This is a genomic window from Aeromicrobium sp. Leaf289 (genome assembly GCF_001423335.1).
In the GTDB taxonomy this organism is placed as follows: Bacteria; Actinomycetota; Actinomycetes; order Propionibacteriales; family Nocardioidaceae; genus Aeromicrobium.
Genome location: NZ_LMNK01000002.1, coordinates 725,650 through 837,050, shown reverse-complemented (window position 1 = coordinate 837,050; position 111,401 = coordinate 725,650). Strand labels below are relative to the sequence as shown.

Genomic DNA, 111,401 nt, shown 5'->3' with positions numbered 1-111,401 from the left:
GCCGTCCTGCAGGTCGGCGGCGGTCGCGTCGGGGCGGTTCCGGTAGCCCTTCATGATCGTCGGCCCCTTCAGGAAGACCTCGCCGACCTCCCCGGCCTCGAGCACGCCGCCGTCGACGGCGCGGACCTCGATGGAGGTCCCCGGCAGCGCGGGTCCCACCGTCCCGGCCTTCTGGGGGCGGTTGATGTCGTTGAAGGTCGCGGCACCCGTGGACTCGGTGAGCCCGTAGCCCTCGAGGATCGTGCAGCCGAACCGGTCGAAGAACGCGCGCATGACCTCGGCGGGCAGCGAGGCGCCGCCCGAGGTCGCGAGTCGCAGCTGCTCGAAGTCGGACGGGCCGAACTCGTCGGTGGCGGCGTGCAGCATCGCGTTCCACATCGTCGGCACGCCAGCGAGCACGGTGAGGCGGTCGCGGCGCACCATCTGCAGCATCTGCGTCGGCTCGAAAGGCGCGAGCAGCGAGAGCGACGCCCCCTGCACCAGCACCGTGTTCATCACGACGGCCTGGCCGTAGACGTGGAAGAGCGGGAGGCCGGTGCCGAAGCGGTCGTCGGGCGTCAGGTTGAGCACGGGCATGAACGACGCGGTGGTGTCGACCAGGTTCGTCGCCGTGAGCTCGACGCCCTTGGGGCGGCCGGTGGTGCCCGACGTGTAGAGAATGATCGCCGTGTCGTCCGGCGCGTGCTCGTGCGCCTGGGGCACCGGCTCGGCGTCGAGACGAGCGCCCTCGTCGAGGCGCCAGAACGCGATGCCGCGCTCGGAGGCGGCGGCGGACGCGGCGTCCTGGCACTCGTGCCAGGCGATGACGAGCGACGCCTCGGAGTCGTCGAGGACGTAGCCGATCTCCGGGCCCGTCGCCATCGTGTTCATGGTGATGACGCTGATGCCCGCGGCGTGCAGTCCCAGGTAGGCGACGGGGAACTCGACGATGCTCGGGGCGATCAGCACCACGCGGTCGAGCGGTCGCAGCCCGGCCGCCACGACGGCGCCCGCGAACCGGGCGCTGGCCTCCTTGAGCTCGCCGTACGTGAGCCCTCCCCTCGGGGAACGGAGGGCGACCCGCTCGGGGTCGCGATCCGCGATGGACCAGACGTCTGCTGCCACGTTCACCATGCGCTGCCACTTTCCTCGGTCGGGATCGGTGTGACCTGACTCACGCGACGGACGCTAGTTGAATCCGGGTTCAGGTTCAAGTAGGTTGCGGAAAAATCTCTCCCCACCGACCCAGGAGCGCTCCCGTGAGCCGTCCAGCCCCTCGTGCCGCGATCGTCTCGACCGCCCGCACCCCCATCGGGAAGGCGTACCGCGGCGCCTTCAACAACACCCCGGCCGCCGAGCTGGCGGGCCACGCGATCTCGCACGCGGTGGAGCGGTCCGGCGTCTCACCCGCTGAGATCGAGGACGTGATCCTCGGCTGCGCCCTCCCCGAGGGCTCGTCCGGCTTCAACGTCGCGCGTCAGGCGGCCCTGCGCGCCGGGCTGCCCGTGACGGTGCCGGGATCGACCGTCGACCGGCAGTGCTCGTCCGGTCTCATGGCCGTGGCCATCGCCGCCAAGCAGATCCTCGTCGACGGCCAGCGGGTCGCCGTCGGTGGCGGGGTCGAGTCGATCTCCCTGGTCCAGAACGAGCACATGAACACCCACCGCGCCGGCGACCCGTGGCTGCGTGAGCACGTGCCGGGCCTGTACATGCCGATGCTGCACACCGCCGAGAACGTGGCGGCGCGGTACGGCGTGAGTCGTGAGCGCCAGGACGAGATGGGGCTGCAGTCGGTGCAGCGCGCGGCGGCTGCGCAGGCGGCCGGTCACTTCGACGACGAGATCGCTCCCATCACCGTGCGGACGCTCGTGCTCGACAAGACCTCGGGAGAGACGAGCGAGGTCGAGCAGACGGTCTCCGCGGACGAGGGCGTGCGCGCCGGCACGACCGCCGAGGGCCTGGCCGGCCTGCGCACCGTGCTCGAGCCGGGCGAGGTCACGGCCCACCCGACCGTGACGGCCGGCAACGCCTCGCAGCTGAGCGACGGCGCCTCGGCCAACGTGCTGATGGACGCCGAGCTCGCCGAGGCCCGCGGCATCGCTCCGCTCGGCTACTACGTCGGCATCGCGGTGACCGGCTGCGAGCCGGACGAGATGGGCGTCGGTCCGGTGACGGCGATCCCCCGGCTGCTCGAGCAGCACGGCCTCGCCGTGGAGGACATCGGGGTGTGGGAGCTCAACGAGGCCTTCGCCTCGCAGGCCGTCCACTGCCGGGACGTCCTCGGCATCGATCCCGCCCGGATGAACGTCGACGGTGGCGCGATCGCCCTCGGCCACCCCTACGGCATGACGGGTGCCCGCGGCGTGGGCCACGCGCTCCTCGCCGGCCGTCGGCTCGGTGCGCGCTACGTCGTCGTGTCGATGTGCGTCGGCGGCGGGATGGGCGCAGCCGGCCTCTTCGAGGTCGGCGGCTGACGAGACGCTCTCGACGGTCAGCCGAGGACGGAGGCGAGGTGCTCTCGGAGCTCGTCCTCGTGACGCTGCGCCGCGACCGCGTCGTACATCGACGTGTCGGCCATGGTGAAGCCGTGCGGCGCTCCAGGGTAGACGGCCTGGTCGAGCACGACGCCGGATGCGGCAGCGAGCTCGGCGATCGACTCCTGGTGCTCGGAGGGCATCGACGGGTCGTCGTCGGCATGGCGCAGCAGCACCGTCGCACGCGCGGTGCGCAAGGAGAGGTGCGGGCTCTCCTCGGTGTCGTCGACGAGCCCACCGCCGTGGAAGCCTGCGGCGACGGAGACGCGGCCGGGGTGGTCACCTGCGGCACGCAGGGCGATCCGGGCGCCCATGCAGTACCCGACGACCCCGACCGGACCGTCGGCCACGTCGTCGCGCGCCTGCAGCACGTCGAGGAAGAGGGCGGTGTCGGGCCGTGAGAGCTCGGGCGTGAGGGCGTGGACGCGCGGCATGGCCTGCTCGAAGAACGCCTCGCGAGCCCCGGGCTCGCGCAGGTCCCCCTCGGGCGACGTCTCCGCAGCCGTGCCGAAGTGGTGGAAGACGTTCGGCGCGAGCACCGTGTAGCCCCACGACGCGAACCGGTCGGCCATGACATGGATCTGGGGTCGCAGCCCGATCGCATCGACCACGAGGAGCACTCCCGGCCACGGCCCCTCCCCCACGGCAGGCGTGGCCACCCACGCCTCGATGGGACCGTCGGGACCTTCGATCTGCGCCTCAGCCATGCTGCGAGCCTAGCCAGCCGCCGTGCGTGCACCGAGACCCGACGAGTGCGCCGTCCTCAGGACACCGCGTCACGGTCGCGGCCCCCCGATCCTGGCCCGGGCGAGATCGAGCGTGCGGCGACCCTCCGCCGTCGCGCGCGCCTCGGTCCACAGCGGCGCCCACCGGGGCGACACCTCGACGGACGAGACTCCATCGATGGCCAGAGCCGCCTCGGTGACCTCTTCGATGATGTGGTGGGTGAACGGGCAGCCGGGTTCGGTCAGGGTGACGACGACGCGTGCGCAGCCGTCCACGACGTCCACGGCGTCGACCAGGCCCAGGTCGACGATCGAGGTCGGGGCACCGGCAGCCACCATGCAGGGGTCGGGCACGTCACGCAGGGCGACGGCCACCGCGTCTGCCGCGGTCCCGCTGGTCGCCGGGAGCCGACTCCCTGCCGCACTCATGCCGGGACCTCGGCGGCGTCGGCGGCGCGCACGATGCTCCAGGGGTCGCGGTACCCGTCCCGGGCCACAGCGGTGGCAAACCGGTCCCCCGCGGTGCTCGCGCGTCGCTCGACCGGGTCGATGCCGTGCAGCCGCGCGAGGTTGCCCCCGAGAATCAGGTCGCGTGTCCGACGATCGAGGGTGTGCGGGACGTCGTCCGGCAGCTCGAACCGGTCGAACGCGTCGAGCAGGTACCGCGGGTGGGGGTTGGTCGCGGCCGAGGAGTAGAGGATCCGGTCCGGGCCGCCCTCTGACAAGAACGCGCCGAGGATCCGCCCGAACGCCGCCGGATCGAGCAGCACGCTGACGAACGAGGCCTCGAGCGTCACGTAGACGTTCGGGTGGTTCATCAACAGCATGCGCGTCTCGTCGATGAACATGAACCCGGCATGGACGATCTGGAAGTTGATGTCCGGGAACCGCGCGGCGGCGCGACCGATGTCGTCGACCCGCATCGCGTCGGTGGAGACCGGCCCGAGGGGCAGCGCCTTGTGCACCGCGATGTTCTTGACCCCGAGCTCCTGGGCGAGCTCGAAGACCGGGTAGGCGAAGGTGTCGTCCGACATCTCCCAGTACCGCGTCCGGCCACGCAGGTACTGCGCCGGGTAGAGCTTGATGCCGTCGGCGCCGAGGTCACGGACCTGGTGCTCGATCGACTCGAGCGCCTCCTCGCCCCGGAACAGGTCGGCTGTCGCGTACCAGAGCACCCGCTCCGGGTACCGCCGCTTCAGCTCTGCGCCCTTGTCGATCGCGGAGAGGCCGTCGACGTACGCGTCGTAGATCGGCAGGGAGTGCACGCAGGCCAGGTCCGTGGCGCTCTCCAGGAACATCGTGTCGACGAACTGCTCGATGTCCCAGTCGCGCTCCCACTGCTCACGGGTCAGCTGGTGCTCGGGCGGGTTGATGATGGGGTGCGAGCTCCACATGACGTCGGTGAACGCTTTGCCGTAGGAGCCGCGCTGGTTCTCCGGCGCGAAGTTGTAGGGGTGGCAGACCGCGTCGGCCACGAAGGGCCGGTCCCCGGGCGGGGTCACGTCGGGCGGGGTCGCACTCTCGGGTGCTGGACTGGTCATCGTCGTGCTCCTTCGGTGAGGGCGGCGACCGTGGCCGCCGCGGTCGAGAGGGTGCCGATCCCGTACGCCATGCTGCGCAGGGAGGACGTGTGCAGGTCGTCGTCGACCGCGGCCGTCGCGTCGGCCACGACGACGACCCGGAGGTCGTGGGCGAAGGCGTCGCGGGCGGTGCCCTCGACGCAGACGTTGGTGGTCACGCCGCACACCACGACGGTCCCGACGTCGAGCGCACGCAGCTCCTCCGCGAGGCCGGTGCCGAAGAACGCGCTGTACCGCGTCTTGTCCACCACGCGCTCTCCTGGCCACGGGGTGAGGGCGGGCACGATCTCGGCGTCCCAGTCGTCGCCGACGAGAGCACCGGGCAGGCGCAGCGCCGGCGCGACCTCGAAGAGCAGCCCGGCGTCGCCGTGGTCGGCCCGCAACGAGTAGCGGGTGTGCACGACGTGCGCGCCACCGTTCCGGGCAGCGGCGAGCAGCGACGCCACCGTCGGCACCACCGCGGCCGCCGGCCGGTGGTCGAGCCCGCTGCGGGCGACGCTGCCGGCCTCGTCGCAGAAGGCGTTCTGCATGTCGACGACGAGCAGTGCCGTGCTCGCGGGGTCGAGCTCCAGGCCCCGTCCGCCGGCGCCGTCGAGGCCGGATGCATACGTATGGATCATCTCGTCGACCATGCCCGTCCCCGCCCTCTCGCCGGCTCAGGCCCGCGCCGGGCCGGTGCTGGAACGGCGGACGAGCCGCACCGGGTGGACCTGTCGCTGCGGCTCCGCCGAGTCGTCGGTGCCGTGGATGCGCCCGAGCACGAGCCGGGCCGCCGCCCGCGCCATCTCGTCCATCGGCTGGCGGACGGTCGTGAGACCGAAGCGGTCCCAGCCGGCCATCGTGAGGTCGTCGTAGCCCATGACCGAGAGATCATCCGGGACCCGTAGCCCGTGCCGCTGGGCGGCGTCGAGCACGCCGAACGCCACGAGGTCGTCGGCGCAGAAGATCGCCGTCGGCACGTCCGGCCCCTGCATGAGCTCGGCGCCCAGCTGCTCGCCGACCTCGTAGGAGAACGGACCCTCGCGTCGCAGCCGCTCGTCGAACGGCACCCCCAGCTGCGCGAGCGTGCCACGGAAGGCCTCCTCGCGGTCGCGGAAGACGGCCATCGCGCTCGGACCGGTGATGAGGCCGATGCGGCGGTGGCCGAGCTCGACGAGGTGCTCCGCAGCGAGCCTGCCGCCGGCCGTGTAGTCCGACAGCACGCGATCGAGAGGCCGGCTCTCGATCTCGCGATTCACCAGCACGACCGGCATCCGCAGGTCGGCGAAGCCGGTCGCGGCGGTGTCGGCACTCTGCGCCGAGGCGAACACGACACCGTCGACCGAGCCCAGCAGCAGGTCGACGAGCTCGCTCCCGTCGTCGGAGCCCTGCTGGTCCGACACGAGGAACGTCCGGTAGCCGGCGAGGTGGAGCTCGTCGCGCAGCGCGTCGACGACCTCCAGGAAGTAGGGGTTGCGCAGGTCGGCGACCACGACGCCGATGGTCTGCGTCCGACGTGTCTTGAGGCTGCGCGCCGCGTGGTTGGTGACGTACCCGAGGCGCTGGGCCACCTCCTGGACGAGCAGCTGCGTCTGCTCGGTCACCCTCGGGTCGCGACGGAGCGCACGAGACACGGTCGACTGGGAGACGCCGGCCTCGCGGGCGATGTCGCGACTCGTGGGGCCCACGCGCGTCATGCTACTCAGCAAGGGGCACCTCCCAGAGGGTCGCGGGCACGCCAGGACGTACACAGCGGTCCGGGTAGGGCGAGGGATGCTTCGCCCGCCCGGCCGCGAGCTGGCGTGCCACCGAGGCCACGTGCTGGCCGTGCAGCTCGGCGGTGCGCAGGTCGTTCGCGGGCGGGGCGTCCGGCGGCCGTCGGTCGATGTCGGCCTGTGCCATCACGCCGAGGTACCCGCCCATGCGGTTGAGGGCCGTCTCCATCGACGTCGAGGTGGCGTAGTGCCCCCCGACGTGTCGGACGGGCACCCAGATCATGCCGAGCTGGGCCGCGAACACCGCGAGGTCCTGGAGCGCGTTGAGCTTGTCCCCGGACGGCCCGGCGCTCACCGTGAACCCGCTCGCCACCTTGTTGAGCCACATCCGCTCGCGCCACACGTCTCCCGCGAGCCGTTCGACGAACGTCTTGAACACCGCGCTCACCGAGCCGATGTAGGTCGGGCTGCCGAGCACGACGGCATCGGCGGCATGCAGGCGGTCCCAGTGGTCGTCGACCTGCTCGACCGGCACGAGGAGCGCCGTGGCGCCCTCGACCATGGCGACGCCGCGGGCGACCGCCTCCGCCAGCGCCCGGGTGGAGCCCCGATAGGCGCTGTGGAAGACGACCGCGACGTCGACGTCGGTCATGCCCGGCCCCTGCTCACGGACGCCCGCCCGTTCATCGGCCGGCCTCCGCGCGGTCGCGCAGAACTCGACGCAGGACCTTGCCGCCCGCGTTGCGCGGCAGCGCCTCGACGACCTCGACGTGCTTGGGCACCTTGTAGCCGGCCAGCTGCTCGCGGCAGAACGCGAGCACCTCCTCCACGTCGAGGCGACCCGACGCGCCCGGGGCGAGCGTGACCGAGGCGCGGATCGCCTCGCCCCACCGCTCGTCGGCGACACCGAAGACCGACGCCTCGTCGACCGCGGGGTGGCGGGCCAGCACCTCCTCCACCTCGCGCGGGTACACGTTGAGCCCGCCCGTGATGATCTTGTCGCCCTTGCGGTCGACCAGGTAGAGGTAGCCCTCGTCGTCGCGCACCGCGAGGTCGCCCGCCGAGAACCAGCCGTCGCGCAGCGCGGCCGCGGTGGCCGCCTCGCGCCCCTGGTAGCCAGTGAACAGGTACGGCGAGCGGCTGAACAACTCACCGACGTCGCCGACGCCGACCTCGTGGCCCTCCTCGTCGAGCAGCCGGACCTCGGTCGCCGGGAACGGCAGCCCGACGGACCGCTCCTTGCGCAGCTGGTCGGCGGGCGCGAGGTTGGACACGACCCCGGCCTCGGTCGAGCCGTAGCACTCGAAGAGGTACCCGTCGCCGATGACGTCGACGATCCGCTCCTTCATCGCCTGCGAGAGCGGCGCCGCGTTGGACACGATGGTCTTGAGCGCGCCGTGCCCGATCGCCGCGACGCGCTCGTCGCCGAGGCCGAAGAGACCGTGGAAGTGCGTCGGGACCATGAAGGCGTTCGTGATCGGCTCGGCGGCGAACCCGGCCAGCACGGCCTCGGGGTCGAACCTCGGCAGGATCGTCGCGGACCCGCCGAGGAAGACGTTGGCGAGCGTGAACGAGAGCCCGGCCCCGTGGTACATCGGGGCGATCGTGAGCCCGTGGTCGCGGGGACCGTAGGCGCCGTACTCCGCGGCCATCGCCAGGTAGTTGAGCGTGCGCGAGCGGTGCGGGCACAGGACGCCCTTCGGCTCGCCCGTGGTGCCGGAGGTGTAGTGGACGACCATGGCGTCCCACTCGTCCGGGACGACGCCGGGGTGCGAGTCGCGTGCCGCGCCGAGCCAGTCCTCGTAGCCGTCGTCCAGCAGCACGACCGGGATCCCCGCCGCGTCGGCGACCGACCGCGCCACCTCCTCGCACGCCCGGTCGACGACGAGCGCCCGCACCTTGCTGTCGGCCACGATGTAGCTCATCTCCGCCGCCGACGAGGCCGGCGAGATCGTCACGACCGCCAGGCCGGCGCCGGCGAGGCCGACCACCAGCTCGACGTACTCGAGGCGGTTGCCCGCGACGACCGCGACGTGGTCGCCCGACGTGAGCCCCAGCCCGGCGAGAGCGGCGTTGCCCACGCGGTGCACGCGGCTGCGCAGGGCGGCGTAGGTGAGGGTCCGCTCCCCCTCGCGGAGCGCGACCTTGCCGGGAGTGCGTCCGGCCGAGACCCGGACGCCGTCGGCGACCGTGAGCGGGACGAAGGTCGCAGGGATCGCCGCCATCACAGACCGAAGATCCGCACGGCGTTGTCGCGCAGGAGCTTGCGGCGCGACTCCGGTCGCAGTCCCAGCCCGTCGATCTCCTCGATCGCGCGCTCGGGCCCGATCACGGGCCAGTCGGTGCCGAACAGGCACTTGTCCGAGCCCCACGAGTTCGCGAACTTCACGTACTCCGCCGGCCAGTGCTTGGGCGCGTAGGCGTCGGCCGCGACGTAGACGTTCGCGTGCTTGAAGCACATCGCGATCATCTCCTCCGTCCACGGCCAGCCCAGGTGGATGCCGATGATGGTCAGCTCCGGGAAGTCGATCGCCACCCGCTCGAGGGTCTGGGGACGCCCGACGCTCTCGAGGATCCGGTCGCGGCGGTAGTCGAGGCAGTGGCCGACCTGCATCATGATCGGGATCCCGAGCTCGGCGCAGCGGGCGTAGTACGGGTAGTACTGGGCCGCGTCCGGTGCCAGGCCGAACCAGTGCGGGTAGAGGTGCGCCCCCACGAAGCCGAGGTCGTGGACGGCGTGGTCGAGCTCCTTCAGCCCGGAGATCCCGCGGGTCGGGTCGATGCCGGCGAGCCCGCTGAAGCGGCCGGGGAACGCCGCGCAGTAGTCGGCGACGCGCTGGTACGGGATCTCGTAGGAGTGGCGGACGCGCAGGTCGCCCGCCCGGGTGGCGATCAGCAGCGAGCGCTCCACACCGGCCCGGTCCATGGCGGCGACGTAGTCCTCCATGGGGACGCCCCGGCGCATGTCCTCGGGCATGCGGACCTTGTCCATGAAGGTCTCGTCGACGCCGACCTGGTCCTCGGCGATCTCGCGGGGCGTGTGCGGCGCGACGACGATGTCGATCGCGCCGTAGGACATCTCAGTCATCGTTCTCCTCGGTCGGGTGCGGCGCGGACGCCAGCGTGGTCTTGGGCTCGTCGTCCACCCACAGGCGCAGCACGTCGCGCCGCGAGAAGTGACCGTTCGCGTCGAGGAGCGCGTGGACGCCGTCGATGGCCGTCAGGTCGATCTCGGCGGCGAGCAGGCACTCCTCGGGGCCCGTGTGGGGTCCGGCGGCCGTCGTGCCGTCGGGGTTGAAGATCGCCGACCAGCCGCCGCCGGCCGGCTGGATGGTCTGCGGGCCGAGCTCGGCCTCCATGAGCGCGACCATGTCGTCGGTCAGGGGGTTCTGGGCGACTACGACGAAGCACTGGCCGGTGAGCGCGTGCGTGCGCGACATCGCCTCGACCTGCAGGTCGAAGCTCTCCTCCATCCCCCGATGGGTCTGGAGGCCGGGCCAGGCGCCGGCATGGACCTGCTCGCCTTGGACGATGAGGGCCTGGCGCGCCAGGTTCATGGTGTGCTCCCAGCAGGCGAGGCCGCCCACGCGGCCGAGCCGGGTCTCGAACACGCTCAGCGTCGACGCGTCCCCCTGCCCCCAGACGAAGCGCTCCGCGTACGTCGGCTGGAGCTTGCGGTGGATGCCCAGCAGCGTGCCCTCGTCGTCGATGTGGACCTGCGTGTTGTAGAGCGTCCCGCCGTCGCGCTCGGAGACTCCGAGGACGACGTTCACGCCTGCCTGACGAGCCGCGTCCTGCACACGCGCGACGAGCGGCCCCGGCACCTCCACCGACGCGCCGCGGTAGCGCGCGTGCATGCCGAACAGGTCGGCCGGCGGGTACAGGTTGATCCAGTAGGGGAAGCCGGGCACGAACACCTCGGGGAAGACCAGCAGGTCGATGCCGCGCTCGCCCGCCTCCGCCACGAACCCGCACGCCTTGTCGATCGTCGCCTCGGCGTCGAGCAGCACGGGCGCGGCGTGCACCGCGGCGACCGTCCACACGGTCCGATCGCCGGTCGTCATGCCGCGGATCCCGAGATCGGTGCGGACCCGCGGGTGACCAGCTGCGACAGCCCGACGGCCACCACGAGCGCGCCGCCGTAGAACAGCTGCTGCACGTAGTTCTCGGCGCCCAGGAACTGCAGCCCCGTGATGCCGGTGGCCAGGAAGTAGGTCGCGACGAGCGTGCCCCAGGCGTTGAACCGGCCGGGCATGATCGCCGTCGCGCCGAGGAAGGCGCCGGCGAAGACGGGAAGCAGGAAGCTCGGTCCCGACGTCGGGTCGGCCGACCCGGACGTCCCGGCGTACATGACCCCGGCGACGCCGGCGAGCGTGCCGCCCGTGACGAGGGCGCCCACCCGCACGCGGTCGACCCGCAGGCCGCTCAGGCGCGCCACCGACCGGCCGCGGCCGACGATGAGCATCCGCCGGCCCAGGGTCGTGAACTCCATGACGTACCAGAGGACGACGACGGCGAGCAGTGCGTAGTAGAACTGGATCGGGATGCCGAGAAGGCTGTTGCCGACCGTCCAGTCGCTCAGGGCGACGTCGATGCCGGGCACCGTCGAGGAGCCCGAGATCATCAGCGTGACCCCGTAGGCGAAGGTCCCCGTGCCGAGCGTGACGATGATCGGGTCGATGCGGCACAGCGTGGCCAGCACGCCGTTCAGCAGACCCATCGCCGACCCGACCAGGATCGCGGCCACGATCGCGAACCCGATCGGCCAGCCGTGGTTCACGTTGAGCACGGCCACGGTCACGCTGGACAAGGTGAGCGTGTAGGCCAGCGAGAGATCGATGTCGCCGGTCGTCAGCGGCACGATCAGCCCGAGCGTGAGGATCAGGAAGACCGACTGCGTCGACAGCATCGACGACCAGTTCGCCGAGGTCGCGAAGGTGTCCGGCCGCAGGATGCTGAAGATGACGATCGTCACGACCCAGACGGCCGGAAGGGCCAGACGGCTCGGCAGTCCTGCCGGGAGACGTCGGGCCGGGCGAGCCGTGTGCGAAGCGGTGCTCTTCTCGGCGGTGGTGGTCATGGGAGCCTCAGTCCTGGGAGGGGTCGGTCGGTCGGGTCGGCGGGGTCACGCCGCGTCCTCGGCGGCGGCAAGCTGCACGCTGCTCAGGCAGCGCTCGGTGATGCGTTCCTTGGTGACGTCCCCTCCGGTCAGCTCCGCGACCACCCGGCCGCGGGCCAGCACGACCACGCGGTCGCACAGCGCGGCCAGCTGCTCGTGGTCGGAGCTCGCGCAGACCACAGCGCCCCCGGCGTCCGCGCTGCCGCGGATGACGTCCCAGATCTGACCTCGTGCGCCGACGTCGACACCCTGGGTCGGCTCGTGCAGCAGGAGCAGGCGCGGGCCGGTCTGCAGCCACTTGGCGATGACCGCCTTCTGCTGGTTGCCGCCGGACAGTGCCGACAGGGGCAGCGAGGGATCGCGGGGACGCACGTCGTACTCCTCCATGAGCGCGGCGGTGGCCGTCGTCATCGCCCGGCGGTCGAGGCCGAGGGCTCCCCGGAACCGGCCGAGGACCGGCATCGTGACGTTGTCGGTGACCGGGAGGGTCTGCACGGCCGAGTCGTTCTTGCGGTCGGCGGGCACGAGCGCGGTGGAGGCACACGGGCCGCGTCGCGACGTGAGGTCGTGCTCGGTCCCGTCGAGCTCGAGGCGGCCGGACGTCGGCGCGACGGCGCTGTGCAGCACGTAGGGCAGGGCCTCGAAGCCGGAGCCGAGCAGGCCGGTCACGCCCAGCACCTCACCCTCGTGGACGTCGAGGTCGACGTCCACGAGGGGGTCCGACGTGAGTCCACGCACCCGTGCCATCACCGGCGCGGCGTTCACGGTCGTCCCCGCCGCCGGGGGCGCGTGAGCCTCCAGCCGGCGGCCGATGATGCGCTCGATGAGGGCGTCGTGATCGGTCTCGGCCGTCACGAGGGTGTCGACGAGACGACCGTCGCGCAGGACGGTGGCGCGATCGGTCACCCGCAGCACCTCGTCGATGTCGTGGGAGACGAACAGCACCGACGCCCCGGACGCCGCGATGTCGCGCATCAGGCCGAACAGCTGGTCGACCTCCTCCCGCGGGAGGAAGACGGTCGGCTCGTCCAGGACGAGCAGGCCGTGGGCGCCTCCGTCGCCGTGGCCGCGCGCCTCGCGCATCCCCTCCATGGCCCGGGCGATCGCGAGCTGGGCACGCTGCACCGGTCGGACGTCCGCGACCGTCGCCGCCGGGTCGAGGTCGATGCCGTAGCGCTCGAAGACCTGCCGGGCCTTGCGCCGCTCCTGCGCCCACGAGATCCGTAGCCGCCGCTGGGCCATGTCGGCCACGACGAGGTTCTCCACGACGCTCAGCGACTCGATCAGCCCGAGGTCCTGGTGGACGAACTGCAGACCCAGCGTGCGGGGCGCGTCCGGCTGCAGCGGCAGCGCGACGTCGCGCCCGCCGACCCGCAGGCGGCCGCCGTCCGGGTCGTGGAACCCGGCAAGGACCTTGATGAGGGTCGACTTGCCCGAACCGTTCTCCCCGAGCAGGCCGTGCACCTCCCCCGGCGCGACCGACAGGTCGACCGCGTCGAGGACGGTGGTGCCGCCGAACGTCTTGGTGAGTCCGACCAGCTCGAGGACGGACGGTCCGGGCGTCGCCATGGCTACTTGACCCCCCACAGCTCGAGGTAGCCGTCCTTGAAGGTGTCGCCGTAGCCCTGGGTGGGCTTCGGCGGCGTGCCCGCCTCGTCGATGTTCGACGAGTCCCAGACGCGGACGGGCGTGTCCATCTCGGTCGCGTCGTCGGCGTCGCCGTTCACGAGCACGCGCAGCGCCCGGTCGATCGTGGACCACCCGGTCCACTCCAGGTTCTCGCCCATGGTGGAGGTGACGGTGCCGTCGGCGATTCCCGAGAGGGCGAAGCCCTGGCCGTTGAACCCCGTCAGCTTGACCTTGCCCTTGCGACCCGCGGCCTGGATGGCCGGGACGACGTTCGGCATGGCGCCGTCGTAGATCGTGATGACCCAGTTGATGCTCGGGTCCTTCAGGAGCGCGGTGCGCACCTCGCCCTGCAGCTTGGTGGCCCAGTCGACGATCGGGACGTTGAGGACCTCGTTTTCGCACGAGTCGCACACGGCGGCCAGCTCGTCCTGGATCATCTTGACCAGGCCGCGGCTCGCGGGCGCCTCGTTCGCGGTGACGATCAGCGCGTTCACGTCGGCGCCGTCCTCGGCGACCGTGTAGTCGGCCATGAGCTTGGCCCCCTGGACGAACGGTCCGGGCTGCACCGCGGTGAGTCCGGTGACGTTGGTCTTCGGGAGCGTGCCCTTCGGGAACTCGTCGTCGAGCGGCACGTGGTTGGCGATGACGGGGATGCCCGCCGCCTCGGCGGCCTTGATCTGTGGCTGCAGCTGCGACGGGGAGGGCGAGCCGTTGAGGACGATGAGGTCGGGCTTGGAGGAGATCGCCTTGTCGAAGCACTTCACCCAGCCGCCGACGGTGCCGTCGTTGTTGCAGTCGTCGACCTCGAGCCCGGCCTCCTTCGCCGCATCCTTGAGCCCGACGTTGATCTCCTGGACGAACGGGAGCATGGGGTAGTCGGGCACGAGCGCGATGCGCTTGCCGCGCGCCGCGCTCGCGTCGAAGGCGGGTCCGGGGGCGACGAACTCGGGCACGGCCTTCGCCTCGTCGATGGCGGCCTTCGCGGCGGCCTGGTCGGCGGTGCCGCCTCCGGCGCCGCCTTCGCTGCCGGAGCCCGAGCCGCAGGCGGCCACGAGCAGCAGGGACAGGGTGGCCGCACCGACGGCGGCTCCTCGGGGGGTGGGTCGTCGCATGAGATTCCTCGTTCTCTGGGGGGTGGGACGACCGGACCTCGCGCCCGTCGACCCCAGCGCGAGCCGAGCGACTCACCCTGATGACTACGTATGCAAGCCCATCTGTGCATACGTTGTCAATGCCTTGTCGGCAGGAGTTTCTCCGGAACTGAGGTCGCCACGGTCACCGGTCTGTTTCGCCGCGATGACGTCGCAGGTCAGATGCGGCGGAACCTCGCTCGGCCGTGCGTGGTCACGCGCCGGGGACGGCGGGCCGGAGGTGCCCGACGGCTGGTGTCGCCCGGCCGTGGATGGGCGTCTGCGCGCCGCGCAGGTGCTGCATCGAGGCACCGTGCCGAGAGGCCGTCACCTCGGCGGCGATCGCGAGCGCCGTCTCGGCGGGCGTCCGTCCACCCAGGTGCAGCCCGATGGGACTGTGCAGGCGCGCCACCCGCTCGGGCGGCACGCCCGCGTCCGCGAGCGACGCCACGCGACGATGATGGGTGCGCGCCGACCCCATGGCCCCGACGTAGCCCAGGTCGTCGCGCGTCAGGGCGAGGGTCAGCAGCGGGAGGTCGAACTTCTCGTCGTGCGTCAGCACGCACACCACGGTCCGCCCGTCGGTCCGTCCGGCCAGCACCTCCCGCTCGAGGTGGCGGTGGGGCCAGTCGACGACCACCTCGTCCGCCGAGGGGAACCGCTCGGAGGTGGCGAAGACGGCACGTGCGTCGCACACCGTCGTCCGGTACCCCAGCAGCCGCACCTGGTCGCACAACGCTGCGGCGAAGTCGACGGCGCCGTACACGAGCAGGCGCGGGGCCGCCTCCAGGACCGAGACGAACGCCTCGCGCCCGGGGCTGGTCGGATCGGGGCTGGTCGGATCGGGGCTGGTCGGGTCCGGGCTGGTCGGGTCCGGGCTGGTCGGGTCGGGGCTGGTCGGGTCGGGGCCGGTCGGGCCGTGGCCGAGCCGGACCAGGCCGCCGCCCGCTGACGCGGCGACCGAGACCCGGGCGAGGTCGTCCCCGTCCCAGCCGTCGACGCCGTCGAGCGCGACGTCCTCGAGCAGGATGCGCGGCGCGGGAGGTGCGCCGTCCGCGGGGGGCGCGGACACGATCGTCGTCGTGCGCCCGTCCCGGACGCTCGCCAGGACGGTCGTCCAGAGCGGTCGCTGGTCGACGTCCACCCGCTCGACGTGGACCTCGATGGTGCCGCCACAGGTCAGTCCCACCGCGATCGCGTCGTCGTCGCTCACGTCGAAGCGGCACCGGACCGGTTCACCGGTGTCCTGGACCTGCTCGGCGAGCTCGTAGGTCGCGCCCTCCACGCAGCCTCCGGAGATCGAGCCGACCACGCGACCGTCCAGCCGTCGCAGCATGGCGGCGCCCGCCGGCTGTGGCGCACTGCCCCACGTGCCGACGACCGTCGCCAGCACCACGGACCCGTCCTCGTCTAGGGCGCGGACCAGGTCGGGCAGCACGGCGCGCACGGCGTCAGCCCAGGTGGACCGTGAGGCCACCGTCGACGACGAGCGCCTGGCCCGTGACGTAGCGCGCGGCGTCGGAGGCGAGGAAGAGCACCACGTCGGCGACCTCGTCCGGCTCGCCGATCCGCCGCAGCGGGACGCTCGAGGCCGCCGCGTCGAGGGCCACGGCACCCGCGGAGTTGACCTCGTCGAGCGACTGGGCCGTCCGGATCATCCCCGGCGCGACGGCGTTGACCCGGATACCGTCGGGGCCGAGCTCGGACGCCAGGGCGCGCACCAGACCCACGAGACCGGCCTTGGAGGTGGAGTAGTGCGCGTGCTCGGCCCAGCCGTAGGCCACGCCGTGCACGGACGACATCGCGACCACGCTTCCCCCGCCGCGGGCTCGGAGCCCGGGCAGCGCGGCGCGCACGACGCGCATGGCTCCGGTGAGGTTCACGTCGAGGACGTGGGCCCACTCGGCGTCGGTCAGGTCGCCGAAGGGACGGCGGCGGGCGATGCCGGCGTTCGCGACGACGACGTCGAAGCCGTCGTCCGCCGTGGCCGCGATCCCGGCGACCACGTCGTCGAGCACCTCGACGTCCAGGTGCACGTACTCCGCCGAGAGGCCCTCGGCGACCAGCGCGGCCACCAGCTCGGACCCCTCCGCGTCGAGCACGTCGGCCACCACCACGTGGTCCCCGGCCTGGGCCAGGGACCTCACGCACGCCGCGCCGATCCCCAGCGACCCGCCGGTGACCAGGACCCTACGGCGGCGGCCCTCCACCACTACTCCGCCAGCCCGACGCTGACGATCGCGTCGCCGCGCAGCGCGTCGGAGAACGGGCACATCTGGTCGGCCTCGGCGACGTACTTCTCCGCGACGACGGGGTCGACGTCGGGGAGCTCGGCGGTCACCGCCACGTCGAGCCGGTAGCCCTCCGGGTAGCGGAAGATGCCGACCTGCGCCGAGACGACCGGCTCGACGTCCGTGACGTCGTGCTGGCCCAGCACCGCGCGGAGCGCCGTGTTGAAGCACGCGGCGTACCCGGCGGCGAGCAGCTGCTCGGGGTTGGTGCCGGGGCCGGAGTCGCCGCCCAGCTCCTTCGGTGCGGAGAGCTGGAGGTCGAGACGACCGTCGCTCGTGGCGACGGACCCGCCGCGGCCCGTGGTGGTGGTGGCCTCGGTGGAGTACAGGATCTTGGGCATGGCTGGTCCTTCGTGTCGGAGGTGAGGTGGATCAGATCTGACGACCGATGAGCTCACCCTCGTAGGTGAGCTCGGCGATCTTGCGCGGGGCGAGCGCGTCGCCCACGCGCTGGACGGTCTCGCCGAGGTCCACGAGCTCCTCGGCCAGGTCCGTGCGGGAGCGGCGGTGGATGGAGAGCACCAGCGTGCTCACGTCGGGGATCTCGACCGAGCGCCCGTTCCAGAGGTCGGACGTCACGACGCAGGCGCCGCTGACCGCGTCGAGCCGCCGCTGCGGGACGAACTCGACCCCGAGGTCGAGCAGGCGGGGCATCTTCCACGGCAGGCCGAGGTGGCGCTCCAGCTCCGCTCCGACGTACATCTGCGGGGTGACGATCGAGACGTGGGCCCCGGCCTCGGCCACGAGCTCGGCCAGGCCGAGCGGCAGGTACTGCCCGGACTCGTCCACGATCACCACGCGCGGACCGAGAGCACTGCCGCCGTGCTCGAGCACGCGGCGCACGGCCTCGTCGATGGCGAGGACGTGGGGGGCGTCGATGCCGGGCACCTCGTCGACCTGGGGCGTCCAGGGACTCACTCCCCGGGTGTCGTAGTACGAGCCGACCGCCAGGAAGACGCGGTCGGCCCCGAAGGACCGGACGAAGTCGGCGTCGGCGCGTGTCCCGAGCCGGATCTCGACACCGGCGTTCTGCGCCGCGCGCACCAGGTCGTCCGCAGCGACGGCCCAGCCGGGCTGCTGCGGCATCGAGGACAGGAGGTTCAGGTGACCGCCCAGCTCGTCGCGCTCCTCCACGAGGGTCACGCGATGGCCCCGCGTGGCGGCGACCGAGGCCAGCTTGAGGCCGGAGGGGCCCCCGCCCACGACCAGCACGCTCTTCGCGTCCTCGGGCGCGACCCTGTCGGTGGTGCCCCAGCGCGCCTCGCGGCCGGTGACCGGGTTCATCATGCAGATGACCTCGGTCTCGTCGAACAACCGCCCGATGCACTCGTTGACGCTCGTGCAGCGGATGATCTCGTGCTCACGCCCCTCGAGGGTCTTGCGGACGATCTGCGGGTCGGCCAGCTGCGCCCGGCCCATGGCGACGACGTCGGCGGCGCCCGAGGCGATGACCTCCTCGGCCAGGTGGAGGTCCTTGATCTTGCCCACGGCGATGACAGCGGCCCGGTCGGACACGATCTCCTTGGCGCGTCGCGCGAACGGCACGAGGTGGCCGTCGTCCTCCTGCATGGGCGCCGTCCCGCGGTGAAGCGTGTGGTAGCTGCCCGCCGAGATGCTGAAGTAGTCGAACAGCCCGGTCGAGGCGAACAGGCGCACGTGCTCGTCGGCCTCGTCGGGCGTGATGCCGACGCCGTCGACGAACTCGTCGTAGGACAGGCGGATGCCGAGCGCCAGGTCGTCGCCGACCTCGGCGCGGATGCCCCGGGCGATGTCGAGGATGATCCGGGCCCGGTTCTCCAACGAGCCGCCGTACCGGTCGGTGCGCTTGTTGTAGATCGAGCTCAGGAACTGGCACAGCAGGTAGCCGTGCGCGGCGTGCAGCTCCACCCCGTCGAGGCCGCCGTCGCGCACGTTGCGCGCCGACCGGACGAAGCCGGCGACGATCTCGTCGATCTCGCGCTGGCCCATCACCGACGGCACCTCGTTGTGCACGATCGACGGGATGTCCGAGACGCCCCACAGCGGGTGCCACTCGTCGAGCAGCATCATGCCCTTGTCGTGGGTACCGGGCCCGAAGAGCTCGACCGCACCCATCGCGCCGTGCTCGTGCACGATGTCGGCCATCTTCTGGAACTGCGGCACGGAGTGCATCTCCCACGCCGAGCACGGGTGGTGGAAGGAGCCCTTGGCGATGGGGTAGGCCGCGTGCTGCTCGGTGACGATCATGGCGGCGCCGCCCTCGACCAGCCGGCGGTAGTGGTCCAGGTGGCGCTGGCTCAGCACGCCGTCCTCGCCCCAGTTGAGCACCCGCGGGGGCACGATGATGCGGTTCTTGAGCCGCAGCGGGCCGATCTGCATCGGCTGCCAGACCCGGCTCAGCGTGGTGGTGGCGTTCGTCGTCATCGTCGGTCCTCTCGTCGCGGGTCGGGCTGGTCGGTGCTCACGAGTCCGACAGCAGGTCGTTCATGCGGGCGTAGGCGTCGTCGCGCGCCGCCACGAGCGTCTCGCCCTCGTCGGGTGCGTAGGCGCGGAAGCCGCGGCCCGTCTTCAGCCCGTAGTGGCCCTGGTCGGTGAGCGCCACCAGCGAGTCCGGGGCGGCGAAGCGGTCCCCGAAGCCCTGCTGGAGGGTCGCGAAGATGCTGCGGTACACGTCCAGGCCCGCCATGTCGGCGATCGCGAACGGTCCGAAGAACGGCAGCCTGAACCCGAAGGAGGTCGAGACGACCGTGTCCAGGTCGGCGGCGGTGACCAGTCCCTCCTCGACGCACTTCACGGCCTCGAGGAAGAGCGCCATCTGCAGCCGGTTGGCGATGAAGCCAGGCGAGCTGCGCACGGTGGCCGGACGCTTGCCCGCGGCGGTCAGCCAGGCGGAGACCCGCTCGACGACGGCCGGGTCGGTCGCCTCGCCGGCGATGACCTCGACGCCGGGGATGACGTCGGCGGGGTTGAAGAAGTGCATGCCGAGGAACCGCTCGGGTCGCAGGCAGTCCTCGGCGAGCTCGTCGATCGGGAACGACGACGTGTTGGTGGCGATGATGCAGTGCGCGGGCGCATGCTCCGACACCGTCCGCAGGACCGAGGCCTTGATCGCGCGGTCCTCGGCGACGACCTCGACCACGAGGCCTGCGCCCTGCACGAGCTCCTCGAGAGTGGCGACGTCGGTGGCACGCACCCGCCCGTCGTCGCCCCGCAGCTCGTCGGCGGAGAGGGAGTCCACCCATCGTGCGGCCACGCCGGGCAGGTGGTCGTGGATGCGCACGTCGTGCCCGGCACGCAGGAACAGCCCGGCGATGCCGCGACCCATGGTCCCCGCGCCCACGACCGCCACGGTCGTGACGTCGTCGCTGATGGCCTGGGTCGTGGCCTCGGTCGTCTCGGTCATGGTCTCTCCGTCAATGATTCGTATACGTAGTCATGAAGTTCGGTCGGCGTGTGGCGCGCCGCGCTCGGTCAGCGCCAGGCGGTCTGTCCGCCGTCGACGACGAAGCAGGCGCCCGTCGTCCACGCAGAGGCGTCGGAGGCCAGGAAGCACACGGCCTCCGCGACCTCGGCAGGCAGGCCGAACCGCTTCAGCACGTAGGTGTCGAGGGCGTCGGCCCGCGCAGCCGCCGGGTCGGCGGTGGAGGCGAGGATCCGGTCGGTCATGGCAGTCTCGATGGCGCCGGGCGCCACCGCGTTGCAGCGGATGCCACGCTCCGCCAGGTCGACCGCGGTGCTCCGCGTCAGCTGGACCAGACCGGCCTTGCTGGTCGTGTAGGCCGGGCTGGCCGCTGCACCCACGAGGCCCAGCTGCGAAGCCACGTTCACGATGCTGCCACCGTTCGGCATGCTCGAGGCGAGCTCGCGGGTCAGCAGGAAGGGCGCGGTCAGGTTGATCGCCATCACCAGGTTCCACAGGTCGAGCGACATCACGTCGACGGCGGTGTCGGCGGCGAGCACGCGTTCGTGCACCCCGGCAGCGTTGACCAGCACGTCGATCTCCCCGGCCCGGTCGACGGCTTCGCTCGCCAGCTGGACGACGGCGTCCGCCTCGCCCAGGTCGGCGGCCAGGACGACGGTCGCGGCGCCGGCGGCCTCGACCTGCGAGGCCACCGCCGACAGCTCGGCTCCCGGGCGGTCGGCCAGGAGGACGGACGCGGCACCGGCACCGGCCGCGGCGATCGCGACGGCGGCACCGATGCCGCCCGCGGCCCCGGTGACCAGGACGCGACGTCCGGTGAGTGAGGCGTCACTCATCGGCGCACCACATCGCCTCGGACCTCACGCCGCCACCTTCTTGCGCTTGCGGCGGCGCTCGGGGATCTTCGCCAGAGCGACTGCGAGGATGAGAGCCCCGCCGTAGAACAGCTGCTGGACGTAGGAGGCGGCGCCGAGGATCTGCAGACCGGTGATGCCACTGACGAGGAAGAACACCGCGATGAACGTGCCGACGGGGTTGAACCGACCCGGCTGCACGGCGGTCGATCCGAGGAAGCACGCCGCGAAGGCGGGCAGGAGGAAGCCGAGTCCCGACGTCGGGTCGGCGGCTCCCTGGCTGCCGGTGTAGATGATGCCGGCAAAGGACGCGATGACTGCGGCCCCGACCATCGCACCCCACTGGATGCGCGCCACCGGCACCCCGCTGAGGCGCGAGACCTCGGCGTTGCGGCCCACGAACAGCATGCGGCGACCGAGCGCGGTGAACACGAACAGGTAGGCCAGGAGGAGCGTCAGGACGACGCCGTACCAGAACCCCAGCGCGATGCCCGCGAAGCGGTAGTTCGCCGAGAGGTTGATGAGGGTCGAGCTGACACCCGAGTACGTCTGACCGTTGGAGATCGCCAACGCGAGGCCCTGGAGCACCGTGGCGATGCCGAGGGTCGCGATGAGGGAGTCGATGCCGAGCCCGACGATCAGGAAGCCGTTCACCATGCCGATGACGACGCCGACCGCCAGAACCACGAGGACCGCGACCCCGAGCGACAGTCCGGCCTCGACCTGCAGCACGGCGAGCAGCACGGAGGAGAACGCGAGGTTCGCCGCGACCGACAGGTCGAGGTTGCCCGTGACGAGCGGCAGCAGCAGTCCCAGCGCAAGCAGCAGGAGGACCGCCTGCGACCCGAAGATCGTCTGGAAGTTCGCCGCGCTCAGGTAGATGTCGGGACGTAGCGCACCGAACACCACGATGACGACCACCCAGGCGATGAGCAGCGCCCAGCGCTGTCCGAGGTCGCGCCAGCGCGGCCCGCCTCTCCGGGCGGCCGGCGGCGATGCCTCCGCCTGCTGGTCGGCCTTCTTCTTCTCCTCGGCCAGTGCGCTCATGCGGGTGTCCCCTCGTGCTGGTGCTGCGGTTCGGTGATGGTCGCGGTGTTGTAGACCTGCTCGACCAGGTGGTCCTTCTCGATGGCGTCGCCGCTCAGCTCCGCAGCGATCCTGCCGCGGGCGACCACCACCACGCGGTCGCAGATCCGGGCGAGCTGCTCGCAGTCGGAGCTGGCGCAGACCACGGCGGTGCGGCGCTCGCGAGCCGCGTCGAGCGCCGCGAAGATCTGCTCGCGAGCGCCCACGTCGACACCCTGCGTCGGCTCGTGCAGCAGGAGCACGTCGGGTTCGGTGGTGAGCCACTTCGCCATGAGGGCCTTCTGCTGGTTGCCGCCGCTGAGCGAGCCGTACATCGCGTCGGGCCTCGCGGGCCGGACGTCGTACTCCTCGATGAGGCGCACGCCGTCACGTCGAAGCGCGTCGCGACGCAACATCCAGGGACGGTGTCGGTCGATCGCCTGCATGGTGATGTTGTCCGCCAGCGTGAGGTCGCCGACTGCACCCTCGCGCTTGCGATCGCCCGGCACGAACGCCATCCCGGCCGAGAGCGCGGCCCGAGGGTCGAAGGACGACAGGTCGTGGTCGACGCCGCCCGCGCGCACGGTCCCCTCGGCGTCGGACAGCGCGCCGAACAAGGCGTACGGCACGTGCTCGAAGCCGGAACCGTTCAGGCCCGTCACGCCGAGCACCTCACCCTCGCGGACCTCGATGTCGATGCCGTCGAGCAGCGAGGTGCGCACGGACCTCGCGCCGAGGACCACGTCGCCGCGGCCGTCGTGCGCGCGGAGCTGGCCCTGGTGGCGAGCCAGCTGCTGCCCGACGATCATCGTGACGAGCTCCTCGTCGCTCACCTCGGCCGTGACGGCCGTGCCGGCGATGGCACCGTCCCGCAGGACGGTGACGTGCGACGTCAGCTCGCGGACCTCGTCGATGTCGTGAGAGACGAACAGGACGCTCGTCCCCTTCGACGCGACGCTGCGCACGAGCGCGAACAGGCGCTCGACGCCCTCGCGCGGCAGGAAGACGGTCGGCTCGTCGAGGACGAGCAGCCCGCGCCGGTCGCTCTCCTGGATGTGGTGGACCGCGCGGACGATGGCGAGCAGCGCCCGGTCCGTCGGCTCGAGCGAGGCCACCGAGGCCCGTGTGTCGACGTGCAGTCCGTGGCGCTCCAGCACCTCCTGCACCCGGGCCCGGTCCCGACGCCACCGCAGGTAGTACGAGCCCGAGCGGGCCGTCTGCGGCAGGAGGAAGTTGTCGAGGACGGTCATCTCCTCGATGAGGCCCAGGTCCTGGTGCACGAAGCTGAACCCGACGGCGGCGAAGTCCACGAGCGGGAGGCCCTGGGGGTCACCCTCGACGAGGACCTCGCCACCGTCCGGGTCGTAGGTTCCGCTCAGGACCTTGATGAGCGTCGACTTGCCCGAGCCGTTCTGGCCGAGCAGGCCGTGGATCTCCCCGTGTGCGATGGAGAGATCCACGCCCTTGAGCACCTGCACGCCGACGAACGACTTGGTGATGCCGCGGAGGACGACGTTCGCCTCGACGTCCGTGTGACCGAGCTGCACAGGTGCTCCCATCTCGATCAGCTCCCGGTCTGCCAGAGGTTCTCGTAACCCTCGACGTAGGCGTCGCCGTAGCCGTCCTCGTTGTTCGGCGGCGTGCCGGTCTCGTCGACGTTGGAGTCGTCGATGATGCGCAGCGGCGTCTTCTGGTCGCCGCCCTCGGTGGGCTCGACGCCCGAGAGGATGCGGAACGACTGGTCGACGACCGACCACGCGAGCCAGTTGATGCTCTCACCGACGTCCGCGGCGAGGATGTCGCCGTCCTGGATCTGCTTCACGTTGGCCGGAGTTCCGTTGTAGGCGGTCATCTTGACCGATCCACCCTTGCCGGCGGCCTGGATCGCGGCGATCGCCGGGACCGTCTGGTCGTCGTAGCTGGCCATGACCCAGTCGGTGTCGGGGTTCTTCACCAGGTAGGACTGCACCTCGGGCTTGATGTTGGTGCCCCACTGGCCGACGGGCACGTCGATCACGCCGGGCTCGAGCTCGGGGCACAGCTCGGCGAACTCGTCCTTCATCCCCTTGAGGATGTGCTTGGACGCGAGGAGGTCGTTGGTGGTGATGATGAGTGGCTTCGCCTCGCAACCGGACTGCGCGACGACGTAGTCGGCCTGGAGCTGGCCCGAGCGGGCGAACGGCACCGTGGTGGTCGAGGCCAGCAGGTCCTTCACCGCGGCCGGGGGCTCCTCGCCGTCCTGGTAGGTGTGGGTGGCGATGACCGGGATGCCGGCGCGCTTGGCGCGCTGGAGCGCCGGGATGATCACCTCGGGGTTGATGCCGGAGTGCGCGATGATCAGGTCGGCCTTGACCTGGATGCCGTAGTCGATGCCCTTGGACCACTCCGTCGGCGTACCGCCGTTCTGGTAGTTGACCCACTTCACGCCGTACTTCTTCGCGACGCGCTCCATCTCCACGTCGACGGCCTTGACGTAGGGGATCTGCTCGGTGATCGGGACGTTGACGATCGTCTTGCCCTCGGCCTTCGTCACATCGAACGCCGGGGCGTCGAGGGTGAAGGTGGGGATGGCGGAGGCCTCGTCGACCTTGGCCTGCGCTGCCTTCTGGGCGTCGCTCTGCTCACCGCCGTCGGACGACGACGACGAGTCGGACGCCGTGCTGCACGCGGTCATCACGGCGGCGGACAGCAGCAGGGCCACGGCGGCACCACCGGTGCGACGCAGTCGGCCTGGAGTTCTTGGGGTCATGTCTCTCTCCTGATGGGGTGGGTCGACGTCGTCCGCGGCCGACGGCCGGGATGCGGCGTCCGTCCGGCCTGCACCGCGGGCGCGGCCGACCGTTCGTCCTTGGGCTCGTGGGCCCCCCGCCCTCGGGCTGCGGAGGAGGAGAGATGCCCGCCCGCTGGTGCGGCGAGACCACGGTGCAGCGACTCCGACATCTCTCCTCCTCTCTGCGATGTATACGTATACAACTCGGTGACGCAGACCCTGTCAAGGGTTTTTGTGCCCTGCATCACGAACGTGACGGCGACGTCACGTGAACGTCACACGACGGAGCGCGCCTCGGTGATCCAGTCCGGCTCGACACCGTTGTGGCCCGCCGCGCGGACGTCACCGGACCGTGCGTGACCTTCGAACAGCTCCACTCGCGCCGCGCGACCGCAGAGCTCGCCCAGCGCCGCGCTCGAGGCCGGATCGGTGACCTCTTGGTAGGTGACGGTCTTGAGGTACTTGCCCACCCACAGGCCGCCGGTGTAGCGCGCACTGCCCCGCGTCGGCAGGGTGTGGTTGGTGCCGATGACCTTGTCGCCGTAGGACACGCAGGTGCCCTCCCCGAGGAACAGCGCGCCGTAGTTGCGCATCTCGGTCAGGGCTCGACGCGGCTCCTGCGTCAACACCTGGACGTGCTCGCTCGCGAAGCGGTCGGCCAGCGCGTAGGCCTCGGTGAGGGAGTCGACGACGATGACCTCGCCGTGGTCCCGCCAGGCCGGTCCCGCGTTGTCGTTGGTCGACATCCCGGGCAGCAGGCGCTCGACGTGCGCGATGACCTCCTCGCCCAGCTCGCGGCTGGTGGTGATGAGCACGGCCGGCGAGTCCGGGCCGTGCTCGGCCTGGCTCAGGAGGTCGACGGCCACCACGAACGGGTTCGCGTGGTCGTCCGCGATGACCAGGATCTCCGTGGGCCCGGCGAAGAGGTCGATGCCGACCTCCCCGTAGAGCTGACGCTTGGCCTCGGCCACGTAGGCGTTGCCGGGACCGGCCAGCATGTCGACCTTGCCGATGGTCTCGGTGCCGATGGCCATCGCAGCCACGGCCTGGACGCCGCCGAGCAGGTAGATCTCGTCCGCGCCGGCGAGCGCCATCGCGGCGATCGTGGGAGCAGGCACCTCGCCACGGATCGGCGGCGTGCAGGCGGTGGTCCGCTCCACTCCGGCGACCTTGGCGGTCACGACGGTCATGTGCGCCGAGGCGAGCAGCGGGTAGCGACCACCTGGGACGTAGGCGCCTGCCGCCTCGACCGGGACGTGCTTCTGGCCGAGGAGGACGCCCGGCATGGTCTCGACCTCGAACTCCTTCATCGAGTCGAGCTGGTGCTGCGCGAACTCGCGGACGTTGGCCTGCACCGTCACGATGTCGTCGCGGACCTGCTGCGGGACCGAGGAGACGATGCGGTCGATCTCCTCGGCCGAGAGCCTGAAGCTCTCGGGCTCCCAGGAGTCGAACTTCGCCGACAGCTCACGCACGGCGGCGTCGCCGCGGGTGCGCACGTCCTCGATGATCGAGGCGACGGTCTGGGAGACGACGAGGTCGCGGGTGCCGGCCGACGCGTCGCTGCCGGTGGGCTTCTTGAGGTGTTCCATGGGGGTGCTCCGTTCGGTGAGCGGCGGGCGCCGCGGCGGGGTGGGAGGTGTCGGTTCGGGGCTAGGAGGTAGCGGCGAGCGAGCGCAGGTGCTCGAGGACCTCGTCGAGGCTGCGGACGTCGGCGTACTTGGCGTCGAGGTCGAACAGGGCCGCGTCGTGCGGGCCGGCCGCGCGGTCGCCGACCGCCTCCCGGACCACGATCGGCACGAAGCCCGACTGGATGGCGTCGAGGCTGCTCGCCCGGACGCAGCCGCTCGTGCTCAGGCCGGCGACGATGACGCTGTCGACGCCCATCTCCTCGAGCGTCTCCTTCAGGCCGGTCCCGAAGAACGCGCTGGCGAACTTCTTGCGGATGACGAGCTCGCCGTCACGCGGCGCGAGCTCGTCGCAGATCTCGCCCGCCTCGGTGTCGCCGACGAAGTTCTGCAGCGCACGCACCTTGCGGAAGAACGGGCCGCCCTCGGTGGGGTCCTCGTAGTGCACGACCGTGTACAGCACCGGCACGTCGGACTCCCTGGCCGTCTCGACGAGCGTCGTCGCGGCGGCCAGGGCGTCCTCCACCCCGGCGTAGAGGGGGTTGCCGGGGGTCAGGTAGGCCTTGACGAAGTCGACGACCAGGACGGCCGGCCGCTCACCGAAGCCCAGACGCTGGTTGAAGCCGGACTGGCGGTAGTCCTCGTCGAGCGCGTTCATGCGGAGGCTCCGTCCCGACCGGCGGACGAGGCGGCGACCTGCACCGGCGGCACGAGGCCGTCGGGGAGGGCGCCGAAGTCGAAGCCGAGCGCACCGGTCCGTGACGCGGCGAGCTCCTCGCGCAGCACCGCCGTCGCCTCCGGGTCGCCGGCGACGACGCCGTACTCGGCGCGGGCCGCTTCCTTCGACACGAGCCCGCGGGCGATGTCCTGCTCCACGGCGGCCACCGGCCGCTGCAGCGGATCTCCCCAGCCACCGGCTCCGGCGGTGCGGAAGACCAGGCGGTCGCCCGGCTCGACCTTGATGTTGTCGCGCTTGGAGGGCAGCTCCTCGCGGGTGCCGTCGGCGCGCACGATCAGCTTGGAGGAGCTCCCGCCGGCTCGTCCGCCGCCGATGCCCCACGGCTGCAGGGTCGCACGGTCGTCGTTGACGCCCACGAAGCCCGGGCGACGGAACAGGTACTCCCGCTCGATCCCGGCGCCGCCACGGTGGAGACCGGCTCCGCCGGAGTCGGTGACCGGCTCGTAGCGCATGGCGACCAGGGGGTAGTTCGTCTCCATGTACTCCGCCGGGGTGCTTCGGAACTCCGGCCACCAGGAGTGACCGTCGAGGCCGTCGCCGGCCTTGCGGCCGGGCAGCCCGCCGAACAGCAGCTCGGTCATCTGGAAGTACTCGCCGTCCTCGGCGTAGCCGGAGTAGACGAGGTGCGGGCTGGTGCCGTAGCCCGCGCCCATCGAGAGGTCGGGGGCCTTCTGGCCGAGCGCACCGGAGATGCAGTCGAACAGCCGGGTGTGGACGTTGAGCCGGTTGGACAGCGGGGCGGGGAAGTTCGGGTTGAGCAGCGAGCCCTCGGGCAGCGTGACCTCGAAGACGCTGTTGTAGCCGTCGTTGAAGAGGATGCTCGAGTCGAACGCCATGATCATGTAGACGCCGAAGAACAGCTTGCAGAGGTTCTCGTGGATGAGGAAGTTGATCGAGCCCGGAGCCTGCGGGTCGGTGCCCGTCCAGTCGAAGTAGGCCGTGTCGCCCTCGCGCCAGACCGTGAGCTGCAGCTTGAACGGACCGTTGCCCGCGCCGTCGTCGTCGACCCAGTCCCAGAAGACGACCTTCTCCTCGGGGACGTACTTGCGGATCAGCGTGATCATGGCGACGCGCGTGCGCTCGAGCAGCGCGTCGCAGGCCGCCGAGTAGGTCGGCTGGCCGTGACGGTCGCAGAGCTCGACGACGCGGCTCGCGGCACGCTGGCAGGCGCCGATCAGGCCCATGATGTCGCTGCGAACGATGTCGGGGACGCGCGTGTTGTTGAGGATCAGCGCAACGACCCCCTCGTTCAGCACGCCGCCCTCGACGATCTTGACCGGCGGGATGCGCAGGCCCTCGTCCCAGATGGAGTGCGAGTCGGCCGTCTGCGTGCCGGGCGAGGTGCCGCCGATGTCCAGCACGTGTCCGAACTGGCTCGCGTAGCCCACCAGGCGCTCGCCGTGGAAGATCGGGACGATCACGAGGATGTCGTTGGTGTGCGAGATCGAGCCGCGGCACAGGTACGGGTCGTTGAGGATGTAGGCATCACCCGGTGCGACCGTGTCGAAGCGCGCCACGACGTCGGGGATGTAGGAGCCGAACTGGCCCACGATCATCTGGCCGCGCTCGTTGGCGATCATCGGGAACTCGTCGTGCTGCTCGCGGATCGACGACGACATGGCCGAGCGCCGCAGCACCTCGTCCATCTCGATGCGGATGTTCTTGAGCGAGTTCTCGATCAGGTCGAGGGTGACCGGGTCGATGGCGGACGTCGTGGTCATCGGGACTCCTCGAGCAGCAGGTTGAAGAAGGTATCGACGCGCGCGCGGTGCCCGGGGAGCACCAGCACGGTCGAGTCGTACTGGGTGATGACGGCCTTGCCCTCGACGCACATGCCCGGCTGGAGCAGGGCGCGGTCGTAGATCGGCACGTCCTGCAGGGCACCGTCGACCCACGACGGCTGGCTGCCGACCCGCGCGGCGGACGCGTCGGGAGCGACCTCGGTGCCGGGCTCCAGGTCGACCTTCTCGGTGCGGCCGATGCCACGCGAACGGACCGTGACGACCTCGACGCTCGCCGGGAGCTCGAAGCCGTAGAGCCGGACGTGCTCCTCGTGGAAGCGGCGGGTCAGGTCGTCCAGCTCGAGGGTCGCGGCGGTGTCGGCGTCGATCTCGACGGTGATCTCGTACCCCTGGCGGCGATACCGCATGTCGAAGACGTAGCGGACGCTGCGGTCGGCGGCGGGGACGCCCTCCTCCTCGAGCCACGCGTCAGCGCGGCCGCCGAGCTCGGCGAGCGTCGCGCGCAGGGCCTGGACGTCGATCGACTCGACCGGCGAGAGGTAGGCCTGCGCGAACTCGTTCTGCACGTCGGCGACGACGAACCCGACTGCCGACAGCACGCCGGCCTCCGGCGGGATGATCACCGGGAAGCAGCCGAGCTCGGCGGCGAGCGCGTTGGCCTGCAGGCCCCCCGCGCCGCCGAAGGACAGCAGCGAGAACTCCCGCGGGTTGAGGCCGCGCTGCACCGTCACGGCGCGCAGCGCGCCGAGCATGTTGCCGTTGACGATGTCGATGACGGCCTGAGCCGCACTGTGCACGTCCACGCCCATCTCGGCGGCGAGCGGCTCGTGCGCCTTCATCGCGGCGTCGGCGTCGAGCGTCATGTCCCCGCCGAGCAGGGTGGTCGGCAGGTGGCCGAGCACCAGGTTGGCGTCGGTGACGGTCGGCAGCGTGCCGCCGCGGCCGTAGCAGGCCGGCCCCGGCTGGGCGCCCGCGCTCTCCGGACCCACGCGCAGGCCGCCGGTGACCTCGGAGACGTTCGCGATCGATCCGCCGCCGGCGCCGATCGTCTCGACGTTGATGGCGGGGGCGCGCACGGGGAAGGCCGCGACCTTGGTCTCGCGCGTCACCTCGGGCACGCCGCCCACGCAGACCGCGACGTCGGAGGACGTCCCGCCCATGTCGAAGGTGATGATCTTGTCGAACCCGGCGCGCTGGGCCACGTACGCGGCACCGTTGACGCCACCGGACGGTCCGGACAGCGCCGTCTGGATCGGGTGCTCCTGGGCGCCGCCGACCGACATGAGGCCGCCGTCGGAGCGGACGACCTGCAGGCTCGCGCTCACGGGGACGTCGCGCAGGGCCGTGTCGAGCGTCGACAGGTACCGCTGCATCACGGGGCCCAGGTAGGAGTTGAGCACGGTCGTGACCGCACGCTCGTACTCGCGGAACTCCGGGCTGACGTCGCTCGACAGCGAGACCGGGATGTCGACGCCGAGGTCGGCGAGCACCTTGCCGGCGATCTTCGCGACCTGCTCCTCGTGGGCCGGGTGGGCGTAGGCGTGCATCAGCGAGATGGTCAGGGCCTCGATGCCCTCGTCGACGAGCTCGCGCACCTTCTGCTGGACGTCGGCCTCGTCGAGCTCGAGGATCACCTCGCCGTCGGCGGTGATGCGCTCTTCGAGGGCACGCACTCGCTCGAAGGGGACCACGGGCTCCGGCGGGGCGTAGTTGAAGAAGCCGAAGAGCGGACCGGGCGTCCAGCTGTCGGCGAGGTGCAGGATGTTGCGCCAGCCGTGGCTCGTGAGCAGGCCGACCCGCGAGCCCTTGTCCTCGAGCAGCGCGTTGGTCGCGACGGTCGTGCCGTGCAGCACGGCGTCGAGCTGCTGCGGCTCCAGGCCCGCCTTCGCGCAGATCTCCTGGATGCCGCGGATGACGCCCTCGGCCTGGTTGCCCGGCGTCGACGGTGTCTTGGCGAGCCAGAACCGGGAGCTCTCGGAGTCGTGCAGGAAGAGGTCGGTGAAGGTGCCTCCGACGTCCACGCCGATGCGCAAGGTCATGTCTGTTCAGCTCCTGTGTCGTCCCGGTGGGGAGGGGTGGTCATGGTGCGGTCGACGAGGCGAGGACCTCGCGCACGTCGACGAGGTGTCCGTGGAGGGCCGCGGCGGCGGCCATGGTCGGGGAGACGAGGTGCGTGCGCCCTCCGGCGCCCTGACGACCCTCGAAGTTGCGGTTGGAGGTCGACGCGCACCGCTGGCCGGCCGACAGGCGGTCGTCGTTGATCCCGACGCACATCGAGCAACCGGGCGTGCGCCAGGAGAGCCCGGCGGCCTCGAAGACCTCGCCGAGGCCCTCCTCCTCGGCCTGGCGACGGACCGCCGCGGAGCCCGGGACGACCATCGCCTCGACGCCGGGGGCGACGTGACGACCGCGCAGCACGTCGGCCGCGGCGCGCAGGTCCTCGATGCGGCCGTTCGTGCACGAGCCGATGAACACCCGGTCGATCGCGACGTCCTGGAGCGCCTCGCCCCCCTGCAGTCCCATGTACTCCAGGGCGCGACGCGCGGCGTCGGGGTCGGGCTGATCGTCCGGCAGCGGCACGCGCGACGTGACGGGCACGCTCATGGCGGGCGTCGTGCCCCAGCTGACCATGGGCACGACGGAGGTGGCGTCGACGTGGCGCATCGCGTCGAAGGCCGCGTCGGGATCGCTGCGCAGTTCGGCCCAGGTGGCGACGAGCTCGTCGAGACCCTGGTCCATCGCCGCCACGAACGGGCGGTCGCGCAGGTAGGCGTACGTGGTCTCGTCCGGCGCGACCATGCCGATCCGACCACCCATCTCGATGGTCATGTTGCACAGGGTCATGCGACCCTCCATCGACAACCGGCTGACGGTGTCGCCGCGGTACTCGACCGCGTAGCCCGCGGCGCCGCCCGTGCCGAGCTCGTGCATCAGGGTCAGGGCCAGGTCCTTGGCGGTGATGCCGGGGCCGAGCTCGCCGCTCACCTCGACGAGGAGCGTGCGGGGCCGCTGCTGGGGGAGGCATTGGGTGGCGAGGACGTGGGCGATCTCCGAGGTCCCGATGCCGAACGCCAGGGCGCCGAACGCGCCGTGCGTGGAGGTGTGGCTGTCGCCGCAGACGATCGTCATCCCCGGCTGCGTGAGGCCCAGCTCTGGGCCGATCACGTGGACGATGCCCTGACGGGGGTCACCGACGCCGTACAGCGGGACGCCGAAGTCCTCGCAGTTCTGCGTCAGGGTCTCGACCTGCAGGCGTGCCGTGTCGTCGGCGAGCGCGAGCCCACGGCCCAGTGTCGGCACCGCGTGGTCGGCGGTCGCCAGGGTCAGGTCCGGGCGCCGCACCGGTCGGCCGTCGAGCCGCAGCTGGCTGAACGCCTGCGGGCTCGAGACCTCCTGCACGAGGTGCAGGTCGACGTAGAGCAGGTCGGCCTCACCCGGCGCGGACCGAACCACGTGCTGGTCCCAGACCTTGTCGAAGAGGGTGCCGGTCATCAGTACATCACCAGCCCGGAGGAGACGTTGACGTCCTCACCGGTGATCGCGGACGCCGCGTCGCTGGCGAGGAAGACGACGGTAGCCGCCACGTCCTCGGCGGTGGTGAACCGCTTGAGCGGGGTGCCGTCGAGCAGCTCCTCGCGGACGGTGGCCACGTCGGAGCCGAGCGCCGTCGCCTGGTTCTCGATGACCCACTCGAGCCGCTCGCCCGCGACGAACCCCGGCGAGACCACGTTCGCGCGGACGCCGTGCTCGCCGAGGTCGAGGGCGAGCGTCCGGCACAGACCGACCATCGCGAGCTTGGTGGCGGCGTACGGGGCCCGGTGCAGCAGTGGACGCTTCCCCGTCATGGAGCCGATCACCAGCACAACGCCCCGGCCGGCCTCGACCATGTGGGGCGTGGCCGCGCGGATCGACAGGAAGGTGCCGGTGAGGTTGACGTCGACGACGTCGTCCCACTGCTCGTCGGTGACCGACCACAGGGCCGCCGACGGACCACCGACGCCGCTGTTGCACACGAGCACGTCGAGCGCGCCGAAGGACTCGACGACCTGGGCGAAGGCGGGCGCGACCTGCTCACGCACGGACAGGTCGAGCGCGACGGCGAGTCCCTCGCCGCCACGGGCGACGATGTCGTCGACCGTGCCCTGCGCGTCCTCGACCCGGCGCGCCGTGACGGCGACACGCGCCCCGGCCTCGGCCGCCGCCAGGGCGATCTCGCGGCCGATGCCACGAGCGCCACCGGTGACCACCGCGACGCGACCCGCCAGAGGGGCGGTGTGCGGTTGGTCCTCACGCATGCGGTCTCCCGTCTCAGTGGGCGGCTGCCGCCCTGGATCCGGATCTTCCGGTCCTTCGCTCGGTGTCTGTATACGTATACAAGCATCGTGCTGCCGCGTCGTCAACGCTTTCGCGAGACAATCTCACAGAGCGACGAAGGGGTGGAGCCCACGTGGCTGAATACGTATACTCGACCGCGACCGCCGACGCCGAGCACCGGCGGCCCACGCCCCATCTCCTCCCCGACGACAGGACCGCCATGACGACGACGCCCCGCACCAGCCCCGGCGACACCCTGCGGGGCCTCCTCGACCGCGACGGGGTCCTCGCGGCACCCGGCGGCGGCACGCCCTTGGAGGCGCACTGCGCCGCGGCGGCCGGCTTCGAGGCCTTCTACCTCAGCGGGTACGCCGTGGCGGCGTGGCGCCACGGCCAGCCCGACCTCGGCGTCACCGGCATGACCGACGTCGTCGACGCGGTCGCGGCCATCACGACGAGCACGCCCGTCTCGGTCATCGTCGACGCCGACACCGGCTACGGCGACGTCACCGCCGTCGCGGCCACCGTGCGCCGCCTGGAGCAGGCCGGCGCCGCGGCGGTGCAGATCGAGGACCAGGTCGCGCCCAAGCGGTGCGGCCACATGCAGGGCAAGGAGGTCATCCCGGTCCTGCAGATGGAGCGCAAGGTCGCCGCCGCCGTGCGGACCCGCGCCGACGCCCTCGTCATCGCCCGGACGGACGCGCTGGGCCCGCTCGGCGTCGACGAGGCGATCGAGCGGGGCAAGCGCTACCACGACCTCGGTGTCGACGCCGTCTTCGTCGACGCGCCCGAGAGCCGCGAGCACCTGGAGCGCATCGCCACCGAGATCCCGGGCCGGCTGATCGTGAACCTCACCGAGTCCGGCCGCACCCCCATCCTGCCGCTCGAGGAGATCGACGCGATGGGCTACGCGATCGCGCTGTACCCCACGGCCGCGCTCCGGCTCGCGGGGCGCGTCATCTCCGAGCTCTACGCCGGGATCCGCGACGCGGGGTCGACCGCCGCGTGGCAGCCGCAGATGATGAGCCTCGACGAGATGAACGCCCTGATGGGCCAGGGTCGCGTCGACGACCTCGAGGCGGCCGTCCTCACCCAGCTGCCCGAGCGGGGCTGACCCGCCCGGGCCCGGCCCGGCACGCGGCACCCACCCGGTGGGCGCCGATCGGGCAGCGGCCGCTCAGACGAGCGCGCGCTCGGGGACCGGCACCCAACCCGTGGAGTCGCGCACGACCAGCTCGCTGACGAAGCGCTGATGCGTCGACGGACGCCGCGGGCTGTCGATGCGCTCGAGGAGCAGGTGCACACCCACGCGCACCATCTCCTCGACCGGCTGGCGAGCGGTGCTGAGGCTGAACGCCTCCCAGGAGGCCATGTCGACGTCGTCGTACCCGACGATCCACAGGTCGTCGGGCACGACGATGCCGGCGGCACGGGCCGCGTCGAGGGCGCCGAAGGCGCTGAGGTCGTTGCTGCAGAAGACTGCCGTGGGCGGGTCGGGGTGCTCGAACATTCGCTGCAACGCCTCGTAGCCGCCGCGGTGGGAGAAGCGGCCGTCCATGACGAACTCCGACGGGATCTCCACGCCGTGCGCCGCCGCACCCCGCACGAAGCCGACCCTCCGGTCGTGGGCGGTGCTCGCGTCGGGCGAGCCCGTGATGAGGCCGGCCCGGACCCTGCCGTTGACGGCGAAGTAGTGCGCCACCCGCGAGGAGACCGACGCGTTGTCGGAGTCGACCTGGTCGCAGCGCACCCCCTCGACGATGCGGTTGACGAGCACGAGCGGGGCCCCGGCGTCCAGCGCGGTGCGCAGGGCGGTGGAGGTGCTCGTGGCCGTGGTGAAGATGAGGCCGTCGACCATCTTCTGGCCGATCGCCTGGATGGCGCCCTTCTCCCCCGCTCCCTGGGAGTCCCACAGGATCATCCGCAGGTCCAGGCTGTCGAGGGTGCGCGACAGGGACTCGATGACCTCGGGGTAGAACGGGTTGGTGACGCGGTCCACGACCACACCGATCGTGCCGCTGCGCTTGAGCCGCATGGCCCGCGCTGCGAAGTTCAGCTCGTAGCCGAGCTCCTCGGCGGCCTTGATGACACGGGCCCGGATCTCCTCGGAGACGCCCGCGGCGCCCGACAGCGTTCGCGAGACCGTCGCCTGGGACACGCCCGCGGCCGACGCCACGTCCCTGCTGGTGACCACGTGGACCCCGTGCCTCTCGTCGGCCTGACCGTCTGACTGCGCGCAGGCTACTACCAGCGCATACGTATCCGCAAAAGATTCGCAGCCGCGCACGGACTCCCGACCGTGGTCCGGGCGAGCCGGGCACCACCCCGCCGGGACAGCAGCCTCGGCGGGCTCAGGCCCGCATCCGCGCGGCCGCCTCGCGGACCGCGCGCACGATGTTGTGGTAGCCGGTGCATCGGCACAGGTTGCCGACCAGTGCCGCGCGGATCTCCTCGTCCGTCGGGTCGGCGTTCGTCGCGAGCAGCTCGCGCGTGGCGAACAGCATCCCAGGCAAGCAGAACCCGCACTGGAACCCGTACTCGTCCCAGAAGGACTCCTGCACGACGTCGAGCTGCTCGGCCCCTTCGACGGGGGCGGACCCTCCGGCGAAGCCCTCGATCGTCGTCAGCGCGGCGCCGTCGACGCTGCCTGCGAGCACCATGCACGACTTCACGCTGCGGTCGTCGAGCGCCACCGTGCAGGCGCCGCAGTCGCCCGTCTGGCAGCCGAGGTGGGTGCCGGTGAGACCGAGACCCTCACGTACCAGCTCGAGCAACGTGAGGCGCGGGTCGAGGGCGACCGCACGGTCCTCGCCGTTGACGCTGAGCCGGAGCGGCGCGTCCTGCGACGCAGCCGTCGGATCGTGGCTCATGGTGCGACTCCTGCCTGCTCGAGAGCTCGTCGGGCGGCGACGGGCGCGACGCTGCGCCGGTAGCCGGCGTCGGCCAGGACGTCGTCCCAGGTCTGCTGCAGCAGCGCCGCCACCTCGGCCGCGAGCGCCCCGGCCCCGGGGGCCACGTCCCGCTCGAGGACGACGGGGACGGGACCGGCCGCGCCGATGGCGACCCGCACACGCCGGCCGTCCGCGTCGAGGACGCACGCCCCGGTCGCGATCGGCCACGAGCTCGCCGCGTGCTTGAGCTTCACGTACCCGTGCGCGCGTCCCGCCGTGCTCGGGAGCACGATCTCCAGGAGCAGCTCGTCCGGTCGCAGGGCGGTGCGGTGGGCTTGGAGGAAGAACGCGTCGACGCCGACCTCGCGCACGCCCTCCTCGCTGGCCAGGCGGAAGCGGGCGTCGAGCGCCGCGAGGCAGCCGGGGACGTCCGACCCGGGTGCCGCCTGGCAGGCGGACCCGGCGAGCGTCGCCGCGTTGAGCAGCTGCACGCCCCCCGTGACGCCGGAGGCCATCGCGACGAGGGTGGGCGCGTGCTCGGCGACCCGCGGGTCCGCCAGCACGTCGGCGTAGGTGGCGGTGGCCGCGAGGACGAGGTCGTCCCCGTCGAGGCGGACCGGCTGCAGGCCCAGTCTTCCGAGGTCGACCACGTGGTCCGGGGACGCCTCGCCCGCGACCATCTCGGGGACGAGCAGGGTGCCACCGCCCAGCACGCGGGCACGTGGCCCGGCCTCGGCCAGCACCGCCACCGCGTCGGCCAGCGCCGTCGGCCGCTCGTGGCGGAACCGGTGGCGGATCATGCGTTCCTCCCCTCGGCCGTCTGCAAGGCGGCCAGGACCGTGGGCGGGGTCAGGGGCAGCCGGTCGAGCACGACACCGAGCGGCGCCAGGGCGTCGTCGATCGCGTTGACCACGGCCGACAGTGCGCCGCCGACCCCCGCCTCGCCGGCGCCCTTGGCGCCGAGCAGGGTGAAGGGGCTCGGGGTCACCAGGTGCTCGACCTCGATGTCGGGCAGGTCCCCCGCGCGCGGCATGAGGTAGCGCTTGAGACGGTCCGTGACGAGGCAACCGTCGTCGTCGTGGACGATCGACTCCATCAGCGCGGCGCCGATGCCCATGGCGACGGCCCCGTGCATCTGGCCCTCCACCAGCGTGGGGTTGATGACCGTCCCGCAGTCGTGCACGACGCCGAAGCGGCGCACCGTCGAGATGCCCGTCTCCACGTCGACGTCGACCACGGCGGCGTGCACCGCGTAGGAGTAGGTCGGGTAGGTCTGCGGCCGACCGTGCTCGTCGGGCACGAACGTCAGGTTGTCGGGCTTGTAGACCCGCGTCGACTCCAGCGCCGGCGTGACGCCGTCGGCGACGCCGAACGCCTGCGAGTACACCGTGAGGGCGACCTCTTCGAGCGGGCACGAACGGTCGCCCGCCCGAGCCCGGCCATCGGCGAGGACGACCTCGTCGACGGTGACGTCGAGCAGCGACGCTGCCACGGTCCGCAGGCGCAGGGCGATGTCCTCGGCGGCGAGCGCGGCGGCACTGCCGCCCACGACCATGCTCCGTCCGCTGAAGTTGCCGAAGCCGTAGGGGCAGCGGTCGGTGTCGCCCTGCACCACGGTGATCGCCGCAGGCGCGACGCCGAGCCGGTCGGCGACGATCTGGGCGATGCCGGTGTCGTTGCCGCCGCCGGGCGAGGTGACGCCGGTCAGGACGGTGACCTGTCCGCTCGGCGCCACGCGGACGGTCGAGGTGTCGAAGCCGCCGACCAGGGTGCCGGGCGTGCCGCCGGCCTCCGGCGTCAGCTCGAAGGCCAGGCCCAGGCCGGTGCGCACCGTCGCGTCGGCCGACTGCTCCCGCTGCCCGCGGCGGACGCCCGGCTCGTCGACGAGCGCCCGGACCCGGTCGAGCGCCAGGTGGTACTGGCCGCTGTCGATGTTGAGCCCGGCGGTGGTCTTGTACGGGAAGGCGTCGTCGGCGATGAGGTTGCGGTGCCGCACCTCGGCGGGGTCGAGGCCGAGCTCGCGCGCCACGAGGTCCATGACGCGCTCCATCATGAGGTTCGTGGCCTCCTTGCCGTACCCGCGCGAGGCGTTCCACGGCGACTTGTTCGTCGCCACGATCCGGAAGCGTGCGTCGACGACCTGGACGTCGTAGCCCGTGGGGAAGGCGAGCGCGGTCAGGTAGGCCATGCCCCAGCCGGGCGCGGCGCCGAGGGCGCCGACGTTGGCGACCAGGTCGTCGCGCAGCGCGCGCACGCGGCCGTCGCCGTCGAAGCCGACCGTGACCTCGTGGTGCTGCTCGCGTCCGCCCACGAGCAGGCAGTCGCTGCGCCGCTCGGTCCAGCGCACCGGGCGGCCAGTGATCCGGCTCAAGACGCAGACGAGCGGCTCCTCGGGGTGGCCGTGCATCTTGAGGCCGAACGCGCCGCCGACGTCGGGCACCACGACCTGCACCTGCTCCTCACCGAGGCGCAGGGCCGAGGCCAGCACGGCTCGCAGGGGGTGCGGGTTCTGGCACGAGCCGTGCAGCGTCATGCGCCGGGTCTGCTCGTCCCAGGTCGCCACGTAGCCGCGGGTCTCCATCGGCTGCTGGGAGTAGCGCTGGATCGTCATGGTCGTCGTGAGCACGCGCTCGCAGCGCGTGAGCTCCTCGTCGACGTCGCCCTGGGTGTACGAGCCGGCCATGACCACGTTGTCCGGCCAGTCGGCGTATGCGCGCGGCGCGGTCGACTCGAGGGCCCGCACCGCATCGAGGACGTGCGGCAGCGGTTCGTACTCCACCGAGATCGCGTCCAGCGCGGCCTCGGCGTCGTGGATCGTCTCGGCGACGACCGCTGCCACGGGCTGGCCCACGTGGACGACCTCGCCGAGCGCGAGGCAGCGCACCTCGACGCTGCGCCCGCCGAACGTCGCAGGGTCGATGAAGTGCGGGATCGGGTCGGCCAGCTCGGCAGCGCCGACGCCGTCGAGCGCCGCGACCACGCCGGGGCTCCGGCGTGCCGCCTCGAGGTCGACGTCGACGATGCGCGCGTGTGCGTGCGGGCTCCGCAGGATCGCGAGGTGCAGCGCACCGGCCGGACGGATGTCGCCGACGTAGCGCGCGCGGCCCGTGAGGAAGGCGTCACCGCGCAGTCGTCGGGTCCGTGAACCGACGTGGGTCGGCGCCACCCCCGCGGTCACGGCAGCTGGATCCGCAGCTCGACGCCGGTGCGGCCCGTGACGTGCCGCTTGTCCACGTCGCCCCAGTGGATCTCACCGTTCTCGTCCGGCGTGGAGCCGAGCGCCTCGGTGAGCGCCCGGTGGCTCGTGACCACCATCGTCGCGCCGCTCGACAGCGGGAACGGGGGCTCGTGCCACGTCCCGCGGTGCAGCGTGAGCCCGGCGTCGCCCGGGACCCAGAAGGCCCGCACCTCGTCCAGGCGGGGGATGCCGTTCTCCTCGGGGGCGTCGGGGCGGGCCACGACGCACAGGAACGGGTTGCCGCCGAGCGGGATGAACGCCTGGGCGATCTCGAAGTGCCGCTCCAGGAAGTTGATCCGGTACTCGCGGATGTGCTGGCGGGTCAGCAGGACCTCGACGTGGTGGTCGCTCTCGAGGGAGCCGGCGACGAAGTTGTCGTCGCGGTCGCCGTAGAGGTCGTAGCCGAGCGACTCGCGCCCGGCGGTGCTGATGACCTCGCCGTACGGCGCGAACGCCTCGGCGGTCAAGGGCTCGGGGACGACGGCCATGAGCGTCGTGGGGGCGGTGACGTCGGACATGGGGCTCCTTGCGGATGCAGCGGTCTGAATACGTATTCAGACAGATGCGAGAGGGCCTGTCAAGAGGGCTGACCAGCAGCCGGACGGACCTCGACCCGCGCGACCTGGCGCCCCGTCCGGCGGCGGAGCCTCCGACAGGAGTCGAACCGCGACATCCTCATGACACGTGCGGCGCACTCATATCGAACCTGCACCTCGGGAGCAATCAGAGCCTCCGACAGGAGTCGAACCCGCGACATCCTCATNCGCGACATCCTCATGACACGTGCGGCGCACTCATATCGAACCTGCACCTCGGGAGCAATCAGAGCCTCCGACAGGAGTCGAACCCGCGACATCCTCATGACACGTGCGGCGCGCTCATATCCACCGTCGAATCAGAGCCTCCGACAGGAGTCGAACCCGCGACATCCTCATGACACGTGCGGCGCRCTCATATCGAACCTGCACCTCGGGAGCAATCAGAGCCTCCGACAGGAGTCGAACCCGCGACATCCTCATGACACGTGCGGCGCGCTCATATCCACCGTCGAATCAGAGCCTCCGACAGGAGTCGAACCCGCGACATCCTCATGACACGTGCGGCGCACTCATATCGAACCTGCACCTCGGGAGCAATCAGAGCCTCCGACAGGAGTCGAACCCGCGACATCCTCATTACAAGTGAGGCGCTCTACCAACTGAGCTACGGAGGCGTACCGACCCATCGTAGGGCGACTGCCGTCACAGACAGGGGTGCACGTCCTCCTCTACCGTGGACGACGCCGCCGATCATCGAGGACCCCATGCGCATTCGCACCGTCAGCCTGACCACTGCCTTCGCGGTGATGGCCATGCTCACCGTGGGCACGGTCGCCCTCGTGTCCGCCACGGGTGGCGGCGACCGGTCGAGCGCCAGCGACGCGCCGGCCGGGGTCCCGACCACGTCGCTGACGCCGCCCACGACGAAGCCGTCGCCCACACCGCGACCCACGAAGTCGTCCGACGACACCGACGAGCCGGCCGACCCCAAGCCGTCGGACCGCGCGACGGCGGCACCGTCGAAGGCCCCTCGCACGTCGGCTCCTCGCACCAGCTCGCCCCGACCGGCGGCCACCACCCAGCGCCCCGCTCCCGCTCCGTCGAGCGCCGCGCCGGAGCCCAGCGCGACTCCCGGCCTGCTCGACGGCCTGCTCGGCCCCCTGCTCGGCGACTGAGCACGAGCCTGCGTCCGGGCCCTCCCGCTGACCCTCCAGGTCGTGCCATCCTGAGCGGGTGAGCGCACCCTTCGCACGCCTGCTCTCGGCCACCGCTCCACTCTCGGCTCCCCTCGCGGCGCTCGACGCCCCGGCACTGTGGGCCAACGCCGACGACCTCGTGCGGCGCGCAGCCGGCGTGCCGATCCGCGTGGCCAGCAAGTCGGTGCGGGTGCGGTCGGTCATCGAGCGCACGCTCGCCCGTCCGGGCTTCGCCGGCGTCATGTCCTACTCGTTGGCGGAGAGCTGCTGGCTCGTCGACCAGGGCGTGACCGACGACGTGCTGCTCGCCTACCCGACCGTCGACCGCGCGGGTCTGCTCCTCCTCACCGAGCGCAGCATCGAGGGCGAGCGGCGCCGGGCGGCGATCACGCTGATGATCGACTCGGTCGAGGCCCTCCGGGTCGTCGACACCCTCGTCGGAGGGTCCCACCCCGAGCTGCGCGTCTGCCTCGACGTCGACGCCTCCCTGCGTCCTGGCGTCCTCGGGGTCCACCCGATCCACCTCGGCGTGCGCCGCTCGCCCGTGCACTCGGCCAAGCAGGCGGGCGCCCTGGCCCGCGCCGTCAGCGCCCACGCGGGCTTCGACCTCGTGGGCGTCATGTTCTACGACGCGCAGGTCGCGGGGCTGCCGGACACGTCGCCGGCCGTCCGCATGGTCAAGCGGATCTCCAGCACCGAGCTCGCGCACCGTCGGGGCGACGTCGTCCGCGCCGTCTCGCAGCACGCCGACCTCGAGATCGTGAACGCGGGCGGCACCGGCAGCCTCGAGGTCACCGGGGCCGATCCCGCCATCACCGAGCTCACGGCGGGCTCGGGGCTGTTCACCCCCACGCTCTTCGACGGATACGACGCGTTCGAGGCGCACCCGGCGGCCTACTTCGTGCTCGACGTCGTCCGCCGGCCCGCCAAGGACGTGGCCACGTGCTTCGCCGGCGGCTACACGGCGTCCGGGCCGGCGCAGGCCAACCGCATGCCCACTCCGGTGTGGCCGGAGGGGCTCACGCTCCTCGGCACCGAGGGGGTGGGCGAGGTGCAGACCCCGGTGAGGGGCAAGGCGGCCCGCGGCCTGCGCATCGGCGACCGCGTGGTGTTCCGCCACGCCAAGGCCGGCGAGATGTGCGAGCGCTTCGACGCGGTCACGCTGGTCGACGACGCCGGCCGCGCCGAGACGGTGCCCACGTATCGCGGAGAAGGGAAGAACTTCGGATGAGCGAGCGGTCGGCGGCGCGATGAGCGTCCTGTGGCAGAACTGGGCCCGCAGCGTCCGAGCGCACCCGCGGCGGGTGCTGCACCCGGCGTCGACGCAGGAGGTGGTCGCGGCGGTGCGCGCGGCACGCGCCGAGGGACTGCCGGTCAAGGCCTACGGCGCCGGCCACTCGTTCACGCCGATCGCGGCCACCGAGGGCGTGCTGCTGCGGCTCGACAGGATGGACGCCGTGCTCGGACACGACGCCGCCACGTCTCGGGTGCGGGTGCAGGCGGGCATCTCGCTGCACGCGCTCAACCCACGCCTGCTCGCGCTGGGGCTGGCGCTGCCGAACCTCGGCGACGTGGACCCCCAGTCGGTGGCGGGCGCGGTGTCCACGGGCACCCACGGGACGGGCCACCGACTGCACGGCATCTCCGCAGCGGTGGTCGGGGTGCAGCTCGTCACCGCCGACGGCGACGTGATCGAGATCGACGAGCAGCACCCGTGGTTCGGGGCCTCCCGCGTCACGCTCGGCGCGCTGGGGATCGTGACCGAGGTGACGCTCCAGTGCGTGCCGACGTTCCTGCTGCACGCCCGCGAGGAGCCGATGGCGCTGCCCGAGGTGCTGGACCGGCTTCCCGAGCTCGTCGAGGAGAACGACCACTTCGAGTTCTACTGGTTCCCGCACACGGAGAAGGCGCTCGTCAAGCGCAACAACAGGGTGCCGGAGGGGTCCGAGCGCGCACCCGTGGGGCGGGTGCGGCACCTCGTCGACGACGAGCTCCTGAGCAACGGCCTGTTCGAGGTGGCCAACCGGGTGGGCCGTCGCGTTCCGTCACTCGTGCCGCGCATCAACCACGTGAGCGGGTCGGCGCTGTCGGCCCGCGAGTACGTGGACCACTCCCACGAGGTGTTCGTCTCCCCGCGGCGGGTCCGGTTCCGCGAGTCGGAGTTCGCCATGCCGCGAGCGGCCCTGCCCGAGGTGATCGCGTCGCTGCAGGGGTGGTTCGGCGCGGGACACGAGACGGTGTCGTTCCCGATCGAGGTTCGGTTCACGGCCGCCGACGACGTGTGGATGTCGACGGGGCACGAGCGTGACAACTGCTACGTGGCGGTGCACCAGTACCACCGGGTCGACCCGGCGGCGTACTTCGCGGCCGCACAGGACGTGTTCACCGCGCACGAGGGACGACCGCACTGGGGCAAGATGCACACGCTCGGGGCCGACTACCTCAGCGGTCGGTACGCCCGCTTCGACGACTTCGTCGCGATCCGCGACGAGCTCGACCCGCACCGCGTGTTCTCGAACCCCTACCTCGAGCGCGTGCTCGGGTAGGGGCCTCACGCGAGCGACAGGAAGACCTTCTCCAGCCGGGCGACGTCGACGTCCTCGCCCTCGGTGACGCACTTCTGCATCCCCGTGCTCACGAGGGCGAAGCCGCTGCGACTGAGGGCCTTGCTCACGGCGGCCAGCTGCGTGACGACGTCCTCGCACTCCGCGCCCTCCTCGAGCATGCGGATGACGCTGGCCAGGTGGCCGTGGGCGCGCTTCATGCGAAGGGCGACGGCCTTGGTGTCCTCGGGCTCCAGGTGCATGCTCGCATCTTAACCCCCCAGGGGGATGTGTGGTAGCGTCCTGGCAGGATCCCCCCAGGGGGATGGAGAGGAGAGTCGTCATGACCCACGGAAAGCCCGTGCTCGACGAGCTGTCGCCCCTGCACCGCGCCCTCCGGCGCGCTGTCCCCGACGTCTACGCGGGCTTCGGCGAGCTGCACCGCGCGGCCTTCGCCGACGGCGCCCTCGACGTCCGCACCAAGGAGCTCATCGCGCTCGCGATCGGCGTCGTGGAGGGGTGCGACGGATGCATCGCGTCGCACGCCCAGGCCGCCGCCCGCGCCGGCGCCACCCGTCAGGAGGCCGCCGAGGCCATCGGCGTCACGTTCCTCATGCACGGCGGCCCCGCCACCATCCACGGCCCGCGCGCCTACGACGCGTTCTGCGAGTTCGCGCCCGAGGACGGGCCCGCACCCACCACCCCCTGACCCAGGAGTCCCGACATGTGCCGACCCGTGACCTGCTCCACCTGCTCCAAGACCACCTGGGCCGGCTGTGGCCAGCACGTCGCCCAGGTGCGCGCCATGGTCCCCGACGACCAGTGGTGCGCCGGACATCCCGACGAGCCCCGCAGCGGTGGGGTGCTGCGCCGCCTCCTCGGTCGCTGACGCGTCCTCTTGCCGCGCTCCCCGGCCACGTGCTGGAGTGAGGGATGACCACAGATGAGCACGGCGGGGGTGCCGGGCCGCGGGCGGCCGATGAGCACGGCGGGAGTGCCGGGCCGCGGGCGGCCGATGAGCACGGCGGGGGTGCCGGGCCGCGGGCGGCCGATGAGCACGGCGGGGGTGCCGGGCCGCGGGCGGCCGATGAGCACGGCCGGATCGATCCGCCCTTCGCGGGTGACGAGATGTCGACGCTGCGGGGCTTCCTGGACTTCCACCGCCGCACGCTCGCGTGGAAGCTCGAGGGGCTGACCCGTGACCAGCTGGCCGCGACGCACACTCCGTCGACCATGACGCTGGGCGGGATGCTCAAGCACCTCGCCTACGTCGAGGACTCCTGGTTCGGGGAGGTGTTCCTCGGACGCGAGCCGTCCGAGCCCTGGCGGAGCACCGACTGGCAGGCCGACGCCGACTGGGACTGGCACTCGGCGGTCGACGACGACCCGGCCGACGTCCTGACGCTCTGGAAGGAGTCCGTCGCGAGGTCCGACGCCGCACTCGAGGCGGCGACCGACGGCCTCGACACCCTCGGCGTGCGCCCCTGGCGCGGCACGGGAGAGCCGCTCTCCCTGCGATGGATCGTCGTGCACATGATCGAGGAGTACTGCCGCCACAACGGCCACGCCGACCTCCTGCGCGAGGCGATCGACGGCTCGACGGGCGAGTAGCGCCACGACCTTCCGGTCCGTGTGGGCCCATGGTTGGATGGATGTGACCAGCACCACATCGCTGCGTCATCGGCGTGTGCCTCACCCCGGCACCGCTCCCACCCATGGCGGACCCCCACCCGGTCGTCCGCGGACAGGAGGACCCGTGTTCGAGGAAGGCCAGTACTTCGCCCCCGTGAAGCAGACCGACGACGGCCGGATGACCGTCGAGCTGGGCGCCGACCACCCCGGGCTGCACGACCCGGAGTACCGCGAGCGCCGTGACCTTCTGGCCACGCTCGCCCACCGGTGGGAGCCCGGCGAGCCCGCCCCCGAGGCGCCCTACACCGACGCCGAGCACGAGGTGTGGCGCGTCGTGAGCGAGGACCTCCTCGCCAAGCACGAGACCTACGCCTGCCGCGAGTTCCTCGACGGCAAGGCCGCCCTCGACCTCCCGCTCGACCGCGTGCCGCAGCTCGAGGAGCTGTCCGACCGGCTGGAGCCGATCACCGGCTTCCGGTACCGCCCTGCCGCCGGGCTCGTGCCCCTGCGCGAGTTCTACGGCGCCCTCGCCGACCACGGCTTCTGGGCCACCCAGTACGTGCGCCACCACTCCGTCCCGCTCTACACGCCCGAGCCCGACGTGCTGCACGAGGTCGTCGGGCACGGCAACACGCTCGCCGACCCCCGGTTCACCCGCCTGTACCAGGCCGCCGGCCAGGCGGCCCGTCGCGTCGAGACGGCCGAGGCGCTCGAGTTCGTCAGCCGGGTCTTCTGGTTCACCCTCGAGTTCGGCGTGGTGCACGAGCCCGACGGTCTGAAGGCCTTCGGCGCGGGGATCCTGTCGAGCCCCGGCGAGATCGAGGAGTTCCGCGGCATGACGATCAAGCCGCTCGACGTCGTGGCCATGGGCACCACCGACTACGACATCACCCACTACCAGGACGTGCTGTTCGCGGCAGACTCCTTCGCCCACGTGGAGGACGCGGTCGGCGGGTTCTGGGACACCTGCACCGACGACTCGATCAACGCCCTGCGCGCGACCGCTGCCTGACGACTAGCACGGGCCGACCGGACGCCCCAGGACGTCCCACCTCCTGAGCAGGTGCCACGACCCCCTCCCCGCGGTCCACGGTGGACACATCACCACCGCACACCTGGGGAGGACGAGATGACCGTGTCCGTGGACACCACGCTCGAGACGGCCCTGCGCAACGCCATGGCGAACTTCGCCACCGGGCTCACCATCGTCACGACGTCGGCCGGGGGGCGCCCGCACGGCACCACCCTGAGCGGCGTCATGTCGCTCTCGATGGACCCGCCGATGATCCTGCTGTCCCTGTCGCGGACGTCGAGCCTTCTCGCCCGCCTGCAGCGCGGCGGGCGCTTCGGTGTCAACGTGCTCGCGGCCCACCAGGACCAGGTCGCCCTGCGGTTCGCGACGAAGGTCCACGACCGCTTCGCCGACATCGGGTGGCGCGACGACGGCGCACCGCGCCTCGACGACGTCCATGCCTGGGTCCTGGCCGACGTGACCGGCACCGTGCCGGCGGGCGACCACGTGCTCGTCCTCGGCACCGTCGTGTCCGCCGAGACCGGCGACCACCAGCCGCTCACCTACTGGCAGCGCACCTTCGGCACCCACAAGGCGTTCTGATGCGAGTCCACTCGCCGCTCGCCGAGCGATGTCACGACTGAGCCGACCCCGCCACCTCCTCACCACCTCCATCACCTCTCACCAGGAAGGGGCTGCTTCGCCATGCCCATCAGCACCGATCCCCTGAAGTTCGCGTACTGGGTCCCCAACGTCTCCGGCGGACTCGTCACCAGCACCATCGAGCAGCGCACCGACTGGAGCTACGACTTCAACGTGAAGGTCGCCCAGCTCGCCGAGCAGGTCGGCTTCGAGTACGCCCTCAGCCAGGTCCGCTACACCGCGTCGTACGGCGCCGACCAGCAGCACGAGTCGACGAGCTTCAGCCTCGGCCTGCTCACCCAGACGGAGAAGCTCAAGGTCATCGCCGCCGTCCACCCCGGTCTCTGGCACCCGGCGGTGCTGGCCAAGTGGATCATCACCGCCGACCACATCTCCGGCGGTCGCGCGGCGGTGAACGTCGTGTCCGGCTGGTTCAAGGACGAGTTCACCGGCCTCGGCGAGCCGTGGCTGGAGCACGACGAGCGCTACCGCCGCAGCGAGGAGTTCATCCGCGTGCTGCGAGGGCTCTGGACCGAGGAGGGGTTCGAGCACCGCGGCGACTTCTACCGGATCCACGACTTCACCCTGAAGCCTGGACCGGTCGACGTGCCGGGCCGTCCGCACCCGGAGATCTTCCAGGGCGGCAACTCCACGGCAGCCCGCCGCAACGGCGGCTCGGTGGCCGACTGGTACTTCTCCAACGGCAAGGACCTCGACGGCTTCACCGAGCAGTACCTCGAGGTGAACCAGAACGCGTCGATCGCCGGACGCGAGGGGCAGGTGAGGTTCGGCCTCAACGGCTTCGTCGTCGCCCGCGACTCCGAGGCCGAGGCCCGGGACGTGCTCGAGGAGATCATCGCGAAGGCGAACCCCGACGCCGTCGAGGGCTTCCGCCAGGCCGTCCAGCAGGCCGGCAGCAGCACGAGCGACGGCAAGGGGATGTGGGCCGACTCCTCCTTCCGGGACCTCGTCCAGTACAACGACGGGTTCCGCACCGGGCTCGTCGGCACGCCGGAGCAGGTGGCCACCCGCATCGTCGAGTACAAGAAGCGCGGCGTCGACCTGTTCCTGCTCGGCTTCCTGCACTACCTCGAGGACATCGCGTACTTCGGCGAGAAGGTGCTGCCGATCGTCCGGGAGCTCGAGACGCAGGCCGTCGAGGCCGGGACCCTCGGCGAGGACGCCCTCACGTCGGCCTGACACCACGATCCCCCGGCGGCAGAGGCCGGCGGGTGCCCGCCGGGGTGGCGAGACCCCGACGGGCGGCATTCCCCACTAGCGCAAGGAACAGGAGCAAGACTATGACCACCACCGAGAACATCACCGTGCAGGAGGCCGTCACCTCCTCCCCCTGGGCCGACCAGGCCCGACCCACCACCCGCGAGGGCTGGCTCGAGCGAGCGGCCGACGTCGCCGGGATCCTGGCGGCGGACGCCGTCGAGCGCGATCGCGCCCAGGCCGTGCCCACGGCCGAGGTTCAGCTGCTCAAGGATGCCGGCCTCGTCACGCTGCTCGGTCCCGCCGAGCACGGCGGCGCGGGCCAGACGTGGGACCTCGCGTACCAGGTCGTGCGTGAGGTCGCCTCCGGCGACGGGTCCATCGGCCAGCTGCTGGCCTACCACTACCTGTGGGCCTGGGCGGTCCGCCTCGTGGGCACGCCCGAGCAGATCACCGCGGTCGAGGAGCTCTACACGACCGGCAACCTCTTCTTCGGCGGCGCCGTGAACCCCCGTGACGGCGACCTCACCATCCGCGACGAGGGGGACGAGATCGTCTACAACGGTCGCAAGTCGTTCTCGACCGGCTCGAAGGTCAGCGACCTCACCGTCCTCGAGGGTGTCCTCGACGGCACCGAGAAGCACATCTTCGCGATCGTCCCCAGCGACCAGCCCGGGATCGTGTTCCACGACGACTGGGACAACCTCGGCCAGCGGCTCACCGAGTCCGGGGGCGTCACCATCACGGACGTCCGAGTGCCGTGGGCGGCCGCCGCCGGCTACGTCGACAAGGAGCTGGTCGAGCTGGTCTACGGCACCCTCAACCTGCCGACGATCCAGCTCGTCTTCAGCAACTTCTACCTGGGCATCGCGCGAGGTGGCCTCAAGGCGGGGACCGCCTACACCCGCTCGACCACGCGACCGTGGCCCTACGGCGGCGACGACAAGGCCAGCGCGAGCGAGGAGTGGTACGTCCTGGAGGGCTACGGCCGACTCCAGAGCCAGCTGTGGGCCGCCGAGGCCCTGGCCGACGAGGTGGGCCGGGAGATCTCCACCCTTCTCCACGCGCCGCGCGAGGACCTGACGCCCGAGGCACGTGGGCGGGTGGCCGTGCGGGTGGCCGCGGTCAAGCAGCTCGCGAACGACGTCGCCCTCGAGGTGGGCACGAAGATCTTCGAGCTCACCGGGGCGCGGGCATCCAGCAACAAGGTCGGCCTCGACCTGTTCTGGCGCAACGCGCGGACGCACACGCTCCACGACCCCGTGGCGTACAAGCGTCGCGAGGTCGGCGAGTACGCGCTGCTCGGGAAGATCCCCGAGCCCAGCTGGTACACGTGAGCCCCTCTCCCACCCAGGACCGCTCGGGCGGGTGACCGGTCACGCACCGGTCCCCGCCCGGGCCTAGCACCCCGCTGCCCTTCACGCAGACCAGCCCACTGCTCGACACTCGACCCAGGCGTCGACCGCGAGGTCGACGCTGGTCGCACCACCCAACGAGAGGACCCCTCATGAGCACCACCACCCTCGTCCCGTTCGTCGTCGAGAGCACCGGCCACGGTGTCGCGCAGCAGATCACGGTCGGAGGTGACAACGCCCACGTCTTCCACGCCGACACCTACCCGGCCTTCGGCGGATCCGACGCGGCCCCCAGCCCGCTGGCGTACACGCTCGGCGCGCTCACGTCGTGCAACCAGATCACCGCAACCCTCGTCGCGAAGGACCTCGGCCTCACCCTCGGCGCGTTCACCTTCCACGCCCAGGGCGACCTCGATCCGTCCGTGTTCGTCGGCGGCGCCGAGGGCGACGCGAACTTCCGCGCCGTCAGCGTCGTCGCCACGGTCGAGACCGATGCCGACGAGGCCGCCTTCGACCGGTTCGTGAGCGAGCTCGAACGCCGTTGCCCCGTCACCCAGCTCTTCCAGCGCAGCGGGCTGGACTTCCGGTCCTCCTGGACCCGCGAGCCCCTGCCGTCGTGAGCACCGTCCCGCCGTCCGAGCTCGTCGTGACCGTCGCCGAGCACCTGCCGACCATCGCCGCAGGAGCGGGCGAGCGCGACCGGGAGCGGGCCCTTCCGCGCGCGGAGCTCGACCTGTTGTCCGCGCTCGGCGCCCTGGCCGTCACGGTGCCGGCCACCCACGGCGGACCGGGCGGCGGGGCAGTCGAGGCGGCCGAGCTCCTGCGGCTGCTCGCCACGGTCGACCCGAGCGTCGCGCAGGTGCCCCAGAGCCACTTCGTGTACCTGCGACTCGCCGAGATCGCCGGGTCCCCCGCCCTCCAGGAGCAGCTGTTCGGGGACGTCCTCAGGGGAGCCCGCGTGGCCAACGCGCAGTCCGAGCGCACGGGAGCGACCGTCACCGACATCGCCACCCGCGTCCGGATCGACGACCAGGGGTGGGCCGTGGTCGACGGCGAGAAGTTCTACGCCACCGGGAGCGTGCTGGCCGACTGGCTCGCCGTGCTGGCCCGCGACCGTGACGGTGCGGACCGCATCGCGTTCCTGCCGGCCGAGACGCCCGGCGTCTCGGTGATCGACGACTGGGACGCCCTCGGCCAACGCACCACCGCCAGCGGCACGGTGCGGCTCGACGCCGTGCGCGTCCCACTGACCCACGTCGCCGAGCGGGAGGCCGCGGTCGGCGGTCCGCACGGCTACGGGGCCTTCGCCCAGCTGCTGCACGCAGCGATCGACGTGGGCATCGCGCGAGGCGCGCTGACCGACGCGGCGACCTTCACCCGTACGTCCTCGCGGCCCTGGTTCGAGTCCGGGGTCGACCGCGCACAGGACGATCCGTTGCTCGTCCAGCGCTACGGCGAGCTGGAGGTGGCCGTCCGTGCCGCCGAGGCCGCGCTCGACGTCGCCGCACGCGCCGTCGACGCCACGTGGCGAGAGCCGTCCGACGCGGCCGCCACCGAGGCGTCGCTCTCCGTGGCCGCCGCGAAGGTGCTGGGCGACCGAGCGGCCCTCGAGGTCACGTCGGTGGGGTTCGAGCTGGGCGGCACCCGCTCGGCCGCACGCGGCACGGCCACCGGGGCCCACGACCGGCACTGGCGCAACGCACGCACCCACACGCTCCACGACCCCGTGCGCTGGAAGCTGCAGCACCTGGGCCGATGGGCCGTCGCCGGGACACCCCCGCCACGCACGGCGCAGGTGTAGTCGGTGGACGAGTCCGGGATGTGGGACCAGCGGTCGACCTTCTGTCGCGGCGTCATGCTCGTCTCATGAGCCTGACGTTCCACTGGTTCCTGCCCACCACCGGCGACAGTCGCACCCTCGTCGGCGGTGGGCACTCCGTGCCGGCCGACGTGGCGCGCGGCGGTGGCGCCGAGAACACCGCCGGTCGGTACCGCGAGCCCGACCTCGACTACCTCGTCGACGTCGCTCGCACCGCCGAGCGGCTCGGCTTCGAGGGGGTCCTGACCCCGACCGGCACCCCGTGCGAGGACGCCTGGGTCGTCGCATCGGCGCTGCTGGCGCACACCAGCCGGCTGAAGTTCCTCATCGCCCTGCGCCCGGGCCTGATCAGTCCGACGCTGCTCGCGCAGATGTCGTCGACGTTCCAGCGCGTGTCCGGCGACCGCCTCCTGCTGAACGTCGTGGTGGGCGGTGACCCGTCCGAGCAGCTGCGCTTCGGCGATCGCGTCACCAAGGACGACCGCTACCGCCGGGCCGAGGAGTTCCTGCAGGTCTTCCGCGACGCCTTCACCGAGGCCGGCTCGTCGTTCACCGGTGAGCACTACGACGTCGAGGACGCCCGCACTCGACAGCCGGGCACGGTGCCACCGATCTACCTGGGCGGCTCGTCCGCGGCTGCCGGACCCGTCACCGCGCGGCAGGTCGACACCTACCTCACCTGGGGCGAGGCGCCCGACGCGGTCGCCGAGAAGATCGCGTGGATCCGCAAGCTCGCGGCCGACGAGGGTCGCGAGGTGCGCTTCGGCATCCGGCTGCACACCATCAGCCGCGACACGAGCGAGGACGCCTGGGCGGTGGCCGACCGCATGCTCGCCGAGCTGGACCCGACCGACGTCGCGAAGGCGCAGGCGGCTCTGGCGGACAGCGAGTCGGAGGGCCAGCGACGCATGCGCGAGCTGCACGGCGGGGTGGCACCCACGAGCGCCCGGAGCCTCGAGGTCCACCCCGGTCTCTGGGCGGGCGTGGGACTGGTGCGCAGCGGCGCGGGCACGGCGCTCGTCGGCAGCCACGGCGAGGTCGCCGACCTCATCGGCGAGTACGCCGACCTCGGCATCGAGGAGTTCGTCCTCTCCGGCTACCCGCACGTGGAGGAGGCCTACTGGTTCGCCGAGGGCGTCCGGCCCATCCTGAGCGCTCGGGGGCTCGCGGAGTGACGCCGCGCGCCTAGGCGTCGACCTGGTCGGCGTCGAGGCGGTCGAGCAGGGCCCGGCCGAAGCCGCGACCCATGGTCGCGAGGACCCCGTCCATCGCGGTCCTCACCGCGGGCTTGGCCAGCTTCGCCAGGGGCAGGTCGACCCGGACCTCGAGGTCGATGTCGAGCAGGGTGCCCTGCTCGTGCTCGGTGAGCGTGTAGACGCCCTCGACGCCGGCCCGCTCACGCTCGCCCTCGGGCGGGTCGTGCGTGAAGGACAGCCGGCTCGGCTCGTCGGACTCCATGCGCACCGTGAACGCGGGCGCGATGCTGACGCCGAGGCCGGGCACCTCGTCCATCGACCAGCGCCAGTGGTCGCCGTCGACCTCGATGCTGCGCACGAGCGGCGTCATGTCGGCCACGGCGTCGGGGTCGGTGAGGACCGCCCACACCTGCTCCCGGTCGGCCGTGACGACGGCGGACGACGAACGCTTCGACGAGAACCAGGTCATGCGTCGATCCTGCCCGCAGAAGCACCGGACCGCGCGTCGGCGACGGCAGGCTGGGTCGGCTGCCGGCGCCTCGGTAGCGTGACGCCATGCGTGTCCTCGTCACCGGCGGTGCCGGCTACATCGGGTCCCACACCGTCCTCACCCTCCTCGAGCAGGGTCACGACGTCGAGGTGGTCGACAACCTCGTCAACGGCAAGGCCGAGGCGGTGCGTCGCGTGGGCGAGCTCGCCGGTCGCGACGTCGCTCTGCACGAGGTCGACCTGACCGACCGCACGGCGACGCATGCGGTGCTGGGTCGCGGGTTCGACGCCGTCATCCACTTCGCCGCGCTCAAGGCGGTCGGCGAGAGCACCCAGAAGCCGCTCGAGTACTACGCCAACAACATGGGATCCACGTTCACCCTCCTCGAGGCCATGCGCTCCCACGACGTGCGCACGCTCGTGTTCTCGTCCTCGGCCACCGTGTACGGCGAGAAGGCACCGGTCCCCTACGTCGAGGACTTCCAGCCGCTGGACTCCTCGAGCACCTACGGCCAGACGAAGGTCATGACCGAGCGCATCCTCACCGACGTCGCCGCGGCCGACCCCGCCTGGCGGGTGGCGCTCCTGCGCTACTTCAACCCGGTGGGCGCCCATCCCTCCGGCCGCATCGGCGAGGACCCGCAGGGCACCCCCAACAACCTGGTGCCGTTCATCGCCCAGGTGGCGGTGGGCCGACGTGAGCGGCTGTCGGTCTTCGGCGGCGACTACCCCACGGCGGACGGCACGTGCGAGCGCGACTACATCCACGTCCAGGACGTCGCCGAGGGCCACGTGGTCGCCCTCGACGCGATCCTCGCCGACGAGCCGGGCGTGCACGCCTGGAACCTCGGCAGCGGTCAGGGCACGTCGGTGCTGGAGATGATCCACGCCTTCGAGCGCGCCAGCGGACGCGAGATCCCCTACGACGTCGTCGACCGCCGACCCGGCGACCTGCCCGCCTTCTGGGCCGACCCGAGCAAGGCCGAGCAGGAGCTGGGCTGGACGACCTCGCGCACCGTCGACGACATGTGCCGCGACACCTGGACCTGGCAGTCGCAGAACCCCCAGGGCTACGACGCCTGACCAGTCACCCCGTCTCGGACACTTCCGGGGTCTCGTCATCCTGTTTCGGACACTTCCGGGGCAAGAACTGGGGCCCACGTGCCCCGCACCTGTCCGAGACGCGGGGCCGGGGCTGCGCTGCTTCGGCCGGCGCCCTGGGTGGCCTCCACGACGAGCTGCAGCAGCGCAGCCGCAGGCCCAAAAGGGACCTCAGACCCTCCGCTGCGCGATCGCGTACATCGCGATGCCCGCGGCCACGCCGGCGTTGAGGCTCTCCAGGCTCGAGGCCATGGGGATCGAGACCATCTGGTCGCACGTCTCGCCCACGAGGCGGGAGATGCCCTTGCCCTCGCTGCCGATCACGACGACGAGCGGACCGTCGGCGAGGTCGAGGTCGGGCAGAGCCACGTCGCCGTCGGCAGCGAGGCCGACGACCATGAGCCCGGCCTCCTGGTAGGCCTTGAGCTGACGGGTCAGGTTGGTGGCACGCGCCACGGGCACCCGCGCCGCCGCCCCGGCCGACGTCTTCCAGGCCGCGGCCGTCATCTGCGCGGCCCGACGCTCGGGGATGACGACGCCGTGGGCTCCGAAGCCCGACGCCGACCGCACCACGGCCCCGAGGTTCCGGGGGTCGGTGACACCGTCGAGCATGACGATGAGCGGCGGGACGCCCTGCTCGGCAGCACGCGCGAGCAGGTCGTCGGGGTGCGCGTAGTCGTAGGCGTTGAGCTTGGCGGCCACGCCCTGGTGCACGGCACCACCGGTGAGCTTGTCCATCTCGATGCGGCCGATCTCCAGCAGCGACACGTGCTGGTCGGCGGCCAGCTTGAAGATCTCGCGGATCCGCTCGTCGCGCTCGGCGCCCTCGGCGATGTAGAGCCCGGCCACCGGGACCTTGGCACGGAGCAGCTCGACGACGCTGTTGCGTCCGGCCACCCACTCCGGGCCACCGTCGCTGTTCTTGCGCTTGGGGCGCGCGGCCTCGCGCTTGTCGGTGGCGCGCGCCATCTTGTACGCCTTGTGGTTGGGGCGTTCCTCGGCACGCGGCGTGGGGCCCTTGCCCTCGAGGCCCTTGCGGCGTCGGCCGCCGGACCCGGCGGTGGGGTTGCCCTTGCCGGTCTTCTTGATCGCGCCTCGGCGCTGGCTGTTGCCGGCCATCATCGTCCCTTCACGGACCAGCTCTGCACGGACCACCGGGGGCCTTGCGCTGTGTCCTCGATCTCGATGCCGGCCGCAGCCAGCTGGTCACGTACTCGGTCGGCGGTGGCGAAGTCCTTCGCCGCCCGCGCCTCCTGCCGCTGCTCGAGCAGGGCGTCGACGAGCGGCGCCAGGGCACCCTCGGCCGCGCCCGCCCCCGCACCCTGGGCCGACGTCCAGTGCTCGCCGAGCGGGTCGAGCCCGAGCACGTCGAGCTGCGCGCGCACCGTGGCCAGCACGGTGCGCAGCTCGGGGCCGTCGGCCGCCGACGCGAGCAGGGTGTTGCCCTGCGTGACGCCCGCCTGCAGCACCGCGAGCGCCGCCGGCACGCCCAGGTCGTCGTCCATGGCGGCGGCGAAGGCGTCGCCGACCTCACCTGGCTCGACGTCGCCGCCCGCCGCGCGCACGGCCTCGTCGGCCCGCCGCACGAAGCCCTCGATGCGCTCGAACGCCACGGCGGCCTCGGCGAGCGACTCCTCGGTGAACTCGATGATCGAGCGGTAGTGCGCCGCCACGAGGTAGTACCGCAGCGCGATGGCCGGCACCCGCTTGACGACCTCGCTCACCATGAGCGTGTTGCCGACGCTCTTGGACATCTTCGCGCCGCTGAGGTTGAGCATCGCGTTGTGCATCCACAGGCGCGCGAACGGCTGTCCGGCGGCGCGCGACTGGGCGATCTCGTTCTCGTGGTGCGGGAAGCGCAGGTCGAGCCCGCCGCCGTGGATGTCGAACTCGGTGCCGAGGTACTTGGCGGCCATCGCGGAGCACTCGAGGTGCCATCCCGGGCGCCCACGGCCCCACGGGGTGGGCCACGACGCCGACTCCGGGTCGCCGGGCTTGTGACCCTTCCAGAGCGCGAAGTCGCGGGGGTCGCGCTTCCCGTCGGCCGGGGCGTCGGGGGCGGCCTGCATGTCGTCGACGCTCTGGTTGCTCAGCTCGCCGTAGTCGGCCCAGGAGCGGACGTCGAAGTAGACGTCACCCGATCCGTCCGCGGCGGGGTAGGCATGGCCGCGCTCGATCAGCGTCTCCATCAGCTCGATCATCTCGGGCACCACGCCCGTGGCGCGGGGCTCGTAGGTGGGCGGGCGGCAGCCCAGCACCTCGTAGGCGGCGTGCAGCGCCCGCTCGTTCTCGTAGGCCACCGCGAACCAGGGCCGGCCCTGCTCCTCGCCCTTGGCCAGGATCTTGTCGTCGATGTCGGTCACGTTCGCGACGATCGTGACGTCGTAGCCGGCGCGCTCGAGCCACCGGCGCAGGACGTCGAACACGACCTCCTTGCGGATGTGCCCGATGTGCGGCGGCCCCTGCACCGTGAGGCCGCAGTGGTAGATGCCGACCTTGCCGGGCACGACCGGGTCGAGGTCGCGCTGCTGCCGGGTGGCGGTGTCGTACAGGCGCAGGCTCACCCCCGGATCCTATCGGCCCGCCGGCACCGTTCCCGCCACGTGGATTCGCCACAACCGCCCCACGCACCCCAGGCGTCACCTACCCTCGGAGGATGCCTCTTCCCCTTCGGCATGCTGCTCGTCGACCGTCCACGGTCGTCGGCGCCGCTGTCACCGCACTCGTCACCTCGCTGGTGCTGCTTCCCGCGGCCCCGGCACAGGCCGCGTCCGACGCCTCCCTCATGACCCGCTGGTCCAGCTCGGCCGAGCTGTCGAAGGGCGCACGGGTGGCGACCACGGTCGCGTCGAACGAGGTGCGGCTCGGCAGCACGACCAACCGCTGGGGCTACGACGACCCGCACACCTCGGGAGGGGCCACGACCTACGAGTGGGGCTCCTGGACCAGCCCGTGGGCGTCCACGGGGTTCAAGGCGAAGGCCCTCGTGCCGTCGTGGAACGCGACCACGCCACGTGGCACCTGGATCCGCGTCGACGCCCGGGTCCGCTCCGGCTCCACCGTCGGCAGCTGGGACAGCGTCGGCGCCTGGGCCTTCAGCGCCTCCGACGTCAAGCGCACCTCCTACCCGGCTCAGTCCGACGACCTCGCGAAGATGAACGTCGACACGCTCATGGCCACCAAGGCCGGTGGCTTCGACGGCTACCAGCTGCGCGTCATGCTCTTCCGCAAGCCCGGCACCACGGGCTCCCCGACGCTGCAGTCCGCCGGCGCCATCGCCTCGACGTTCACGTCGCGCTCGGTGACCACGAGCCGCACGACGATGACGAAGACGGTCGAGCTGAAGGTCCCGAAGTACTCGCAGATGATCCACCGCGGCCACTACCCGCAGTTCGGCAACGGCGGCGAGGCCTGGTGCTCGCCGACCTCCACCTCGATGGTCCTCCGCTTCTTCGGCGACCGGCCGGGCACGCCCGACACCGGCGGCATCGCCGGCGCCGACCCGTGGGTCGACCACGCCGCGACCTACACGTACGACTACGCCTACGGCGGCACCGGCAACTGGCCCTTCAACACGGCGTACGCCGGTCGCTTCGGCTTCGACGCGTTCGTCACCCGGCTGGCCAACCTGCGCGACGCCGAGGCCTTCGTGAAGGCCGGCATCCCCGTCGTCGCCTCGCTCGCGTGGTCGCGCGGCGGTCTGTCCGGGGCGCCCATCTCCTCGACCCCGGGCCACCTCATGGTGATCGTGGGCTTCACCTCGACCGGCAAGGTGATCGTCAACGACCCGGCCGCTCCGAGCAACACCTCGGTGCGTCGCGTGTACGACCGGGCGCAGTTCGAGAAGGCGTGGCTCGGTGGCAGCGGCGCGATCTCCTACGTGATCCGACCGACGAGCAAGAAGCTGCCACCGGACACCGCGCGCTGGTAGTCGGGCAGGATGCACCCATGAGCCTGCCCGACCTGCGCACCGGCATCGGCACCGACGTCCACCGCCTCGTGCCCGGACGCGCGATGTGGCTGGCCGGTCTCGAGTGGCCGGGTGAGGACGCCGGGCTCGAGGGGCACTCCGACGGCGACGCGGCGAGCCACGCGATGGTCGACGCCCTGCTCTCGGCCGCCGGCCTCGGCGACATCGGGTCGCGCTTCGGCACGGCCGATCCCCGGTTCGCGGGCGCCTCGGGCACGACCTTCCTGACCGAGACCGTGCGGCTGCTGGCCGACGCCGGGTTCACCGTGCTCAACGTCGCCGTGCAGGTCGTCGGCAACACGCCCCGGCTCGGGCCGCGACGCGACGAGGCCCAGGCGCACCTCTCTGACGTCGTGGGCGCACCGGTGAGCATCTCCGCCACCACGACCGACGGCCTCGGCCTCACCGGGCGGGGCGAGGGCGTGGCCGCGATCGCCACCGCACTGGTCGCCCGGGCCTGAGCGCGACCCCGAGAACGACGACGGCCCCCGCCCGGAAGGGGCGAGGGCCGTCGAGGATCGATCGGCTCAGGAGGCGAGGACCTCGTCGAGCCGCAGCTCGGCCTTGTCCTCGTTGGTCTTCTCCGCGAGAGCCAGCTCGGAGACCAGGATCTGGCGAGCCTTGGCGAGCATGCGCTTCTCGCCGGCCGACAGGCCCCGCTCGTGGTCACGGCGCCACAGGTCGCGCACGACCTCGGCCACCTTGAGCACGTCGCCGCTGTGCAGCTTCTCCAGGTTCGCCTTGTAGCGACGCGACCAGTTGGTCGGCTCCTCGACGTGCTCGGCCCGCAGGACGCCGAACACGCGCTCGAGGCCGTCGGCGTCGACGACGTCGCGGACGCCCACGAGGTCGAGGTTGCAGGCAGGAACACGAACCACCAAGTCGTTCTGGGCAACGATGCGCAGGACCAGGTAGTCCCGCTCTTCCCCCTTGATCGTCCGCTTCTCGATGTCTTCGATGACTGCGGCCCCGTGATTGGGGTACACAACCGTCTCGCCGACAGTGAAAGTCATAAACGCGGCACCTTTCGTAGGTGATCAGTTTAACACGCGCCACGGACGGCTATTCCGGGCGTTCCAGGCTCCCGAGCGGTAGGTTCCGCCCGCTCCGATCGCCGCGGGGCCGGACCCCGGCAGGTCGCCGCGCTCCGATATGATCCGCACGACGACCCTCCCCGACGCAGAAGCAGGTGCCCGGTGCCCACCGTTCGCACGCGCCGTCTCACGGCCGCCAGCATGATCCTCGCCGCCTCGCTCGGCCTCTCGGCCTGCGGCACCGGGGGTGGCGCCGCCACCAACCAGCAGTACCAGCCCGGCATCGGCGCCAACCTGCGCACCGGCGACGTCCAGCTCTACAACGCGCTGCTCGTCGCCGGCAGCGACGACACGCTCGCCTTCTCCGCCGGCGTGCTCAACACGACCGACTCCCCGCAGACGCTCGAGTCGGTCACCATCACGCCGCTCGGAGGCTCCGGCTCCGTCACGGCCGACCCGGCCACCGACGTCGAGCTCGCGCCCCGCCAGCTCTTCACGATCGGTCGGGCCGGTGAGCTCGCCGGCATCGACGGCGCGACCCTCCCGGTCGGCCGGTACGCCGACGTCACCCTGACCTTCTCCGACGCGGGCGAGGTCGAGATCTCCGTCCCCGTCGTCGCACGCAACGCCAGCTACGCCGACGTCGCCGAGACCCCGCCGAGCGACACCACGGACGAGCAGCAGGCCACCGAGGAGGCCGCCGAGGCCGAGGAGAACCCGGCCGGCTGACCCCGCGGTACTCCCGGGACCGGACGGTGACCGGAGGCATCGACGCCTTCGTGCCCTCCCCCGCCCCGCCACGACGACAAGGGCCGCCCACGATCCCCCCGAGGATCGCGGACGGCCCTTCGTCGTGGGGACCCCGCGGGCGTCAGACGCCCGGTGCCAGCTCGCCGGTGACGAGGTAGACCACCCGGCGCGCCATGGAGACGGCGTGGTCGCCGATGCGCTCGTAGTAGCGGCCGAGGAGGGCGAGGTCGATCGCCGGCTCGATGCCGTGCTCCCAGGTCCCGCCGAGCAACGCCCGGAACAGGTCCTTGCGGAGACGGTCCATCTCGTCGTCGGTGTCCTCGAGCCTGGTGGCGGCGTCGATGTCGCGGTTGGCGACGATGCGCGACGCCGCGTGGATCATCTGGTCGGCCACCGAGGCCATCGCCATGATCGTGGGCTGCAGGGTGGTGGGCACGGCGACGTCGGGCATGCGCATGCGCGCCACCTTCGCCACGTGGACCGAGAGGTCGCCCATCCGCTGCAGGTCGGTCAGCATCCGCAGGGTGGCGACCAGTTGCCGCAGGTCGGTCGCGACCGGCTGCTGGGTGGCGAGGAGGAGCAGAGCACGCTCCTCGATCTCCTCGGTGGACTCATCGATCTGCTTGTCGCCGGCGATCACCTGCTCGGCGAGCGGGCCGTCGGCGTTGAGCAGGGCGGCAGTGGAGGCAGCGACAGCCTTGCGGACGGTCCCGGTCAGCTGGACCAGGTCGTCGACGATCGTGTCGAGCTGCTCGTAATACGCATCACGCATGAGAGGGACCCTAGGAGAAGCCGGTGAACGGATGGCGACGCCTGGTGAACGAGGTGTGAACAGCCGCAGAAAGGCGCACGTCAGAGGGGGTTCGGGCACGGCTGGCTGCTCACGATGGGCCTAGCATCGGGGCGTGGACATCAGTGCGGGTCTCGTCGTCGCCGGTGCCGTGGGCACCGCCCTCGGTGCCGCGGTGACCTTCCTGTGGCTGTTCAGCGAACGCCGCCAGAACGCCGTTCCCGACGAGCCGACTCCCCTCGTGCCCCCGGGCGCGGAGGCCGTGCTGTCGGTCCTGTCGTCGACCACCGTCCTGCTGGGCCCGTCCGACGAGGTGCTGCAGGCGTCGGCCCCGGCCGTGGCGCTCGGCATCGTGCGCGACAACCGCATCGAGTCCGAGGACATCCGCGGCCTCGTCCAGCAGGTACGTCGCGACGGTCAGGTGCGTGAGTCCAACCTGACCCTGCAGCGCCGACGCGGGACCCCCGCCCACGTGCAGGTCCGCGTCGCCCCTCTCACGTCGCGGCTGATCATCGTGCTCGCGCTGGACCGCACCGACCAGCAGCGGGTCGAGAACATCCGCCGCGACTTCGTCGCGAACGTCAGCCACGAGCTGAAGACACCGGTGGGTGCGCTCAACCTGCTGGCCGAGGCCGTCTCCGAGGCCAAGGACGACCCGGAGTCGGTCGTGCGGTTCGCCTCGCGCATGCAGACGGAGAGCGAACGTCTCACCCGGCTGGTGCAGCAGATCATCGACCTGTCGCGCCTGCAGAACGACGTCGCCAGCGAGGACGCGGCCACCGTGAAGGTCGACGAGCTCGTCGCCGAGGCCTGCGAGCACTCGGCCACGGAGTCCGAGCGCAAGCAGATCGAGATCGCGCGGTCGGTCGAGCCTGACCTGATGGTCCACGGCGACCGCGCCCAGCTCCACGCCGCCGTCAGCAACCTGGTCGAGAACGCCGTGACCTACAGCCCCGAGGGCTCCAAGGTGGCGGTGACCGCCGCGCTCGACGGTGACGACGTGCGCATCAGCGTGGCCGACAACGGCATCGGCATCGCCGGGCCCGAGCTCGAGCGCATCTTCGAGCGCTTCTACCGCGTCGACCCCGCCCGCGCCCGCGCCACGGGCGGCACGGGGCTCGGCCTGTCCATCGTCAAGCACGTGGCCGCCAGCAACGGCGGCTCCGTGGACGTCTGGAGCGAGCCCGGCGCTGGCTCCACCTTCACGCTGGTGCTCCCCCGCTTCCAGCACGACCTCGATGAGGAGATCCCGTGACACGAGTGTTGGTCGTCGAGGACGAGACCAGCTACAGCGAAGCGCTGTCGTACGTCCTGCGCAAGGAGGGGTTCGACGTCGCGATCGCCGAGACGGGACCCGACGCCCTGACCGAGTTCGAGCGCAACGGCGCCGACATCGTGCTGCTCGACCTGATGCTGCCCGGGCTGCCCGGCACCGAGGTGTGCCGTCAGCTGCGACAGACGTCGAGCGTGCCGATCATCATGGTGAGCGCGAAGGACACCGAGGTCGACAAGGTGGTGGGCCTCGAGCTCGGTGCCGACGACTACGTCACCAAGCCGTACTCGCCGCGCGAGCTGGTGGCCCGCATCCGCGCGGTCCTGCGCCGCGGCGCGACCGACGAGATCGACGACGACGCCGTGCTCGAGGCGGGCCGCGTGCGCATGGACGTCGAGCGCCACCTGGTGTCGGTCGACGGCGAGACCGTGCGACTGCCGCTCAAGGAGTTCGAGCTGCTCGAGTTCTTCCTGCGCAACCCCGGTCGGGTCCTCACCCGCGGCCAGCTCATCGACCGCGTGTGGGGCGCCGACTACGTGGGCGACACCAAGACGCTCGACGTCCACGTCAAGCGCCTGCGGGCCAAGATCGAGCCCGACCCCGCCAACCCCGCCACCCTCACCACCGTCCGCGGCCTGGGCTACAAGCTCGACGCCTGAGCGTCCCGTCCGGCCGACAACCTGGCGCGCATGTCCACCGAGCGCGAGCAGAGGCGGCTGTTCCGCAGGGCGATGCGTACGGGCCAGGCGCCGGCCGAGCTCGACGGGGGCCGGTGGCTGCCCGTCGTCCGTCGTCGCGCGACCCTGCTCCGCCTGGGTCGGCCGGCCCAGGCAGCGCTCTGGTCCGTCGTGCTGGCCATGCTGGTGCTCGTCGTGGTGCTGGGCCTGCTGGGTCCTGTCCCCGTGCTGGTCTGGTTCGGGACCGTGATGCTGGCACTGTCCGTCACCTTCGCCCTGCTGCTCGATCGCGTCTGGGTGCGCGAAACCCAGTCGGTCGAAGCCCTGCTGTCCGTCCTGGAGCGCGCGGAACGACGCTGAGGACCACGCCGTCGGCGGAAGGGTCAGCGGCCCTGGTTGGCCACCGCGGCGATGGCGTCGGCAGCGGCGTCGGGGTCGAGGTAGCGGCCGCCCCTCGTGACGGGCTTGTGGTCGTCGTCGAGCTCGTAGACCAGCGGGATGCCGGTGGGGATGTTGAGGCCGACGACCTCGTCCTCGCCCAGGCCGTCGAGGTGCTTGACCAGGGCGCGCAGCGAGTTGCCGTGCGCCGTCACGAGCACGGTCCGGCCGTCGAGCAGGTCGGGGACGACGCTGTCGTACCAGTACGGGAGCATGCGGTCGAGCACGTCGGCGAGGCACTCGGTGCGCGGCAGGAGCTCGTCGGGCAGCGCCGCGTAGCGGGCGTCCTTGGCCTGCGAGAACTCGCTGTCGTCGTCGAGCGCCGGCGGCGGGGTGCTGTAGGAACGGCGCCAGGTCATGAACTGCTCCTCGCCGTACTCCTCCAGGGTTGCCTTCTTGTCCTTGCCCTGCAGTGCGCCGTAGTGACGCTCGTTGAGCCGCCACGAGCGCTTGACCGGGATCCAGTGCCGGTCGATGCCGTCGAGCACGATCTGCGACGTGCGGATGGCCCGACGCAGCAGCGACGTGTGCGACACATCGGGGGCGATGCCGGCGTCGGCCAGCAGCGTGGCCCCGCGGTGGGCCTCCTCCACGCCCTGCTCGTTGAGGTCGACGTCGACCCAGCCGGTGAACAGGTTCTTCGCGTTCCACTCGCTGTGCCCGTGGCGCAGGAGGACGAGCGTGTAGGTCATGTCGACGACCCTACCGCCAGCCCGTCCCTGCGTTTCGGACAGTTCCGGGGCATCCGGACCCGCCCGAGTGCCCCGGACGTGTCCAAGACGTGGCTACGCGTCGCGCCACTCTCGGTGGATCTGGTGGAGCGCCTGCACGTAGTCGTCCTGCGACTGGGTACCGGCGAGGGTCCACCGGTTCTCGACGACGACGTAGGGAAGCTGCGTCACGCCGAGGGACCGCGCCGTCTCGTCCTGGGTGCGGACCGCATCGGCGTACTCGTCGCTCGCCAGCAGGGCGTCGGCCGTCTCGAGGTCGAGCCCGACGAGAGCCGCCCGACTGGACAGCACGAGCGGGTCCGCGAGGTCGGCACCCTCGAGCAGGTGAGCGCGCCAGAGCTGGTGGGCGAGCTCGCGCTGCAGCCCCGGCCCCGCCTCGTCGGCCCAGGTGAGGAGCCGCCAAGCGTCGAGGCTGTTGGCCTCGACCGCCTCGGCGAGGTTGAGCTCGATGCCGCTGATGCGAGCAGCCGCGGTCACCTGCGCGTCGACGAGGTCGACCTTGTCGTCGCCCCCGAGCCGCTCGGCCAGGACCGCGCGCAGCGGTCTGCCCGAGCTGGGCGCGTCGGGCTCCAGGAGCCGGGCGCGGAAGGACACGTCGAGCGGCTCCCCCGTGAGGATCGTGAACATCCCGGCCGCGCGCTCGAAGCGCGTCACCCCGACGTACGACCACGGGTCCGTCACGTCGCAGAACACCAGAGCCTTCACGGCACCAACGCTACGTGAGCGGCCCGACTCCGGTCACGGTGACCGCGGGCGACGCTCGCCTAGCCCATCGCACGAGCCAGGCGAGACCGTTCCCGGATGCTGGACCCGGCGCCACCCGGCGTCGGCGCGCCATACGGTCACTGCTCGTGATCCGTCCTCCCGCGCCGTCGCGCTGGCTGCCACCCGTCGCGACGTTGGTGGTCGTGCTGACGGCGTGGACGCTGGTGGCTGCGGCCGACGTGGTGCGTCCGGCCTACCTGACGCCGAGCCCGCTGGAAGTGTGGGACGCGTTCGTGCGCGCCAACACCGACCACGCGATCGGTGGTGGCGTCGACCGGGTCGTGCGGGGCGAGGAGGGCTACTACCTGTGGGAGCACCTGCTGGTGAGCCTGCAGCGGATCGGTGGCGGGCTCGCCCTGGCCATCCTCGTCGGCATCCCCCTCGGCCTGACGATGGGCACCGTTCCCTGGTTCTCGCGGGTCGTCGGCCCGTACGTCGACTTCCTGCGGTCGCTGCCGCCGTTGGCCTACCTCGGCTTCCTCGTGGCGTGGTTCGGCATCGGTGACACGTCGAAGGTGTCGCTGCTGTTCCTCGCCGCGTTCCCGCCGATCGCGCTCGCGACCCTCAACGGTGTCCGCGGCGTGCGCGACGACCAGGTGAACGCCGTCCGGTCGCTCGGCGCCACGCGGCGTCAGACCATCACCACCGTGATCCTCCCCGCGACCCTGCCCGACGTGCTCAGTGGTCTCCGCGTCGCCGTCGGCTTCGCGTGGACCACCGTCGTGGCCGCCGAGCTGGTCAACGGACTGCCGGGCATCGGGGGCCTGGCCTACCTCTCGGGAACGCAGAACAAGATCGCCCTGTCGATCGCCTGCATCATCGTCATCGGCCTCACCGCGATCGCCCTTGACGCACTCATCCGCACCGTCGAGAAGAAGCTCGTCCCCTGGCGAGGAAAGGCCTGACCATGAAGACCCCCCTCCTGTCCCGCACCCCCGTCGCCGCCGCGCTGGCCGCCGTCGTGGCCACCCTCGGCCTCACGGCCTGCGGCGTCGGCGGCGAGACCACGCAGGCGTCCGCCGACGCGTGCCCGTTCGAGGCTGACGAGTCCGTCGACACGACCGTGCGCATCGGCTACCAGAAGATCCCCAACGGCGACGTCGTCGTGAAGGACCAGAGGATCCTCGAGAACTGCCTGCCGAACGCCACCATCGAGTGGAGCAACTTCGCGTCCGGCGGCGACGTCGTGCAGGCCTTCGGCGGCGGCAGCCTCGACATCGGCCTCGCCGGCTCCTCGCCCAGCACCAAGGCGCTGTCGGCCCCGCTCGACCTGCCCGTCTCGGTCATCTGGGTGCACGACGTCATCGGCTCCGCCGAGTCGCTCGCCGTGCGCGGGGGCGAGGCCACCGACATCGCCGGGCTCAAGGGCAAGACCATCGCCACCCCGTTCGGCTCCACGGCGCACTACTCCCTCCTGCAGGCCATCGCCGACGCCGGCGAGGACGCCTCCGACTACAAGCTGGTCAACTCCGAGCCCGAGCAGATCGCCCCGACCTGGTCGCGCGGCGACATCGACGCCGCGTGGATCTGGGACCCGACGCTGAGCGAGCTGAAGAAGGACGGCGGGAAGGTCATCCTCACGAGCGAGGACACGGCGAAGGCGGGCAAGCCGACGTTCGACCTCGCGATCGCCGACGACTCCTTCATCGAGGACAACCCCGAGGTCCTGGCCGTGTGGGCGAAGGCGCAGGACTACGCGGTCAAGCAGATCAAGAGCGACCCGGAGAAGGCCGCCGAGAGCGTGGCCGTCGAGGTGGGCGTGACCGCCGCGGAGGCGCAGAAGCAGTTCGAGGGCTTCGTGTTCCTCGACGCCTCTCAGCAGGTGGGCGCCGACTACCTGGGCGGCAAGCTCGGACAGGACCTCTTCACCACGGCCGAGTTCCTGCTCACGCAGGACGGCATCGCGGAGGTCGCGCCCGAGTCCGACTACGCCGACGGCGTCGACCCCGGACCGGCGGAGGCCGCCGCCGGTGAGTGAGCGCCACGACCTCGCCGTCACCGTCGCGGGTCTGGAGCAGGAGTTCCGGACCCGCGACGGGTCGGTGCGCGCGATCGACCGGATCGACCTGACGATCGAGCCGGGAGAGCTCGTGACCCTCGCGGGACCCTCGGGCTGCGGCAAGACGACGCTGCTGCGCCTCCTCGCCGGCTTCGTCGAGCCGACGCGCGGCACCGTCGAGGTCGGCGGTCGGCCCGTGCGCGGCCCGGGTCGCGAGCGCGGCGTCGTGTTCCAGCAGCCGACGCTCTACCCGTGGCTCGACGTGCGGGACAACGTGGCCCTCGGCCCGAAGGTGCGCGGCGTCGCGAAGGCCGAGCGGCACCGCACCGCCGAGCGCTACCTCGAGCTCGTCGGACTGTCCGACGTCGCGGGCCTGCGCCCCTACGAGCTGTCGGGCGGCATGCAGCAGCGCGCGCAGATCGCCCGCGTGCTCACGAACGACCCCGAGATCGTCCTCATGGACGAGCCCTTCGGTGCGCTCGACGCCCTCACCCGCGAGCGCCTGCAGGAGGAGCTGCTGACGATCTGGCGCGAGACGGGCAAGACCATCTTGTTCATCACCCACGGGGTCGACGAGGCCGTGTTCCTCGGTTCGCGCGTCCTCGTGATGAGCCCGCGTCCCGGCCGTATCGTGCTCGACGAGTCGGCCCGCTTCTCCACCAGCAGCCGCGAGGTGGCCCCGGCGGACCTGCGCGCCCTGCCCGAGTTCACCGCGCTCACCACGAAGGTGCGCGAGGCGATCTCGCACCCCTGATCTGAGGCGCTCGGTGACTTGCCCGGGCAGGGATTCGCCCTTCTCGTGGACCGTCCCACGCCGAGGGAGAATCGTCGACCGCCCGAGCGTCACGCCGCCCCGTCGGACGCACGATCCTGCCTTCGCGCGCGAGAACGCAGAATCTTGCGTGGGCCGGGCCGCACCCCGCGTGCTCGCCCGACACCGGACGCCTCCGCCGGTCGAGGCCCTTTCGGACGCCACCGCGACTCTCAGCCACAGCGACGCGGCAGCGAGCGAGAGCCCGATCGACCGCCGCAGCAGCAGGCGAAGGCCCGGCCGAACGACGCAGCAGCAAGCGAGGGCCCACCCGACCGACGCCGCCCGACGAACCGCCCGTCAGTCCTTCGGGCGCAGGTGCTCGAAGGCGGCCAGGTTGGCCGTCGACTCGCCTCGGGACTCGCGCCACGCCCACTCCTTGCGGATGGACGAGGCGAAGCCGAGCTCGAGGATCGTGTTGAACGAGTCGTCCGACGCCGAGAGCACGGCGCCGAGGAGACGGTCGACCTCGTCGGCCGTGACCGAGTGCAGCGGCAGCCGGCCGTCGAGGTAGACGTCGCCCGCGGAGTCGATGGCGAACGCGACGCCGTACAGCTTGAGGTTGCGCTCGAGCAGCCAGCGGTAGACGCCCTCGTGGTTCTCGTCGGGGTTGCGCGCGACGAAGGCGTGCACGCCCAGCGTGTGCCGGCCGACGTCGAGGCGCGTCGTGGTCTTGAGCTTGCGCTCCCCCGGCAGGTCGACCTCGACCACGGTGAGGCCGTGCCGCACGTGGTCGAGCCCGGCCGAGGCCACCGCGTCGAGGATCACCTCGAGCGCCTGGCGCTGGTCGGTCGTCAGGTCGTCGCTCATGTCCTCACGCGTCCTTCGTCGTCCCGTTGTCGCCGGCCCGCTCGTCGAAGGCCCGGGCGTAGACCTCCAGCACGCGGTCGACGGTCGCGTCCCAGCCGAAGCCCGTCGCGTGGGCCACCGCCTTCTGGCCCAGGGCGTCGCGATGCGCCCGGTCGGTGAGCAGCGGGTGCAGCGCGTCGGCGTAGTCCTGCGGGTCGTGGCCGTCGACCAGCACACCGCTCACGCCGTCGGCGACCGCCGTCGACAGACCCCCGACGCGCGCGGCGACGACCGGGGTGCCGCAGGCCTGGGCCTCGATCGCGACGAGCCCGAACGACTCGTTGTAGGACGGCACGCAGACCACGTCGGCGGCGGCGTACCAGCCGGCCAGCTCCGCCTGGGTGACCGCCGGCTCCAGCCGGACGACGTCGGCGATCCCGAGGTCGTCTGCCAGCTCGACGAGAGAGGTCGGACGATCCAGCCCGCTGCCCGAGGCACCGCCGACGACCACCACCTGGAGCCGCTCCCGCAGCGCCGGGTCGCGATCGATCATGACGGCAGCCGCGCGCAGCACCACGTCGGGAGCCTTCAACGGCTGGATGCGGCCGGCGAAGAGCAGCACCGCGGCGCCGTCGGGAAGGCCGAGAAGCGTGCGGGACTCGTCGCGGCGCCCGCTGCGGAACACCTCGAGGTCGACCCCGGGATGGACGACGTCGACCCGGTCCGGCGCGGCACCGTACAGGTCGACGAGCTCGCGCCGCTCCTCCTGCGTGTTGGCCACCAGCCGGTCCGCGATGCGCACGATCTCCTCCTCGCCCGCGACGCGGCCGATCGGCTCGGCCCGGTCGCCCTCGGCGAGGTGGGCGTTCTTGACCTTCGCCATCGTGTGCATCGTGTGCACGAGCGGCACGTCCCATCGCTCGGCCGCGACCGTCCCGACCTGGCCGGACAGCCAGTAGTGGCTGTGGACGAGGTCGAAGTGGTCGGGGCCGGCCACGACCTCGGCCCGCAGGACGTCGCGCACGAAGCCGCACAGCTGGCTGGGCAGGTCGTCCTTGGTGAGTCCCTCGAACGGTCCGGCCGTCACGTGCCGCACCACCACACCGGGCGCGGCCTCGACCACGGGCGGGAGGTGTCGCGACGTGGCCCGCGTGAACACCTCGACCTCGACGCCGCGCCGGGCGAGGCGACGGGCCAGCTCGAGCACGTAGACGTTCATCCCGCCGGCGTCGCCGCTGCCCGGCTGCTCCAGGGGCGACGTGTGCGCCGAGAGCATGGCCACGCGGCGGGGTCGGCGGGAGGTCGTCACCGGACCATCTTGACGCTCCCCGCCCACCTCCGCAGCGAGAGGGGCGCGCCGTCGCCGTCGACACCGGTGCGACGATGGCGTCATGGTCGAGCAGAGTCCCGCCCCGTCCCAGCAGGTTGGCCGTCCCGTCGCCGTCGTCACCGGCGCCAGCAGCGGCATCGGCGCCGCGAGCGCACGGCACCTCGCAGCCGCGGGCTACCGCGTCGTCTGCGCCGCGCGCCGCGCCGATCGCATCCAGGCCCTCGCCGCCGAGATCGACGGCATCGCCGTGCCCTGCGACGTGACCGATGCCGAGCAGGTGCGAGCGCTCGCCGAGGCCGCGGGTCCCGCGGTGAGCCTGCTCGTCAACAACGCCGGTGGCGCCCTGGGCCTGGACCCCGTGGAGCACGCCGACGCCGACGACTGGCGGCGCATGTACGAGATCAACGTGATCGGCACCCTGCAGGTCACCCGGGCCCTGCTCCCCGCGCTCGAGGCCAGCGGCGCCGGCACCATCCTCAACGTCGGGTCCACCGCCGGGCGCATCGCCTACGAGGGCGGCGGCGGGTACACGGCGGCCAAGCACGGGGTCGCGGTGATGACCGAGACGCTCCGCCTCGAGCTCCTGGGCCGTCCCGTGCGCGTGTGCGAGGTCGCCCCCGGGATGGTGCGCACCGAGGAGTTCGCGCTCACGCGGTTCGACGGCGACGCCGAGCGGGCGGAGGCCGTGTACGCCGGTGTCGACGAGCCGCTCACGGCCGACGACGTGGCCGACGTGGTGGCGTGGATCGCCACCCGACCGCAGCACGTGAACGTCGACCTCGTGGTCGTCAAGCCGATCGCGCAGGCGTCGCAGCACAAGGTGCACCGGACCTCCTGAGAGCTGCGACCCCCGACACGCAGCGACCCCCGACACCTCGAGGTGTCGGGGGTCGCTGCGCATGCGGCGGGTGTCAGTGCACGACGACCGGAGGCCGGTCCTCGTCGGCGAGGAGCTTGGACTCCTCGCGCTTGCGCGGCATGAACGCGACCGGCACGAGCGCCACGACGATGAGCGCGAGCGCCACGAGGTAGGTGCTGTGGAACGCGTCGGCCATGTCCTGCAGGACGGTGGCCTGGAACCCGTCGCCGAGCCGTTGGGCGACCTCCAGGGCCTCCTGCGGCGGTGGGGTGCCGGTCCGCTCGGCCTCGCCGATCGCCTGGCCGGCCGTGACCGCGGCGGAGTCCTTGAACCCGTTGGTCAGCAGCACCGTCATGATGGCGACGCCGATGGAGCTGGCCACCTGCTGCACCACGTTGATGAGCGTGGAGCCGCGGGCCACGTCGTGCGCCTTGAGCGTCTTGAGCGCGGAGGTGAAGATCGGCATCATCGTGCCACCCATGCCGAGGCCCATGACGAACAACCAGCCCATGATGTGCCACAGCGGGGTGTTCGGATCCGTGCTCGTCGCGAGTCCCACGACACCGACGATGATGCCGACGAAGCCGAACGGCACGATCCGGCCGATCGGCATCCTGTCGACCAGGGTGCCGGCGATCGGCATGGTCAGCATGGCGCCCAGTCCCTGCGGCGCCACGAGGAGGCCGGCCTTGAGGACGCTCTCGCCACGAACCTGCTGGAAGTAGGTCGGCACCAGCAGCAGCGCACCGAAGAACGCACCGACGAACAGGAACATGGTGATCGTCGAGACCGCGAGGTTGCGGTCCTTGAACAGCCGCAGGTCGAGCAGCGGGTGCTTCGGCCGGAAGGCCCAGAAGACGAAACCGATGATCAACAGGGCGCCGACGATCGCAGGCACGAGCACCCGGGTCGACTCCACGGTGCCGGTCTCGGGGATCGAGGAGACACCGAACAGGAAGAGCGCGAGGCCCGGGGACATCAGCAGCATCCCGATGAAGTCGAACGACTCGCTCGGCTCGGCCTCGTCCTTCGGCAGGATGATCTGCGCGTAGACGAGCGCCGCGAGGCCGAGGGGCAGGTTGATCAGGAAGATCCAGTGCCACGAGGCGATCTCGATGAGCCAGCCGCCGAGGATCGGACCCATGATCGGGCCGAGGAGCATCGGGATGCCCAGGATGGCCATGAGGCGCCCCATGCGGTGCGGGCCGGCGGCCCGGGTCATGATCGTCATGCCCAGCGGCATCAGCATGCCGCCGCCGAGGCCCTGGAGGACGCGGAAGGCCACGAGCGACTCGATGCTCCAGGCCGTGGCGCACAGCACCGAGCCGATGGTGAACAGGCCGATCGCGGCCATGTAGAGGCGCTTGGTTCCGAAGCGGTCGGCCGCCCAGCCCGTGAGCGGGATGACCGCGGCGAGCGCCAGCGTGTAGCCGGTCACCGACCACGCGACGGTGGACAGCTCGGAGACGTCGAACGCCTCCTGGAACGTCGGCAGGGCCACGTTCACGACGGTGATGTCGAGGATCGACATGATGGCGCCGAGGACGACGACACCGGCGATCTTCAGGATGTCCGGGGTGATGCGGTCGTCGTCCGGGATGGAGGGTGCCGCACCGACGGCGGTCTGGTCAGACATGGTCTTCCTTCTCTGGCAGTCGCAAGGCGTCGCTCGCGAGGATCTGGCCGAGGACCCTGTGCAGGTCTTCGGCGTGCTGGGGGTCGAGCCGGTCCGCGACGACGCGCAGGGCCCGACGCTTGTGCTCCATCTGCTCGTCCACGAAGTCGAAGCCGTGCTTGGTGAGGCCCACGAGCTTCACCCGACGGTCCTCCGGACTCTCGTGGCGCTCGAGGGCGCCGAGCCTGACGAGCTGGTCGACGGTGCGACCTGAGGCAGCCACCGAGAGACCGATGGCGGTCGCGATCTCGTTGATCGCGAGGGGGCGGTCGGCGTGGGCGACGGTGAACATCGCTCGCGCCTGCGTCATGGAGAGGTCGAGCTCGACGAGCTGGTCGAGGCCCTCGGAGTGCACACAGCTCATGAGTCTCTGGACGAACGCCTCCAGGCGCTCGTGCACCGCTCCGCGTTCGATGGTCACCGAAAGATGCTAACGCACATGCAACCATTGTGATCACGCGATGATTGTGATCTGCATCTAGTTTCGACGCTGGTGCCGCCATGTGGCAGGAGCACGTCCACCGGCCGACTAGACTTCTGGGGGCCCTCCGGCCTCAGCCGGCCCCGGCTCCCCTGTCATCCAGCGCGAGGAACTCCCTGCATGTCCACCCGTCTCGATCTGCGCAACGTCGCGATCGTCGCCCACGTCGACCACGGCAAGACCACCCTCGTCGACGCCATGCTCCAGCAGCAGGGTGCCTACACCGACCACCAGGAGGTCACCGACCGGGTCATGGACTCCGGCGACCTCGAGCGCGAGAAGGGCATCACGATCCTCGCGAAGAACACCGCCGTCCGCTACGCGGGCCCCGGTGCTCCCGAGGGCGGCGTGACGATCAACATCATCGACACCCCCGGCCACGCCGACTTCGGTGGTGAGGTCGAGCGCGGCCTGTCCATGGTCGACGCCGTGGTCCTGCTCGTCGACGCGTCCGAGGGCCCACTGCCCCAGACGCGCTTCGTGCTGCGCAAGGCGCTCGCCGCGAAGATGCCGGTCATCCTCGTGGTCAACAAGGTCGACCGTCCCGACTCGCGCATCGCCGAGGTCGTCGACGAGACCTACGAGCTGTTCCTCGACCTGCTGCCCGAGGACGCCGGTGACGACGCCCTCGACTTCCCCGTCGTCTACGCGTCGGCCCGCGCCGGTCGTGCCTCGCTGAACAAGCCCGACGACGGCGGCCTGCCCGACAACGAGAACCTGGTCCCGCTGTTCCAGACGATCATGGACGCCGTGCCGGCCCCCGAGTACACCGAGGGCGCGCCGCTGCAGGCGCACGTCACGAACCTCGACTCCTCGCCCTTCCTCGGCCGCCTCGCGCTGGTCCGCGTCAAGGAGGGCACGCTCAAGAAGGGCCAGCAGGTCGCGTGGATGAAGCGCGACGGCTCGGTCGAGCGGGTCAAGGTCACCGAGCTGCTCATCACCGAGGCGCTCGAGCGCAAGCCCGGCGAGTCCGCCGGTCCGGGCGACATCGTCGCCATCGCCGGCATGGCGAGCATCAACATCGGCGAGACGCTGGCCGACCCGGAGAACCCGGTCGCCCTGCCGCTGATCCACGTCGACGAGCCGGCCATCTCCATGACGATCGGCACCAACCAGTCGCCGCTCGCCGGCCGCGAGAAGGGCACGAAGGTCACGGCCCGCCTCGTCAAGGACCGTCTCGACGCCGAGCTCATCGGCAACGTGTCGATCCGCGTGCTGCCCACCGACCGCCCCGACGCGTGGGAGGTGCAGGGTCGTGGCGAGCTGGCCCTCGCGATCCTCGTCGAGCAGATGCGGCGCGAGGGCTACGAGCTGACCGTCGGCAAGCCGCAGGTGGTCACCAAGGAGATCGACGGCAAGCTGCACGAGCCCGTCGAGCGCCTGACCATCGACGCGCCCGAGGAGTACCTCGGCACCATCACGCAGCTGCTGGCCGTCCGCAAGGGCCGCATGGAGCAGATGATCAACCACGGCACCGGCTGGGTCCGCATGGAGTTCCTGGTCCCCGCCCGCGGCCTGATCGGCTTCCGCACGGAGTTCCTCACCGACACCCGCGGCACCGGCATCGCGCACCACATCTCCGAGGGCTACGAGCCCTGGTTCGGCGAGATCTCGACCCGCCCGTCGGGTTCGCTCGTGGCCGACCGGGCCGGTGCGGTCACCTCGTTCGCGATGACCAACCTGCAGGAGCGCGGCGTGCTGTTCGTCGAGCCCGCCACCGAGGTCTACGAGGGCATGATCGTCGGCGAGAACTCCCGTGACGACGACATGGACGTCAACATCACCAAGGAGAAGAAGCAGACCAACATCCGCTCGGCGACGTCGGACAACTTCGAGAAGGTCATCCCGCCGAAGCGCCTGTCGCTCGAGCAGTGCCTGGAGTTCTGCCGTGAGGACGAGTGCGTGGAGGTCACCCCTACCCACGTGCGCATCCGCAAGGTGATCCTGAACGCCTCCGAGCGCGCCCGCGCCGCGAAGTCGCGCCGCTGACGCACCTCGCCCGTCGAACGGGGCACCTCCCACCCGGGAGGTGCCCCGTTCGCATGCCTCCCCGGCCGACGACGTGCTCCCGTCCCGGACACGTCCGGGGCGTTCGCGACCTGCTGAGTCACCCGGAAGTGTCCGAGACGGAGGGACGGGTCAGGCCTCCTGCAGGTACTCCAGCTGGGCGCGGACGCTGAGCTCGGCGGCGTCCCACAGGACGGGGTCGACGTCGGCGTAGACGTGCTCGACGACGGCGCGCGGGGTCGTGCGACCGGCCTTGACCGCGGCGCGCACCTGGTCCAGGCGTTCCTGCCGGTGGTCGACGTACTGGTCGAGCACCGCGGCGGCGTCGTCCACGACAGGTCCGTGGCCGGGCAGGAGGCGACCGGCGGTGCCCTCCTCGACCAGCTGGCGCAGCTTGGCGAGGGAGTCGAGGTAGGGCCCGAGGGCGCCGTCGGGGTGGGCCACCACGGTGGTGCCGCGCCCCAGGACCGTGTCACCGGTGAGCACCGACGGCTCGTCGAGCAGGCGCAGGCAGGCGGAGTCGCGGGTGTGGCCCGGCGTCAGCACCACCTCCAGGCGCAGGCCGTCGACGTCGATCTCCTCGCCGTCGACGAGGGGCGGCGCGTCCGAGCAGAACCGCTCCGACACCGCACGCGCCGGCGCCCCGGTCCGCTCGCCGAACGCGGCGAAGGCATCGGTGTGGTCGCCGTGGTGGTGCGTGTACAGGACGAGGGCCACCTCGCCGGCGACCTCGAGCACGGCGTCGAGGTGGGCTGCGTCGTCGGGGCCGGGGTCGACGACGACCGACCGGGCGGCGCCGGGCTCCCGCAGGATCCACGTGTTGGTGCCCTCGAGCGTCATGATGCCGGGGTTGTCGGCCCGCACGACCGACGCACGCTCGGTCACCGTCACAGCGTCAACCATGGGTCTCCTCCTCGATCGGGTTGTCGAGGAACCACTCCCCGTCGACGTTCACCAGCTTCGGCTCGATGGGCCGGATCTCGCGCGACGCGGCCTCGTCCACGACGCCGGCGGGGTCGACCCGCACCAGCTCGCGGCAGGTGATCCAGGTCGGCGGCAGCATGGCCGCCTCCCCCGCCTTGACCTTCTCGAGGACCGACGCGATCGGGGCCCACACCGCGCGGTCGGCCTCACCGGGCAAGGTGCCCACGCTCTGCCCCCGCGGGACGGCCGCGACGAAGAACCGGGTGTCGTACCGACGTGGCTCGAAGGCCGGGGTGATCCAGTGCGCCCACGCGCCGAGCAGGTCCGAGCGGAGCACCAGACCTCGGCTGCCCAGGAAGTCGCCGAAGCTCAGCTCGCCGGCGTCGAGGTCGAGCCGGGCCTTCTGCAGCTCCGGGGAGGACGTGTCGGCCACGACCGACCCGGCGTCGGTGCCGGCGAACAGGATCCCGGACTCCTCGAAGGTCTCGCGCACCGCGGCCACCACCAGCGCCCGCGCCGTGTCGGGGTCGCACCCCAGCCGGTCGCCCCACTGGCTCGACGTCGGCCCCGCCCAGCCGACGACCTCGCGGTCGGACTCCTGGAGCCCACCGCCGGGAAAGACGTACATGCCCGGCGCGAAGGCCATCGACGCCTGGCGCCGCAGGAGGTAGGTCTCGGGACCACCGGCACTGGGCCTCAGCAACGCGATGGTCGCGGCGTCGCGCGTCGGCGCGGCCGTGCCGTCCCACGTCGCCACGCGGTCACGGAACGACGCCGGCATGGGCACCCGCACGGTCAGCCGACCTCGACCACGAGCTCGACCTCCACCGGTGCGTCGATCGGCAGCACCGGCACGCCCACCGCGCTGCGTGCGTGCACGCCGGCCTCGCCGAACACGTCGCCGAGCAGCTCGCTCGCGCCGTTGGCCACGACCGGCTGCCCCGTGAAGTCGGGCGTGCTGGACACGAACACCGTGACCTTCACGATCCGCACGACGTCGTCGAGCGAGCCGACGACGGACTTCACGGCGGCGAGCGCATTGAGGGCGCACTGGCGCGCGCAGTCCTGTGCCTCCTCGGCCGACACCTCGCCACCGACCTTGCCCTTGGCGACGAGCTCGCCGTCGACCAGCGGCAGCTGACCGGCGGTGAACACGTGCTGCCCGGACCGCACCGCCGGGACGTAGGCAGCGAGCGGCGGCACCACCTCGGGCAGCGTGAGCCCGAGGTCGGCGATCCGCCGCTCGATGCCGTCGCTCACGACTGGACCGGTCGCTTGAAGTAGGCCACCAGGTTCTCGGGGTTCATGCCCGGCACGATCTGCACGAGCTCCCACCCGTCCCGGCCGAAGTTGTCGAGGATCTGCTTGGTCGCGTGCACCAGCACCGGTGCCGTCAAGTACTCCCACTGCGTCATGCGCCCGACTCTAGCCGCGACCGGTCCGGGTGCGACGGCGCCGTTCTCGGGAGGGGGCGAGCGGCGGCCCTCACATCCTTCTCGTTTCCAGGACAGGAGACCCGGTCGCGTGGAAAGGTCACACCATGTCGATCTTCCCCACGACACGGATCGGCCGCGCCCTCGTGGTGTCGGCCGTCGTCGTCGGCGTGGCCAAGATCGTCCCGTTCCTGCTGCAGGTGTTCTCGCTGACCGGCGACGAGCTCACCGAGCTCCCGCCGCTCACGCCGGCCGGCACCGACACGACCTTCCTGCTGGCCAACCCGGTGGCGTGGTTCCTCGCGGTGGCCGCCGCGGTCTACCTGGTGCTGGCCCTGCGCGACGTGGTCGTGCACCTCGTCAGCCCGCCGCCGCCGCCACGGGCACGGGCACGGGCACGGGCACGGACGACCGCCGCGCGCTCGGGGACCAAGCGCACCACCGCCACGACCTCCACCCGGCGCCCACCGTCCGGACGGACGGCGACCACCCGCGCCGCCAAGCCGCAGCCGAAGCCCCGCGCCGCTGCGGCCACGCGGAGCGCCGCGAGGCCCGCACCCCGCACGACGACGAAGCGCGGCTCCACGACCACCGGTCGCACCGGCACCGCACGCCGGCCCGCCTCGCGCCGCTGAGATCCATTCGGCTCGCCGCCTCCGACGACGTCGGTAGGCTCGTCCCGTGACCGTCTGGACCCCGCTGCACGTCGTCACCGGCAAGGGTGGGACGGGCAAGACCACCGTGGCCGCCGCCCTCGCCACGGCCCTGGCCAGCCGTGGGCGGCGCGTGCTGCTGTGCGAGGTCGAGGGACGCCAGGGCATCGCCCAGCTCTTCGACGTGGCGCCCCTGCCGTACGAGGAGCGCAAGATCGCGTCCGGCCTCGACGGCGGCGAGGTCTACGCGCTCGCGATCGACCCCGAGGCCGCGCTGCTGGAGTACCTGCAGATGTTCTACCGGCTCGGCCGGGCCGGCAAGGCGCTCGACAAGTTCGGCATCATCGACTTCGCGACCACCATCGCCCCCGGCGTCCGCGACGTGCTGCTCACGGGCAAGGTCTACGAGACCGCCCGCCGGCAGGGCTCGGACCGCTACGACGCGATCGTCATGGACGCACCTCCCACCGGCCGCATCACCCGGTTCCTCAACGTGAACAGCGAGGTGGCCGGCCTGGCCAAGGTCGGGCCGATCAAGCGCCAGGCCGACTCGATCATGCAGCTCATGCGCGCCCGGTCGACGCACGTGCACCTCGTGACGGTGCTCGAGGAGATGCCGGTGCAGGAGACGATCGACGGCATCGCCGAGCTGCAGGGCGCCCGGCTGCCCGTGGGGCACGTGCTGCTCAACCTGGTGCGCCCCGAGCTGATCACCGCCCCCACGCGCGAGGCGCTCGCGTCGGGGAGCCTCGACGACGCAGCCGCCGCGGCGGCGCTGGAGTCGGCGGCCCTGCCCGGCGACGCCGCAGGACCGCTCCTCGCCCAGGGGCGGGCGCACGTCGAGAGGCAGCAGCTCCAGGAGGAGCAGCGCGAGGTCATCGGCGACTGCGGGCGTCCGCTCGTCGAGCTTCCGCTGCTCGGCGACGGTGTCGACCACGGCGCGCTCTTCGAGCTGGCCCGGATCCTCGACGACTCGATCGACCTGAAGGGCGGCACGGCATGAGCGGGCGCTCCTCCTCCACCGCCAAGGGCGGCGCAGCGAAGCGTCGCTCGCGTCAGCCGGCCCGCGGCCTACCCGGGTCGGCGGCGGGCCGCATCGACGTCGACGCGATGCTGGCGGACCGCACCGTCCAGATCATCGTGTGCTGCGGGTCCGGCGGCGTGGGCAAGACCACCACGTCGGCGGCGCTCGCGCTGCGCGCGGCCGAGCAGGGCAGGCGGGTGTGCGTGCTGACGATCGATCCCGCCCGGCGGCTCGCGCAGGCGATGGGGCTCACCGAGCTCGACAACACCCCGCGACCCGTCGCCGACGTCGACACGTCGGCCGGTGGGTCGCTCGACGCCATGATGCTCGACATGAAGCGGACCTTCGACGAGGTCGTCGAGGCGCACGCCACCGCCGAGAAGGCGCAGCAGATCCTGACCAACCCCTTCTACGTGGCGCTGTCGAGCTCGTTCGCGGGCACGCAGGAGTACATGGCCATGGAGAAGCTCGGCCAGCTGCACGCCGCAGCGAGCGACGACCCCGAGGTGCCCGACTGGGACCTGATCGTCGTCGACACGCCCCCGTCGCGGTCGGCGCTGGACTTCCTGGACGCCCCCGAGCGGCTGTCGAGCCTGCTCGACGGACGGTTCATCAAGCTGCTGCTCGCGCCCGCCAAGGGTCCGGCACGGCTGCTGAGCGCGGGCTTCGGCATCGTCACGAGCGCGTTGAACAAGGTGCTCGGCGCCCAGGTGCTCACGGACGTGCAGACGTTCGTGGCCGCCTTCGACACCCTGTTCGGCGGCTTCCGCCAGCGCGCCGAGGCCACCTACTCGCTCCTGCAGGCCGACGGCACGGCGTTCCTCGTCGTCGCCGCACCCGAGCCGGACGCGATGCGCGAGGCGGCCTACTTCGTGGAGCGGCTCGCCCAGGAGGACATGCCGCTGGCCGGGCTGGTCGTCAACCGGGTGCACGAGCGCGCGCCCGGCGGCCTGACCGCGGCCGACGCCGAGAGCGGGGCCGGTCGACTCCGCGAGTCCGGGACCGGCGCCTACGACGAGGCCGTGGCCGAGCTGCTCGACGTGCACGCCGACCGCGAGCGGGTCGCAGCGCGCGAGGAGAAGGTGCAGCGTCGGTTCACCGGCAGCCACCCGAGGGTGCCCACGGTGCCCGTGGCCGCGCTCCCCACCGACGTGCACGACCTCGACGGCCTGCGACGCATCGGCGAGCTCATCGCCGGGCGGTGACGCACCCGTCCGGGCCGAGGCTCGGACGCCGGACGGCTACGAGCTGACGGTACTGCTCAGACGGCCGTGCTCAGGCGGTCTGCTGCAGGATGCTGCGCCACGTGGCCACGTTCGGCCGACGACGCAGCAGCGCACGACGCTCGCGCTCGGTCATGCCGCCCCAGACGCCCCACTCGATCCGGTTGTCGAGCGCCTCCGCGAGGCACTCGGCCCGGACGGAGCAACCGCCGCAGACCTGCTTGGCGCGGTTCTGCTCAGCGCCCTTGACGAACAGTGCGTCGGACTTGCCACGGCACGCGGCCTGGCCGGCCCAGTTCTGGTTCCACCCCATGGTGATCAACCTCCCGAGAGTCGGCCCCGAGGCCGACAAGGTTTCTCTAACAAAGAGAACGCTAAGAGCGTTCAGGTTCGGGTGGCAGACCCCATCGTGCCCAACTATGAGTAGTCCTAAGGGACTATGGTCCTGTCGAATCCAGGACCTTCCGGGACCACGGCGCCCTCGACGTCGCGTCCCGCGATCCTCAGGAACGTTCCGTATCCTGGGCCACATGCCTTGGGACGACCTCACCGACAACGTCCGGCGGATCGCCCAGACGCCGCCCCCCACCTCGAGCCGCGCCTCGCTCGTGGGGACCATGATCGTGCTCGCCGTCGCGGCGGGCGTCCTCGTGGCCGCCGTGGTCATCCCGGGCACGGCGTTCGTGGCGGCCACCGCCAACGACGTCACGCGCGACGTGGTCGAGCTGCCACTGGAGCTCGACGACGTGCCCAACCCGCAGACCACCCGCCTCTACGCGTCCGACGGCACCCTCCTGGCGTACTTCTACGAGGAGAACCGCCAGGACGTCCCGCTCGACCAGATCGCGGGCACGATGCAGAACGCGATCATCTCCATCGAGGACAACCGGTTCTACGAGCACGGCGCCCTCGACCTCAAGGGCACGCTGCGCGCCCTGGTCAACAACGCGTCGGACGGCCAGACCCAGGGCGGATCGACGATCACCCAGCAGCTGGTCAAGCTGACGCTGGTGCAGCAGGCCACCACGAAGGAGCAGATCCGCGCGGCCACCGCCAAGTCCACGGCCCGCAAGGTGCGCGAGCTGAAGCTGGCGATCAACTACGAGGAGTCCCACACCAAGAAGGAGATCCTCGAGCGCTACCTGAACATCGCGTACTTCGGCGACAGCGCCTACGGCATCAACGCCGCCGCGTACCACTACTTCTCGGTCTCCCCCGACCAGCTGACGGTCAAGCAGGCCGCCACGCTCGCGGGCCTCGTGAAGAACCCCGAGGAGTTCAACCCGCGGGTCTACCCCGAGCGCGCCCTCCAGCGACGCAACACCGTGCTGCAGGTCCTCGCCACCCAGGGCAAGATCACCCAGTCCCAGGCCGACGAGCTGATCGCCTCGCCGCTCGACCTCAAGCTCACGCGCTTCCCGAACGGCTGCGTGGAGTCCGTCGCCGCGTTCTCCTGCGACTACATCCGCCAGTACCTGCTCGACGAGGAGGCGCTCGGCGCCACCGTCCAGGAGCGTCAGGCACGCCTCGAGCGCGGCGGGCTCACCATCAAGTCCAACATCGACGTGCGCATGCAGAAGGCCATCAACAAGGCCGTCAAGAACCGCGTCGGCGCGAAGGACAAGGCCATCGGCTCCCTCGCGCTCGTCGAGCCCGGCACCGGCAACGTGCGCGGCATCGCGCAGTCCAAGCCGATGGGCCGCGACAAGAAGGCCGGGCAGACCTACCTCAACTTCTCCGTGCCGGCCAAGTACGGCCAGTCCGGCGGCTTCCAGGCCGGCTCGACGTTCAAGTACTTCACCGCGATCGCGGCCCTGAAGGACGGCATCCCTCCGTCCAAGTCGTACCGGTCGCCCCAGACGATGAAGATCCCCACCGGGACCTACTACGACTGCGAGGGACGCGGCACCGGAACCTGGGACGTCAAGAACTCCACCGGCTCCGGCACCTTCAACATGGTGACGGGACTCCGGCGGTCGGTGAACACCTACTTCGCCCAGCTCGAGAAGGACGCCGGCCTCTGCAACACGGTCAAGGCGGCCGAGTCGATGGGCATCACGGTGCCGGAGACGAACCAGGTCCCGTCCTTCACCCTCGGTGTCACGTCGGTCAGCACCCTCGACATGGCCGCCGCCTACGCCGCGGCTGCGTCCGGCGGCGAGTACTGCGCCCCGCGCCCGGTCAACGAGGTCCTCGACGCCAACGGCGAGTCGCTCAAGAAGTACCCCGAGCAGTGCGAGCGGGTCATGAGCAAGGACGTCGCGGCGCAGGTCAACGACATCCTGCGAGGCCTCCAGCAGCCCGGCGGCTTCGGCTTCCAGAACGGCACCGGGCTCGGCATCGACTCCGCGGCCAAGACCGGCACCACGAACAGCAGCCAGGCCGTCTGGTACGTCGGCTACACGCCCGAGCTGGCCGCCGCGTCGATGATCGCGGGCGTCAACAGCAAGGACAACCCGGCGAGCCTCGTCGGCGTCACGCTCAAGGGCGCGCCCGTGAGCTTCTCCCAGGCCGGCGGCTCCTCGCTGTCGGGTCCGATGTGGAAGGACGCCATGGGGACGATCCAGGACTACCTGAGCCCCGAGCGCTTCGACCCGCCGCCGCGGCGCCAGGCCGCGCGCAGCACGGGCGGCGGCAACGACGACGACCGCGCCGACGCCCCGACGACCACGCGGCGCGACACCGAGCAGCAGCCCGCACCCCGCGGCAACGGGAACGGCAACGGGAACGGGAACGGGAACGGCGACCGCGACTGACCAGCAGCGAGCAGGGGTTGCTCGTCGCGGGACCCGGCACGTGGGCGGTGACCCGCGTGGGCGGTAGGAGGGTCGCGCTCTCACGCGTCGGGAGGTAGGGCGCGCGCGGATACCGAGCCGGTGCCTGCGTGCCACCTGCGTCCGAACCGCCGGCGACGCGCGCCACCTACCTCCCGCCGTGCCGGCACCGCGCCGGCCCGGCGCCCTCCTTCAGGCGCCGAGCGCCTTCTTGACCTCGGCGGCCACCACGCCGCCGTCGGCGCGACCCTTGACCTGCGGCTGCAGCGCGCCCATGACCCGGCCCATGGCCTTCATGCCGTCGCCGGCCACGCCGAGCTGCTCGATGGTCGACGTGACGAGCGCGCGGACCTCGTCGGCCGACAGCTGCTCGGGCAGGTACTCGGCCAGGACGGCGGCCTCGTCGCGCTCCTTCTGGGCCAGCTCGGGACGGTTGCCCACCTCGAAGGCCTCGGCGGCCTCGCGACGCTTCTTGGCCTCGGACGTGAGCACGGTCAGCACGTCGTCGTCCGTCAGCTCGCGGGCCTCCTTGCCGGCCACCTCCGCGTTGGTCACGGCGGTGAGGACCATGCGCAGCGTGCTCGAGCGCAGGGCGTCGCGGGCCTTCATCGACGCGGTGAGATCGGAACGGAGGCGGTCCTTCAGGGCTGACATGACCACATCCTCTCACCGCGGGCGAGCGCCGTTCGGCCACGCACCTAGGCTGGGAGCATGAGGGCATCGGTGGCGGCTCGGCCCGTGGTGGTGGGAGCCGGTGTGATCGGTGCCGGCGCGGCCGCTCTGGGCTACGCCTGGTGGGAGGCGCGGTGGTTCGCGCTGAGGCACGTGTCCGTGCCGGTGCTGCCGTCGGGCGCCCGCCCGCTCAAGGTCCTGCACCTGTCCGACGCGCACCTGACGCCGGCCCAGGGGCGCAAGGCCGACTGGCTGCGGTCCCTGGCCGACCTCGAGCCCGACCTGGTGGTCAGCACCGGCGACCACCTCGCCCACCACGACGCGGTCCCCCCGCTGCTGGAGGCCTACGGGGAGCTGCTGGAGCGCCCCGGCGTGTTCGTGTTCGGCTCCAACGACTACTTCGCCCCGGTGCCCAAGAACCCTCTCAAGTACCTGACCGGTGGCACCGGGACCCAGGTCGGGGGCACGTGGGAACGCGCCGCGACCCTCCCCTTCGAGGACCTGCGCGAGGGCCTGGCCGAGCACGGCTGGCTCGACCTGAACAACGCGACCGGGTCGCTCACCGTCGACGAGCGGCGCCTCACGTTCGCCGGGGTCGACGACCCGCACCTGGAGCTCGACGACCTCGCGGCCGTCCCGCCGGCCGCGTCCCTCGGGGCCGACGCCGACCTCGCGGTGGCCGTGGCGCACGCGCCGTACCTGCGGGTGCTCGACCACGCCTCCCGCCAGGGGTACCCGCTCGTCCTGGCCGGGCACACCCATGGCGGCCAGCTGTGCGTGCCCTTCGTGGGCGCACTGGTGACCAACTGCGACCTCGACCGGGCCCGCGTGAAGGGCTTGAGCACGCACCAGGTCGCCGGCTCGTCGCCGTCGTGGCTGCACGTGTCGGGCGGGCTCGGCACCTCACCGTTCGCGCCGGTCCGCTTCGCCTGCCGACCCGAGGCCACCCTGCTCACCCTCACTGCGATAGACTCAGCGGGTTCGTCCTCCTAGCGAGGACAGCGCCGGGGTGTGGCGCAGCTTGGTAGCGCGCGTCGTTCGGGACGACGAGGCCGCAGGTTCAAATCCTGTCACCCCGACCCAGCTCCTTCGGGATCCGAAGCCCCTGGACCACCACGGTCCGGGGGCTTCGTCGTGCGTGCGCTCCCCGACCCGGACGACGTGCGCTGTGACACACTGACACCATGGTCGAGGAGGGCACGACGCAGGCCGACGGTGCCGGCAGCACCCAGCCGCGCGTGGTCAAGAAGATCGTCAAGAAGACGGTGGTGCGCCCCGGTGCCCCCGCGTCGAGCACGGCTCGACCCGTCCGGCCTGCAGCGCCCAAGGCCTCGGCCGTCTCGCGACTCAAGGGCAAGGACTCGCGCGCCACGGATCCGTCCGACGACGAGGCCGTCGAGCAGCCGGTGACGGCGCCGCAGCCCCAGCGCAGCGGTCCGCGCACCACCATCGACGTCGGGGCCGCCCTCGGGAGCGCACGCGGACGTGCGACCGACGCCCTGCACGGGACCGGCGACCTCGCGCGGCGGCTCGGCTTCGCGGTCCGCGACCGCAGCGAGGACGCCGTGTGGGCGGTGCGCGACTACCGACTCCCCACCGTCCCACCGTTGCGCGCCTCCCTGGTCACCGGGCTGGTCGCCGGGCTGCTGATCACGGCCGGCGGCTGGGCGTGCCTCAACCTGTTCAGCGCGGTGCGCGGCACCTCGGCGGGCGGGGCCTTCTGGGGCGGCCTGGCCGTCCTGGTCGTGGTCGGCCTCGCCTACGAGATCGGCTCCCGGCTGCTCATCGCGTTCGGCGTGCAGCAGGCGCGCGCGGTCCTCGCGCTCTCCGTGATGCTGGTGGCCGTCCTCGTGATGCTGCTGTTCCTGGAGCCCGTCGACGGGCCCTGGGCGTGGTTGATCGTGCCGGGCCTCATGACCGCCACGGTTCCGCTGGTGCAGCGACTCCTGGTGTGGACCGCGAGCGACGTCCGCCCGGACGACGACGCCGTGCGTTGAGCCGCCACCCCGTACTCCAGGAGCACTCCGCATGACCGGTACCGATCGCAGCCCCGAGGTCCTGTGGCGCCCCGACCCCGACGCCGCACCGCGCATCGCCGACTTCGCCCGCACGGTCGGCATCGACCCGCACGACTACGACGCCCTGTGGCGCTGGTCCGTCGCGGAGCCCGACGCGTTCTGGCGGGCCGTGTGGCGGTTCTTCGACGTCCCCGGCGACGGGGAGCCCTCCCCTGCCCTGGCCGACGCCTCCATGCCGGGTGCGGTCTGGTTCCCGGAGGTGCGGCTCAACTACGCCGAGGCGATGCTGCGGCTCCCCGGCCGGGCCGACGACGACGTGGTCGTCGTGGCGCGCTCGCAGTCGCGGGCCGACGTCCGGCTCACGGCGGCGCAGCTGCGTGACCAGGTGGCCCGTGCTCGCGCCGGGCTGCAGCGCGCCGGCGTGGTCCGTGGGGACCGGGTCGCCGCCTACGCCCCGAACGTGCCCGAGACGCTCGTGCTGCTGCTCGCGGCAGCCAGTCTGGGAGCGGTCTTCAGCTCCTGCGCCCCCGAGTTCGGGGTCCAGAGCGTCGTCGACCGCTGGAAGCAGACCGAGCCCACGGTCGTGCTGGCCGTCGACGGCTACCGCTACGGCGCGAAGCCGGTGGACCGGCGCGGCGAGGTCGCCGACATCGTCGACGCGCTCCCGAGCGTGGAGACCCTCGTGTGGCTGCCGTACCTGGAGCCCGGGGCGCCCGCGCCCGCGATCGACGGCACCGCCACGACGACGTGGGACGAGCTGCTGGGTGAGCCGGGCGAGCTCGCGTTCGAGCGGCTGCCGTTCGACGCACCGCTCTACGTCCTCTACTCCTCCGGCACGACCGGCCTGCCGAAGCCCATCGTCCACGGTCACGGTGGCATCACCCTCGAGCACCTCAAGTCGCTGGGCCTGCACCACGACTTCGGCGCCGACGACGTGTTCTTCTGGTTCTCCACCACGGGCTGGATGATGTGGAACCTGCTCGTCTCGGGCCTGCTGACCGGCTCGACGATCGTCCTGTGGGACGGCAACCCGGCCCACCCCGACCTCGGGCAGCTGTGGCGCGACGCCGACGAGCTGGGCGTCACGTACTTCGGCACGAGCGCGCCGTTCCTGCTGCAGTGCCGCAAGGAAGGGATCGTGCCGCGCGAGATCGGCGACATGTCGACATTGCGCGGCGTCGGGTCCACCGGGGCACCGCTGCCGGCCGAGGGCTTCCGCTGGGTCTACGACGCGGTGGGCGAGCACGTGCACCTGCAGTCCGTCTCGGGCGGCACCGACGTGTGCGCCGCGTTCGTGGGCGCCTCCCCCACCGTCCCCGTGTACGCCGGCGAGATCTCGTGCCGCTGCCTGGGCGCGGCGGTCGAGTCCTTCGACGAGGACGGCGAGCCGGTCGTCGGGTCCCTCGGCGAGCTCGTCATCACCGGTCCGATGCCGTCCATGCCGGTGGGCTTCTGGGGCGACGACCACGGCTCGCGCTACCGGGCCGCCTACTTCGAGGACATCGAAGGGGTGTGGCGCCACGGCGACTGGATCACCATCACCGAGCGCGGCACCTGCACCATCACCGGCCGCAGCGACGCGACCCTCAACCGCGGCGGCGTGCGGCTCGGGACCGCCGAGTTCTACACCGTCGTCGAGAGCCTGCCCGAGGTGAACGACAGCCTGGTCGTGCACCTCGAGGACGACGAAGGGGGAGCCGGGACGCTCGTGCTGCTGGTGTCACTCGCCGACCCCGACGGCACCGACGTCGAGGCCCTGCGCACGAGCGTGGCCCGAGAGCTGCGCACCCGGCTGTCGCCGCGCCACGTCCCCGACGAGCTGCACGTGGTGAGGGCGCTGCCCCGCACGCTCTCGGGCAAGAAGCTCGAGGTGCCGGTCAAGAAGATCCTGCGCGGGGTCCCGGCCGACGAGGCCGCCACGCGAGGCGCCCTCGCCGACCCCTCGGCCCTCGACGAGGTCGCTGCGGTCGCCGCATCGCGATGAGCCCCGAGCGCAAGGTCGTCCTCATCGGCATGCCGATGGGTCTGCTCCTGACCGGGGGCGGGGTGCTCATGGCCGCGACGGCGTCCGGAGGCGACGCGCCGATGGGCGCGACGGTCGGGCTCATGGGCGCGGCCTTCCTCATGGCCGTCGTCTACATCCTCCTCCCCCGCCGCCCGGTCACGCCGAGGGTCGTCGACGGGAGCATCGTCATCGACGGCAGTCCCTGGCCGTGGCGGTTCCTCTGCGTCCTCACGGTCGGCACCACGGCGGCGGCGGTGCTGGCCACCGTCGCGCTGGGGGACCCCAGCGTCCTCGGTGACTCGTCCGGGCGCCGCTCGCCCGTCGTCCTGCTCGGCCTGTGGCCTGTGGGGGCCTGGCTCTGGTTCGTCACCGTCCGCGGCCGGACCCGGCAGCGTGTGACGGTGCGCGGCGACGTCGTGACCCTGCACGAGGGCCGGCGCAGCACGCAGGTGCGCGCCACGCGGCGACGCGTCCGGGTGGGCAGCGGCGACACCGCCCGCTCGCAGTCGGTGGTCGTGCGCGGACCCGCCCGAGAAGGCGAGCTCGTGCTCGCGAGCCGGTCGTTCGGCACCACGCCCGAGCACCTCGTCGACGCCCTGAGGGCCGCGCTGCCGGAGTGAGCGGGCCAGGCGTGGCCCGCACCGACCAGGTGCGCCTGGTCACGACGGGCCATTCCTGCGCAAGACTTGCTCACGGCCGTCGCACCACTCCTACGCTGAGCGGGCCCGCGCTCCGCCGGGCGCCATCTCCGTGAACGGACCGGTCCCATGCGCAAGCTCCTCGTCCTGCTCGTCGCCGCCCTCGTGGGCGTCGGCTCCACCCTGACGCTCGTGGCGCCCGCCCAGGCCGCGACGGGCGTCACCATCCGCACCATCGCGGACCCCAGCGCCGCGCCGGGCAAGACAGCGACCATCAAACCGAGGTACTCCACCTCGGGCAAGGTCAAGGTGACCTACGCCCGCCTCACGGTGCGCCAGGGCAAGAAGGTCGTCGCCCGTGACAAGGCGTCCGTCGCCCTCAAGATCGCCGCGGACCCGAAGGTCTACTCGGTCACGACCGTCGTGAAGTACAAGGTCAAGAAGAAGGGCAAGTACGGCAAGACGATCACCAAGAGCAAGCGCCAGGACCTGTTCGCCTTCGCCTGCGCGACCGCCACGGCGCTCAAGACCATCACGTACAGCGACGCGCCCGGCGCCGGTACCACCTCGAGCGCCGTCGGGAAGGCGATCGGCAACCCGCAGGCCGGTGACGGCATCGCGCTCGGTGAGCTGTACGAGGGCGGCGACGAGGCCACCAAGACCGAGGTCGAGGGTCTCTACGGCAAGGGCTGGACGTCCACGGACGTCCTCGTGACGCTCGGCTACGCGCGTTGCGGCACGACGCCGACCGCGTTCGCGATCGAGTACCTGATGGCCGGCGAGACCGAGCCCCGCGCGTACCAGCTCGCGGCCGAGTAGCCCCGGCGCGAAGGCCCCGCACCGCTCGACGGCGGGGCCTTCGTGCGTGCGCCGGGTCAGCCGGGCGGTCTGGAGTAGCGCAGCAGCACCGGCGCCACACCGCTGCCGTCGAGGAAGAAGTCGGCGGTGGTGCTGCCGTCGCGTTGCCAGCCGCGGCGCTCGTAGACAGCCTGCGCGTCGCGGTTGTGCTGCATGACGACGAGCCGCATCGGGACACCGTCGGCGTCGGCCCACGCCTCGGCGACGTCGAGGAGGGCGCGTCCCGCGCCCGCGCCGCGCGCGTCGACCGCGACGAAGAAGCGGGTCAGCTCCCAGGCGTCGTCTGCACGCACGAGAGCGACCTGCCCGACGACCCGTCCGTCGAGCTGCGCCACCCACGCGACGTCGGTGCCGTCGAGCAGCCACTCGGCTGTCACCCGCGAGGCGCGGACGGGGTACGCATCGCGCTGGTGCACTCCCGCGAGCGCAGCGACCAGCGCGTCGGCGTCGGCGGGCCGGCGGGACCGGACCAGGAGATCGCTCACACCCACGTCAGCCGAGGAGGAGCTCGGCGATCTGCCTCCGAGCTCTCCTGCGCCAGGCCCCACCTGTCCGCTCACACCCACCTCAGCCGAGGAGGAGCTCGGCGATCTGCCCCCGAGCTCTCCTGCGCCAGGCCCCACCTGTCCGCTCACGCCCACGTCAACCGAGGAGGAGCTCGGCGATCTGCACCGTGTTGAGGGCCGCGCCCTTGCGCAGGTTGTCGCCGCTGACGAACAGCACGAGTCCCTTGCCCTCCGGCGCCGACTGGTCGGCACGGATGCGCCCGACCAGGCTCGGGTCGGCGCCCGCGGCCTGCAGCGGCGTGGGCACCTCGACCAGCTGCACCCCGGGCGCGCTGCCCAGGATCTCGGTGGCCCGCTCGGGGGTGAGGTCGCCCTCGAACTCGGCGTGGATGCTCAACGAGTGCCCCGTGAACACGGGCACGCGCACGCAGGTGCCGGCGACCCGGAGGTCGGGCAGGCCGAGGATCTTGCGCGACTCGTTGCGCAGCTTCTGCTCCTCGTCGGTCTCGTTGCTGCCGTCGTCCACCACGCTGCCGGCCATGGGCAGCACGTTGAACGCGATGGGCGCCACGTAGACGTCGGGGTCGGGGAACGCGACGGCGCTGCCGTCGTAGGCCAGCTCGTCGGCCTTCTCGACCACGGCGCGCGCCTGCCCGTGCAGCTCGCGCACGCCGGCGATGCCCGACCCCGAGACCGCCTGGTACGACGCGACGACCAGGCGCACCAGCCCGGCCTCCTCGTGCAGCGGCTTGAGGACCGGCATGGCGGCCATGGTGGTGCAGTTCGGGTTGGCGATGATGCCGCGGCCACCCGGACCGTCGCCGGCGGGGATGGCCTCGGGGTTCACCTCGCTGACCACGAGCGGGATGCTCGGGTCCTTGCGGAACGCCGAGCTGTTGTCGACCACGGTCACGCCCGCGTCGGCGAATCGCTGCGCGTGGGCCCGCGAGGTGGTGGCACCGGCGGAGAAGAGGGCGATGTCGAGACCCGATGGATCGGCCGTCTCGGCGTCCTCCACCGTGATCTCGCGGCCGGCGAACGGCAGCACCGTGCCGGCCGACCGGGCCGAGGCGAAGAAGCGGACCTCGTCGGCGGGGAAGCTCCGCTCCTCGAGGATCTGGCGCATCGCGACGCCCACCTGACCGGTGGCGCCCACGATGCCGATGCTGGCGCGACGGCTCATCGTCCGGTCCCTCCGTAGACCACGGCCTGGACCTCGTCGGTGCCCAGGTCGAACGCCGAGTGGGCGGCGCGGACCGCCTCCTCGACCTGGCTCTCGGCCACCACGACCGAGATGCGGATCTCCGACGTCGAGATCATCGCGATGTTGATCCCGGCGTCGGCCAGGGCCTGGAAGAACGTGGCCGTGATGCCGGGGGCCGAGCGCATGCCGGCGCCGACGATGGAGACCTTGCCGACGCTGTCGTCGTACTGGAGGCGCTCGAAGCCGACCTCGTCCTTGAGCCGCGCCAGGGCGGTCATGGCGGTCTGGCCGTCGGCCCGCGGCAGGGTGAACGAGATGTCGGTGAGCGCCGTGGCGGCGGCCGACACGTTCTGCACGATCATGTCGATGTTGATCTGGGCGTCGCCGAGCGCGCGCAGGATCGCCGCGGCGTAGCCGACCTTGTCGGGCACACCGACGACGGTGATCTTGGCCTCGGAGCGGTCGTGGGCCACTCCGCTGATGATCGCTTGCTCCATGGTGGGGTCCTTCGTGACGTCGTCGGCCTTGATGACCCACGTGCCGGGCTTGTCGGAGAACGACGACCGGACGTGGATGGGCATGTCGTTGCGGCGCGCGTACTCGACGCAGCGCAGGTGCAGGATCTTGGCGCCGTTCGCGGCCATCTCGAGCGTCTCCTCGTAGGAGATCTGCGGGATCTGGCGGGCGTCGGGGACGATCCGGGGGTCGGCGGTGAAGATGCCGTCGACGTCGGAGTAGATCTCGCAGACGTCGGCCCTGAGGGCCGCGGCCAGGGCCACGGCGGTCGTGTCGGACCCGCCACGGCCGAGCGTCGTGATGTCCTTCGTGGTCTGCGAGACGCCCTGGAAGCCCGCGACGATGGCGATGGCGCCCTCGGCGATCGCCTTCTCGATGCGACCGGGCGTGACGTCGATGATCTTGGCCTTGCCGTGCTCGGCGTCGGTGATCACGCCGGCCTGGGAGCCGGTGAACGAGCGGGCCTCCTGGCCGAGGTTGCCGATGGCCATGGCCAGCACGGCCATCGAGATCCGCTCGCCGGCGGTGAGCAGCATGTCGAGCTCACGGGCGGGCGGCAGCGGGGAGACCTCGTTGGCGAGGTCGATCAGCTCGTCGGTCGTGTCGCCCATGGCCGAGACGACCACGACGACGTCGTGACCGGCCTTCTTGGTGGCGACGATGCGCTGGGCGACCCTCTTGACGCTCGTGGCGTCGGCGACGGAGGAGCCACCGTACTTCTGGACGACAATGCCCACGACGATGTCCTTGAGGTGCGGGGGTGGGGTGGACCGTGCCAGGGCGACGCTGACCGGGCAACATCGTCCATGCTACCGGCCTGCGACAGGCCGCCTCCACCGTCGTTCCTGCCGTGGGACCGCGAGATCGCGCCGAGGGCGTCGGCGCGATCTGCTGCGGGTGGGTCGTGCCTTGCGGCTGCGATGTTTCGGGTGGGTCTTCGCCTGCTGCTGCGCCGCTGTGGCTGCGAGTCGACCTGCGCTCCGAAAGGGCCTCGACCGGCGGCGAAGTCCGGGGTCGGGCGAGCGGTCGGAGCGCGGCTCGGGGGACGCAAGATTCTGCGTTCGTGCGCGAAGGCTCGAAGGATGCTGCGTTTGCTACGGGATCCGGTGCGGAACGCAGCATCGTTCGGGTTTCTGCACGCGAAGGCAGAATCTTGCGTCCGACGGGGCGACTCGCGCGGCGGGTGGGCAGGGATTCTCCCTTCGCGCTGACCGTTCCACGACGATGGACAATCACTGCCCCTGAGAGGCCAGATCCGTCGCCACGATGCTTCCTTCGCGAGGCACGGTCCACACCAAGGAAGAATCATGCGTGGATCCCGCGCAGATGAAGAATCGTGGCCGCGCCCCGCAGACCCACCCGAGGCGAGACCCACCGCTCCGGTCGAGGCCCTTTCGGAGCGCAGGTCCACTCGCAGCCACAGCGACGCACCACCACACGAAGCCCCACCCGCAGCGACGCAGCAGCCGGGACGGTCCCGCCGAGGCAGCGCAGCAACACGTGAGCCCGCCCCCGCGAGACGACGAACGGCGCGGACCCGACACCTCCAGGGGAAGAGGGTGCCGGGTCCGCGCCGCGCGCGGTTCCTCCGGTCAGGAGGTCTTGAGGGTCAGGCCATAGGCGCTGAGGATCTCGTTGACGGGCTGGAAGTACGTCGTCCCGCCGACCGAGCAGTTGCCGGAGCCACCGGAGGTGACGCCCTGAGCCTGGTTGCCGGAGATGGCCGATCCGCCCGAGTCGCCCGGCTCGGCGCACGCGGTGGTGCGGATGAGCCCGGTCACGGAGCCCTCGGCGTAGTTCACCGTGGAGTTGCGGGCCTGGATGGTGCCGCAGCGCCAGCCGGTCGTGGAGCCGGAGCGGCAGATCGACGACCCGATCGCCGCGTTGGAGGATCCGCGGACGGCGACGCTGCCGCCGCTGTAGTTGTTCACGGTGCCGGTGATCGACGCCGACGAGCGGATGAACGCGTAGTCGTTGCCAGGGAAGCTCGAGCCGGCGAACGTGCCGCTCGGCGACGAGGTGGTGCTGCCCGTGGTGCCGCAGTGACCGGCGCTCACGAAGCCGCCCGTGACGGCGAAGCCGATGGAGCAGCGCGCGCCGCCGATGTAGTAGGCGTCGCCACCCTGGTAGAGCGGCTGCGGACGCTCGGGAGCGGCCTCGGCCTGGAACGCCTCTGCCGGCACCCCGGCCTTCTCGGCGAACGTCTCGGCAGCGGCGACGTCCTGCGTCGGAAGGACGACCTTGTTGGACTCGGCGTCGACGTACCAGCCGGCCACGGTGTCGGGAGCTGCGCTCTTCTTCGCGTTGAGGTCCTTCATGTAGCCGTTCAGCTCCGCCGACGACCGCTCGACGGTGCGCGCCTCGGCGCCCTTCGCGGTGACGGCGTCGGCGGCGGCGGCATCGGTCACCGCGACGACGAGGGAGCCCTTCTTCGCGTCGTACCAGGAGCCGGCGTAGTCGGCGCCGAGGCTCTTGACGAGCGACTTCTCGGCCTTGGAGGCCTGGGCCTCGTCGGCGATGCGGGCCTTGGCCTGCGACTCCGAGAGTCCGAGGTCGCGCTCCATCGCGCCGAGCATGCTGACCTTGGGCGGGGCGTCGTCGGGTGACGGCGCGGCGCTGGCCTGCTGGCCGAGCGCCGTGGCCAGCACGGCGGCGACGGCCAGGGAGCCGAAGAGGGTTCGCTTGGGAGTCTTCACGGTGGATCTCCTTCGTCGTGGCGGCACGCTGGGGTCGCCAGGGTGCAGCCGTCCTGCGGAACGGACGGCTCGCCGCCACGCCCCACGCTGTCGTCCGGAGACGGGTTCGCCTCCGCAGCCCCCCCGAGGGGTTGGCAAGAACGTACTGTCAGTTCAGCCCTGGAGGGTCATACCGGAAGAGTCATACCGCGGGGGTGATGCCCGGGTCGTGCTGCTCGCCGAAGCCCGGGTTCCGCCCCAACCAGTCGGCGTAGACGGCGCTGCGCGCGACGAGGTCGCCGTGCGCCATGCGGACGGTGAGCAGCAGCTCGTCGGCGAAGGCAGCGCCGACGGAGTCGGGTCGCCAGCCGACGAGGTGGCGCCAGCTCAGGGGCACTCCGGCGAGCGGCTTGGTCACCAGCCCCGGGAGGACCCGCGTGGGCTGGCACAGCGCCACGGCCGTGCCGGACGCCACGAGGTCGATGCAGCTGGCCGCGTCGGCGACGTAGAGGCTGCGCGGTGCGAAGCCCTCGCGCGCGCAGGCAGCCGCGAAGCACTCCTGGAAGCAGCCGTCGCCCGGGGTGGCGGCCCAGCCGGTGGTGGCGAGGTCGGCGAGCGCGACCTCGTCGACGTCCGCCAGCGGGTGGTCCTGCGGGAGCATCACGAACACGGGATCCACCGAGAACGTGCGCCACACCTGGCCGCGCTCCCCCGGCGTGCTGTCGCCTCCGCAGATGCCGACCACGGCGAAGTCGAGGCGCCCGTCGTCGAGCTCACGGGCCAGCTCGTCGGCCGACCACGAGGCGGTCGTGGAGACCTCGAGGTCGGGGTGCCGCTCCTCCAGCCGCTGGATGAGGGGCGCGAGGATGGCCGGCGACGAGGAGCCGATGGACAGGTGCTCGGGGGTGCTCCGCCCCCGTTCGGGGTCGTTCAGCCGGGTGGCGTCGTCGAGCAGGCCGGTCATGGCGGGCAGCAGCATGCGGGCCCGGGCGATGACCAGCTCGCCCAGCGACGTGGGCCGCACGCCGCGGTGGTCGCGGTCGAACAACGGGCCGCCCAGGGCACGCTCGATGCGGCTCAGCTGCGCGGTGAGCGCGGGCTGCGCGACACCCAGCTCGGCGGCGGCCTTCGTGACGCTCCCGGCGTCGGCGATGGCACACACGACCTTGAGGTGTCGCAGCTCCAGCTCCACTCGGTGAGTCTACCGGCGCCGCGGCGATCGGCGTCCTCGGTGCAGGCGTGCCCGAAGTCGGACAAAGTCCTCTGTTCTCGCCTCAGGAGCGGGTCACCTGTCGTACGGTCGCCCCAGATCATCACGACCCGGGGGAACCATGACCGACTCACCGACGTACCCGCGCTACCCGTCGCAGGACGACGTCCCGGAGGGCGTCGCGCAGTCCGGCGCGACGGCTGCTCCCGGCCAGTCCGCTCCGCACCCCGCGGCGCCCACGGGGTACGCCCAGCCGCTCGGCCTGCTGACCGCACTCACCGTCGGCGTCGCCGCGCTCTACACCGCGTTGCTGCTGCCCCGCTTCTGGCTGGCGCAGGACGCCGTCGAGCGATGGGAGCGCCAGGAGGCGGACGGCGGTCTGGCCTGGGACCTGTGGACCCCGTACGAGCTGGTCGACGCCGCGAGCTTCCCCGTCCTGCTCGGCGCCTACGTCATCACGTGCCTGTGGTTGTGGCGCGTCCGATCCAACCTCGAGGTCCTGTCGCCGACGTCTCCCCACGCGCGGCGGCGCGGGTGGGTGTGGGGCGGATGGCTGGTGCCGATCGTCTCGTTGTGGTTCCCCTACCAGGTGGTGCGCGACGCCCTGCGGGTGCGATCCCACCGTCCCTCGTCCGGGGCCCGCGTGGGGTGGTGGTGGGGTGCCTTCCTGCTGGGCTGCCTCGCCACCGGTGTCGAGAGCGTGTTCGTCCCGGTCGACGAGATCGACACGGCGTCCATCCAGCACCTGCCGGCGTTCGCCGCCGCGACGACCGTGCTGTTCGTCGTCGCGTGCGCCCTGTGGATCCGCGTGGTGCGGGCGATCGCGGCCGACCAGGCCGAGCTCCTGGCAGGGACCGAGGCGCGCTGACGTTCAGCCGGCGATGGCGGTGCGGCCCTCGAAGGCGCGCCCGAGGGTGAGCTCGTCGGCGTACTCGAGGTCGCCGCCGACGGGCAGGCCGCTGGCGAGCTTGCTGACCCGCAGGCCGAGGGTGCTCAGCATGCGGATGAGGTAGGTGGCCGTGGCCTCGCCCTCGAGGTTCGGGTCGGTGGCGATGATGACCTCGGTGACGGCGCCGTCCTGCAGGCGGCCGAGCAGCTCACGGATGCGCAGCTGGTCGGGGCCGATGCCCGCGATGGGGCTGATCGCGCCGCCCAGCACGTGGTAGCGGCCGCGGAACTCGCGGGTGCGCTCGATGGCGACGACGTCCTTGCTCTCCTCCACGACGCACAGCACGGTGACGTCGCGGCGGGGGTCGGTGCAGATGCGGCACTCGACGTCGACCGTCACGTTGCCGCAGATCGCGCAGAAGTGGACCTTGTCCTTCACATCGACCAGCACGGCCGCGAGGCGACGGACGTCCTCGGGGTCGGCGTCGAGGAGGTGGAAGGCGATCCGCTGGGCGCTCTTCGGACCGACCCCGGGCAGCTGCCCGAGCTCGTCGATGAGGTCCTGGATGACGCCGTCGTACACAAGGAGTGAGTCTAGGCGCCCCGGCGGCCGCGGGCCCGCTCGGCGCGCGGCCGGGCGTCGTCGAACAGGCGCCCTCGATCGGACGACCCGGTCAGACGAACGCGTTGATGCCCGTCTCGGACCGCCCGATCAGCAGCTTCTGCACCTGGCTGGTGCCCTCGTACAGGGTCATCACGCGAGCGTCGCGCAGGTACTTCTGCACGGGGTACTCGTCGATGAAGCCGTAGCCGCCGAACGCCTGTACCGCCAGGTTCGAGGCACGCACCGCGGCCTCGGACGCGAACAGCTTGGCCTTGGAGGCGGCGGTGCCGAACGGCTCCCCGCGCTGCATGAGGTCGGCGGCGCGCCAGGTGAGCAGCCGCGCGGCGTCGGCGTCGACGCTCATGTCGGCGATCATCTCCTGCACCAGCTGGAACGACGCGATCGGCCGGCCGAACTGCTCGCGCTCGCCGGTGTACTTCACGGTCTCCTCGAGGCAGCCCTGCACGATGCCGACACAGCTGGCCGCGATGGTGACCCGGCCCTTGTCGAGCGTCTGCATGGCGATCTTGAAGCCCTTGCCCTCCTCGCCGAGCAGGGCGTCGGCCGGGACCCGCACGCCGTCGAAGGAGAGCGCCGCGGTGGCCTGGCCACGCAGACCCAGCTTGCCCTTGACCTCGGTGGCCTCGAAGCCGGGCGTGTCGGTGGGGACGAGGAACGCCGACACCCCGCGCGGGCCGTCGTCGCTGGTGCGGGCGAAGACGAGGGCGACGTCGGCCCAGGTGCCGTTGGTGATGAAGATCTTGGAGCCGTCGATCACCCAGTCGTCGCCGTCGCGGCGGGCACGGGTGCGCAGGTTGCCGGCGTCGGAGCCGGTACCGGGCTCGGTGAGGCCGAAGCAGCCGAGCGTCCGCCCGGCGGCGATGTCGGGCAACCAGCGCTGCTTCTGCTCCTCGGTGCCGTGCTGCAGGACGGACGTGCCGAACAGGCCCGACGAAACCGAGACGATGCCGCGGATGGCCGAGTCGGCCCGGCCCAGCTCCTCGGCCGCGAGCACGTAGGTGACGTAGTCGCCGCCGACCCCGCCGTACTCCTCGGGGATGGTGAGACCGAAGAAGCCGATCTCGCCGAGCTTGGGGATGATCGCGAGGTCCACGGACTCGGCGCGGTCCCAGGCCGCACGGTGCGGCACGACCTCGCGGTCGAGGAAGTCACGCGCCAGGGCGCGGAAGCTCGCCTGCTCGTCGGTGAGGGTCAGGTCCATGGGGCCGATGCTGCCACGCGGGGTGGGCACCGGCCGGTCCGAACCCGCGTCAGGAGCCTCGCTGCACGGTCGCCAGAGCCGCGAGGGCCTGCCGAAGGCGGCTCCGCGGATCGCCTGCCAGCTCCACCACGAGCGCGTCACCCACGAGGTCCGGGTCGTCCGCGAGGTCAAGCAGGGCAACGGCCACGGCCCGACGCAGCGGGGGGTCCTCGTCGTCGGGCTCGTCGACGTCATCGGGGTCCAGCAGGAGGAGCAGGTCGATGGACGACGCCGTCGCGACCGCGATGCTGCGGCCGCGTGCCGCGAGCCCGCCGTCGCGACCGGGTCGGCCGAGGACGTCGAGCGCCTCGAGGTAGGCCAGGAGGTCGAGCGGTCCACGTTCGGCGAGGACGACGTGGTCGGGCGCCGGGTCGGACAGCCGATCCGCCGCGAGCACCAGCTGCTCGAAGAACCCACCCGCGTCCGGCTCGTCGCCCAGGTCCTCCCCCAGGACCTCGTACGGGTCGGGGAGGACCTCCACGCCGTCGAGGGCCTCCGCCAGGGCGGCGACGAGCACGCTCTTGCCACTCGCGTGCGTGCCACTGACCACGACCTTCACCCTGTCCCGGCCGTCCCGGGCAGACCCTGGCGGAGGAAGGTGGCGAGGAGGTCGTGGCCGCGGGTGGTGAGGATCGACTCGGGGTGCCACTGCACGCCCTCGACGGGGTGGGAGGTGTGGCGCAGGCCCATGACCACGCCGGAGGCGGTGCGGCTGGTGACGACCAGCTCGGGCGGAAGGCTCGCCTCCTCGGCCACGAGGGAGTGGTAGCGCGCCACGGTGAGCGGCGAGGGCAGGCCCGTGTGCACGCCCAGCCCGTCGTGGTGGACGAGCGACGGCTTCCCGTGCACCACCTCGGCGGCGCGTACCACCCGCCCTCCGTAGGCCTCGGTGATCGCCTGGTGCCCCAGGCACACCCCGAGCAGCGGCGTGGTGGGGCCGAGCCGGCGCACCACGTCGACGCTGATCCCCGCGTCGGCCGGCGCCCCCGGACCGGGCGAGAGCACCACGTGCGTGAGGTCCCCGGCCTCACGGGCGTCCACCAGCTCCTCGACGGTGACCGCGTCGTTGCGCACCACCTGCGCGTCGGCGCCGAGCTCGCGCACGTACTGGACGAGGTTGAAGACGAAAGAGTCGTAGTTGTCGACGAACAGCACCCGCGCGCGGGTGCCCCGTCGGGGTGCGAGCGGCCGCTCCTGCTGCGCCGGAACGCCGGCGGACAGGTCCTCGGCGACCCGCCGGGTCACCGGACCGGGCGCCTCCCAGGCGCCGACGCCGACGACCTCACGCACGGGGACCGCCCCGCGCAGCGCGTTGGTGACGAAGACCTCCGACGCGGCGGCCAGGTCGGTGGTGGTGAGCCGGCGCTGGTGGAGCGGGACACCTGCGGCGAGCAGCGCGTCGACCACCCGGGCCCGCTGGGTGCCCGGCAGCACGCGCCCGTCGAGCGGCGGCGTGTGCACCCCGTCGTCGAGGACGCAGAAGACGTTGGTGCGCCCGCCCTCGAGGACGGAGCCGTCGACGTCGAGCACCAGCACGTCGTCGGCAGCCTCGCGCGAGGGGGCGGCGGAGAGGTCGAGGGGTCCGCGGTCGACCCACTTGTCGGCTCCCCAGCCGCCCGGCACGACCACGGGCGACAGGCACCAGGTGGCGGGCGCCTCGACGAGGGGGGCATCGACCATGCGGACGCCCACCGGCACCGGGTCCTCACCGACCCGCTCGGGCTCGGCCGGGACGGCCTCGATCCGCAGCCGGTGCCGCCCGGCGCCCAGGGTCGCTGCCCGCCGGGCGACCGCGTCGTCGAGACCCTCGCGCACGGTGGTGCCGTAGACGGCGCGCACGCTCGCGTCGAGCCGCGCCAGGTGCGCCTCGACGTCGACCGCGCGACCGTCGCGGACGAGGACGGTGGTGAACACGCCGCGGCGTGCGTCGGCGGCCGACCCGACCGAGCCGTGCACGGGCGTGGGCCGGGGACCGACCGCGGGAGCCACGTCGTCGGTGAGGGTGCCTCCGATCGCCGCAACCACCGGCGCGGCCTTCACGAACACCTCGGCCAGCTCCGCCGCCGGCTCGGAGTCGGCGACGATCCCCCCGCCGACGCCGAGCCACGCGCGACCTTCGGCCACCTCGACGGTGCGGATGACCACGTTGGTCTCCAGACCTGCCAGGGGGCTGAGGTGCCCGATGGCGCCGGTGTACGCCTCGCGGCCGGTGACCTCCAGCGCGGCGGCCACCTCCATGGCCCGGACCTTCGGGGCACCGGTGACCGATCCCGGAGGGAAGGTGGCTCGCAGCAGCTCGGCGTCGCCGACGCCGGGGGCGAGACGACCGACGACGTCGGACACCAGCTGCCACACCGCATGCCGCTCAGGACGCACCAGGGCGGGGACCCGCACGCTGCCCGGGGCGCTCACCCGGCCGAGGTCGTTGCGCATGAGGTCGACGATCATGACGTTCTCGGCGCGGTCCTTGGCCGAGGCCACGAGCGCTCCGACCGTGGCGGCGTCCTCGCGCGCGTCGAGACCCAGCGGCGCCGTCCCCTTGATGGGCGAGGTGAGCACCTCCTGGCCGGTGCGCCGCAGGAACAGCTCGGGCGAGAAGGACAGGACGGCACCGTCCGGGCTCTCGACGTAGGCGCCGTAGGCGGGTCGGAGCCGTTCGGCGCCGGCACAGAAGACGTCGAGCGGATCGCCCTCGAACGAGGCCTCCAGCCGGGCGCACAGGTTCACCTGGAACAGGTCGCCCGCGTGCACGTGCTCGACGGCGCGCGCCACGGCGGCCTCGTGCTCGACGGGCGACGGCGTGAGCGTGAACGCGCCCAGCCGGTGCTCCCGCGAGGGCGGGGGCGGTCCGTCGAGCAGGTCCAGCACCGGTGCGACGTCGGCGTCGCCCAGCCACTCGAGCCACCACGTGCCGCGGGTGCGCCGCAGCACCCAGGCGTAGAACGCCAGCTGGGCGTCGGGACGCGGCACGGGGCGCGACCTCGGCTCCGGGACTTGCTCCACGCGGCCACCCAACCGGTAGCCCCACAGGCCGATCCACCCACCGCCGAACCCGGCACCGGCGTCGTCGACGACGACCGGGAGGGGCAGGTCGAACGGGTCGTCGACGTCGGGGTCGAGCACACGGACCGGGTCGCACGCGACGAGCGCGTCGCCCTGGTGCCACGAGCCGACCAGACCCACGAGCCGGTCGCGGCCGCGCAGTCGCCGCAGCACCGCGAGGGGGTCGTCGTCGAGGTCGAGCCGGCGGCGACGTGCCACCAGGGCGGATCCGTCGGCGGCACCGTCAGCCGTGGTCGATCTCATCGATCACCCGGGCACCCAGCTCCCGGCTGAGCAGCTGCTCGGGATCGGTGCCCTGGTCGACCACCGGGTCGTCGGGGTGGGCGGACGCGTCGGGGTCCTCCGGCGGGGCCATCGAGGCCGGCTCGCGCATGGCCTGGCGCACCGACTCCGGTGCGCCCACCCCGCGGCCGGCGTCGCCACCGGTGGCCGGAGCGGCCTGGGCCGGCGGCGTGGGAGCCGCAGCCTGGGGCGATGCCGGCGCGGGGTTGCTCGCCGCCCGCGGGTCGGCTGAGGGGTCGACGATGGCGTCGATCCGCCACTGCACCCCGATCACCTGCTGCAGCGCCTTCTGCACGTACTCGGCGGAGCCGCTGGCCATGAAGGAGTCGCGGGCGCCGCTGTTGACCAGGGCGATGGTGAGGGTGGTCCCGTCGAGCGCCTGCACCTGTGCGTTCTGGCTGAGCATGATCCAGGTGAACCGGCGCAGGCCCTTGACCACCTCGAGGATCTCGGGCCAGAGCCGACGCACGTCGGCCACGCTCATCCCCCCGGCAGGTGCCGAGGCCGGCTGGGCCTCGGCGGCGGCCGGCTCGGGCTCGCGGGTCGGAGGCTGCGACGGGGCCGGCTGGGTCGCGGCCGGAGCCGCCTGCTCGGGCGCCGGGCGATGGGGCGCCTCCTGCGACGGCTGCGGCGTCGACGGCGGGGGTGGCTGGTGATCCGGCTCCGGCGGCTCCTCGACGTCCCAGGGCGGCGCGTCGTCGACGGGGGGCCGGGCCGGGTCGGGGGCGGGCGTCTGCCGGGCAGGGGCGCCCTGTGCCGGAGCAGCCTGCGTGGGGCCGAGCTGGGCAGGTGCAGGCTGGGCAGGTGCAGGGGCGGCCGCGCTCGGCTGGGCGTCGGCCGGGGCGTCGGCTCCCGTGGCGGCCGACGCGGCGGGGACCCCGCCCATGGAGAGTCGCTTCTCGAGCCGGTCGACGCGGGCCACGACCCCTGAGGCGTCGGAGGCCGGCACGAGGATGCGGGCGCACATCAGCTCGAGCAGCAGCCGAGGAGCGGTGGCACCGCGGAACTCGGTGAGCGCCGCGTTGACGAGGTCGGCCATGCGGGTCAGGTCGGCCGGGCCGAACGACGTGGCCTGGCTCTGCAGCCGCTCGGCGCGGTCGCCGGGGACGTCGAGCAGACCGGTGGCCAGCGCGTCGGGCACGGCGCGCAGCACCACGAGGTCGCGCAGGCGCTGCAGCAGGTCCTCGGCGAAGCGCCGCGGGTCCTGACCGGACTCGATGATCTTGTCGACGACGCCGAACACGGTGCTCCCGTCACCCGCGCCGAACGCTGCGACGGCCTCGTCGAGCAACGAGTCGGGGGTGTAGCCGAGCAGCTGGACGGCGAGGTCGTAGGTGACGCCCTCGGGCCCGGCGCCGCCGAGGAGCTGGTCGAGCACGCTCAGCGTGTCGCGCACGGAGCCGGCGCCGGCGCGCACCACGAGCGGCAGGGCCGCCGGCTCGAGCCGCACGCCCTCGGTCTCGCTCAGCTGGTTCAGGTAGTCGCCCAGCGCCTTGGGCGGCACGAGCCGGAAGGGGTAGTGGTGGGTGCGCGACCGGATGGTGCCGATGACCTTGTCGGGCTCGGTGGTGGCGAAGATGAACTTGAGGTGCGGCGGCGGCTCCTCGACCAGCTTGAGCAGCGCGTTGAAGCCCTGCGGGCTCACCATGTGCGCCTCGTCGATGATGTAGACCTTGTAGCGGCTGCTGATGGGCGCGAAGAAGGCCCGCTCGCGCAGGTCGCGGGCGTCGTCGACGCCACCGTGGCTGGCGGCGTCGATCTCGATGACGTCGACGCTGCCCGGCCCGCCCCGGGCGAGGTCGCGGCAGCTCTGGCACTCGCCGCAGGGGTCCGAGACCGGCGCCTGCTCGCAGTTGAGTGCGCGGGCGAGGATGCGGGCGCTGGTGGTCTTGCCGCAGCCTCGAGGCCCGGAGAACAGGTAGGCGTGGTTGACCCGGTTGGCCGCGAGCGCGTGCCGCAACGGGTCGGTGACGTGCTCCTGACCGATCACCTCGGCGAACGTCTCGGGACGGTACCGGCGGTAGAGGGCGAGAGGGGCATCCACGCGCCTGAGCCTAGGACATGGCGCCCACATCGCCGAGGCCGTCGTGGAGGGTCCCGGCGGACCCGGTGCGCGCCCGACTCCCTGTGTCGCCCGAACGACGTGGAGAGGCAGGCCCTAGCTGCCTGGGCCGAAGGCCTCGTGCATCTGGACCGCCTGGTCGTAGGCGTCGTCGACGGCGGAGAGGAGCTGACGGGCGCGGGTGGAGCGCAGCAGCGCGAGCCGGTCGTAGGGACCGAGCGGGCAGGCGTCCGCGAGGTGCCAGCAGGCGGCGAGCAGACCGTGCGGAGGCGGTTCCGGCGCCATGATGCCCAGACGCAGCGACGCAGCGACCGCACGGTCGTGCACGGCGGCCACCTCGGCGCGGTCGACGTCGGGCACCAGGTCAGGGAGGTCGCGCACCCGGGCCCGCGGGTACGGGTCCTCGGGAAGCCAGCCCTCCACCTCGACGCGGCGTCCGCCCTGCACCACCATGCCGACGTCGGACTCTCGCGGCTCGGCCTGGACGATGCGCCCGACCGTGGCCGTGGAGAACCGCGCGTCCCCGCCGCCGGCCTCGTGGCCGCGCTCGATGAGGACGAAGCCGATCTCGGGCTCCTCGGCCTGCAGCACGTCCTGCAGCATCTCCAGGTAGCGCGGCTCGAACAGCCGCAGCGGCAGCAGCCCGCCCGGCAGCAGCACGGTGCCGAGCGGGAACATCGGCATGGCACTCACGGGGACAGGTCTACCCCACCGGGGCGTCCCCCGCAGACGACACGATCGCGGTGGCTCGCAGCCAGGCGTCGACGGCGTCGTAGGCGGCCTCCCGCGGCTCCTTCAGCGAGAGGAAGACGTCGTGGCGGGCGTCGGGGATCGGCAACGACGTCACGGCGTCGCCGAGGCAGCCGACCCACCGAGCGATCTGCTTGACGTCGAGCACCGCGTCGGCGCGGTCGACCTGCTCGCTCCACGAGCGGGCGAACCGGGTCTTGTCCGAGCGCAGCACCAGCGACGGCACGCCGACGTCGAGGCCGCGGTGCAGACGCGCGTGTCCGGCCCGGACCGCACCGAGCCACCCGTAGGTGACGCGGAAGCCGTCGAGCGGCTTGAGCACGGTGTCGTAGTCCCACTCGCCGTGTCCGCTGACGTGCAGGCTGCTGCCGTACGCGTCGGTCGGCGGCAGCTTCATCACGTCGAACGGCTTGATCCGTCCGACGCCACGGATGGCGAGCGTGCCCACCGTCCGCATCCACGGCTTGCCCTGCAGGTCGAACCATGGGCTGTTGAGCACCAGCCCGCTGATGCCCGCGCCGCGCGAGCCCCCGGGACGCTGGTTGAGACGGTGGAGCCACAGCGGCAGCACGAGCCCTCCCGTGGAGTGGCCCGACAGCAGCACCGGACCCCCGGGCACCTCCTCGCGCACCACGGCCAGAGCACGGTCCAGCTCGGCGTCGTAGAGGGCGAGGTCGGTGACGTGGTGAGCCGTCTGGCCCTCCCGACGCGAGCGGCCGCACTTGCGCAGGTCGAGGGCATAGAACGCGAAGCCCCGGTCGACGAAGAACTCCGCGAGCTCCTTCTGGAAGAAGTAGTCGCTGAACCCGTGGACGTAGAGGACGGCCCGCTCCGCGGGCACGGATCCGGTCCAGGTGCGGCGCACGAGCGTGGCGAACACCTCGCCCTGGCCGTCGGGGTCGTCGCCCAGCTCGAACGTGCGCTGCTCGTAGCCCTCGCCCAGCATGTCGGGCTGCCAGTCGCTCATCGTGCCTCCTCGGGGTCCGAGGAGACTCTAGAGGACGGGGCCCACGCCAGAGGCGTCGTTCGTCGAGGCCGGCTGTGCGGAACAGAAGCGGAACAGGGGCGGCGCGGCCCGGCCCCGCACTGCGTGAGGCGGGCCGGGACCGCGTCACCCACCTCTCAGGTACCCGGCGAGCACGGAGTCAAACCTCACGTGTCACGGCACCTACCCGGGGTACGTCAGGGTCATGAGGATCCCCACGCCGTGCGGCCCGGTCAGCCAGGCCGTGCACGACCACCTGACGATGCTGCGCCCGCTCCCCGACCTCCTGGACGCACCGGCACCGACCACCCGTGACCACGCCCTAGCGCTCTGGACGCTGTACGAGCTCGCGTACCGCGGCTTCGACGGCGTCGACCCCGACCTGGAGTGGTCGCCGGAGGTGCTGAGGCTGCGGAACCGTCTGGGTCGTGACCTCGAGGCCTGGTTGCGCGAGGCGTTCGCGACCTCGACCGGCCCCCGCGACCTCGCCGGCCTCGTCGAGGCCGACAGCGACGTCCCCGGCGTCGCCCGCTTCGTCCGCGAGAGCGCCGATGCCGACGACGTCCGCCGCGTCCTCGTCCAGCGCAGCATCTACCACCTCAAGGAGGCCGACCCGCAGTGCTTCGTGCTGCCGCGGCTCGGGAACGCCGCGAAGGCCGGGCTGGCCGAGCTGCAGTACGACGAGCTCGGCGACGGGCAGGCGGACCGTCTGCACGCGCACCTGTTCGAGCGGGCGATGGAGGCGGCAGGGCTCGACCCGACCTACGGCGCCTACGTCGACGAGGCGTCCGAGGAGACGTTGACGCTCAGCAACGCGATGTCGCTGCTGTGCCTGCACCGACGTCTGCGGCACGCGGCCCTGGGCCACCTGGCGGCCTTCGAGGCCACCAGCTCGCTCCCGAGCGCCGACATGGTGCACGGCCTGCGCCGTCTCGGCTTCGACGAGACGGTCGCGCTCTACTACGACGAGCACGTCGAGGCCGACGCGGTTCACGAGCACCTGGCCCGCACGCTCTGCGAGCTGGAGACCGGTGGGGACCCGCAGCTCGAGGACGAGGTGGGGTTCGGCGCCTTCGTGTGCGTCTTCGTCGAGGAACGCTGCGCCGTCGACCTCCTCGGTGCGCCGGTGCCGGCATGAGCGACCGCAGGGAGGCGATGATCCGCGGGGCGCAGGCCGGCCCTCGCCTGGTGCGCGACCTCGGCTTCGTCGTGGCGCCCGACGGGACGGCGGTGCAGGCCCAGCGGCCGGTGGTCGCCCTGTGCCGCTGCGACGCCACGGCGCGCGGCCCCTGGTGCGACGGGACGCACAAGCTGATCGCCCGACGTGCCGCGGCCGGCCCCCACCCGTGAGGGGGAGCCGGCCGCGCGCGTCCCTCAGAGGCTGGGGTCGAAGACGACCTTGACGGCGCCGTCGTCCTTGCGCTGGAAGATGTCGTACGCGCGCGGCGCGTCCTCCAGCGACAACCGGTGGGTGGCGAAGGACTCGAGGCCCAGCGGGTCGTCGGCGCGCTCCGCGAGCGGCATCAGGTCGTCGACCCACCTCTTCACGTTGGCCTGTCCCATCCGCAGCGTCACCTGGCGGTCGAAGAGCTGCTGCATGGGCATCGGGTCGTGCGTGCCCGTGTAGACGCCCGACAGCGAGACCGTGCCGCCGCGGCGCACCAGCTGGGTGGACAGGTGCAGCGCGGCCAGCCGGTCGACGCTGGCCGAGGTCATGGCCTGCTTCGCCAGGCCGTCCGGGAGGAGGCCGACCGCCTTCTGCAGCACCGAGGGCGCCGGCGAGCCGTGCGCCTCCATGCCGACGGCGTCGATCACGCCGTCCGCGCCACGACCCGACGTGAGCTCGAAGACCGTCTCCACGACGTCGTCGTCCTCCACGTGCAAGGTCTCCACACCTCGCTGTCGCGCACGCTCCAGCCGCTCGGGGACCAGGTCGATGCCGATGACCCGGATGCCCTGGTGCAGCGCGAGACGGGCGGCCATGTCGCCGATCGGGCCGAGTCCGACGACGGCGAGCGTGTCGCCCTCGTGCACGTCGGCGTACCGGACGGCCTGCCACGCCGTGGGCATCACGTCGGACAGGTAGACGTATCGCTCGTCGGGCAGGTCGGGACCCACCTTGATGGCGCCGTAGTCCGCGTGCGGCACGCGCAGGTACTCGGCCTGACCGCCAGGAACGCTGCCGTACAGCTCGCTGTAGCCGAACAGGGCTGCTCCCGTGCCGTGCGAGCGCACCTGCGTGGTCTCGCACTGCGTCTGCAGCCCCTTGCGACACATGAAGCAGTCGCCGCAGGCAATCTGGAACGGCACCACCACGCGGTCGCCGACGGCGAGGTTCGTGATGCCGGCGCCGACCTCCACCACCTCGCCCATCGTCTCGTGACCCAGGACGTCACCGGTGTTCATGAAGGGACCCATCACCTCGTACAGGTGCAGGTCGGAGCCGCACAGGCCGGTCCTCGTCACCTTCAGCACGACGTCGCCCGGATCCTCGATGCGAGGGTCCGGCACGTCGTGCACCTGGATGTCGCGTCGGCCCTGCCACGTCACTGCTCTCACGGTCGTCCTCCTCGCGTCGGTGGTGTTCCTCCGACGCGTACCCGCCGGGCGCGAGACCATGCGTGGCATGGCCCGACCGGGAGCGGGTACATGCTGGGCACAGACCTCGACCACGAGCGGGACAACGCCCGCCCCGAAGGAGCACCCATGCCCTCCCCCATCTCCGCGATCGTGCCGGGCGGATCACCGATCGCCCACCACGTGCACACGCACCTCGCAGGCTCGGCCGCGGGCATCGACCTGTTCGACCGCAGCGCCGACGCGCAGCTCGATCCCGAGATCGGGAACACGGTGCGCACGATCCACGGCGAGCTCGTGGACGAGCGACGCCGGTTGCGCCGCATGGCCGACGACCTCGGTGTCGGCGAGTCCAAGGCGCTCACGCTCGCGGCCCAGGCCGGCGAGCGGCTCGGACGCCTGAAGCCCAACGGCTCCCTGACGCAGCGGACCGACATGACCGACCTCGTCGAGCTCGAGGCGATGCGCACGGCCGTCGCGGGCAAGCGCGCCGGGTGGCAGGCGCTGCTGTCGGTCGTCGACGTCCACCCGGCGCTGGACCGCGAGGAGCTGGAGGACCTCGTGGCCCAGGCCGAGTCGCAGCAGGACCGGCTCGAGCAGGCTCACACCCAGGCAGCGGCCCGGGCGCTCGTGCGCTGACCGGCGGCCGGGTGGGTGTCCGCCCTCCCCGGCCGCCCCGTCCAGGTCAGGACGACGCGTCGTCGCCCTCCTCGCCACCGTCCTCGTCGTCCTCCAGCTCGGAGGCGTCGAGCGACGGCTCTGTCGGGGGAAGGTCGGCGTCGGGCTCGGTGTCGGGCGACGTCGCGGGGTCGACCGGTGCGTGGTCGTTGGTCCCGGGACCGGACTGGGGGCTGCTTCCGAAGGTGCTCATGTCCCAGGACTACCCTCGATCGGCCTGCCTCACACCTCGACGACGCACCGTGGAACCCGGCGCCTCGCCGAGGGGTCAGCCGTCGAGCGGCCCGATGCGCTCGCGCACCCGCTGCAGCACCGCCGTCAACCGGCGCGAGACCTGCATCTGCGAGACACCGAGCTCGACGCCGATGTCGCGCTGCGTGCGGTCCTCGACGAAGCGCATGTGGAGCAGCCGACGGTCCTGCTCGTCGAGGGAGCGCAGCGCCGGCATCGCCGTCTGGAGCCGCTCGACCGCCTCGTGCCCGGGATCGAGCGCTCCGATCCGCTCGTGCGCGAAGGTGCCGTCGGCGGGCGACGGCACGTCGAGTGACCGGGGCGCGAAGGCGTCGTGCGCGGCGTCGGCCTCGCGGACCTCGGCCACGCCGATCCCGAGGCGCTCGGCGACGTCCTCGGCGCTCGGCTCGTGCGTGCCGGTGCTGCGCAGCTCGTCCCGGGCGGCCGTCACCGACATCTGCAGCTCCTGGAGCGAGCGCACCGGCCGGATGGTCCAGCCGCGGTCACGGAAGTGTCGTCGCAGCTCGCCCAGGACCGTGGGCACGGCGTAGGCGGCGAAGGAGCGGCGTTCGGGGTCGAAGCGGCGGATCGCCTTCACGAGGCCGAGGCGCGCCACCTGGTCGAGGTCGTCGTCGGCGATGCCGCGGCCGCGGTAACGGCGCGCCAGGCGGCCGGCCATGGGGATGTAGTCGGACACGACATCGTTCTGCAGCTCGCGACGTCGGTCGGCGGGCGCCTCGGCCGCTCGTCGCAGCCGCTCACCAGTGGCGACGTCGGGATCCTGGACCGCGCTGGCGGTGGGGGCGGGGAGGGTGGTGGTCATGCACATGCCTCTCGTCGAACGAGATCGGCTGCTGACTCAACCTGTCCCCACGGAACCACGGTTCGGGAGGTCGTTCAACTCGAACGGGTCGTGGGCGCCACGAGCGCCACCACGCCGCTCGATCCCTCCTGCCCCTCCTCGCGCACCTCGACCACCTCGAGGCCCACCCAGGTGAAGGGCCGTTCCAGCAGCTCCACCTGCTCCCGGCTGCCGAGCTGGAGGAGAAGCCGTCCGGTCGGCTCCAGGTGCTTGGCCGCCACCCGGACGCATCGGCGGGCCACCTCGAGTCCGTCGATCCCGCCGTCGATCGCCCAGAGCGGGTCGGCGGGATGCTCACCCACCCGCTGCGTCGGCACCCACGGCGGATCCGCGACCACGAGGACGAACCGCTCGTGCTCACCGAGCACGGCGTCGAACTGGCCTTCGCGGACCTCCACGTCCTCGGTCACGCGCTCGGCGTTCACGCGAGCGAGCTCGCAGGCCCGGGGAGCCGCGTCGACCATCACCAGTCGACGTCCGGTGCCGTGGACCGCCCCGAGGCCGATCTGGCCGGCCCCCGAGCACAGCTCGAGCACGTCGCCCTCGGGGAGGGAGGTCAGCAGCTCGGTTGCCCAGCGCGACTGGGCGTACGTCCATGGTCGCGGCAGCAGCACGGTGTCGTCGACGTCGATCGACAGGGGACCGAACGGCACGGTCCGCACGGTCGGGGCGGGGGCGGTCTGTCCTGGGGAGTCCACGTGCGGGACGTACCCGAAGCCGGCCACCTCAATCCTGCCGCGGTTGCGGATCGCCGACGGCCGGGTCAGGCTGGGAGCAGGTTGAGCAGCAGCCGTCGTCGCCCCGACTCGGGAGGTCGACATGGCTCAGACCATGCGCACGGGCTCACTCATCCAGGATCATCTGCCGCTCGCGGCTCATCTGGCTCGCCTCTACCGCGGCCGCGGCGTCGACGACGACGACCTGCTCCAGGTCGCCCGTCTCGCACTCGTCAAGGCGGCGGAGCGCTTCGACGCCGATCGCGGAGACTTCGCGCCGTACGCGGCCAGCACCATCCGCGGCGAGATCAAGCGGTACTTCCGCGACCACGCCTGGAGCGTGCGCCCACCGCGTCGACTGCAGGAGCTCCAGGCGCGCATCGCCACGGAGACCGTGGTCGGGTCCTCGTGGACCGAGAACCCACAGGAGATCGCCGCGCAGCTCGGCGTGCCGGTGACCGACGTGCGTGAGGCGCTCGCCGCCGGCGGCTGCTTCACGGCCGACACGCTGGACGACGGCATCGGATCGGCGGCACTCACGGAGGACGGGTACGCCCGGGTCGACACCTGGCTCACGGTCCGGTCGTTGCGCACCAGGCTGACCGACGACGAGCGACGCCTGCTCGCGTGGCGCTTCGTCGACGAGCTGCCCCAGCGCGAGATCGCGACCCGGCTCGGCATCAGCCAGATGCAGGTCTCACGTCGTCTGTCGACTCTGCTGGCGCGGCTGCGTCGCGAGGTGGGTGACGTCGCGGCCTGACCTCGCCCGCACGCAGACCGGCGGGTCCTGAGCTCGCGACAGTGCGCGGGGCAGAGCGGGTCAGCGATTCTCCCTTCGCGCGGGACGGTCCACGAGAAGGAAGAATCCTGCGTGGATCACGCGCAGATGGAGAATCGTGGCCGCGCCCCGCAGACCCAGCCGGGCCGAGAACCCCCGCTCCGGTCGAGGCCCTGTCGGAGCCCACCCGACTCTCGGTCACAGCGACGCAGCAGCGGGCGAGAGCACAGCCGCCGGAGAGGCCCGGCGGCAGCGAGGACCCGCTCGGCGACCGTCAGGGGGTGAGCAGCTGGTCGACCGGGGCGTAGTCGTCGGTCAGCTCCGCGGCGTCGCCCACCCAGGCGTCGAGGTCGTCACCGTCGGTGACCTCCCACCCCACCTGGCGCTCACCCAGTCCGGCGCGCACCGCGTCGACGTCGACCGGTCGCTCCGACGCCGCCACCACGATGTTGCCGCCGCCCGGTCCGGGGCCGTCGGCGGGCCAGCCGAGCACCGCCACGTGCGGCCAGCGCTCCTGGACGGTCCGCACCTCGGCGCGGGCGAAGTCCAGCGATCCGTGGTCGATCACGTTGAGCACGTAGACGCCGTCGTCGTCGAGGGCCTCGTGCACCTCCTCGGCCATCTCACGGGTGGTCAGGTGCCACGGCACGCTCACGCCGCCGAAGGCGTCACCGACCACGAGGTCGAGGCTGCCGGGCTCGACGTCGCGCAGGCCGAGCCGGGCGTCCTCGACCCGCACCCGCAGGGCGTCGCTGGTCTCCAGCCCCAGCTCGTCGCGGTCGAGCTGCACGACGCCGCCGTCGATCTCCGAGACCACGCTCGTGGTACCCGGGCGCGTCGAGGCCAGCCACCGGGGCATCGTCACACCACCGGCGCCGAGGTGGTGCG

General features: G+C 71.9%; 109 protein-coding genes and 2 tRNA genes (2 of these 111 only partly in view). 42 read left to right on the top strand and 69 right to left on the bottom strand.

What is annotated here, in order from left to right; translation table 11 throughout:
- Positions 1–1,104 carry the 5' portion of an AMP-binding protein gene (locus ASF37_RS07975; RefSeq protein WP_200931194.1) on the bottom strand. The gene continues 399 nt to the left of window position 1, outside the view, so only the first 1,104 of its 1,503 coding nucleotides appear in the window; it begins with the start codon at positions 1,102–1,104; the stop codon falls past the left edge of the window.
- Positions 1,105–1,238: 134 nt separating this feature from the next.
- Here ASF37_RS07975 and ASF37_RS07970 point away from each other — a divergent pair, with 134 nt between their 5' ends.
- Complete coding sequence (locus ASF37_RS07970) at positions 1,239–2,453, top strand: acetyl-CoA C-acyltransferase (RefSeq protein ID WP_056573585.1); 1,215 nt, start codon at positions 1,239–1,241, stop codon at positions 2,451–2,453.
- 17 nt (positions 2,454–2,470) lie between these two features.
- On the opposite strand, the gene ASF37_RS07965 is transcribed toward ASF37_RS07970, so the two are convergent.
- The 27 genes from ASF37_RS07965 to ASF37_RS07835 form a co-directional block, all read right to left on the bottom strand.
- Complete coding sequence (locus ASF37_RS07965; protein ID WP_056579810.1) at positions 2,471–3,220, bottom strand: dienelactone hydrolase family protein; 750 nt, start codon at positions 3,218–3,220, stop codon at positions 2,471–2,473.
- A 69-nt stretch (positions 3,221–3,289) separates the two neighbouring features.
- A complete protein-coding gene (locus tag ASF37_RS07960) occupies positions 3,290–3,667 on the bottom strand; it encodes a metal-sulfur cluster assembly factor (RefSeq protein ID WP_082480317.1) in 378 nt (125 codons plus the stop codon).
- The gene (locus ASF37_RS07955; protein ID WP_056556291.1) at positions 3,664–4,779 is read right to left on the bottom strand and encodes an amidohydrolase family protein; all 1,116 of its coding nucleotides are present in this window, start codon (positions 4,777–4,779) and stop codon (positions 3,664–3,666) included. The genes ASF37_RS07960 and ASF37_RS07955 overlap by 4 nt, the downstream gene beginning before the upstream one ends.
- A complete protein-coding gene (locus tag ASF37_RS07950; protein ID WP_056579808.1) occupies positions 4,776–5,450 on the bottom strand; it encodes a cysteine hydrolase in 675 nt (224 codons plus the stop codon). Before ASF37_RS07950 ends, ASF37_RS07955 begins: the two co-directional genes overlap by 4 nt.
- Positions 5,451–5,474: 24 nt before the next feature.
- Positions 5,475–6,485: a LacI family DNA-binding transcriptional regulator gene (locus tag ASF37_RS07945; RefSeq protein ID WP_162239230.1), complete on the bottom strand. Its 1,011-nt coding sequence runs from the start codon at positions 6,483–6,485 to the stop codon at positions 5,475–5,477.
- A gap of 10 nt (positions 6,486–6,495) precedes the next feature.
- Positions 6,496–7,164, bottom strand: coding sequence for a flavodoxin family protein (locus tag ASF37_RS07940; protein ID WP_082480320.1), 669 nt, complete (start codon positions 7,162–7,164; stop codon positions 6,496–6,498).
- A 31-nt stretch (positions 7,165–7,195) separates the two neighbouring features.
- A complete protein-coding gene (locus ASF37_RS07935) occupies positions 7,196–8,737 on the bottom strand; it encodes a class I adenylate-forming enzyme family protein (RefSeq protein ID WP_056556294.1) in 1,542 nt (513 codons plus the stop codon).
- A complete protein-coding gene (locus tag ASF37_RS07930) occupies positions 8,737–9,600 on the bottom strand; it encodes an amidohydrolase family protein (RefSeq protein WP_082480323.1) in 864 nt (287 codons plus the stop codon). Before ASF37_RS07930 ends, ASF37_RS07935 begins: the two co-directional genes overlap by 1 nt.
- Complete coding sequence (locus ASF37_RS07925; RefSeq protein ID WP_056579806.1) at positions 9,593–10,576, bottom strand: carbon-nitrogen hydrolase family protein; 984 nt, start codon at positions 10,574–10,576, stop codon at positions 9,593–9,595. Before ASF37_RS07925 ends, ASF37_RS07930 begins: the two co-directional genes overlap by 8 nt.
- Positions 10,573–11,592 carry an ABC transporter permease gene (locus ASF37_RS07920; RefSeq protein WP_056556297.1) on the bottom strand — a complete coding sequence of 340 codons (1,020 nt, stop codon included), beginning with the start codon at positions 11,590–11,592 and terminating at the stop codon, positions 10,573–10,575. The genes ASF37_RS07925 and ASF37_RS07920 overlap by 4 nt, the downstream gene beginning before the upstream one ends.
- Before the next feature lie 45 nt (positions 11,593–11,637).
- Positions 11,638–13,200 carry a sugar ABC transporter ATP-binding protein gene (locus ASF37_RS07915; protein WP_056579804.1) on the bottom strand — a complete coding sequence of 521 codons (1,563 nt, stop codon included), beginning with the start codon at positions 13,198–13,200 and terminating at the stop codon, positions 11,638–11,640.
- Positions 13,201–13,202: 2 nt separating this feature from the next.
- Entirely contained in the window at positions 13,203–14,372 is a 1,170-nt protein-coding gene (locus tag ASF37_RS07910; RefSeq protein ID WP_055963366.1) for a sugar ABC transporter substrate-binding protein, read from the bottom strand.
- Between the two features lie 232 nt (positions 14,373–14,604).
- Positions 14,605–15,837 carry an XdhC family protein gene (locus ASF37_RS07905; protein WP_082495444.1) on the bottom strand — a complete coding sequence of 411 codons (1,233 nt, stop codon included), beginning with the start codon at positions 15,835–15,837 and terminating at the stop codon, positions 14,605–14,607.
- A 4-nt stretch (positions 15,838–15,841) separates the two neighbouring features.
- A complete protein-coding gene (locus ASF37_RS07900; protein WP_200931193.1) occupies positions 15,842–16,600 on the bottom strand; it encodes an SDR family NAD(P)-dependent oxidoreductase in 759 nt (252 codons plus the stop codon).
- Positions 16,601–16,602: 2 nt separating this feature from the next.
- Positions 16,603–17,022 carry an Ohr family peroxiredoxin gene (locus ASF37_RS07895; protein ID WP_055963360.1) on the bottom strand — a complete coding sequence of 140 codons (420 nt, stop codon included), beginning with the start codon at positions 17,020–17,022 and terminating at the stop codon, positions 16,603–16,605.
- A gap of 31 nt (positions 17,023–17,053) precedes the next feature.
- The gene (locus tag ASF37_RS07890; RefSeq protein ID WP_055963356.1) at positions 17,054–19,084 is read right to left on the bottom strand and encodes an FAD-dependent oxidoreductase; all 2,031 of its coding nucleotides are present in this window, start codon (positions 19,082–19,084) and stop codon (positions 17,054–17,056) included.
- 37 nt (positions 19,085–19,121) lie between these two features.
- Positions 19,122–20,063, bottom strand: coding sequence for a 3-hydroxyacyl-CoA dehydrogenase family protein (locus ASF37_RS07885; protein ID WP_082480327.1), 942 nt, complete (start codon positions 20,061–20,063; stop codon positions 19,122–19,124).
- 68 nt (positions 20,064–20,131) lie between these two features.
- The gene (locus tag ASF37_RS07880; protein WP_055963353.1) at positions 20,132–20,917 is read right to left on the bottom strand and encodes an SDR family NAD(P)-dependent oxidoreductase; all 786 of its coding nucleotides are present in this window, start codon (positions 20,915–20,917) and stop codon (positions 20,132–20,134) included.
- Between the two features lie 24 nt (positions 20,918–20,941).
- Positions 20,942–21,982: an ABC transporter permease gene (locus ASF37_RS07875; RefSeq protein ID WP_055963350.1), complete on the bottom strand. Its 1,041-nt coding sequence runs from the start codon at positions 21,980–21,982 to the stop codon at positions 20,942–20,944.
- Positions 21,979–23,559 (bottom strand): sugar ABC transporter ATP-binding protein, encoded by a 1,581-nt coding sequence (locus ASF37_RS07870; RefSeq protein ID WP_082506444.1) that lies wholly within the window; start codon positions 23,557–23,559, stop codon positions 21,979–21,981. The genes ASF37_RS07875 and ASF37_RS07870 overlap by 4 nt, the downstream gene beginning before the upstream one ends.
- A gap of 5 nt (positions 23,560–23,564) precedes the next feature.
- Positions 23,565–24,749 carry a sugar ABC transporter substrate-binding protein gene (locus tag ASF37_RS07865; protein WP_055963343.1) on the bottom strand — a complete coding sequence of 395 codons (1,185 nt, stop codon included), beginning with the start codon at positions 24,747–24,749 and terminating at the stop codon, positions 23,565–23,567.
- Positions 24,750–25,045: 296 nt separating this feature from the next.
- Complete coding sequence (hisD, locus tag ASF37_RS07860) at positions 25,046–26,362, bottom strand: histidinol dehydrogenase (RefSeq protein WP_056556312.1); 1,317 nt, start codon at positions 26,360–26,362, stop codon at positions 25,046–25,048.
- A gap of 61 nt (positions 26,363–26,423) precedes the next feature.
- Positions 26,424–27,056: an isochorismatase family protein gene (locus tag ASF37_RS07855; protein ID WP_055963337.1), complete on the bottom strand. Its 633-nt coding sequence runs from the start codon at positions 27,054–27,056 to the stop codon at positions 26,424–26,426.
- Positions 27,053–28,858: a hydantoinase B/oxoprolinase family protein gene (locus ASF37_RS07850; protein WP_082480331.1), complete on the bottom strand. Its 1,806-nt coding sequence runs from the start codon at positions 28,856–28,858 to the stop codon at positions 27,053–27,055. The genes ASF37_RS07855 and ASF37_RS07850 overlap by 4 nt, the downstream gene beginning before the upstream one ends.
- Complete coding sequence (locus tag ASF37_RS07845; RefSeq protein WP_055963334.1) at positions 28,855–30,918, bottom strand: hydantoinase/oxoprolinase family protein; 2,064 nt, start codon at positions 30,916–30,918, stop codon at positions 28,855–28,857. Before ASF37_RS07845 ends, ASF37_RS07850 begins: the two co-directional genes overlap by 4 nt.
- Positions 30,919–30,958: 40 nt before the next feature.
- Complete coding sequence (gene leuC, locus ASF37_RS07840; protein WP_056579794.1) at positions 30,959–32,371, bottom strand: 3-isopropylmalate dehydratase large subunit; 1,413 nt, start codon at positions 32,369–32,371, stop codon at positions 30,959–30,961.
- Positions 32,371–33,174, bottom strand: coding sequence for an SDR family NAD(P)-dependent oxidoreductase (locus ASF37_RS07835; RefSeq protein ID WP_056556314.1), 804 nt, complete (start codon positions 33,172–33,174; stop codon positions 32,371–32,373). Before ASF37_RS07835 ends, leuC begins: the two co-directional genes overlap by 1 nt.
- Before the next feature lie 152 nt (positions 33,175–33,326).
- Between ASF37_RS07835 and ASF37_RS07830 the strand changes: the two genes are divergently transcribed.
- Positions 33,327–34,307: an oxaloacetate decarboxylase gene (locus ASF37_RS07830; protein WP_156364874.1), complete on the top strand. Its 981-nt coding sequence runs from the start codon at positions 33,327–33,329 to the stop codon at positions 34,305–34,307.
- 63 nt (positions 34,308–34,370) lie between these two features.
- On the opposite strand, the gene ASF37_RS07825 is transcribed toward ASF37_RS07830, so the two are convergent.
- The 6 genes from ASF37_RS07825 to ASF37_RS07795 all read right to left on the bottom strand — a co-directional run bounded on the left by ASF37_RS07825 (position 34,371) and on the right by ASF37_RS07795 (position 40,535).
- Positions 34,371–35,387: a LacI family DNA-binding transcriptional regulator gene (locus ASF37_RS07825; protein WP_055963322.1), complete on the bottom strand. Its 1,017-nt coding sequence runs from the start codon at positions 35,385–35,387 to the stop codon at positions 34,371–34,373.
- A gap of 157 nt (positions 35,388–35,544) precedes the next feature.
- Positions 35,545–36,063: a (2Fe-2S)-binding protein gene (locus ASF37_RS07820; protein ID WP_056556319.1), complete on the bottom strand. Its 519-nt coding sequence runs from the start codon at positions 36,061–36,063 to the stop codon at positions 35,545–35,547.
- Positions 36,060–36,884 (bottom strand): xanthine dehydrogenase family protein subunit M, encoded by an 825-nt coding sequence (locus ASF37_RS07815; RefSeq protein WP_055963315.1) that lies wholly within the window; start codon positions 36,882–36,884, stop codon positions 36,060–36,062. The genes ASF37_RS07820 and ASF37_RS07815 overlap by 4 nt, the downstream gene beginning before the upstream one ends.
- Positions 36,881–39,262, bottom strand: a complete 2,382-nt coding sequence (locus ASF37_RS07810) for a xanthine dehydrogenase family protein molybdopterin-binding subunit (protein ID WP_055963310.1) — start codon at positions 39,260–39,262, stop codon at positions 36,881–36,883. Before ASF37_RS07810 ends, ASF37_RS07815 begins: the two co-directional genes overlap by 4 nt.
- Positions 39,259–39,840 carry an ureidoglycolate lyase gene (locus tag ASF37_RS07805; protein ID WP_055963307.1) on the bottom strand — a complete coding sequence of 194 codons (582 nt, stop codon included), beginning with the start codon at positions 39,838–39,840 and terminating at the stop codon, positions 39,259–39,261. The genes ASF37_RS07810 and ASF37_RS07805 overlap by 4 nt, the downstream gene beginning before the upstream one ends.
- 622 nt (positions 39,841–40,462) lie before the next feature.
- Positions 40,463–40,535, bottom strand: a tRNA-Thr gene (locus ASF37_RS07795).
- 90 nt (positions 40,536–40,625) lie between these two features.
- Here ASF37_RS07795 and ASF37_RS07790 point away from each other — a divergent pair.
- The 3 genes from ASF37_RS07790 to ASF37_RS07780 are packed head-to-tail and all read left to right on the top strand — an operon-like array spanning position 40,626 to position 43,603.
- Positions 40,626–41,036 (top strand): hypothetical protein, encoded by a 411-nt coding sequence (locus tag ASF37_RS07790; RefSeq protein WP_056579786.1) that lies wholly within the window; start codon positions 40,626–40,628, stop codon positions 41,034–41,036.
- Positions 41,037–41,094: 58 nt separating this feature from the next.
- Complete coding sequence (locus ASF37_RS07785; protein WP_055963301.1) at positions 41,095–42,288, top strand: alanine racemase; 1,194 nt, start codon at positions 41,095–41,097, stop codon at positions 42,286–42,288.
- Positions 42,289–42,307: 19 nt separating this feature from the next.
- A complete protein-coding gene (locus ASF37_RS07780; protein WP_056579784.1) occupies positions 42,308–43,603 on the top strand; it encodes a D-arabinono-1,4-lactone oxidase in 1,296 nt (431 codons plus the stop codon).
- Positions 43,604–43,608: 5 nt separating this feature from the next.
- On the opposite strand, the gene ASF37_RS07775 is transcribed toward ASF37_RS07780, so the two are convergent.
- Positions 43,609–43,863: a metal-sensitive transcriptional regulator gene (locus ASF37_RS07775; protein WP_055963293.1), complete on the bottom strand. Its 255-nt coding sequence runs from the start codon at positions 43,861–43,863 to the stop codon at positions 43,609–43,611.
- A gap of 80 nt (positions 43,864–43,943) precedes the next feature.
- Between ASF37_RS07775 and ASF37_RS07770 the strand changes: the two genes are divergently transcribed.
- The 10 genes from ASF37_RS07770 to ASF37_RS07730 all read left to right on the top strand — a co-directional run bounded on the left by ASF37_RS07770 (position 43,944) and on the right by ASF37_RS07730 (position 52,453).
- Positions 43,944–44,309 (top strand): carboxymuconolactone decarboxylase family protein, encoded by a 366-nt coding sequence (locus tag ASF37_RS07770; RefSeq protein ID WP_056579783.1) that lies wholly within the window; start codon positions 43,944–43,946, stop codon positions 44,307–44,309.
- A 15-nt stretch (positions 44,310–44,324) separates the two neighbouring features.
- A complete protein-coding gene (locus ASF37_RS17460; protein WP_164468830.1) occupies positions 44,325–44,489 on the top strand; it encodes a hypothetical protein in 165 nt (54 codons plus the stop codon).
- A 44-nt stretch (positions 44,490–44,533) separates the two neighbouring features.
- Positions 44,534–45,211, top strand: coding sequence for a DinB family protein (locus ASF37_RS07765; protein WP_235499969.1), 678 nt, complete (start codon positions 44,534–44,536; stop codon positions 45,209–45,211).
- A 145-nt stretch (positions 45,212–45,356) separates the two neighbouring features.
- Positions 45,357–46,244, top strand: a complete 888-nt coding sequence (locus tag ASF37_RS07760; RefSeq protein WP_056579778.1) for a phenylalanine 4-monooxygenase — start codon at positions 45,357–45,359, stop codon at positions 46,242–46,244.
- Between the two features lie 117 nt (positions 46,245–46,361).
- Positions 46,362–46,847, top strand: coding sequence for a flavin reductase family protein (locus ASF37_RS07755; protein WP_055963281.1), 486 nt, complete (start codon positions 46,362–46,364; stop codon positions 46,845–46,847).
- Positions 46,848–46,949: 102 nt separating this feature from the next.
- A complete protein-coding gene (gene sfnG / locus ASF37_RS07750) occupies positions 46,950–48,086 on the top strand; it encodes a dimethylsulfone monooxygenase SfnG (protein ID WP_055963279.1) in 1,137 nt (378 codons plus the stop codon).
- Positions 48,087–48,187: 101 nt separating this feature from the next.
- Positions 48,188–49,441 carry an acyl-CoA dehydrogenase family protein gene (locus tag ASF37_RS07745; RefSeq protein WP_056556337.1) on the top strand — a complete coding sequence of 418 codons (1,254 nt, stop codon included), beginning with the start codon at positions 48,188–48,190 and terminating at the stop codon, positions 49,439–49,441.
- A 170-nt stretch (positions 49,442–49,611) separates the two neighbouring features.
- Positions 49,612–50,079 carry an OsmC family protein gene (locus tag ASF37_RS07740; RefSeq protein ID WP_055963272.1) on the top strand — a complete coding sequence of 156 codons (468 nt, stop codon included), beginning with the start codon at positions 49,612–49,614 and terminating at the stop codon, positions 50,077–50,079.
- The gene (locus tag ASF37_RS07735) at positions 50,076–51,260 is read left to right on the top strand and encodes an SfnB family sulfur acquisition oxidoreductase (RefSeq protein ID WP_055963269.1); all 1,185 of its coding nucleotides are present in this window, start codon (positions 50,076–50,078) and stop codon (positions 51,258–51,260) included. The genes ASF37_RS07740 and ASF37_RS07735 overlap by 4 nt, the downstream gene beginning before the upstream one ends.
- Positions 51,261–51,325: 65 nt before the next feature.
- Complete coding sequence (locus tag ASF37_RS07730; RefSeq protein WP_056579776.1) at positions 51,326–52,453, top strand: LLM class flavin-dependent oxidoreductase; 1,128 nt, start codon at positions 51,326–51,328, stop codon at positions 52,451–52,453.
- A gap of 10 nt (positions 52,454–52,463) precedes the next feature.
- Here the strand turns inward: ASF37_RS07730 and ASF37_RS07725 are convergent, their stop codons facing one another.
- The gene (locus ASF37_RS07725; RefSeq protein ID WP_055963262.1) at positions 52,464–52,943 is read right to left on the bottom strand and encodes a CoxG family protein; all 480 of its coding nucleotides are present in this window, start codon (positions 52,941–52,943) and stop codon (positions 52,464–52,466) included.
- 86 nt (positions 52,944–53,029) lie between these two features.
- Between ASF37_RS07725 and galE the strand changes: the two genes are divergently transcribed.
- Positions 53,030–54,046: a UDP-glucose 4-epimerase GalE gene (gene galE / locus ASF37_RS07720; protein WP_055963259.1), complete on the top strand. Its 1,017-nt coding sequence runs from the start codon at positions 53,030–53,032 to the stop codon at positions 54,044–54,046.
- Between the two features lie 189 nt (positions 54,047–54,235).
- Here galE and rlmB read toward each other — a convergent pair whose 3' ends face one another.
- Both rlmB and cysS read right to left on the bottom strand, forming a co-directional pair.
- A complete protein-coding gene (gene rlmB / locus ASF37_RS07715) occupies positions 54,236–55,183 on the bottom strand; it encodes a 23S rRNA (guanosine(2251)-2'-O)-methyltransferase RlmB (protein ID WP_055963255.1) in 948 nt (315 codons plus the stop codon).
- Positions 55,183–56,628, bottom strand: coding sequence for a cysteine--tRNA ligase (gene cysS / locus ASF37_RS07710; RefSeq protein WP_056579774.1), 1,446 nt, complete (start codon positions 56,626–56,628; stop codon positions 55,183–55,185). Before cysS ends, rlmB begins: the two co-directional genes overlap by 1 nt.
- Before the next feature lie 92 nt (positions 56,629–56,720).
- Between cysS and ASF37_RS07705 the strand changes: the two genes are divergently transcribed.
- Positions 56,721–57,995: a peptidase C39 family protein gene (locus tag ASF37_RS07705; RefSeq protein WP_156366763.1), complete on the top strand. Its 1,275-nt coding sequence runs from the start codon at positions 56,721–56,723 to the stop codon at positions 57,993–57,995.
- 17 nt (positions 57,996–58,012) lie between these two features.
- Positions 58,013–58,495, top strand: a complete 483-nt coding sequence (gene ispF, locus ASF37_RS07700; protein WP_056573648.1) for a 2-C-methyl-D-erythritol 2,4-cyclodiphosphate synthase — start codon at positions 58,013–58,015, stop codon at positions 58,493–58,495.
- A 66-nt stretch (positions 58,496–58,561) separates the two neighbouring features.
- Here ispF and ASF37_RS07695 read toward each other — a convergent pair whose 3' ends face one another.
- Entirely contained in the window at positions 58,562–59,047 is a 486-nt protein-coding gene (locus ASF37_RS07695; protein ID WP_055963243.1) for a CarD family transcriptional regulator, read from the bottom strand.
- 183 nt (positions 59,048–59,230) lie between these two features.
- Here ASF37_RS07695 and ASF37_RS07690 point away from each other — a divergent pair, with 183 nt between their 5' ends.
- Positions 59,231–59,797, top strand: a complete 567-nt coding sequence (locus ASF37_RS07690) for a hypothetical protein (protein ID WP_055963240.1) — start codon at positions 59,231–59,233, stop codon at positions 59,795–59,797.
- A gap of 142 nt (positions 59,798–59,939) precedes the next feature.
- On the opposite strand, the gene phoU is transcribed toward ASF37_RS07690, so the two are convergent.
- Positions 59,940–60,590: a phosphate signaling complex protein PhoU gene (gene phoU / locus ASF37_RS07685; protein ID WP_056579771.1), complete on the bottom strand. Its 651-nt coding sequence runs from the start codon at positions 60,588–60,590 to the stop codon at positions 59,940–59,942.
- 133 nt (positions 60,591–60,723) lie between these two features.
- On the opposite strand from phoU, the gene ASF37_RS07680 reads away from it, so the two are divergent.
- The 3 genes from ASF37_RS07680 to ASF37_RS07670 are packed head-to-tail and all read left to right on the top strand — an operon-like array spanning position 60,724 to position 62,918.
- Positions 60,724–61,863, top strand: a complete 1,140-nt coding sequence (locus ASF37_RS07680) for a cell wall metabolism sensor histidine kinase WalK (RefSeq protein ID WP_055963234.1) — start codon at positions 60,724–60,726, stop codon at positions 61,861–61,863.
- The gene (locus ASF37_RS07675; protein WP_055963229.1) at positions 61,860–62,540 is read left to right on the top strand and encodes a response regulator transcription factor; all 681 of its coding nucleotides are present in this window, start codon (positions 61,860–61,862) and stop codon (positions 62,538–62,540) included. The genes ASF37_RS07680 and ASF37_RS07675 overlap by 4 nt, the downstream gene beginning before the upstream one ends.
- Positions 62,541–62,570: 30 nt before the next feature.
- Positions 62,571–62,918 (top strand): hypothetical protein, encoded by a 348-nt coding sequence (locus tag ASF37_RS07670; RefSeq protein WP_056579770.1) that lies wholly within the window; start codon positions 62,571–62,573, stop codon positions 62,916–62,918.
- Between the two features lie 23 nt (positions 62,919–62,941).
- On the opposite strand, the gene ASF37_RS07665 is transcribed toward ASF37_RS07670, so the two are convergent.
- Both ASF37_RS07665 and ASF37_RS07660 read right to left on the bottom strand, forming a co-directional pair.
- On the bottom strand, positions 62,942–63,688 hold the full coding sequence (locus ASF37_RS07665) for a phosphoglyceromutase (protein WP_056579768.1): 747 nt from the start codon (positions 63,686–63,688) through the stop codon (positions 62,942–62,944).
- Between the two features lie 93 nt (positions 63,689–63,781).
- Entirely contained in the window at positions 63,782–64,432 is a 651-nt protein-coding gene (locus ASF37_RS07660) for a DsbA family protein (RefSeq protein WP_055963219.1), read from the bottom strand.
- 146 nt (positions 64,433–64,578) lie between these two features.
- On the opposite strand from ASF37_RS07660, the gene ASF37_RS07655 reads away from it, so the two are divergent.
- Genes ASF37_RS07655 through ASF37_RS07645 form a run of 3 tightly spaced genes read left to right on the top strand, consistent with a single transcriptional unit; the run spans position 64,579 to position 67,245 of the window.
- Positions 64,579–65,397, top strand: coding sequence for an ABC transporter permease (locus tag ASF37_RS07655; RefSeq protein ID WP_235493059.1), 819 nt, complete (start codon positions 64,579–64,581; stop codon positions 65,395–65,397).
- Between the two features lie 2 nt (positions 65,398–65,399).
- Entirely contained in the window at positions 65,400–66,470 is a 1,071-nt protein-coding gene (locus ASF37_RS07650) for an ABC transporter substrate-binding protein (RefSeq protein ID WP_056579764.1), read from the top strand.
- Positions 66,463–67,245 (top strand): ABC transporter ATP-binding protein, encoded by a 783-nt coding sequence (locus tag ASF37_RS07645; protein ID WP_056579761.1) that lies wholly within the window; start codon positions 66,463–66,465, stop codon positions 67,243–67,245. The genes ASF37_RS07650 and ASF37_RS07645 overlap by 8 nt, the downstream gene beginning before the upstream one ends.
- 357 nt (positions 67,246–67,602) lie before the next feature.
- On the opposite strand, the gene ASF37_RS07640 is transcribed toward ASF37_RS07645, so the two are convergent.
- A complete protein-coding gene (locus ASF37_RS07640) occupies positions 67,603–68,112 on the bottom strand; it encodes a YbjN domain-containing protein (RefSeq protein ID WP_082480340.1) in 510 nt (169 codons plus the stop codon).
- A 4-nt stretch (positions 68,113–68,116) separates the two neighbouring features.
- Positions 68,117–69,367 (bottom strand): D-inositol-3-phosphate glycosyltransferase, encoded by a 1,251-nt coding sequence (mshA, locus tag ASF37_RS07635; protein ID WP_056580522.1) that lies wholly within the window; start codon positions 69,365–69,367, stop codon positions 68,117–68,119.
- Positions 69,368–69,482: 115 nt separating this feature from the next.
- Between mshA and ASF37_RS07630 the strand changes: the two genes are divergently transcribed.
- Positions 69,483–70,259, top strand: a complete 777-nt coding sequence (locus ASF37_RS07630; protein WP_056579759.1) for an SDR family NAD(P)-dependent oxidoreductase — start codon at positions 69,483–69,485, stop codon at positions 70,257–70,259.
- A gap of 73 nt (positions 70,260–70,332) precedes the next feature.
- On the opposite strand, the gene ASF37_RS07625 is transcribed toward ASF37_RS07630, so the two are convergent.
- On the bottom strand, positions 70,333–71,916 hold the full coding sequence (locus ASF37_RS07625; protein ID WP_055963204.1) for a DHA2 family efflux MFS transporter permease subunit: 1,584 nt from the start codon (positions 71,914–71,916) through the stop codon (positions 70,333–70,335).
- Positions 71,909–72,376, bottom strand: coding sequence for a MarR family winged helix-turn-helix transcriptional regulator (locus ASF37_RS07620; RefSeq protein WP_056579757.1), 468 nt, complete (start codon positions 72,374–72,376; stop codon positions 71,909–71,911). Before ASF37_RS07620 ends, ASF37_RS07625 begins: the two co-directional genes overlap by 8 nt.
- A gap of 180 nt (positions 72,377–72,556) precedes the next feature.
- On the opposite strand from ASF37_RS07620, the gene typA reads away from it, so the two are divergent.
- The gene (typA, locus tag ASF37_RS07615; protein ID WP_055963196.1) at positions 72,557–74,425 is read left to right on the top strand and encodes a translational GTPase TypA; all 1,869 of its coding nucleotides are present in this window, start codon (positions 72,557–72,559) and stop codon (positions 74,423–74,425) included.
- A 150-nt stretch (positions 74,426–74,575) separates the two neighbouring features.
- Here the strand turns inward: typA and ASF37_RS07610 are convergent, their stop codons facing one another.
- Genes ASF37_RS07610 through ASF37_RS17135 form a run of 4 tightly spaced genes read right to left on the bottom strand, consistent with a single transcriptional unit; the run spans position 74,576 to position 76,782 of the window.
- Positions 74,576–75,346, bottom strand: a complete 771-nt coding sequence (locus ASF37_RS07610) for an MBL fold metallo-hydrolase (RefSeq protein WP_056579755.1) — start codon at positions 75,344–75,346, stop codon at positions 74,576–74,578.
- Positions 75,339–76,124: an NUDIX hydrolase gene (locus ASF37_RS07605; protein ID WP_156364876.1), complete on the bottom strand. Its 786-nt coding sequence runs from the start codon at positions 76,122–76,124 to the stop codon at positions 75,339–75,341. Before ASF37_RS07605 ends, ASF37_RS07610 begins: the two co-directional genes overlap by 8 nt.
- A 38-nt stretch (positions 76,125–76,162) precedes the next feature.
- Complete coding sequence (locus ASF37_RS07600) at positions 76,163–76,627, bottom strand: RidA family protein (RefSeq protein WP_055963192.1); 465 nt, start codon at positions 76,625–76,627, stop codon at positions 76,163–76,165.
- Positions 76,624–76,782: a DUF4177 domain-containing protein gene (locus ASF37_RS17135; protein WP_144433633.1), complete on the bottom strand. Its 159-nt coding sequence runs from the start codon at positions 76,780–76,782 to the stop codon at positions 76,624–76,626. The genes ASF37_RS07600 and ASF37_RS17135 overlap by 4 nt, the downstream gene beginning before the upstream one ends.
- Positions 76,783–76,907: 125 nt before the next feature.
- Between ASF37_RS17135 and ASF37_RS07595 the strand changes: the two genes are divergently transcribed.
- Genes ASF37_RS07595 through ASF37_RS07585 form a run of 3 tightly spaced genes read left to right on the top strand, consistent with a single transcriptional unit; the run spans position 76,908 to position 79,682 of the window.
- Entirely contained in the window at positions 76,908–77,435 is a 528-nt protein-coding gene (locus tag ASF37_RS07595) for a hypothetical protein (RefSeq protein ID WP_056579753.1), read from the top strand.
- Between the two features lie 46 nt (positions 77,436–77,481).
- Positions 77,482–78,456 carry an ArsA-related P-loop ATPase gene (locus ASF37_RS07590; protein ID WP_056556373.1) on the top strand — a complete coding sequence of 325 codons (975 nt, stop codon included), beginning with the start codon at positions 77,482–77,484 and terminating at the stop codon, positions 78,454–78,456.
- Positions 78,453–79,682 (top strand): ArsA family ATPase, encoded by a 1,230-nt coding sequence (locus tag ASF37_RS07585; protein ID WP_082480344.1) that lies wholly within the window; start codon positions 78,453–78,455, stop codon positions 79,680–79,682. Before ASF37_RS07590 ends, ASF37_RS07585 begins: the two co-directional genes overlap by 4 nt.
- Before the next feature lie 70 nt (positions 79,683–79,752).
- Here ASF37_RS07585 and ASF37_RS07580 read toward each other — a convergent pair whose 3' ends face one another.
- Positions 79,753–80,013 carry a WhiB family transcriptional regulator gene (locus ASF37_RS07580; RefSeq protein ID WP_055963184.1) on the bottom strand — a complete coding sequence of 87 codons (261 nt, stop codon included), beginning with the start codon at positions 80,011–80,013 and terminating at the stop codon, positions 79,753–79,755.
- 217 nt (positions 80,014–80,230) lie between these two features.
- Here ASF37_RS07580 and ASF37_RS07575 point away from each other — a divergent pair, with 217 nt between their 5' ends.
- Positions 80,231–82,456: a transglycosylase domain-containing protein gene (locus tag ASF37_RS07575; protein ID WP_056579751.1), complete on the top strand. Its 2,226-nt coding sequence runs from the start codon at positions 80,231–80,233 to the stop codon at positions 82,454–82,456.
- 210 nt (positions 82,457–82,666) lie between these two features.
- Here the strand turns inward: ASF37_RS07575 and ASF37_RS07570 are convergent, their stop codons facing one another.
- Positions 82,667–83,128 carry a GatB/YqeY domain-containing protein gene (locus tag ASF37_RS07570; protein WP_055963178.1) on the bottom strand — a complete coding sequence of 154 codons (462 nt, stop codon included), beginning with the start codon at positions 83,126–83,128 and terminating at the stop codon, positions 82,667–82,669.
- Between the two features lie 57 nt (positions 83,129–83,185).
- On the opposite strand from ASF37_RS07570, the gene ASF37_RS07565 reads away from it, so the two are divergent.
- The 6 genes from ASF37_RS07565 to ASF37_RS07540 all read left to right on the top strand — a co-directional run bounded on the left by ASF37_RS07565 (position 83,186) and on the right by ASF37_RS07540 (position 88,626).
- Positions 83,186–84,139, top strand: coding sequence for a metallophosphoesterase (locus ASF37_RS07565; RefSeq protein WP_056579749.1), 954 nt, complete (start codon positions 83,186–83,188; stop codon positions 84,137–84,139).
- A gap of 12 nt (positions 84,140–84,151) precedes the next feature.
- Positions 84,152–84,225: transfer RNA gene (locus tag ASF37_RS07560), tRNA-Pro, on the top strand.
- Between the two features lie 105 nt (positions 84,226–84,330).
- Complete coding sequence (locus ASF37_RS07555; protein WP_055963172.1) at positions 84,331–85,143, top strand: hypothetical protein; 813 nt, start codon at positions 84,331–84,333, stop codon at positions 85,141–85,143.
- Positions 85,144–85,174: 31 nt separating this feature from the next.
- Complete coding sequence (locus ASF37_RS07550) at positions 85,175–87,148, top strand: acetoacetate--CoA ligase (RefSeq protein ID WP_056579747.1); 1,974 nt, start codon at positions 85,175–85,177, stop codon at positions 87,146–87,148.
- Positions 87,145–87,789 carry a hypothetical protein gene (locus tag ASF37_RS07545; protein WP_056579745.1) on the top strand — a complete coding sequence of 215 codons (645 nt, stop codon included), beginning with the start codon at positions 87,145–87,147 and terminating at the stop codon, positions 87,787–87,789. The genes ASF37_RS07550 and ASF37_RS07545 overlap by 4 nt, the downstream gene beginning before the upstream one ends.
- A gap of 147 nt (positions 87,790–87,936) precedes the next feature.
- Positions 87,937–88,626 (top strand): hypothetical protein, encoded by a 690-nt coding sequence (locus ASF37_RS07540; protein WP_055963163.1) that lies wholly within the window; start codon positions 87,937–87,939, stop codon positions 88,624–88,626.
- Positions 88,627–88,682: 56 nt separating this feature from the next.
- On the opposite strand, the gene ASF37_RS07535 is transcribed toward ASF37_RS07540, so the two are convergent.
- The 5 genes from ASF37_RS07535 to ASF37_RS07515 all read right to left on the bottom strand — a co-directional run bounded on the left by ASF37_RS07535 (position 88,683) and on the right by ASF37_RS07515 (position 94,758).
- Positions 88,683–89,150, bottom strand: a complete 468-nt coding sequence (locus ASF37_RS07535; protein WP_055963159.1) for a GNAT family N-acetyltransferase — start codon at positions 89,148–89,150, stop codon at positions 88,683–88,685.
- A 157-nt stretch (positions 89,151–89,307) separates the two neighbouring features.
- Complete coding sequence (locus tag ASF37_RS07530) at positions 89,308–90,354, bottom strand: aspartate-semialdehyde dehydrogenase (RefSeq protein WP_055963156.1); 1,047 nt, start codon at positions 90,352–90,354, stop codon at positions 89,308–89,310.
- Positions 90,351–91,628, bottom strand: a complete 1,278-nt coding sequence (locus ASF37_RS07525; protein ID WP_055963153.1) for an aspartate kinase — start codon at positions 91,626–91,628, stop codon at positions 90,351–90,353. The genes ASF37_RS07530 and ASF37_RS07525 overlap by 4 nt, the downstream gene beginning before the upstream one ends.
- 855 nt (positions 91,629–92,483) lie before the next feature.
- A complete protein-coding gene (locus tag ASF37_RS07520) occupies positions 92,484–93,587 on the bottom strand; it encodes a S1 family peptidase (RefSeq protein WP_235499968.1) in 1,104 nt (367 codons plus the stop codon).
- A gap of 181 nt (positions 93,588–93,768) precedes the next feature.
- Positions 93,769–94,758 (bottom strand): LysR family transcriptional regulator, encoded by a 990-nt coding sequence (locus tag ASF37_RS07515; protein ID WP_055963145.1) that lies wholly within the window; start codon positions 94,756–94,758, stop codon positions 93,769–93,771.
- A gap of 139 nt (positions 94,759–94,897) precedes the next feature.
- Here ASF37_RS07515 and ASF37_RS07510 point away from each other — a divergent pair, with 139 nt between their 5' ends.
- On the top strand, positions 94,898–95,644 hold the full coding sequence (locus ASF37_RS07510; RefSeq protein ID WP_055963142.1) for a DUF4328 domain-containing protein: 747 nt from the start codon (positions 94,898–94,900) through the stop codon (positions 95,642–95,644).
- 3 nt (positions 95,645–95,647) lie between these two features.
- Here the strand turns inward: ASF37_RS07510 and recR are convergent, their stop codons facing one another.
- From recR to ASF37_RS07475, 7 genes are all read right to left on the bottom strand, one after another.
- Positions 95,648–96,247, bottom strand: coding sequence for a recombination mediator RecR (recR, locus tag ASF37_RS07505; protein ID WP_055963139.1), 600 nt, complete (start codon positions 96,245–96,247; stop codon positions 95,648–95,650).
- Positions 96,248–96,338: 91 nt separating this feature from the next.
- Positions 96,339–97,490: an acyl-CoA dehydrogenase family protein gene (locus tag ASF37_RS07500; protein ID WP_055963136.1), complete on the bottom strand. Its 1,152-nt coding sequence runs from the start codon at positions 97,488–97,490 to the stop codon at positions 96,339–96,341.
- A gap of 49 nt (positions 97,491–97,539) precedes the next feature.
- Positions 97,540–98,079: an AAA family ATPase gene (locus ASF37_RS07495; protein ID WP_162239947.1), complete on the bottom strand. Its 540-nt coding sequence runs from the start codon at positions 98,077–98,079 to the stop codon at positions 97,540–97,542.
- 5 nt (positions 98,080–98,084) lie between these two features.
- On the bottom strand, positions 98,085–100,835 hold the full coding sequence (locus ASF37_RS07490; RefSeq protein ID WP_162239946.1) for a chorismate-binding protein: 2,751 nt from the start codon (positions 100,833–100,835) through the stop codon (positions 98,085–98,087).
- Positions 100,816–102,918: a DNA polymerase III subunit gamma and tau gene (locus ASF37_RS07485; RefSeq protein WP_235499102.1), complete on the bottom strand. Its 2,103-nt coding sequence runs from the start codon at positions 102,916–102,918 to the stop codon at positions 100,816–100,818. The genes ASF37_RS07490 and ASF37_RS07485 overlap by 20 nt, the downstream gene beginning before the upstream one ends.
- 114 nt (positions 102,919–103,032) lie before the next feature.
- A complete protein-coding gene (locus ASF37_RS07480) occupies positions 103,033–103,620 on the bottom strand; it encodes an LON peptidase substrate-binding domain-containing protein (RefSeq protein WP_055963124.1) in 588 nt (195 codons plus the stop codon).
- Between the two features lie 19 nt (positions 103,621–103,639).
- The gene (locus ASF37_RS07475) at positions 103,640–104,653 is read right to left on the bottom strand and encodes an alpha/beta hydrolase (RefSeq protein WP_056556410.1); all 1,014 of its coding nucleotides are present in this window, start codon (positions 104,651–104,653) and stop codon (positions 103,640–103,642) included.
- Between the two features lie 223 nt (positions 104,654–104,876).
- On the opposite strand from ASF37_RS07475, the gene ASF37_RS07470 reads away from it, so the two are divergent.
- Entirely contained in the window at positions 104,877–105,809 is a 933-nt protein-coding gene (locus tag ASF37_RS07470) for an iron-containing redox enzyme family protein (RefSeq protein ID WP_056556413.1), read from the top strand.
- Entirely contained in the window at positions 105,806–106,021 is a 216-nt protein-coding gene (locus ASF37_RS07465; protein WP_056556415.1) for a CDGSH iron-sulfur domain-containing protein, read from the top strand. Before ASF37_RS07470 ends, ASF37_RS07465 begins: the two co-directional genes overlap by 4 nt.
- A gap of 24 nt (positions 106,022–106,045) precedes the next feature.
- Here ASF37_RS07465 and ASF37_RS07460 read toward each other — a convergent pair whose 3' ends face one another.
- The gene (locus tag ASF37_RS07460) at positions 106,046–107,230 is read right to left on the bottom strand and encodes a zinc-dependent alcohol dehydrogenase (RefSeq protein ID WP_056556417.1); all 1,185 of its coding nucleotides are present in this window, start codon (positions 107,228–107,230) and stop codon (positions 106,046–106,048) included.
- Between the two features lie 147 nt (positions 107,231–107,377).
- On the opposite strand from ASF37_RS07460, the gene ASF37_RS07455 reads away from it, so the two are divergent.
- Positions 107,378–107,887 (top strand): hypothetical protein, encoded by a 510-nt coding sequence (locus ASF37_RS07455; RefSeq protein ID WP_056579737.1) that lies wholly within the window; start codon positions 107,378–107,380, stop codon positions 107,885–107,887.
- 46 nt (positions 107,888–107,933) lie between these two features.
- Here ASF37_RS07455 and ASF37_RS07450 read toward each other — a convergent pair whose 3' ends face one another.
- The 3 genes from ASF37_RS07450 to ASF37_RS07440 all read right to left on the bottom strand — a co-directional run bounded on the left by ASF37_RS07450 (position 107,934) and on the right by ASF37_RS07440 (position 109,840).
- Positions 107,934–108,119 carry a hypothetical protein gene (locus ASF37_RS07450; protein WP_055963107.1) on the bottom strand — a complete coding sequence of 62 codons (186 nt, stop codon included), beginning with the start codon at positions 108,117–108,119 and terminating at the stop codon, positions 107,934–107,936.
- A gap of 75 nt (positions 108,120–108,194) precedes the next feature.
- Positions 108,195–108,980 (bottom strand): sigma-70 family RNA polymerase sigma factor, encoded by a 786-nt coding sequence (locus tag ASF37_RS07445; RefSeq protein WP_162239945.1) that lies wholly within the window; start codon positions 108,978–108,980, stop codon positions 108,195–108,197.
- A 74-nt stretch (positions 108,981–109,054) separates the two neighbouring features.
- The gene (locus tag ASF37_RS07440) at positions 109,055–109,840 is read right to left on the bottom strand and encodes a class I SAM-dependent methyltransferase (RefSeq protein ID WP_082506439.1); all 786 of its coding nucleotides are present in this window, start codon (positions 109,838–109,840) and stop codon (positions 109,055–109,057) included.
- Here ASF37_RS07440 and ASF37_RS07435 point away from each other — a divergent pair.
- Positions 109,839–110,495: a sigma-70 family RNA polymerase sigma factor gene (locus tag ASF37_RS07435; RefSeq protein ID WP_056579734.1), complete on the top strand. Its 657-nt coding sequence runs from the start codon at positions 109,839–109,841 to the stop codon at positions 110,493–110,495. The genes ASF37_RS07440 and ASF37_RS07435 overlap by 2 nt on opposite strands.
- A gap of 292 nt (positions 110,496–110,787) precedes the next feature.
- Here the strand turns inward: ASF37_RS07435 and ASF37_RS07430 are convergent, their stop codons facing one another.
- Positions 110,788–111,401, bottom strand: the 3' portion of a protein-coding gene (locus ASF37_RS07430) for a fused MFS/spermidine synthase (protein WP_056579732.1). 892 nt of this gene lie beyond the right edge of the window; the window shows 614 of its 1,506 coding nt (coding positions 893–1,506); its start codon lies off the right edge, out of view; its stop codon occupies positions 110,788–110,790.

Coding starts and splice junctions, on each gene's coding strand:
- ASF37_RS07835 (WP_056556314.1), bottom strand. CDS start 33,174: ATGCGTGAGGACCAACCGCACACCGCCCCTCTGGCGGGTCGCGTCGCG.
- ASF37_RS07510 (WP_055963142.1), top strand. CDS start 94,898: ATGACCGACTCACCGACGTACCCGCGCTACCCGTCGCAGGACGACGTC.
- ASF37_RS07665 (WP_056579768.1), bottom strand. CDS start 63,688: ATGACCTACACGCTCGTCCTCCTGCGCCACGGGCACAGCGAGTGGAAC.
- ASF37_RS07770 (WP_056579783.1), top strand. CDS start 43,944: ATGACCCACGGAAAGCCCGTGCTCGACGAGCTGTCGCCCCTGCACCGC.
- ASF37_RS07790 (WP_056579786.1), top strand. CDS start 40,626: ATGCGCATTCGCACCGTCAGCCTGACCACTGCCTTCGCGGTGATGGCC.
- ASF37_RS07480 (WP_055963124.1), bottom strand. CDS start 103,620: ATGCCGATGTTCCCGCTCGGCACCGTGCTGCTGCCGGGCGGGCTGCTG.
- ASF37_RS07585 (WP_082480344.1), top strand. CDS start 78,453: ATGAGCGGGCGCTCCTCCTCCACCGCCAAGGGCGGCGCAGCGAAGCGT.
- ASF37_RS07775 (WP_055963293.1), bottom strand. CDS start 43,863: ATGCACCTGGAGCCCGAGGACACCAAGGCCGTCGCCCTTCGCATGAAG.
- ASF37_RS07555 (WP_055963172.1), top strand. CDS start 84,331: ATGGTCGAGGAGGGCACGACGCAGGCCGACGGTGCCGGCAGCACCCAG.
- ASF37_RS07950 (WP_056579808.1), bottom strand. CDS start 5,450: ATGGTCGACGAGATGATCCATACGTATGCATCCGGCCTCGACGGCGCC.
- sfnG (WP_055963279.1), top strand. CDS start 46,950: ATGCCCATCAGCACCGATCCCCTGAAGTTCGCGTACTGGGTCCCCAAC.
- ASF37_RS07545 (WP_056579745.1), top strand. CDS start 87,145: ATGAGCCCCGAGCGCAAGGTCGTCCTCATCGGCATGCCGATGGGTCTG.
- ASF37_RS07580 (WP_055963184.1), bottom strand. CDS start 80,013: ATGGGGTGGAACCAGAACTGGGCCGGCCAGGCCGCGTGCCGTGGCAAG.
- ASF37_RS07820 (WP_056556319.1), bottom strand. CDS start 36,063: ATGAGCCACGATCCGACGGCTGCGTCGCAGGACGCGCCGCTCCGGCTC.
- phoU (WP_056579771.1), bottom strand. CDS start 60,590: ATGCGTGATGCGTATTACGAGCAGCTCGACACGATCGTCGACGACCTG.
- ASF37_RS07465 (WP_056556415.1), top strand. CDS start 105,806: ATGAGCGACCGCAGGGAGGCGATGATCCGCGGGGCGCAGGCCGGCCCT.
- ASF37_RS07895 (WP_055963360.1), bottom strand. CDS start 17,022: ATGCCCAAGATCCTGTACTCCACCGAGGCCACCACCACCACGGGCCGC.
- ASF37_RS07440 (WP_082506439.1), bottom strand. CDS start 109,840: ATGTCGACCTCCCGAGTCGGGGCGACGACGGCTGCTGCTCAACCTGCT.
- ASF37_RS07955 (WP_056556291.1), bottom strand. CDS start 4,779: ATGACCAGTCCAGCACCCGAGAGTGCGACCCCGCCCGACGTGACCCCG.
- ASF37_RS07910 (WP_055963366.1), bottom strand. CDS start 14,372: ATGCGACGACCCACCCCCCGAGGAGCCGCCGTCGGTGCGGCCACCCTG.
- ASF37_RS07920 (WP_056556297.1), bottom strand. CDS start 11,592: ATGACCACCACCGCCGAGAAGAGCACCGCTTCGCACACGGCTCGCCCG.
- ASF37_RS07880 (WP_055963353.1), bottom strand. CDS start 20,917: ATGAGTGACGCCTCACTCACCGGACGTCGCGTCCTGGTCACCGGGGCC.
- hisD (WP_056556312.1), bottom strand. CDS start 26,362: ATGGAACACCTCAAGAAGCCCACCGGCAGCGACGCGTCGGCCGGCACC.
- ASF37_RS07630 (WP_056579759.1), top strand. CDS start 69,483: ATGGTCGAGCAGAGTCCCGCCCCGTCCCAGCAGGTTGGCCGTCCCGTC.
- ASF37_RS07730 (WP_056579776.1), top strand. CDS start 51,326: ATGAGCCTGACGTTCCACTGGTTCCTGCCCACCACCGGCGACAGTCGC.
- ASF37_RS07625 (WP_055963204.1), bottom strand. CDS start 71,916: ATGTCTGACCAGACCGCCGTCGGTGCGGCACCCTCCATCCCGGACGAC.
- ASF37_RS07500 (WP_055963136.1), bottom strand. CDS start 97,490: ATGGACCTGACCCTCACCGACGAGCAGGCGAGCTTCCGCGCCCTGGCG.
- ASF37_RS07595 (WP_056579753.1), top strand. CDS start 76,908: ATGTCGATCTTCCCCACGACACGGATCGGCCGCGCCCTCGTGGTGTCG.
- typA (WP_055963196.1), top strand. CDS start 72,557: ATGTCCACCCGTCTCGATCTGCGCAACGTCGCGATCGTCGCCCACGTC.
- ASF37_RS07445 (WP_162239945.1), bottom strand. CDS start 108,980: ATGACCACCACCCTCCCCGCCCCCACCGCCAGCGCGGTCCAGGATCCC.
- ASF37_RS07925 (WP_056579806.1), bottom strand. CDS start 10,576: ATGACGACCGGCGATCGGACCGTGTGGACGGTCGCCGCGGTGCACGCC.
- mshA (WP_056580522.1), bottom strand. CDS start 69,367: ATGCTCTCGGCGCACACGTCGCCCCTGGAGCAGCCGGGCAGCGGCGAC.
- ASF37_RS07650 (WP_056579764.1), top strand. CDS start 65,400: ATGAAGACCCCCCTCCTGTCCCGCACCCCCGTCGCCGCCGCGCTGGCC.
- ASF37_RS07845 (WP_055963334.1), bottom strand. CDS start 30,918: ATGACCTTGCGCATCGGCGTGGACGTCGGAGGCACCTTCACCGACCTC.
- ASF37_RS07865 (WP_055963343.1), bottom strand. CDS start 24,749: ATGACCCCAAGAACTCCAGGCCGACTGCGTCGCACCGGTGGTGCCGCC.
- ASF37_RS07610 (WP_056579755.1), bottom strand. CDS start 75,346: ATGGTTGACGCTGTGACGGTGACCGAGCGTGCGTCGGTCGTGCGGGCC.
- ASF37_RS07640 (WP_082480340.1), bottom strand. CDS start 68,112: ATGAGCGACGACCTGACGACCGACCAGCGCCAGGCGCTCGAGGTGATC.
- ASF37_RS07705 (WP_156366763.1), top strand. CDS start 56,721: ATGCCTCTTCCCCTTCGGCATGCTGCTCGTCGACCGTCCACGGTCGTC.
- ASF37_RS07575 (WP_056579751.1), top strand. CDS start 80,231: ATGCCTTGGGACGACCTCACCGACAACGTCCGGCGGATCGCCCAGACG.
- ASF37_RS07965 (WP_056579810.1), bottom strand. CDS start 3,220: ATGGCTGAGGCGCAGATCGAAGGTCCCGACGGTCCCATCGAGGCGTGG.
- ASF37_RS07670 (WP_056579770.1), top strand. CDS start 62,571: ATGTCCACCGAGCGCGAGCAGAGGCGGCTGTTCCGCAGGGCGATGCGT.
- ASF37_RS07530 (WP_055963156.1), bottom strand. CDS start 90,354: ATGAGCCGTCGCGCCAGCATCGGCATCGTGGGCGCCACCGGTCAGGTG.
- ispF (WP_056573648.1), top strand. CDS start 58,013: ATGAGCCTGCCCGACCTGCGCACCGGCATCGGCACCGACGTCCACCGC.
- ASF37_RS07540 (WP_055963163.1), top strand. CDS start 87,937: ATGCGCAAGCTCCTCGTCCTGCTCGTCGCCGCCCTCGTGGGCGTCGGC.
- ASF37_RS17460 (WP_164468830.1), top strand. CDS start 44,325: ATGTGCCGACCCGTGACCTGCTCCACCTGCTCCAAGACCACCTGGGCC.
- ASF37_RS07875 (WP_055963350.1), bottom strand. CDS start 21,982: ATGAGCGCACTGGCCGAGGAGAAGAAGAAGGCCGACCAGCAGGCGGAG.
- ASF37_RS07740 (WP_055963272.1), top strand. CDS start 49,612: ATGAGCACCACCACCCTCGTCCCGTTCGTCGTCGAGAGCACCGGCCAC.
- ASF37_RS07435 (WP_056579734.1), top strand. CDS start 109,839: ATGGCTCAGACCATGCGCACGGGCTCACTCATCCAGGATCATCTGCCG.
- ASF37_RS17135 (WP_144433633.1), bottom strand. CDS start 76,782: ATGACGCAGTGGGAGTACTTGACGGCACCGGTGCTGGTGCACGCGACC.
- ASF37_RS07940 (WP_082480320.1), bottom strand. CDS start 7,164: ATGACCGACGTCGACGTCGCGGTCGTCTTCCACAGCGCCTATCGGGGC.
- ASF37_RS07550 (WP_056579747.1), top strand. CDS start 85,175: ATGACCGGTACCGATCGCAGCCCCGAGGTCCTGTGGCGCCCCGACCCC.
- ASF37_RS07805 (WP_055963307.1), bottom strand. CDS start 39,840: ATGTCCGACGTCACCGCCCCCACGACGCTCATGGCCGTCGTCCCCGAG.
- rlmB (WP_055963255.1), bottom strand. CDS start 55,183: ATGGCCGGCAACAGCCAGCGCCGAGGCGCGATCAAGAAGACCGGCAAG.
- ASF37_RS07470 (WP_056556413.1), top strand. CDS start 104,877: ATGAGGATCCCCACGCCGTGCGGCCCGGTCAGCCAGGCCGTGCACGAC.
- ASF37_RS07890 (WP_055963356.1), bottom strand. CDS start 19,084: ATGACGACGAACGCCACCACCACGCTGAGCCGGGTCTGGCAGCCGATG.
- ASF37_RS07870 (WP_082506444.1), bottom strand. CDS start 23,559: ATGGGAGCACCTGTGCAGCTCGGTCACACGGACGTCGAGGCGAACGTC.
- ASF37_RS07930 (WP_082480323.1), bottom strand. CDS start 9,600: ATGACTGAGATGTCCTACGGCGCGATCGACATCGTCGTCGCGCCGCAC.
- ASF37_RS07450 (WP_055963107.1), bottom strand. CDS start 108,119: ATGAGCACCTTCGGAAGCAGCCCCCAGTCCGGTCCCGGGACCAACGAC.
- ASF37_RS07850 (WP_082480331.1), bottom strand. CDS start 28,858: ATGACCACGACGTCCGCCATCGACCCGGTCACCCTCGACCTGATCGAG.
- ASF37_RS07765 (WP_235499969.1), top strand. CDS start 44,534: ATGACCACAGATGAGCACGGCGGGGGTGCCGGGCCGCGGGCGGCCGAT.
- ASF37_RS07725 (WP_055963262.1), bottom strand. CDS start 52,943: ATGACCTGGTTCTCGTCGAAGCGTTCGTCGTCCGCCGTCGTCACGGCC.
- ASF37_RS07455 (WP_056579737.1), top strand. CDS start 107,378: ATGCCCTCCCCCATCTCCGCGATCGTGCCGGGCGGATCACCGATCGCC.
- ASF37_RS07565 (WP_056579749.1), top strand. CDS start 83,186: ATGAGGGCATCGGTGGCGGCTCGGCCCGTGGTGGTGGGAGCCGGTGTG.
- ASF37_RS07695 (WP_055963243.1), bottom strand. CDS start 59,047: ATGACTTTCACTGTCGGCGAGACGGTTGTGTACCCCAATCACGGGGCC.
- leuC (WP_056579794.1), bottom strand. CDS start 32,371: ATGACCGGCACCCTCTTCGACAAGGTCTGGGACCAGCACGTGGTTCGG.
- ASF37_RS07755 (WP_055963281.1), top strand. CDS start 46,362: ATGACCGTGTCCGTGGACACCACGCTCGAGACGGCCCTGCGCAACGCC.
- ASF37_RS07885 (WP_082480327.1), bottom strand. CDS start 20,063: ATGACCGAGACGACCGAGGCCACGACCCAGGCCATCAGCGACGACGTC.
- ASF37_RS07745 (WP_056556337.1), top strand. CDS start 48,188: ATGACCACCACCGAGAACATCACCGTGCAGGAGGCCGTCACCTCCTCC.
- ASF37_RS07855 (WP_055963337.1), bottom strand. CDS start 27,056: ATGAACGCGCTCGACGAGGACTACCGCCAGTCCGGCTTCAACCAGCGT.
- ASF37_RS07960 (WP_082480317.1), bottom strand. CDS start 3,667: ATGAGTGCGGCAGGGAGTCGGCTCCCGGCGACCAGCGGGACCGCGGCA.
- galE (WP_055963259.1), top strand. CDS start 53,030: ATGCGTGTCCTCGTCACCGGCGGTGCCGGCTACATCGGGTCCCACACC.
- ASF37_RS07570 (WP_055963178.1), bottom strand. CDS start 83,128: ATGTCAGCCCTGAAGGACCGCCTCCGTTCCGATCTCACCGCGTCGATG.
- ASF37_RS07490 (WP_162239946.1), bottom strand. CDS start 100,835: ATGAGATCGACCACGGCTGACGGTGCCGCCGACGGATCCGCCCTGGTG.
- ASF37_RS07780 (WP_056579784.1), top strand. CDS start 42,308: ATGAGCGTCCTGTGGCAGAACTGGGCCCGCAGCGTCCGAGCGCACCCG.
- ASF37_RS07915 (WP_056579804.1), bottom strand. CDS start 13,200: ATGGCGACGCCCGGACCGTCCGTCCTCGAGCTGGTCGGACTCACCAAG.
- ASF37_RS07935 (WP_056556294.1), bottom strand. CDS start 8,737: ATGGCGGCGATCCCTGCGACCTTCGTCCCGCTCACGGTCGCCGACGGC.
- ASF37_RS07815 (WP_055963315.1), bottom strand. CDS start 36,884: ATGATCCGCCACCGGTTCCGCCACGAGCGGCCGACGGCGCTGGCCGAC.
- ASF37_RS07475 (WP_056556410.1), bottom strand. CDS start 104,653: ATGAGCGACTGGCAGCCCGACATGCTGGGCGAGGGCTACGAGCAGCGC.